This is a genomic window from Azonexus caeni (assembly GCF_048146105.1).
GTDB classification, from domain to species: domain Bacteria; phylum Pseudomonadota; class Gammaproteobacteria; order Burkholderiales; family Rhodocyclaceae; genus Azonexus; species Azonexus aromaticus_B.
The window spans coordinates 1-93,828 of record NZ_JBKJAD010000016.1 but is presented as its reverse complement, the minus strand read 5'-3'; the positions used below and the strand labels follow the sequence as shown (position 1 = coordinate 93,828).

The window sequence follows — 93,828 nt, the reverse complement described above, 5'->3', positions numbered from 1 at the left end:
CCGTATTGCGTCCGCAGTAGCAAAAACAAGGGAAAATCGTGCGCTTCCAGATAAAAATCACCAAATCTCGGCCATCCAAGCTCAATTTCAGCAGCCAGGTCGCCTCAAGTCCGACAGGCTGCTAGAGGGCGATTTCACTCGTCCCGAGGAAATTGATCGGGTGATGGAAACATGGGCACGAAGTAGATCGGCCGACGGAGTTTTCGTGTTGCGTGATGACGTTGTTCGTCAGATGGCAGAGAAAGTGCCCCTAGCTAGGAGGCTGGACCATATTCGTGCGTGGCTGGAGGTTGAATCTCTCTCGGCAACAGATATCCTGTTTTCCCTTCAAGAGATTGGCAAGGCTTGGGGTACGGGGAGCCTGGCAGTTTCCGAGCAACTATTGGAATCACAGGCCAGGTTGATCAGTCAAAGGGCAGAGGAACTGCTGCTCAGCGGTTTCAGTATTGGATTCCTCCTCGGACGTCGAGGAGAAGAGTCGGTCCCGCTACCTGACTACGATCTGGCACCCTTTATCGAGGCGGCATCCTTGCAAGCGGGAGATCTGGATGCCCGCGTGTTGTTTCAACTGACGATGGAGGTGGTCCAACGGCTTTCTTCCGAGGAGGCCCGTGAGGTACTTGCCTACGGTTTGGGGCGTATTGAGAGAATGCAGCGAGAGTCCGATGGTGACGGCTCTTGGCATCCTGGGCTAATTCCTCCTGAAAGTATGACCGAAGCGGTGGCAGGTTTGTTGTGGGCCAGACTGGCTTCGCCGTTTGCGGGGCAGCGCTGGCGGGCAGCGCACGCTGTTCGCCGATTAGGGCAAATGAATGAACAGGCCACTATTGATGCCGTGATGCGGCGAATCGAGTTGGCTGAAGGTGGCGCATTCGCCGATTCAAGTTTGCCCTTTTACAGCTTGCATGCACGACTGTATCTCCTGATTGCCTTGGCTCGCGTGGCACATGAGCACCCCATGGTTTTACAAAAGCATGCTGAGCAACTTTCACGGTTCGCTTTTGACGGCCTGCCGCATGTCCTGATGCGGGCATTTGCCGTTGATGCTGCGCTGGCGCTCAATTCGACGTTTCCGGGTACCTACACCAATGGGGCGATAGCAGCCTTGAAAAGTATCAATTGCGGTAGATTGGATTCCGGGAAAACGCCTCAACGTGTTGATTCACCTGGTCGCAGAGACCATCTCGGCTATGAACTTGACCTGAAACCCTATTGGTTTAAGCCTCTCGGTAGTGTTTTTGGCATTTCTGTAGATGAAGTAACCGATCAGGTAGTGGATTGGGTACGCAAGAATTGCATACGAGGTGCATGGTGTTCTGGGGGAGAGGCGCGTAGAGAGCAGTTCCGACGTCAAAGTTCATCGCCCTACAAGAGTGAGCAGCCAGCCGTTGATAACCATGAGTTTTATCTCGCCTATCACGCCATGTTTTGTGTCGCCGGCGAATTGCTCTCTGAGCATCCCATTGTTATTGATCGATGGGAACCGAATGCCTTCGATAGTTGGTTGCGACGGCACCAGTTGGCTAGCAATGACGGTACGTGGCTGGCAGATTGTCGCGATCCGTGGCCAATTAAGCGGCGGCCTTGGCAAAACGAAGAATGTTCTGAAAGTTGGCGCTGGGAGGTGGCACGTAAGGATTTTGAAGATGCTCTATGCATTGATGGCGGGTTGCCGGTAAGTCTCCCTGTTTGGGGGGAATGGCATTTCTCGGAAGGAGCAAAAACGGAGGAATTCTCAATTTCCAGCGCGCTGGTTTCCGAAACTGCGGCTGAATTGGTTCTTTGCCAGTTGCAAGTTGCCAGGGATCCAAACGAGGGTTACCTGCCAGACGACGACCAATATGAGACCGTTCGTTTGGGGAGGCACCGGATATGGGGATGGGTCAGGTCACCTGATTCTGCTTCCGGACTTGACCAATTTGATCCAAACGCTGGGAAGTTACCGTTTCCTGCTGCAAGTCCCGGAAAAGAGATTCGGACTGCCTTCAATTTACATATCAGCGAGGATGGTCGGCAATGGTATTCAGGTATTCAAGGAGCGGATACGGCATTTTGTGCAGAGGTTTGGGGTGATCGAACCAAGGAAAGTGACTACAGTTATCCTGAGTTTGGTCGCATGCTTTATGTTGGCTCAGATTTCCTGAAAATGCTCCTGAAGCGGTTGAAACGTTGCTTGATTGTCAAGGTGGAGATTTCTCGTCGTGAATCAAGCTACGCACGCGATAGTGAATACCTGTATGTGCCGCCGTACTTCCGAATATTCCTGATCGACAGCAAAGGTAGCATTCGATCAATCTGACGATCTGCTGATTGCAACTCCAACAAATACGCCGGGTTTCCCCGGCGTATTTGGATAATTGCCATTTTTAGGCAGTCAACCGCAGCAATTACGCCATCGCTTCGTACAGCGGCAGGGTCAGGAACTCCGGGTAGTCCGGGGTCAGCGACATGCGGTCGAAAATTTCGGCGGCCTGGTCGTAGGTTGCGGTGTCTTCGCCCTGGGCGGTGACGGTGGCTTTCACCTTGGCCAGTTCCTCGGCGATCATCGGGCGGACCATTTCAACGGTGACCTTGCGGCCGTCGTCGAGGATGCCCTTCGGCGAAACCACCCACTGCCAGACTTGCGAACGGGAGATTTCGGCGGTGGCGGCGTCTTCCATCAGGTTGTGGATGGGCACGCAGCCGTTGCCGGCCAGCCAGCTACCCAGATAGTGGATGCCGACGTTGATGTTGTTGCGCAGGCCGGCTTCGGTGATCGGGGTTTCCGGACGGAAATCCAGCCATTGGGCCGGGCCGTAGGAGCCTTCCACCTGCTTCTCGAACTGGTTCGGCTTGTCGCCCAGCACCTTGACGAACTCTTCCATGGCGATCGGCACCAGGCCCGGGTGGGCCACCCAGCCGCCGTCGAAGCCGTCGTTGGCGTCGCGGGTCTTGTCGTGGCGGATGCCGGCCAGCGCCTTTTCGTTGGCGACCGGGTCGTTCTTGATCGGGATCAGCGCCGACATGCCGCCCATCGCCGGGGCGCCGCGCTTGTGGCAGGCCTGCACCAGGGCCAGCGCGTAGGAACGCATGAAGGGCACTTCCATGGTGATCGCGCCGCGCTGGGCGAGGCAGAAGTCCTTGTTCTTCTTGAACTTCTTGATGCAGGAGAAGATGTAGTCCCAGCGCCCGGCGTTCAGACCAGCGGAGTGGTTGCGCAGCTCATAGAGGATTTCTTCCATCTCGAAGGTGGCGAGGATGGTTTCGACCAGCACGGTGGCCTTGATCGTGCCTTGCGGCAGGCCGACGTGGTCCTGGGCCATGACGAAGGCGTCGTTCCACAGGCGGGCTTCGAGGTGGCTTTCCATCTTCGGCAGGTAGTAGAACGGGCCGGCACCGCGGGCGATCTGTTCCTTGGCGTTGTGGAAGAAGACCAGGCCGAAGTCGAACAGGCCGCCGGAAACGCGCTGGCCGTCAACGAGGACGTGCTTTTCGTCGAGGTGCCAGCCGCGCGGACGGATCTGCAGGGTGGCGATCTTGTCGTTGAGCTTGTATTCCTTGCCGTTCTCGTTCTTGAACGAGAGTTCGCGGCGGATCGCCTTGTACAGGTTCACCTGGCCCTGGATCTGGTTTTCCCAGTTCGGGCTGTTGGAATCCTCGAAGTCGGTCATGTAGGAGTCGGCGCCCGAGTTGAAGGCGTTGATGATCATCTTGGCCTCGACCGGGCCGGTGATCTCGACGCGGCGGCACTGCAGCGCGGCCGGCACCGGCGCGACCTTCCAGTCGCCGTTGCGGATGTGCGCGGTTTCCGGCAGGAAGTCCGGCATTTCGCCGGCGTCGATGCGCGCCTGGCGGTCGATACGGGCCTTGAGCAGTTCCTGGCGGCGGGCCTCGAAGGCGCGGTGCAGCTTGGCGACGAATTCGAGCGCCTCGGTGCTGAGGATGAATTCCCATTCGGGCTGGATCGGGGCGGTGATTTGCACGCCGGCGGGGAGGGTGATGGCCATGATGTCTCCTGAAGGATGGGTGAAGTTGAGAAGGAAATTCAGCTATGCAGGCCGCCGACCCAGGCGAGGACGTCGCTCAGTTCGCGGCCGCTGCCGTGCGGCGTGACGTCGAGGACGTCGGCCGGCTGGTTGGTACGATTGACCCAGAAGGTGGTGAAGCCGAACCAGGTGGCGGCGCAGGCATCCCAGGCATTGGCCGAGACGAAGAGGATTTCCTCTTTCGGCAGCTGGAAGGCGTCGACCGCGAGTTGGTACACCTCGGGGGCAGTCTTGAATTTATGCACGCTGTCGGCGGAAAGGATGTGCGCGAACAGGTGGTTCATGTCGTTGTACTTGACGGCGATGTCGAGCATCGAATAGGTGCCGTTGGACAGGATGGCCAGCGGGAAACCCATCGCCTTCAGCGCTTCCAGCGTCGCCACGTTTTCCGGGAAGGGACGCAGGCAGGCGTACTGGTTCATCAGGTGCTGGCGCTGGCTGTCGTTCATCGGCAGTTCCAGCGCGCGGGCGGCGAAGATCAGCGCGTCGCGGGTGACTTCCCAGAAGGTCTTGAACTGGCCGCTCATCGTCCGGATGCGCGTGTATTCGACCTGCTTGGCGCGCCACAACAGGGTCAGCGCCTTGCCCTGGCAGGGGAAATACTCTTCGGCCAGCGCTTCCATGCAATAGACGTCGAACAAGGTCGCGTAGGCGTCGAAGGCGATGGCTTTGGGCGAGGCGGAGGTTGGCGGCGTGATCATGGACATGGAGTTTATTGCTACCAATAAGATAAGATAAGCGGCAAAAGAAGCGGTTATTCTTTTACTAAAAGTAAATAATGCAATGGATACTTTCAAGCAGATTTCGGCATTTGTAAACGTCGCGACGCGCGGCAGCCTGTCCGCCGCCGCCCGTGCCGAAGGCGTGACGCCGGCCATCATCGGGCGCCGCCTCGATGCGTTGGAAAGCCGGCTCGGCGTCAAGCTGCTGATCCGCACCACGCGCAAGCTGACGCTGACCTTCGAGGGGCAGGCTTTCCTGGAAGATTGCCAGAAGGTGCTGACCGATCTTGCCAACGCCGAGGCCGCGGTATCGCTGGGCGGCGTCCAGGCGAGCGGTTACCTGAAGGTTTCGGCGCCGGCCGGTTTCGGCCGCCAGCACGTGGCGCCGCTGGTCGGCGACTTCATGCGCGCCAACCCGGAAGTGCGCGTCAATCTCAACCTCTCCGACCGCCTGGTCGACCTGATCAACGAGAACATCGACTGCGCCATCCGCATCGGCGAACTGACCGATTCCAGCCTGGTCAGCGTCCGCCTGGGTGAGATGCGGCGCATGGTGGTGGCCAGTCCGGCCTACCTGGTCGAACACGGCGTGCCGCGTTCGCCGGACGACCTCGCCGGCCACAACTGCCTGTCGCTCGGCCAGCAGCGCGGCTGGGTGTTCCGCGATCCGCAGAGCGGCAGCATCGATACCTTGAAGGTGACCGGCGATTTCGAGTGCAACGACGGCGCCGTGCTGCACGAATGGGCGCTGGCCGGGCGCGGCCTGGCCTGGCGTTCGCTGTGGGAAGTTGGCCGTGATCTCAAGGAAGGCCGCCTGACCTCGGTGCTCGACGCCTGGCAGGCGCCGCCGATGGGCATCTACGCGGTGTTTCCGCAGCGCCGCCACCTGCCGCTGCGGGTCCGGCTGTTCATCGACCTGCTCAAGGAAAACTACAGCCGGCCGAGCTACTGGGAATTGCGCTGAACGATGAAGAAGCCGGTCTATCGTGCGCTCGGCGTGCTGTCGGTGTTGCTCGGGATGATCGGCGTCGTCCTGCCGCTGTTGCCGACGACGCCTTTCCTGATCCTTGCCGCCTTCTTCTTCGCGCGCTCGCATCCTGAATGGGAGGCGCGGCTGCTGGCCGATCCGCGGGTCGGCCCGGCGATCCTCGCCTGGCGCGAGCGAGGGGCGATCCCGTTGCTGGCCAAGCGGCTGGCGACGCTGCTCCTCGCGATCAGCGCCGTTGTCGGCTGGTTCGGCTTGGCCGGCGACTGGCGCTACCTGCCGGCCAGTTGCGGCGCGCTCATCCTGTTGTGGATGTGGACGCGTCCGTCGGCTTGAGCGGCTGACAGCTGCCGTCCGGCCAGACGACGGCATCGCGGCCCTGGCGCTTGGCCTCGTACATACGGCGGTCGGCACGCCAGACCAGGGCCTCGCAGGCGGCAATGCCTTCCTCGTCGCTGCAGGCGATGCCGAAGGAGGCCGTCATCTGCCGGCCGTCCGGGCGTTGTCCCAGACCTTGCTGGCGCAGGCGCAGCAGTAACATCGGCACCTTGTCGAGCGGCGTGTCGGGCAGGACGGCGACGAATTCCTCGCCGCCCCAGCGGATCAGCAGGTCGCTGCGGCGCAGGCCGGCGCGCAGGTTGTCGGCGAGCAGGCGCAGGCACTGGTCGCCGGCTTCGTGGCCGAACAGGTCGTTGATCTCCTTGAAGCGGTCAAGGTCGATGAAGGCGACGGTCAGCGGCTTGCCGGCCATCCGGTTGAGCCGGAACAGGAGCTTCAGCGCATCCTCACCGGAGCGCCGGGTGTAGGCGCCGGTCAGCGGGTCGTGCATGGCGCGCACGACCAGCGTCGCCATGTAGTGACACTGGCTCATGCCGGAGAACATGGCGACGCCCAGCATCATCAGCATGAACCACAGGGTGCCGCCGTATTGCGCGAGGTCGGGCGCGCTACCGCCGAGGATCAGGCCGGCCAGCCCCATGCCGATCACCGGCAGCGCGAAAAGCAGGGCTTCGAGCGCGGTGAGCGGGAAAATGGCGAGGCCGCCGAGGACGATGGTCGGCAGGTAGGTGTAGAGCTGGGCGACCAGTTTCTGGGCATTGGTCTGGCTGGCTTGGGCGAGCATGTCCGCCGACAGCAGGTGGAACAGCGACGGCACCAGCAGCAGGACCAGCAAAGCCGCCAGTGCCTGGGTGTAGGGTCGGGTCAGCGAGGCTTCGCGTGGCCAGGCCAGGGCGGCGAAGATGGCGGTGGAAGCGAGGCGTAGGGCGATCAGCTTGCCGGCGGTGGCGAGGTCGAAGACGACGAGGTCGATGATCGCGAAGAAGGGGACCAGAATGGCGAACAGCCCGGCGATCAACTGGACGCGGGCGACGATCACCGACGCCGCGTGGCGGCGCAGTTCGTTGCTGCGGCCGGCCGGGGTCAGCATGTCGAGCAACTGTTTGCTGCTCAGTTGCGAGGGGGCGAGGATGTTCTCGCTGATGCGGGTGCGCAGCGATTTCACGACGCCATGCTCCGTCGGCAAGTGCGCGGTGCCGGGGCCGGAAAAAACCGGGGTCGTCCATCGACGACCCCGGCTTGGCGATTGTTGGCTCGCATCAGCGAATCAGGCGGCGCTGGCCTTGCGCAGCAGCCCGTACAGTTCGTCCTTGAGCGCCAGTTTTTCCTTCTTCAGCGTCTCGATTTCGACCGGGCTGGCCGGTTCGATGTGGCTTTCCATGTTCTTGATCTTCTGGTCCAGTTCGTTGTGCTGGTCGAAGAGGTTGAGGAAGTGGCGGTCCGTGGTCTTCAGTTGGGTGATCAGGTCACGGTATTCGGGAAACATGATGCTCTCCTTGTTTGTGTCGTTGTGTCCGTCTCCATTGTACGACCGGGGCCCGGCACTGGTAAGGGGGGGCTCAGTAACGGTGATAGCCCATGCCGACAAAGGGGGGAATGCGGCCGACCAGGCTTTCCAGCAGGATCAGTTCGGCGTCGCTGTGATTGATCACGCGGGCCGGCACCATCATTCGCTGCCGGTCGGCGTTCAGGTAGAGCGGGTGGTCGTGGTAGGTGGTGGCGATCGTTTCGAGGATTGCCGTTTCGCCCGGGGCGCGAATCTCGGCTTCGCCATAGCACAGGCAGAAATAGACCTGCGCCGGAGCCGCTTCGATGTAGCAGGCGGTGCCGCGGATGCCGATGGTGGCAGTCGGCGTCTGCAGCGATTTTTCGCCCTTGCCGAATACCCCCATCAGCCTGCCTTGCAGGATGCGCAGGACGCGCCGGGTGGCGTTGTCCTCGATGACCTGGACGGCGGAATCCGCCCGCTGCAGGTAGGCGTCACTGCCGATGATGTAGATCGCCTGGGCATTGTTGCCGGTGACGATGCGGTCGCCGGCGCTGATCGTCATGCGCGGGCGGGCCGGCTGGCCGTTGACCGTGACTTCGCCGCTGAACTCGTGCACACCGGGCGGCGGCAGCGCCTGGCCGGCGGCCCAGGCGCGGCTGGCGAAGGAAAAGCGTTCGCACAGCGCGAGCGTGGCGAGATGGCGGATCAATTGGCGACGATTCATCGGTGGTCTTCTCCGTTGGCTTGGGTGGGCTGTGTATGCTGCGCTGCTTCGGCAAGCGTAACCAATCGGCGGCGCAAATGCTCGGCGAGAACAAAAAGAATTCGTTGCGGGCCAGGGCGCTCGGTCGGCCTTGCGCGGATCGCCGCGGCAAAGGAAGATGGTCGCTGTCAGCTTGGCAAAAGGTGCAGATTGATGACGAAACGGAATTCCGGAATTGCGCAGCGTCCCGAGGTGGCGGTCATCGGAGCCGGTGTCGGCGGATTGAGTACGGCCATCCGCCTTGCCCAACTTGGTCTGGCGGTGACCGTGTTCGAGCGTCTCGACCGGGTCGGCGGCTTGTGTGGCACCGTCGTTTTCAAGGGGCGGCGCTATGTCGTCGGCTGCAACGATTTTGGCCATGGTCTGCTGCGCGATCTGAAGGCGCTCGGCATCACCTTGCCCTTCGAGCACAAGAAGACCCGTGTCCATTTCGCCGGCGAGCGTTACAGCATGCCGCCCGGCCCGCAGACGATCCTGAATTTTGCCCGCCACCTGCCGTCGTTCGCCCGTTACGTCCTGGGCTTGCGCAAGGCGCGGCGGCGCGCTTACGACAAGGTCCGTTTTCTTGACCAACTGATCGACGAAGCGCGCGTCGGCGGGCGTTTTGCCGACATCCTGATGCTGCCGGCCTACCTGATGGGGGTGCCGCCGGACCGTTTCCGCGTCGATTCGATCCTCGACGAGTTCACTTTCCATTACGGCTACGCCAACCCGATCACGCCGGTCGGCGGTCCGCAGGCGCTGGCCGATGCCCTGCACCAGCGCTTGCTGGCGCTCGGCGGCCAGGTCATTCTCGGTTGCGAAGTGACGGGCGTCGAAACCATGGCGGGAAAGAAACGGGTTCATACCAGTCAGGGCGGCCACGACGTCGATCTGCTGGTGTCGACCCTGCTGAAGCCCGGCCATTTCCCACCAACTTGCGAATCCGGGCTGCCGCTGTCGATGCTGTGGCTGGACATCGATCCGGCCTACCGCCTGCCGCGCAGAATCCATACGCATTTGTTCTATCCACCGGGAATCCGCCAGTGGTTCGGCGACATCTACGCGGGCCGGATGCCGGCCGAATTCGGCTTCCACTTCTTCTGCAGCGATCTTGGCGTCCAGGACGGGGTCAATACGGCCAGCGTCTATTGCCATCTGCCGCGCGGGCTGACCGAGGATGCCGCGATCCAGACGGCCGCGCAGGCTTACATTCTGGAACGGATCGAAAGCCTGTTGCCGGGCATCGGCGCTCATCTGCGTGCTTGCACGATGATTTCGCCGGCACTGTTCCGGGAGATGCACGGGATGGACCCGGTACTGACGCCGGTCATTGCGCCAGCGGGTTTTCCGCAGCCGGAAAACCACGCGCCGGAGGACGACGTGTATTACGCCGGTGCCGCCGCATTCCCGCCGGGCATGCATTCGGGGGCGGCGATCCGTTCGTCGGCTTACGTCAGCGAGTTGATTGCCCGGCGCTTGACGGAAAGGCGCTGACCGGCGTCAGGGCTTGCGGAAGACGTGCCGGACTGCGACCTCAGGCGGCCGGTTGAGGAGGTGGAAGACCGGGCCGACGAAGGGGTTGAGGATGCGGCGCGCGGTGCGTAGGGCCATGCGCACCGGCGAGATGGTGGCACCCAGTTCCTGTTTCAGGTCGTAGGTGGTGAAGCCGAATTCGATGCGCGGAATGCCTAGCCGGATTGCCGTCTCGATCAGTGCGTAGCCGCCATAGATCCATAGACCGTCGTGGGCGGCCTGCTGGCGGCCGAAGAACATGAAACGCATAAGGTCGCCGTCGAGCATCAGCAGGATATGACCGACCAGCGCGTCCTGGCGGTAGAAGAGCATGACTTTCACTTTTCCCGCGAGACGTTGCGAGAGTTCCCGGTAGAACGCCGGGGTCAGCACTTCGCGCTGGTATTCGTCAGCCTGCTCATGGACGACCTGCCATTGCCGGTGCAGGGTCTCGGCAAGGTCGGCGAAATCGTCGCGAATCTCGTAACGGAACTGCTGTTCCCGGCCCTGGGCAAGGTAGCGCAGGAGCTTGCGCCGATAATGGCTGCGCATGGCGGCGATATACGCCTCCGTCGTCGGCCAGGTGACCTCGACGTAGGTGTTGGGCATGCTCTCCAGCCAGTGGTAACCGAGGGTTTCGAGGTCGGCTTGATGCGTCCAGGCTGCCCCTTCGAAGTCGCGCATGACGATGAGCAGCTGTCCGTCGCGCCGGGCGATGTCCTGCAAGACCTCGTCCAGTGCCTTGCAGACCGCGGCGCCAGGTGCGTCGGGCGCCAGCACGAAGGGATCGCTGCTTGGGGTGACCGGCGTGCCGCATTCGAGGATGCTGAACTTGAGGAAATTCGGAAACAGCCGACGCAACTGGGTCAGCAGCTTGCGCAGGGCGGGCGGCGCGAAGATCGCCAGATCGGTGGTGATCGAGTAGAAGCCGGCGATGCCGATCGGCTGGTCGGCCGCATCGGAGAACAGGATGTAGCGGTAGCGGAAGTCGTTGATTCCGGAGTGTTCCAGGATTTCCCAGAAGCGGCGCGAATAGACCAGCGAATGGCCGGCGCCGAGGGCATCCCAGGCCGCCGCCGGAACCTCGGCGATGTGGTCGAATACGGCTGTTCTCACACGGGTCATGGGTTTGCTTCAGTGCGTTGCGGTTTTAAGACGCGATGATCCGGAGCATAGTCGATGCGGCCCGGAATCCCAAGCTTGCGTCAATGCCGCTCCGCGACGCTGCCCCAGGGCATCACGGGCACAGTCGATATCGCGTTGGCCGGCGCCCCCTCGATCAGGCGCCGGCTGATCGCCAGGTAGATGAGTACCTTGCGCTTCGCGTCGTAGCTGCGATGGATGGCGGTTTCCTTGAAGAGCAGCGAGGTGTTCTCGCTGAAGACGATTTCGCTTTCGGGCAGGTCGGCGGGCAGGGCGACCGGGCCGACCTGGCGACAGGCGATGGAGAATTGCGACGGGTCTTCGGCCAGCCCCAGGCTGCCCTTGATGCCGCCCGCCTTGGCCTGGCTGACATGGCAGGTGACGCCGGGAATCTTCGGGTCGTCGAAGGCATAGACGCAGACCCTGTGGTTGGCGCCGATCAGCTTCCAGGCGGTGGTGACGCAGCCGATTTCCTCGGCCTGGGCAGTGGCGGAAAACAGCAGCAGAAAGGCCAGATGGCGAAGTTTCATTCTCATGTTTCCGTTAAGGATGGTCGGCGAACAGCATAGCAAGCGGCCATCCCGGCGGCCAACGAAAAAAAGGCCGGCCCCTTGTGGGAGCCGGCCTTTGCCGCCGCGGGATGGTGCGGCTGTGCTTCTTAGTGGAACTGTTCTTCTTCGGTCGAGCCGGTCAGCGCCTTGACCGAGGACGAGCCGCCCTGGATCACGGTGGTGACGTCGTCGAAGTAACCGGTGCCGACTTCCTGCTGGTGCGAAACGAAGGTGTAGCCCTGTTCGCGAGCGGCGAATTCCGGCTCCTGAACCATCTCCACGTAGTGCTTCATGCCTTCGCCGCGAGCGTAGGCGTGCGCGAACTTGAAGGTGTTGTACCAGTTGATGTGGATGCCGGCCAGGGTGATGAACTGGTACTTGTAGCCGAGATCGGCCAGGCCTTGCTGGAACTTGGCGATGGTCGCATCGTCCAGGTTCTTCTTCCAGTTGAAGGACGGCGAGCAGTTGTAGGCGAGCAGCTTGCCCGGGCAGGCTGCCTGCACGGCTTGGGCGAATTCGCGGGCGAAGCCGAGGTCAGGCACGCCGGTTTCGCACCAGACGAGGTCGGCGTAAGGCGCGTAGGCAACACCGCGGGAGATCGACTGCTCGAGGCCGTTCTTGACGCGGTAGAAACCTTCCTGGGTGCGTTCGCCGGTCAGGAAGGGCTTGTCGTTTTCGTCGTAATCGGAGGTCAGCAGGTTGGCGGCTTCGGCATCGGTACGGGCCAGGATCAGCGTCGACACGCCCATGACGTCGGCGGCGAAACGGGCAGAGATCAGCTTCTCGACGGCTTCGCGGGTCGGCACCAGCACCTTGCCGCCCATGTGGCCGCACTTCTTGGCGGCAGCCAGCTGGTCTTCGAAGTGCACCCCGGCGGCGCCGGAGGCAATCATGTTCTTCATCAATTCGAAGGCGTTCAGCACGCCACCAAAGCCGGCTTCGGCGTCGGCAACGATCGGCAGGAAGTAGTCGATGAAGCCTTCGTCACCCGGGTTGATGCCACGCGACCACTGGATTTCGTCAGCGCGCTTGAAGGTGTTGTTGATGCGGCGAACCATCGTCGGCACCGAGTCGTAGGCGTACAGCGACTGGTCCGGGTACATGGTTTCCGAGGTGTTGCCGTCGGCGGCAACCTGCCAGCCGGACAGATAGACCGCTTCCAGGCCGGCCTTGGCCTGTTGCATGGCCTGACCGGCGGTGATGGCGCCGAAGGCATTGACGTAGCCCTTCTTGGCGCCGCCGTTGACCTTGGCCCACAGGTTTTCGGCGCCGCGCTTGGCGAGCGTGTATTCGATCGGCAGGGAGCCGCGCAGACGGACCACGTCAGCAGCGGAGTAGCCGCGCTTGACGCCCTTCCAACGGGGGTTTTCAGCCCAGTCTTTTTCCAGGGCGGCGATTTGCTGTTCGCGAGTGCTCATGTCTGTTCCTCAGTAGTTGGGTTGGGAAATCGGGTTGTTGCGCCGGGACGGAAACTGTCGGGCGATGGAAGAAGTATAGAGAAATTCGTGCATGGCAGCAATGGTCTTATATAAGACATAAGATAAAAAATTTTGTTTTAAAAACAATGGATTGTTGAGTATTTTTTGCAATACGAAACGCCATTCGCGCCGGTGAAATGCGCTGCAGCAAATTGGGGCTGGGTCGTTCGCGTAGGCGGCTCAACATTGTGGCTTGACTGCAACGAGAAATAGGCGTTGAATTCGTCAAATTTACTAAATTTGGTTGCATATGGAATTTTTAAAACGCCTCTACGACTGGAACGAGCGCACTTTCTGGAATTCTCTGACCAAGAAGTTGATGAGTTTCCTGCTGCTCTTTTTCATCGATCTTGGCTATCTGGCGATCTATTTCGACCAGCAGCGGACGGTAGCCGAGACCTTGAAGGCGTCCGCGGCCTCGGCGGAAGCGATGCAGCGCATCGCCGACAGTCTCGACCACGGCCTGATCCTGATGATCACGCTGACGGTTGTCGCCTTGAGCTGGAATTTGCTGCAGATTCTCTACATCCGTTACCTGATCCTGCGCCCGGTCCGCATGATCGCCCAGATCTTCGACGAGATCGCCCGCGGCGAGGGGGATTTCTCGCGCAACCTGCCGACCATCACGCACGATGAATTGCGCACGCTGGCCGAGGCTTACAACCGCTTCGCCGACAAGATGCGCGAAATCATCAGCGAGGTGCGCAAGATGAGCGTCAACATTGCTCGCGAGGCGGTGGTGGTGAAACGCTCGGTGGCGTCTACCGCCGAGCGCGCCAACCAGCAGGGTGAAATCGCCAACTCGGTGTTCGGCGCGAGCAGCGAGGCGGTGCAGGCAATCCAGGAGGTGTCGAGTTCGGCCGATCTGATTTCGCATTCGACCGACAGCAACCTGGCGACCGCCCGCCATTCGCTGGCCGAAATGCAGGAAATCGTCGCCAAGGTGCAGGGGGTCAGCGATCAGCTCAACAATTTCAACAATACCGTCGGCCATCTTGCCGAGCGTTCCGACAGCATCCGGCAGATTGCCGGGCTGATCAAGGAGATTGCCGACCAGACCAACCTGCTGGCGCTCAACGCGGCGATCGAGGCGGCGCGGGCCGGCGAGATGGGGCGGGGGTTCGCGGTGGTGGCCGACGAGGTGCGCAAGCTGGCGGAGCGCGTGAACAAGGCGACCGAGGAAATTTCCAGCAACATCGGCGGCATGATCGATCTGGTTCGGGATACCCAGCGCGAGAACGAGGTGATCAACGGCGACATCCGTCAGGCGCGCGAAGTGGTCGAACGCTCGTCCGGCGATTTCCAGCAGATGGTCGGCAATTTCGAGCGTACCGGCGACCAGTTGACGCAGATTGCGGCGGCGATGGAGGAGTTGTCGGCGACCAATTCCCTGGTTCATGACTCGGTCCGCCAAGTGCATGACCTGTCGGTCGAAGTGGTCGGCAGCATGAAGGATTCGGAACAGACCTCGCAGATGCTGAGCAAGGCGACCGAGAGCGTCCAGGAGCTGGTGTCGCGCTTCAAGATCGGGCGTGGCGCCTTCGATTTCAACGTGGACAAGGCACGCCTGTTCCGCGACCGGGTCCAGGACAAGCTTGCCCAGTTGGCCGCGTCCGGCGTCAATGTCTGGGATCAGGACTACCGGCCGCAGCCGGAGACCAATCCGCAGAAGTATCTGGTGAGTTATTGCACTGTATTCGAACAACAGATGCAGCCGCTGTTCGAGGAGGCATTGGACAGCCTGCGTGGCGGAGTCTACGCGCTGATCGTCGATGCGCGCGGTTACGGGGCGATCCACAATCGCAAGTATTCGCAGCCGCTGACCGGCAACTATCAGAACGATCTGGTCGGCAACCGCACCCGTCGCATCTGGGACGACGTGACCGGCCAGCGCGGGGCAAAAAACACCTTGCCGTTGCTGGTTCAGACCTATGCCCGCGATACCGGGGAAATTCTCTCCGAAATCAACCTGCCGATTCTGGTCGGCGGCCGTCACTGGGGTGGGGTGCGGGTCGGTTGCGACAGCGCGGTGCTGCTCGAGACCTGATTCCGGTCGCGGGCCGGCCTGTGCTCAGTGCTCGAGCAGGCTGGCTCCCTGGCTGGCGCCGTGTCGGGTGCGACGGTCCATCTCACGTTCGGCGTCTTTCGCTTCCTGCAACAGCCGTTCGGCAAGATCATTGGCGGTGCGTTCCAGTTGCTGGCAGCTACGCATTGTCGGCAGCCCGAGGATGCCGTGGTCGATCCGCTGCGCGTAATCGCGGGCGATGCGGACGTGTTCCATTTCGTGGTTTTTCAGCGCTGCCAGGTAACTGTCGAAACGTTGCCGGATTGCCGGGTCGGCGGTGCTCAGGCGCGGCAGCGTGATTTCCGCCGCCAGCCGGGTCTGGTTGCCGGTGATGCGGCAGCGCCCGTCGGCTTCTTTCCACCAGCGGTAATGCCAGTTCGCGCGCCATGCCGTGTAGCCATGGAAAACCGCGCCATCCTGACGAATCGGCGTTGCCGCATTGATGGCGGCGAGCAAGGTCATGCCCGGTCGATGCGTGCTGTCGTAGTACCTGAAGACGAGGGTTTCTTCGAACTCGGCGGCGGCCGGCAGCGCGGCCAGCGCGAGCAGGCCGGCGGCGAGTCGGTGGCGGAGCTTCAGAGCAGCGGCCGGGCGGCGACCAGGACGCCGTCCTCGTCGGCGTACAGCCATTCGCCCGGATGGAAGGTGACGCCGCCGAAGGTCAGCGCCAGGTTACGGTCGCCGATACCCTTCTTGACCGTCTTTTGCGGGTGCGTGTTGAGCGCGCGAACGCCGATGTCGATGCCGTTGATGTCGCCGGAGTCGCGGATGCAACCATAGACGACGACGCCTTCCCAGCCGTTCTTGTGGGCGAGGATTGCCAGTTGGTCGCCGACCAGCGCGCAACGCAGCGAGCCGCCGCCGTCGATGACCAGCACTTTGCCCGAGCCCGGCTCGTTGAAGATCTCGCGCACCAGCGTGTTGTCCTCGAAAATCTTCAGCGTGACGATCTCGCCGCAAAAGGCTGCGCGCGCGCCGTAGCGCTGGAACATCGGGGCGACGACGCGGACGGTCTTGCCCAGCTCGGCCTCGTACTGGTCGCAAAGGTCGGGGGTCTTGAAGCTCATGTTGGGGTCTCCGAAATAGAAAAAGCCGTGCAATCTTGCACGGCTTTCACGAGGGAGCGCAATCGTCAGGCGACGGCTTCGGCTTTTTCTTCCTCGAAATCGAGCTTGATCCTGCCGTCCGTGCCGAGGTCAACATTGACCTTGCCGCCGTTGGCCAGGCGGCCAAACAGCAGCTCGTCGGCGAGCGCCGAGCGGATCGTGTCCTGAATCAGCCGGGACATCGGCCGGGCACCCATCAGCGGATCGAAGCCCTTGTCGGCGAGCATTTCCTTGACCGCGTCGCTGAAGTGGGCCTCGACCTTCTTCTCGTGCAACTGCTCTTCGAGTTGCATCAGGAACTTGTCGACAACACGCAGGATGATCGCGTGGTCGAGTGCCCGGAAGGAGATGGTTGCGTCCAGTCGGTTGCGGAACTCCGGCGTGAACAAGCGCTTGATCTCGGCCATTTCGTCTCCGGCTTCCTTGGTTGCGGTGAAGCCCATCGACGCCTTCTGCAGGTCGGCGGCGCCGGCATTGGTCGTCATGATGATGACGACGTTGCGGAAATCCGCCTTGCGGCCGTTGTTGTCGGTCAGCGTGCCATGGTCCATGACCTGCAGCAGGATGTTGAAGATGTCCGGGTGCGCCTTCTCGATTTCGTCGAGCAGCAGCACGCAGTACGGCTTCTTGGTCACCGCCTCGGTCAGCAGGCCGCCCTGGTCGAAGCCAACGTAGCCCGGCGGGGCGCCGATCAGCCGCGAGACGGCGTGACGCTCCATGTATTCCGACATGTCGAAGCGGACCAGTTCGATGCCCAGGCAGTAGGCGAGCTGGCGGGCGACTTCGGTCTTGCCGACGCCGGTCGGCCCGGAAAAGAGGAAGGAGCCGATCGGCTTGCCCGGATTGCCGAGGCCGGAACGGGTCATCTTGATCGCCTGCGCCAGCGCGTCGATTGCCTTGTCCTGACCGAAAACGACGTTCTTCAGGTCGCGGTCGAGATTCTTCAGCGCGCTGCGGTCGTCCATCGAGACGTGCTGCGACGGGATGCGGGCGATTTTGGCGACGATTTCCTCGATGTCGGTCTTGCCGATCGTCTTCTTCTGCTTCGACTTGGGGAGGATGCGCTGCGCCGCGCCGGCCTCGTCGATGACGTCGATCGCCTTGTCCGGCAGGTGGCGGTCGGTGATGTAGCGGGCCGACAGCTCGACCGCCGAAGTCAGCGCGGTGGCCGAATACTTGATGCCGTGGTGCGCCTCGAAGCGCGCCTTCAGCCCCTTGAGGATGTCGATCGTCTCGGCCACCGAGGGCTCATTGACGTCGATCTTCTGGAAGCGGCGCGACAGGGCGCTGTCCTTCTCGAAGATGCCGCGGAACTCGGTGTAGGTGGTGGCGCCGATGCACTTCAACTGGCCGGACGACAGCGCCGGCTTGAGTAGGTTGGAGGCGTCGAGCGTGCCGCCCGAGGCCGAACCAGCACCGATCAGGGTATGGATTTCGTCGATGAAGAGGATCGCGTTCGGGTTGTCCTGCAGCGACTTCAGCACCGCCTTCAGGCGCTGCTCGAAATCGCCCCGGTACTTGGTGCCGGCCAGCAGGGCGCCCATGTCCAGGGCGTAGACATTGGCGTGCGCCAGGATTTCCGGCACTTCGCCTTCGACCACCTTGCGCGCCAGACCTTCGGCGATCGCCGTCTTGCCGACGCCGGCTTCGCCGACCAGCAGCGGGTTGTTCTTGCGCCGCCGACAGAGCGTCTGGACGACGCGCTCCAGTTCCTTGTCGCGGCCGATCAGCGGGTCGATCTTGCCCTGCAGCGCCAGCGCGTTGAGGTTGATCGTGTATTGCTCGAGCGGCCCGGCATCGGCCTTTTCATTTTCGGTTTCGATTTCGCCTTCCGGGGCGGCCTTCTGCTGTGGCACCTTGCTGATGCCGTGGGAAATGTAATTGACCACGTCGAGCCGGGTGACCCCCTGCTTCTGCAGGAAATACACCGCGTGCGAGTCTTTCTCGCCGTAGATCGCCACCAGCACGTTGGCGCCATTCACTTCCTTCTTGCCGGAAGACTGCACGTGCAGGATGGCGCGCTGGATCACGCGCTGGAAACCGAGCGTCGGCTGGGTGTCGATATCGTCCTCGCCACCGACCACCGGCGTGTGTTCATTGATGAAGTTGGTCAGATCCTTGCGCAGCGCATCGGGCTTCGCTCCACACGAACGCAAGGCGTCCGCTGCCGATGGGTTGTCGATCAGGGCGAGCAGGAGGTGTTCGACGGTGATGAACTCGTGGCGCTTCTGGCGCGCCTCGACAAAGGCCATGTGCAGGCTGACTTCGAGTTCCTGGGCAATCATCAGTTTTCCTCCATGATACAGGCGAGCGGGTGTTGATGCAGGCGGGCATGCTTGCTCACCTGATCAACCTTGGTGGCCGCGATGTCCCGCGGAAATACCCCGCAGGTGCCACGACCTTCGTTGTGAACTTTGAGCATGATTCGCGTCGCTTGTTCAGTATCCAACGAAAAAAAACGCTGCAGAACTTCAATGACGAACTCCATCGGCGTGTAGTCGTCGTTCAGCAACACTACCTTGTACATCCGTGGCGGTTGCAGCTTGCTGCGCAGTGCAGCAAGCTGACCGCCTTCCTGAATTTTGGTGGCCATGCGCTCGATTCTATACAGTCCGCTCCAATCTGCAACCTCCCGGGGCGCGAGATCACGACATCTTCGAAGACGTTGCATGCAATTTTCCTGCCTGCTCGATTGTTGCGCTGCCGCATGGAAAATTGTTGACGGAAAAATTCAAACGGCGTAAAAATTCGCTGTTTGGATTCAAACCGTCTTACGGCTGCCGCGTGTGCCAGGTTGTTGAGCTCAAACAGGGAGACGGGGAGACCCGGAAATTTTCAGGCTTTTTGTAGGGATGTAGCAGACATGGCAATCGGTACTGTCAAGTGGTTCAATGATTCGAAGGGCTTCGGCTTCATTACGCCGGATGATGGCAGCGAAGACCTCTTCGCCCATTTTTCCGCCATCAACATGAATGGCTTCAAGACCCTGAAGGAAGGCGAAAAGGTTTCCTTCGAGGTCGTGCAGGGCCCGAAGGGCAAGCAGGCTTCCAATATCCAGCGCGCCTGAACGGGCTCGATCACGAAGCAGCCGCCTGATTTCAGGCGGTTTTTTTCTGTCGTTGTCGCGTCAACTGACGTCGATTTCGTCGCGCCTTTCCTTGCCCATGTTGTCGGTCCAGCGTACTGCCAGGCGATCGCCTGCCTTGAGGTTGCGGGTCTTGAATGTAAACAACGGGTTGGTGGCGATCGAAGTGTTCAGCTGACCATCGACCAAGCGTTGTCCATTCAGTTGGACGGTGAAGTGCTGGATGAAGTGCGCGGGAATCATCTTGCCCGTTTCGTCGCGAGCTTGTCCGCTTTCCATCGGGTGCTGCATGAGGATGCGGACGAGGGCGATGTCGCCCTGAAGTTGTGCGCGAATCTTGATTTCCGCACTCATTTCAACCACCACAGCCGCCGAGTGTGACTTTGATTTCCCGGATGGCGATGTGCGTTCTGCCGTCGCTGGTTCGGATCAGAGCCCTGACCTGTGTGCTTTCCGCCAGCTTGATCTGCAGCTTGGCGTAGGGCAGGGCGTTACCGGCAAAATTGATCTCGGCGCACAAGGGCATGGGATTCCGGTCTGCCAGCAGCAGCAGGCTGCGTGCGCCGGGCAGATTGCTGGTGATCTCGACGTCGACCTTGGCGCCGTTTTCGGCTATCTCGGGTGCGATGATGGTGATGTCGCGGCTTTCTGTGGCGTTGCTGACGGCAAGTTGTCGCAGGGCTTCTGCCGTGCTGCGGGCGGTGAAGGCGCGGGACTTCCATTCGCTGGCGAGGACGCGTTCCGGGTGCAGCAGTCCTGTTCCGAGCAGTGGCAGGACGAGGCCGGCGCTGACGCCATCGCGCAGAAATCTCCGGCGTAGTTCCGAGGTGCTTTTCATGGTCAGTTTCAGGGGGCTTGCCAGTGGCCGGACTTGCCGCCCATTTTTTCCAGCAGGCGGACGTTGTCGATGCGCATGCCGCGATCAACCGCCTTGCACATGTCGTAGATGGTCAGCAGGCCGACCGTTGCGGCGGTCAGAGCCTCCATTTCGACGCCGGTGCGGCCGCTGCATTCGGCGGTGACTTCGCAATGCACGACGGGTGCGTCGGCGTCGATGGTGAATTCGACGCTGACCCGGGTCAGCGCGATCGGGTGGCAGAGCGGGATCAGTTCGCCGGTGCGTTTGGCCGCCTGGATGGCGGCGATCCGGGCAACGCCCAGGACGTCGCCTTTTTTGGCCGAGCCGTCGCGGATCAGCGCCAGCGTTTCCGCCTGCATGCTGATGCTGCCGGCGGCGCGAGCAAGGCGGGAGCTTTCCGCCTTGGCGCCGACATCAACCATGTGGGCCTGGCCGGCGCTGTCAAAATGGGTCAGAGGGGAGTCGCTCACGGTAGCTTACGTTTGGTTACCAGGCGCCGGTCAGGGCGGAAAGAAGGCTGCGCTATCATAGCACCATGTTTTCGCCGCGCCGCCCTCTTGCCCTTCTCCTTGCTGCCTTGCTGGCGGTGCCGCCGGTGGCCGCGCAAAATCTGCCGGAACTGGGCGAGGTCGCCAGCGAGGAACTGCCGGTGGCGCTGGAAAAGCGCATCGGCCTGCAGATCATGCAGGAAATCCGCCAGCGCGAGATCAGCTATCTCGACGATTACGACATCGAGTCCTACCTCAACCAACTGGCCGGACGCCTCGCCGGTGTCAGCAGCGATCCGGGCTTCGGCTTCGAGATTTTTGCGCTGACCGATCCGTCGATCAACGCCTTTGCCATGCCCGGCGGCTACATCGGTGTCCATAGCGGACTGATCCTGGTCGCCCAGAGTGAATCGGAACTGGCCGGGGTGCTGGCGCACGAGTTGTCGCATGTGACGCAGCGCCACATCGCGCGGCAGATCTTCCAGTCCAAGCGCATCGGTATCGCCTCGATGCTGGCGATGGGCCTTGGCTTGCTGGCGGCGCGTTCGAATTCCCAGGTGGCGGGGGCAGCGATCGCCACTTCGCAGGCCGGCGCCATTTCCGCGCAACTGGCGTATTCCCGCGATTTCGAGCGCGAAGCCGACCGCATCGCTTTCGACATGCTGGGTCGCGCCGGTTTCGACGAACGCGGCATGGCCGGCTTTTTCGGCCGCTTGCAGCAGTCGGTGCGGCTCTACGAGAACAATGCCGTCGCCTATCTGCGCACCCATCCGCTGACCGGCGAACGTCTTGCCGACATGCAGAACCGCGAGATCGGGCTCAACTACCGGCAGGTCCCCGACAGCCTCGATTTTCACCTGGTGCGCGCCCGCCTGCGCGCTCAGCAGGGTCGGCCGAGCGATGCGGTGAAGGAGTTTTCCGAACAGCTGACGGCGCGCAAGTTCGCCAGCGAAGCGGCGGCGCGCTACGGGCTGGCCTTGGCTTATTACCGTAGCCGCGCCTGGGCCGAGGCGCAACGCGAGGTCGATGCCGCCCGGGCGCTGGGCGAGACATCGCCGATCCTCGAGCATCTGGCGGCCGACGTGCGGGTGGCTGCTGGTCACGGCGAGGAAGGGCTGCGCATCTACCGGGCGGCGATCAGTCGCTTTCCACGAAACATGGCGTTGGTCTACGGCTATGGTACCGCCTTGACCGAGCTACGGCGTTTCGGCGACGCCCTGAATCTGGCCGACGAACAGCTGCGGGTGCGGGCCGACGATCTGCGCCTGCATCGCCTGCGTGCCGCCAGTTATGCCGGGATGGGCCGGCCCGGGGCGCAGCATCGGGCGCTGGCCGAGGTTTTCGCGCTGCAGGGGCAGACGGCCGGGGCGATCGAGCAGCTTGAGCTGGCGCGCAAGGCGGGCGGCGATTTCTACGAGATGTCGGCGATCGACTCGCGGCTGCGCGAACTCAAATTGCGGCGTCTCGAGGAACTGAAGGAAAAGAACAATTGAGAGTAGAATTCCCGGCTTGATCCAACTACACGACGACCATGGAATTTGATCGCGAACTCGACGTCAAGGGGCTGAACTGCCCGCTGCCCATCCTGCGCACCAAGAAGACCCTGGCCGAAATGGAATCCGGCCAGGTGCTGCGCGTTCTCGCCACCGATCCGGGCTCCCTCAAGGACTTCCCCGCCTTTGCCCGGCAGACCGGCAACGAGCTGGTTGCCAAACGGGAAGCGGACGGCGTCTTCGAGTATCTGCTGAAGCGCAAATAAGCCCCGGATTTGCCGCGTTTTTCGAGGATCGGCGGGCGCCTGCGGGCGAACCCGCCGCTTGGCGTTTCGCCGATTGTTTCGAGTATCTCTCCGCGACCGGTATTGATGACCTGCATGCCGTTCTGGCGCGGATCGAAACGCAGCCGGCGTGGACCGTCGTCGCCCTCGACTATGAACTCGGCTATCTGCTCGAGCCGCGCTCGGCGCCGCCAGGCTGGCGGCCCGGTGCGAAGCCGCTGGCGCGCTTCTGGCGCTTTCGCGACTGCCACCGCCTGACGGCAGAGGCCGCCGGGCACTGGTTGGCGGCGCAGACGAGCGGTGCCGCGGCGGGTGTTGGCGACTTGCGTGAGGCGCTTGGTGAGGCCGACTATCACGCCGCGCTGCAGCGCATCCAGCAATGGATCGCCGCCGGCGACTGCTATCAGGTCAATTTCACCTTTCCGTTCGAATTCGACTGGTTCGGCAAGCCACTCGACCTCTATGCCCGACTGCGCCAGCGTCAGCCGGTACGCTACGGCGGCTTCGTTGGCGACGAGCGGCAGGGCATCGTCTCGCTGTCGCCGGAACTGTTCGTCGAACGTCGGGGCGACCGGCTGCTGACCCGGCCAATGAAGGGGACGGCGCCGCTCGACTCGCCGCCGGCAGCGCTGCGCGATTCGCTCAAGGATCGCGCGGAAAACCTGATGATCGTCGATCTCCTGCGCAACGACCTCGGGCGCATCGCCGCCAACGGCAGCGTGCGCGTCGAGCGCCTGTTCGATATCGAGGATTATCCGAGCGTGCGGCAGATGGTCTCGGAAATCTCGGCGACGGTGGCCGGGCGCAGCTTCGGCGACATCCTGTCGGCGCTGTTTCCCTGCGGTTCGATCACCGGCGCGCCGAAGATCCGCGCCATGCAGATCATCGGTGAGCTGGAGCCGGCGCCGCGCGGCATCTACACCGGCGCTTTCGGCTGGCTGGCGCCGGACGGCGACTGCCGCCTCAACGTCGCCATCCGCACGCTAGAACTGGATGCCAACCGGCGCGGGCGGATGGGCATCGGCAGCGGCATCGTCGCCGATTCCGAGGCCGCTGCCGAATGGGCCGAGTGCCGCCTGAAAGCATCCTTCCTGCGTGATTGCGATCCCGGCCTGCAACTGATCGAGACCTTGCGCCGCGACAACGGCGTTTATCCGATGTGGGCCGGTCATTACGAACGCCTGCGCCGTTCCGCCGCGTGGTTTGGCTTCCCGGTCGACGAACAGGCGCTGTTGCGCGCGCTTGCCGAACAGCCGACGACCGCCGGCACCTGGCGGGTCCGGCTGGCGCTGGACAAGGCGGGGAAGATCGAGGTGCAGTCTTTCCCGCTGGCGGCCACGCCACCGCAAACGCAGGGCGCCTGGCTGGCCGAAACTCCTATCGACGCCGACGACCCGCTGCGTCGCCACAAGACGACCGCGCGCGCCGTGTACGACGCGGCGCTGGCCGGCCTGTCGGCGGACGTGTTCGATGTGGTCTTTCTCAACCAGCGTGGCGAGGTCGCCGAAGGCGCGCGCAGCAATGTCTTCGTCGAGCGCGATGGCGTGCTGCTGACGCCGCCGCTGAGTAGCGGCGCCTTGCCCGGCGTGTTGCGGGCCAGCCTGCTTGCCCGCGGGCGGGCGCGCGAGGCGGTGCTGCGGCCGGCCGATCTGGCCGACGGCTTCTGGCTGGGTAACGCCCTGCGCGGCCTGATCCCGGTCCGCCTGCAGACTGCACCCTAAGCGCTGCGGCGGCGCTTATTCAGGTAGAGCAGGGCGAGCGAGACGAGGGCGCCGAGCAGCGCGTAGAGGAAGACCTTGCCGCCGATTTCCTGGTATTCGACCAGCACCGGCTGTTCGTTTTCGATCCGGTAGCGCACGGTGGTCTGGAAGTTCCACGCCGAGGCCTTGACCTGCATGCCGCCGGGCAGCGTTTTCCATTGCACGGTGATCATCTCGTAAGCTGTTTCCCCGCTTTCCTCGGCGGGAAGCAGCGAGCTCACCCGGCCGTCGGCGCGGGCGGCGGCCAGTTGGCCGACCGGGACGGCGCAGGTCTGGCCGTCGGCGCAGCGCACGGCGAGCGGATAGTCGGGCAGCCATTCGCCGCCCTTCTGCCACGGCCAGAACAGGAACAGCCCGAGCCCCCATAGCCAGACCAGGACGCAGAACACCATCAACGCGCTGAAGATCGCCGAGAAGCGTTGCGTGTGCTGCGGCGCGCTCATCTCAGTTACCCAGCTTGGCCAGTTGCGTTTGCAACTTGCCCAGCGTCGCGCCGAACTCGGCGACCCGCTGCTTTTCCTGCTCGACCACGGCGGCCGGGGCGCGGGCGACGAAGCTCTCGTTGCCGAGCTTGGCCTGGGCGGACGCGATCTGCTTTTCCAGCTTGTCGATTTCCTTCTTCAGGCGCTCCTTTTCGGCGGCGACGTCGATCTCGACCTTGAGCATCAGGCGCGTTTCGCCAACGACAGCGACCGGTGCCATCGCATCTTCCGGCAGGTCGGCGAGGATCTGCACTTCGGACAGCTTGGCCAGCGCCTGCAGGATAGGCGCGAACTCGGCGATTTCCGCACCGCCGCCAGCGACCAGCAGCGGCGTGCGCTGCGCCGGGGAAATTCCCATCTCGCCGCGCAGGTTGCGACAGGCATGGGCCAGCGCCTTCAGGCGCTCGACCTTGGCCTCGCTGGCGGCGTCGATCTTGTAGTCCTCGGCGCGCGGGTAGGCGGCGAGCATGATCGAGTCGTGCGTCTTGCGCCCGGCGATCGGCGCCACGGTCTGCCACAGTTCCTCGGTGACGAAGGGAATCAGCGGGTGGGCCAGGCGCAGGATGGCTTCCAGCGTGCGGATCAGGGTTCGGCGGGCGCCGCGCTGCTGGGCCTCGTTGCCGGTCTGGACCTCGACCTTGGCGATTTCCAGGTACCAGTCGCAGAACTCGTCCCAGACGAACTTGTAGATGGCCTGGGCGATCAGGTCGAAGCGGTAGTCGGTGAAGTGGCGCTCGACTTCCTGCTCGACGCGCTGCAACTGGCTGACGATCCAGCGGTCGGCGAAGGAGAATTCCAGCGGCGCATTGCCGCCGCAGCTGGCGCCGTTCTGCTGGTGGTCGAGCGCCAGGTCGTGGCCTTCGACGTTCATCAGCACGAAGCGGGTGGCGTTCCACAGCTTGTTGCAGAAATTGCGGTAGCCGTCGCAGCGATTCAGATCGAACTTGATGTCGCGGCCGGGCGAGGCGAGCGAGGCGAAGGTGAAGCGCAGCGCGTCGGTGCCGAAGGCCGGGATGCCTTCCGGGAATTCCTTCTTGGTCTTCTTGGCGATGCTCTCCGCCTGCTTCGGGTTCATCAGGCCGAAGGTGCGCTTTTCGACCAGCGCGTCGACGCCGATGCCGTCGATCAGGTCGATCGGGTCGAGCACGTTGCCCTTCGACTTCGACATCTTCTGGCCTTCGCCGTCGCGGATCAGGCCGTGCACATAGACGTGCTTGAACGGGATCTTGCCGGTGATCTGCTTGGTCATCATGACCATGCGTGCGACCCAGAAGAAGATGATGTCGAAGCCGGTGACCAGCACCGACGACGGCAGATATTGCTGGAGCAGCGGGTTGGCGGCGTCGACGGCTGCGTCACCGGTCCAGTCCAGGGTCGAGAACGGCCACAGGGCGGACGAGAACCAGGTGTCAAGGACGTCCTCGTCGCGGCTGAGGGCGCCGGTGTAGCCGGCCTTGGCGGCGGCGGCACGGGCTTCTTCCTCGCTGTGGGCGACAAAGGTCTCGCCGTTCTCGCCGTACCACGCCGGAATCTGGTGGCCCCACCACAGTTGGCGGGAGATGCACCAGTCCTGGATGTTGTTCAGCCACTGGTTGTAGGTGTTCACCCAGTTTTCCGGGTAGAACTTGATCTCGCCGGAATGAACGACTTCCAGCGCCTTTTCCGTGATCGACTTGCCGTCTTCACCCGGCTTCGACATGGCGACGAACCACTGGTCGGTAAGCATCGGCTCGATGACGACGCCGGTGCGGTCGCCGCGCGGCACCTTCAGCTTGTGCTTGTCGACCTTGACCAGGATGCCTTCGGCTTCGAGGTCGGCGACGACCGCCTTGCGGGCGTCGAAACGGTCGAGGCCGCGATACTTCTCCGGCGCGTTGTCGTTGATCTTGCCGTCCAGCGTCAGGATCGAGATCATCGGCAGCTCGTGGCGCTGGCCGACCGCGTAGTCGTTGAAGTCGTGCGCCGGCGTCACCTTGACGCAGCCAGTGCCGAATTCGAGATCGACGTAGGAATCGGCGATGATCGGGATTTCGCGGCCGGTCAGCGGCAGCTTCACCATCTTGCCGATCATGTGCTTGTAGCGCTCGTCTTCCGGATGGACCATCACGGCGGTGTCGCCGAGCATGGTTTCCGGACGCGTCGTGGCGACGACCAGGCTATCCGAGCCATCGGCCAGCGGATAGCGGATCTGCCACATGAAGCCGTCCTCCTCTTCCTGCACGACTTCCAGGTCGGAAACGGCGGTGTGCAGCTTCGGGTCCCAGTTCACCAGGCGCTTGCCGCGGTAGATCAGGCCTTCGTTGTAGAGGCGGACGAAGGTTTCGGTGACGACCTTGTTCAAGCCGGCGTCCATCGTGAAGCGCTCTCGCGTCCAGTCCGGGCTGGTGCCCATGCGGCGCATCTGCTTGGTGATGGTGTTGCCGGAGTATTCCTTCCATTCCCAGACCTTCTCCAGGAACTTCTCGCGGCCGAGGTCGTGGCGCGAAATGCCCTGCGCGTCGAGCTGGCGCTCGACGACGATCTGGGTGGCGATGCCGGCGTGGTCGGTACCCGGCTGCCACAGCGTGTTGTGGCCGCGCATCCTGTAGTAGCGGGTGAGCGCGTCCATGATCGTCTGATTGAAGCCGTGACCCATGTGCAGCGTGCCGGTGACGTTGGGCGGCGGTAGCTGGATGCAGAAGTTGTCCGGCTTGCTGCTATCGACGCCGGCGGCGAAGTAATTGCGCGATTCCCACTCGGGATACCAGCGGCGTTCAATGTCGGCGGGTTCGAAGGCTTTGGCGAGTTCCATGAGCTTGTTGCTAAAGGGGAAAACCCGCGATTATACCGGAGCCGGCAGCTCCCTTTGCCGCCTTCTCAGCGCCGCCGGTGGCGTTTCAGCGTTTCCGGGTCGCCGAGCAGTTCGGCGACCGTCGTCGCGACGATCTTCGGAATTTCGGCGAGCAGCCGGGCTTCGATGCGCCGGCCGAGTTCTTCGGCGAGGGCGGCGCCCCAGTCGGTGTCGAGCGGCGGCACCGGCGTTGTCGCCGGATTGCCGGTTGCGGGGGCTTTCGGGGGCGTCGGGCGCGGTGCGGGTGGGGGCGGTGCGGCAACGGTGGGGGCCACGTCGACCAGCACCGGGATGTCGTTCTCGACATCAATGGCGTCGGTGAGCAGCGGCACTTCCTCGTTTTCGCCGCTGCTGTGGCGGCGGTGCATCAGGGCGTCGGCGCGGGCCAGGATGGGGCTGGGCATGGCGTCAGCGGTCCTTGAGGTCGAAATAGCTGACCTCGCAGCCCTGTTCCTTGTAGTAGCGGACCCGCTCGCGTGCCGCCAGGCGTTCGGATTCTTCCTGGCCGACCACCTCGATCAGGCTCTGGAAGCGTTCGTAGGCGCGCGGTACTTCGTTCGACAGGTTCATCAGCCGCTCGTCCTGGGCGATCCCGTCGAGGCGGTCGGCGATCAGGATCGGCGTTTCCGCCGCCAGCGGCGAATCAGCCCGACAGTGCGGCACGAAGGACAGTTGGTCGCGGGTCCACAGCAGTCGATCGACGCCGTCGGCGACCGCGCGGTCCGGCGCATAGACCAGGATCGGCTTGCGCTTGGCCCAGGCGCCGGCGATCAGTGCGCAGGCGGCGGCGATCTTGTCGGAGGCGCCGTGGTAGAAGAAAACCTTGGTCAATCGGCCGATCCCGCGCGTTGCAGCAGATACTGGGTGAGCAGGGGAACCGGCCGTCCGGTGGCGCCCTTGTCCTTGCCCGAGGTCCAGGCGGTGCCGGCGATGTCGAGGTGCGCCCAGTCGTACTTCTTGGCGAAGCGCGACAGGAAGCAGGCGGCGCTGATCGCACCGCCCCAGCGGCCACCGATGTTGGCCATGTCGGCGAACGGGCTCTTCAGGAGCTCCTGGTAGTCGTCCCACAGCGGTAGGTGCCAGGCGCGGTCGCCGGTTTCCTCGCCGGCTTCCTGGAGGTCGCGGGCGAGGCTGTCCTTGCTGGCGAACAGGCCGCTGGCGACATGGCCGAGGGCGACGACGCAGGCGCCGGTCAGGGTGGCGACGTCGATCACCGTGTCCGGGTTGAAGCGCTCGGCGTAGGTCAGCGCATCACAGAGGAGGAGGCGGCCTTCGGCATCGGTGTTGAGGATCTCGACGGTCTGTCCGGACATCGTGCTGACGATGTCGCCCGGGCGCGTCGCATTGCCGTCGGGCATGTTTTCCGCCGCCGGGACGATCACCGTCAGGTTGAGCGGCAGGGCCATCCGGGCGACCGCCTTGATCGTGCCGAGGACGGCGGCGGCACCGCCCATGTCGTACTTCATCTCGTCCATGTCGGCGCCCGGCTTCAGCGAGATGCCGCCGGAATCGAAGGTGACGCCCTTGCCGACCAGGACGACCGGCTTGTCCGCCGCCTTGGCGCCCTTGTACTGCAGGACGATCAGCCGGGGTTCGGCAGCGGCGCCGCGCGCCACCGCGAGCAGGGCGTTCATGCCGAGCGCGGCCATCGCCGGGCGATCGAGGATTTCGCAGCCGAGACCGAGTTCTTCGGCCAGCGCCTGCGCCTGTTCGGCCAGGTAGGCGGGATTGCAGACATTCGGCGGCTGGTTGCCGAGGTCGCGCGCCCACTGGCAGCCTTCGCCGATCGCCAGGCCCTGGCGTAGTGCCTCTTCGGCGGCGGCGAGTTCGCTGCGCCGTTCGACGATCAGGGTCAGTCGACGCAGGCGACGCGGCTCGTCGTCCTTGCTGCGGTAGTGGTCGAAACGGTAGCCGGCGGCGAGCGAGCAGACGGCGGCCTGGCGGATGCGCCAGGCGGCATCGCGCTTGCGGACGGCGATTTCGGTGAGGAAAAGGGTGGCATCTTGGGCGCCGGTTTCGCCGACGGTCTTCACCGCCAGACGCAGGGCGGCGCAGTATTCTTTCTCGCGGAAGTCCTTTTCCTTACCCAGGCCGACCAGCAGGATACGTTCGCACAGGGTGCCGGGGACGTTGTGCAGCAGCAGCGTGCTGCCGGCCTTGCCGTTCATGTCGCCACGGCGGAGGATGTCGCTGATCATGCCGCCGGCGGCGTTGTCGATCAGTTCAGCCGACAGTGTCAGCCGCCGGTGCTCGAAAACACCGACGACGACGCAGTTGCTTCGCTGCTTTTCCGGGCTTCCGCTTTTTATGCTAAATTCCACGCGCTGCTCCTGTCCCAGGGAAATATCGGCATCCCGTGGATTATCCACGCAATTTTTCGGTTTCGTCAAAGCATGATATTCGAACGCGCCGCGCGGCGCGAATTCGCCCAGGCAGCGGCTGGCATCATCGTCGTATTGCTGGCCATCGTCACCTCAATCCAGTTGATCCGCCTGCTCAAGGATGCAGCCGGCGGCGAGCTTGCGCCGGAAGGCGTGCTGGCCTTGCTCGGCTTCGCGCTGGTCAAGTTTCTGCCGATGCTGCTCAGCCTGACCCTGTTTGTTGCCGTTTTGATGTCGCTGTCACGGATGTACCGCGATTCGGAAATGGTCGTCTGGTTGAACAGTGGCATGTCGTTGATGGCCTGGATCAGACCGGTGTTGCGTTTTGCGTTGCCGATCATGATTACCGTCGGCGGGCTTTCGCTGGTCCTGGCGCCGTGGGCCAATCAGGCGCAGAGCGAATTCCAGGCCGGTCTTTCCGCCCGCTCCGAACTGTCTTCGGTATCGCCCGGCACTTTCAAGGAGGTGCGCGGCGGCCGTCAGGTCTATTTCATCGAGCGTCTCGACGACGTTGCGGGGAAGATCGGCAATGTTTTCGTCGCTTCGCTGCAGGAGGGAAAGCTTGGTGTCGTCATGTCCGATTCCGGAGCCCAGGAAGTCCATGAAAATGGCAGCCGTTTTCTGGTTCTGCAGCGTGGGCGGCGCTATGAAGTCGAACCGGGAAGCGCGGCTTTCCGGATCATGGACTTCGAACGCTACCTGGTGCGCGTCGAGGAGGCCGAGATTCAGCCAAAAGGGCCCGCGCCGCGCCGCATGCCGCTGCTCGCCCTGCTTCAGGAATCGGGTCCGGACATGCGTGGCGAATTGCTGTGGCGGGTTTCGCTGCCGGTGGCGGCGCTGATCCTGGCCTTGCTGGCGATTCCCTTGTCGTATGTCAATCCGCGTGCCGGGCGCTCGGCCAACATGCTGATCGCGATCATTGTCTATGCCATCTATAGCAACCTGATCTCGATTTGCCAGGCCTGGGTGATCGGCGGCAAGCTGCCCTTTGCGATCGGCGTCGTCTTGCCGCACCTGCTGATGCTGCTGCCGCTCGGCTTGCTGTTCTATCGCCGCGTTTTCGGAACATTTTCAAGGCGGAGGCGGGCTTCCTGATGTTGCGCGGCATGACTTATCAGCGTTATCTGGTGCGCGAGACGATGCTGGCCATCCTGCTCGTGTTGTTCGCGTTCGTCGCCTTGTTCGGATTTTTCGATTTCGTCGATGAGCTGCGTTGGGTTGGGCGGGGGCGGTACGGTGTCGGCAGCGCCATGCTGATCGTTCTGGCCTCGTTGCCCGGCCTGGTATACGAACTGATTCCGGTGGCTTGCCTGATCGGCACGCTGTATGCCTTGGCCACCCTGGCCCGGCATTCCGAGATAACCGTCCTGCGGGCTTCCGGGCTGACGACCGGGCAATTGCTGCGGACGCTTTACCGGGCGGCTATCCTGCTCGCAGTCGCCACATTCGTTCTTGGCGAGACGGTGGTCCCGTTCGCCGATCGTCTGGGCCAGGAGGTCAAGGCCAGCGCCATGGACAAATCCTTTGCCCAGCAGGGTTTCATCAGCGGTATCTGGGTCAAGGATGGCAAGGATTTCATCAATGTGCGCAACGCGCTGAATGAAAATTACCTTGAGGGCGTGCGCATCTACCGCTTCGATCGGGATAATGCACTGCGCTCGGTGACCGAGGCGAACTCCGCTTCCTACGTCGAACGTAGCGGCTGGTTGATGAAGGATGTCGTCAGGACCGAGTTGGCTGGCGATCAGGCGAGTGTCGTCCACCTCGCCAGCGATCTCTGGCAGTCGTCGATCACGCCGACGTTGTTGTCGGTACTGATGGTCGCTCCGGAGCGGATGTCGTTGTACGACCTGTTTGGCTATACCCGTCACCTGTCGGCAAACCGGCAGACTACCGAACGCTACGAAATCGCCATCTGGAAGAAGATCTTCTACCCGTTGGCGTCGCTGGTCATGGTCACGCTGGCCTTGCCTTTCGGCTACTTCCATGACCGGGTCGGTGGTGTCAGCTTGAAGATTTTTGGTGGGGTCATGCTGGGCATCACCTTTTACGCGCTCAACGGTCTCTTTTCCAACCTTGGCGTGATCAATGCTTGGCCACCGTTCGCCAGTGCCGCGGCGCCGTCCGCATTATTTCTTCTGGCTGCCGCGACGATGATCTGGTGGGTCGAGCGGCGCTGAGTCGTCGCGGATGATGCGGGTGCCGGCGATCCGGTCGTGCAGGAAGAGACCCTCGCGATCGATGAGCGCCCAGAAGATGCCGATGCCGAGCAGGCAGATGCTGGGCCAAGCCGCCATGTAGCGCAGGATGGCCTGCAACGGACGCGGCGGAGCGCCGCTATGGTCGACCAGGCGCAGTTTCCAGGTTTTCATCGGCAAGGTCTGGCCGCCGTGCAACCAGCACCAACCGAAATAGACCAGCAGCACCAGGAAGACGTGCAGCCATTGCAGCTTGCCGCTGGGCTGGAAGCCGAAGCCCTGCAGCACGATCTGCGGGAAGAGGAAGAAGGCGATCAGGATGGCGAAGACGACCAGGCCTTCATAGACCATGGCGCCAAGTCGGCGACCGAGGCTGGTGGGATCGTGAATCATCGTGGGGCGGCAGGACTACTGCGCCGGCGGCGGTGTTTCCTCGCTGGCGACGGGTTCCGGTGCGGGTGGCGGGGCGAGAAGGATAGCCGATTTGTGGCGCTCGCGGACGCCCTGTTTTTCCTCTTCGGGGAGATTCTTGTAGGCCGACCATTTCTTCTTGATCTGTTCCTGATGCTTGCTGGGCAGCTTGGAGAGGTCGCGATAGTTGTCACGGGCCCGGTTGCGCTGCTCGGGCGTCATCGTCGCCCAGTCGCGCATCCGCTTCTGGACGCGTTCCTGTTCCTTGGTGCCCATCTTCGGGTAGCGGGAAGCGGTGGTCAGCCACTGTTTGCGGCGGATGTGCTCCATCTGGTTCCAGTCGCTGGCGAGCGGCATCAGGATTTTTCGCTGTTCGATCGTCAGCCCGGCCCAGTCCGGCTGCGGCGGGGTGCCGATCACTGCGCTGGTCGGCGGGTTGGCTTGCGCCGGGAGGGTGAAGGCCAGCAGCGCGGCCAGCATCATTCCTCCGAGAACGCTTCTTCCGCCGTATCGTCCGTGTTGTCTATGAGCCATGCGAGAAATTCATTGTCCTGCAGTACATCCGGTGGAAGATCGTCGGCCAGCAGGGCGCTGTCCGTCGCGGCGATTTCGGCGACATACTGTTCGCTGTGCCAGTAAAAAGATATCCACATGCCGAGCAGCAGGCCGATTATTGCCAGTCCTTGCCGGAACCCGGTAGGTAAGGAAGCTCTGCCGAAAGAGGTGGAGAACGAGTGTCCGGTCGTCGTGTTCGCCAGCAACTGGCTTTCCGCCTGCTTCTGACGCGCCAGCGCCAGATGGCGCGCGGCCTCCAGCCGCCGGGTGCTGGCCGGTGAAATGTCCTGCAGGCCATGGTCCAATGCCTGCTTGATGCGGTATGCCTGTCTTTCTTCATTCATAACTTGATCCCCTTCGCCGACAAGGCCGCGGCCAACGTATGCGTGGCCCGCGAGCAATGCGTTTTGACGCTCCCCTCAGAGCAGCCCATCGCACTTGCCGTCTCGGCAACATCCAACTCTTCCCAGTAACGCATGACAAAGGCTTCGCGTTGACGTGGCGGCAACTTTTTTAATTCCTCCTCGATCAGGGCAAGTGTCCTGGCTTGGAACAACTGGCTCTCCGGGGTTTCCGGATGATCGATTTCCTGCGTGGACTGGAGTGTTTCGAGAGGGTCCTGGTCATCGTCGTCGGACGTAAAGGCGGAGAGTGCGGTGGTCCATAGGGCTCTGACCTTGCTGCGCCGGAAATGGTCGCGGATGGCGTTCTGCAGGATGCGCTGGAAAAGCAGGGGGAGTTCCATTTCCGGGCGGTCGCCATATTTTTCGGCGAGCTTCATCATCGCATCCTGAACGATGTCGAGCGCGGCTTCCTCGTCTCGCACCGCATAAACGGCCTGCTTGAAGGCGCGCCGCTCGGTGTTCTCGAGAAAACTTGAGAGCTGGTACGGGGTGGCCAGGGTGGGACTTTCTGACTGGGGTTGGGGTCGGAGGGTCAAGGATTGAATCTTGACCGCACGGGGGGGTGTCGATTAAGGTTATGCCCTTTTAAGTTAACTGCTTTTTGGGCTCGAGTATGATGATCAGCGGTGCGGAAATTGTAATCAGGTGCCTGCAGGAAGAAAAGGTCGATTGCGTGTTCGGATACCCAGGCGGTTCCGTTCTGCACATCTACGATGCCCTTTTCAAGCAGGATGAGGTCAGGCATGTCCTGGTACGCCACGAGCAGGCTGCGGTGCATGCTGCGGATGCCTATTCGCGTTCTTCGCAGCGCGTCGGCGTCGCGCTGGTGACCTCCGGTCCAGGCGTCACCAATACGGTGACCGGCATCGCCACCGCCTACATGGATTCGATCCCGATGGTCGTGCTGTGCGGCCAGGTGCCGACTGCCTACATCGGTCAGGACGCCTTCCAGGAGTGCGATACGGTCGGCATCACCCGCCCCTGCGTGAAGCACAATTTCCTGGTCAAGGACGTCAAGGATCTGGCGATCACGATCAAGAAGGCCTTCCACATCGCCGCGACCGGCCGTCCCGGTCCGGTGGTCGTTGACATCCCGAAGGACGTCACGGCGCAGATGTGCGAGTTCGACTACCCGAAGACGATCCAGATGCGTTCGTACAACCCGGTCGTCAAGGGCCATCTCGGCCAGATCAAGAAGGCCGTGCAGATGCTGCAGGAAGCCAAGCGGCCGATCATCTACACCGGCGGCGGCGTGATCCTGTCCGACGCGGCCGACAAGCTGACTCGCTTGGCGCAGAAGCTCGATTTCCCGGTCACCAACACGCTGATGGGCCTCGGTGGTTACCCGGCGACCGACCGCCAGTTCGTCGGCATGCTCGGCATGCACGGCACCTTCGAAGCCAACAACGCGATGCACTACGCCGATGTGATCCTGGCCGTCGGCGCCCGCTTCGACGACCGCGTCATTGGTAACCCGGAACACTTCGGCAGCGAGAAGCGCCGCGTCATCCATATCGACATCGATCCGTCGTCGATTTCCAAGCGGGTCAAGGTCGATGTGCCGATCGTCGGCAATGTCGCCGACGTGCTCGACGAGATGCTCAAGCTGCTCGACGGCGGCTGCAAGACCGATCCGGAAGTTGCCGACTGGTGGAAGCAGATCGACGAATGGCGCGGCCGCAAGTCGCTGGCCTATCGCCAGTCGAACCACATCATGCCGCAGTTCGTCGTCGAGAAGCTTTACGAAGTGACCGGTGGCGATGCCTTCATCACTTCCGACGTCGGCCAGCACCAGATGTTCGCCGCGCAGTACTACAAGTTCGACAAGCCGCGGCGCTGGATCAATTCCGGCGGCCTGGGCACGATGGGAGTCGGCCTGCCGTACGGCATGGGTGTGCTGATGGCCAATCCGGATGCGCAGGTTGCCTGCGTCACCGGCGAAGGCTCGATCCAGATGTGCATCCAGGAAATGTCGACCTGCAAGCAGTACGGTCTGCCGGTCAAGATCATCAACCTGAACAACGGCATGCTCGGCATGGTCCGCCAGTGGCAGGAGATGTTCTACTCGAAGCGTTACTCGCAGTCCTACGTCACCTCGCTGCCCGACTTCGTCAAGCTCGCCGAAGCCTACGGTCATGTCGGCATGCGCATTGAGAAGCCGGAAGACGTCGAGCCGGCGTTGCGCAAGGCCTTCACCGAGCACAAGGACGATCTGGTCTTCATGGACTTCATCATCGATCCGGGTGCCAACGTCTTCCCGATGGTCGCCGCCGGCAAGGGCCTGACCGAAATGATCCTGGCCGAAGAACTGTAAGCGGGTAAGGAAAACAACATGCGACACATCATTTCCATCCTGATCGAAAACGAAGCGGGCGCCCTGTCCCGCGTCGCCGGCCTGTTCTCGGCCCGCGGCTACAACATCGAATCGCTGACCGTGGCACCGACGGAAGATCCCTCGCTGTCGCGGATGACCATCCTGACCTCGGGCTCGGACGACGTGCTCGAGCAGATCACCAAGCAGCTCAACAAGCTGGTCGACGTGGTCAAGGTGGTCGATCTCTCGGAGGCCGCGCACGTCGAGCGCGAGCTGATGCTGATCAAGGTCCGTGCTACCGGCAAGGACCGCGAAGAGATGAAGCGGATGGCCGATATCTTCCGCGGCCGCATCATCGACGTCACTGAATCGACCTACGTCATCGAACTGACCGGGGCGAGCAGCAAGCTGGATTCGTTCATCGCCGGGCTGGATGCCGGCCTGATTCTCGAAACCGTCCGTACCGGTGTCTGTGGCATCGGTCGCGGCGATCGCATTCTCAAAGTCTGATTTACCCATAAGAGGATTCCATGAAAGTTTATTACGACAAGGACGCCGACCTCTCCCTGATCAAGGGCAAGAACGTCACCATCGTCGGCTACGGCTCGCAAGGCCATGCCCACGCCCAGAACCTGCGTGATTCGGGCGTCAACGTCACCGTCGGCCTGCGCAAGAGCGGTGCCTCCTGGGCCAAGGCCGAAGGCGCCGGCCTCAAGGTTGCCGAAGTCAAGGATGCCGTCGCTGCCGCCGATCTGGTCATGATCCTGCTGCCGGACGAGAACATCCCCGAGGTCTACAAGAACGACGTCGAGCCGAACATCAAGCAGGGCGCCACCCTGGCTTTCGCCCACGGCTTCAACGTGCATTACAACCAGGTCGTGCCGCGCGCCGACCTCGACGTGATCATGGTTGCCCCGAAGGGCCCGGGCCACACCGTCCGTTCCGAATACCTGAAGGGTGGCGGCGTGCCGTCGCTGATCGCCATCTACCAGGACAAGTCCGGCAAGGCCAAGGACATCGCCCTGTCCTACGCGGCTGCCAACGGCGGCACCAAGGGTGGCGTGATCGAGACCAACTTCCGCGAAGAAACCGAAACCGACCTGTTCGGTGAGCAGGCCGTTCTGTGCGGTGGCGCCGTCGAGCTGGTCAAGATGGGCTTCGAGACCCTGGTCGAAGCCGGCTACGCGCCGGAAATGGCCTACTTCGAGTGCCTGCACGAACTGAAGCTGATCGTCGACCTGATGTACGAAGGCGGCATCGCCAACATGAACTACTCGATCTCGAACAACGCCGAGTACGGCGAGTACGTGACCGGTCCGGAAGTCATCAACGCCCAGTCGCGCGAAGCCATGCGCAATGCCCTGAAGCGCATCCAGACCGGCGAGTACGCCAAGATGTTCATCCTCGAAGGTCGTACCAACTATCCTTCGATGACGGCCCGCCGTCGCCTGAACGCCGTGCATCCGATCGAAACGGTCGGCGGCCAGCTGCGCGACATGATGCCGTGGATCAAGAAGAACAAGCTGGTCGACCAATCCAAGAACTAAGGTTTTGGTGCTGGCTCGGTAGCGCGGCGTTGCTTCCGCTTGCCGTACTGACGTACTGTCTGCGCGGGCGCGCCTAGCGCTACCTTCGCTTTGGGCGGTGTAGGAATCTGCACCGCCCGAATTGTTTGTGGGAAGGGTGTATCCTTGCACCGTTCCAGCTCTTCCTCGCTGCCCATGACCGAACTCAAACCCCGTAAAACCCTGTTCAATCCGGAAGTCAAACGGCGCGGCATCTACCTGCTGCCGAACATGTTCACCACGGCGGCCCTGTTTGCCGGTTTCTTTGCCATCGTCCAGGCCATGCAGGGTGACTTCGAGCGGGCGGCGATGGCGATTTTCATCGCCATGGTGCTCGATGGCCTCGACGGCCGCGTTGCCCGCCTGACCAACACCCAGTCGGCTTTCGGCGCCGAATACGATTCCCTGTCCGACATGGTCAGCTTCGGTGTCGCGCCAGCACTGGTGGCTTATGAATGGGCGCTACGCGACCTTGGGCGCATCGGCTGGATCGCCGCCTTCATCTATTGTGTTGGCGCCGCGCTGCGCCTGGCGCGTTTCAATACGACGCTGGAAGTGATGGACAAGCGTTTCTTCCAGGGCTTGCCTTCCCCGGCGGCGGCGGCGCTGGTCGCCGGCCTGGTCTGGGTGATGATCGTTGCCGGCGTGCCGGGTGGCGACGTGCGCTGGATTGCCTGCCTGCTGACCGTGCTGGCCGGGGTGACGATGATCTCCAACATCCGCTATTACAGCTTCAAGGACGTTAATCTGAAGAAGAGCGTGCCCTTCTTCTCGATTGCGGCGATTGCGCTGGTTTTTGCGCTGGTTGCCTACAGCCCGGAAATCGCGCTGTTCGCCTTCTTCGTCGGCTATTGCCTGTCCGGCTACATCCTGGCCGCCGTCGGCTTGCTGAAGCGCAAGCCGGTCTGAGTCTCACGGAGTACCCATGAAACAACATCTGGTCATTTTCGACACCACCCTGCGCGACGGCGAGCAGAGCCCCGGCGCGTCGATGACGCGCGAGGAGAAGATCCGCGTCGCCCGCCAACTGGAGAAGATGCGCGTCGACGTGATCGAGGCCGGCTTTGCTGCCGCCTCGCCCGGCGACTTCGAATCGATCCAGGCGATCGCCCAGGCGATCAAGGATTCGACGGTCTGCTCGCTGGCCCGCGCCAGCGAGAACGACATCGCCCGCTCCGGCGAGGCGATCCGCCCGGCCAAGTCGGGCCGCATCCACACCTTCATCGCGACCAGCCCGATCCACATGGAGAAGAAGCTGCGCATGAGTCCCGACCAGGTGGTCGAGCAGGCGGTCAAGGCGATCGGCTGGGCACGGCAATATACCGACGACGTCGAGTTCTCGGCCGAGGACGCCGGGCGTTCGGAAATCGACTTCCTGTGCCGCATCTTCGAAGCGGTGATCAAGGCCGGGGCGAAGACGATCAACGTGCCCGACACGGTCGGCTACAACATTCCCTCGCAGTACGCCGAGACCATGCGCCAGTTGATCGAGCGCGTGCCCAACTCGGACAAGGTGATCTGGTCGGTGCACTGTCACAACGATCTCGGCCTGGCCGTCTCCAACTCGCTGGCCGCCGTGCTGGCCGGCGCCCGCCAGGTCGAATGCACGATCAACGGCCTCGGCGAGCGCGCCGGCAACGCCGCGCTGGAAGAAATTGTCATGGCCGTGCGTACCCGCGCCGATGTCTTCCCGGTAGAGACGCGGATCGACACGACGCAGATCGTCGCCGCCTCCAAGCTCGTCTCGCAGATCACCGGCTACCCGGTGCAGCCGAACAAGGCCGTCGTCGGCGCCAACGCCTTCGCGCACGAGTCCGGCATCCATCAGGATGGCGTGCTCAAGCACCGCGAGACCTATGAGATCATGCGTGCCCAGGATGTCGGCTGGACGCAGAACAAGCTGGTGCTCGGCAAGCACTCCGGGCGCAATGCCTTCAAGTCACGCCTGCAGGAACTGGGGATCGAGCTGGATAGCGACGAAACGCTGAACGCCGCCTTCGCCCGCTTCAAGGAACTGGCCGACAAGAAGCACGAGATTTTCGACGAGGACCTGCACGCGCTGGTCTCCGACGAAGTCGTGACGCCGGAGCAGGAGCATTACAAGCTGGTCTATTCGCGGGTCACCTCGGAAACCGGCGAGATGCCGTTGGCGACGGTCATCCTCAACGTCGGCGGCGTCGAACACAAGGCCGAGGCCAGCGGTGGCGGGCCGGTCGATGCGACGTTCAAGGCGATTGAAAGCATCGCCGCTAGCGGCGCCGAGTTGCTGCTCTATTCGGTCAATGCGATCACCACCGGTACCGACGCCCAGGGCGAGGTGACGACGCGCCTGGCCAAGGGTGGCCGCATCGTCAACGGCAACGGCGCTGACACCGATATCGTCATCGCTTCGGCACGTTCCTACCTGAACGCGCTGAACAAGCTCGAATCGACCCTAGACAAGGTGCGTGCCCAGGGCGACGACATCTGACCGGTCTGGTTGCAGTTGATTGGAAGGCCGCGCTCATGGGCGCGGCTTTTTTCATTGTGACCCGGTGTTGCGTGTCGACCGGATGAACATCACCGCGCCGGCAAAAACGACGACGGCGAGCAGCGTTTCGCCGACGGCCAGCCGCTGCGAAAGCCCGTGGTCGCTGGTGGCCCGGGTCAGGCCCTCGAGCAGGTAGAACTGGATCAGCAGCGACAGCCACTTGTAGGTGTAGCGCTTGCCGTGCAGGATGCCGAACAGCGGTGCCAGCAGCAGCACCGCCTTCAGCGTCAGCCACGATCCGCCCGGGCGCAGCGGCGCCAGCCAGGCCTCCCAGGCCAGACAGAGGAAGGTCAAGGCGATCAGACTGACGATGGTCAGGTTCTGGTAGAAACGCGGGCTCATCGCTGCTCCAGTTGCAGGACGAGGCGCGCCAGCCGCTGTCCCTGGGCAAAAGCCAGGCGGCTTTCGCTGTCGCTCAGTTGGGGATCGCCGCCGGCGCCGGCAACATGGCTGGCGCCGTAAGGCGTGCCGCCGCCGCTGGTCGACGACAGTTCGGGCTCGGTGTACGGTAGGCCCATGAGCAGCATGCCGTGGTGCAGCAGCGGCAGCATCATGCTCAGCAGCGTCGTTTCGTTGCCGCCGTGCTGGCTGGCACTCGACGTGAAGACGCAAGCCGGCTTGCCGGCCAGGCTGCCGTTCTGCCAGGCGGCGATGGTGCCGTCCCAAAAGTACTTCATCGGTGCCGCCATGTTGCCGAAACGGACCGGGCTGCCCAGCGCCAGGCCGGCGCATTCCTCAAGGTCGCGCATCTCGACGTAGGGCGCGCCGCTGTCCGGAATCGCCGGTTCGCCAGTCGCGCACACCGTGGTGACGCGCGGTACCGTGCGCAGCCTGGCGTGGGCGCCGGCGACCGAGTCGATACCGCGGGCCAGGCGTTCGGCCAGGGCGCGCACCGAGCCGCGGTGGCTGAAATAGAGAACGAGAATGTCGTGCATGGGGCCGGATTATAGCCGCCGCACTCAGTCCTCGTCGTCGGGCAGCAGGGTGAAGATTTCGACGACGCCGGTCTGCTCGTTGAGATCGCCGGTCCGGACTTCGCGGATCTGCAGGTTGCCCTGCTCGGTCAGCAGTACCATGCGCCGACGATTTTCAGCGAGGCCGCCGGTCGGCGCGATCAGCGACTGCGTCAGCCGTAGCGGCGGAGCCTCCGGGAGCACCAGGACGCTCATCGGACCACTTTGCGGCCAGGCCGGATCAGCGATCTGCGCCGAAAATGCCCGGCTGGCAAGTAGCTGCAAACCGAGTTCGATATGCTCCGGGTTCTCCGAGATCGCCCAGCGCACGATGCAGACATGCCAGTTGTCAGCGCGTGGCGAAAATTCGTCGCGCGGCTGCAAGGCAACGATGTCGCCGACGCGCAGGCTGGCGGTGCTGCCGCTCATGTGCATCAAGGCATAGCCTTCAGGGCTTTCGTTGGTGACCATCCACTCGCTGATGTCTTCGCTGATTTCCTGGCGTTGCAGCAGGCGGTGCAGAGCTTCCAGGCCCAGGCAGACGCGGGCGCGATAGGCATGACGCCGGCGCGGAAACTTGCGTCTGGCGGGAAAGCCCCAGAGCTTTTCCAGGCGCCGCAGGACACCACGTCCGGCGGCGTTGCCCGCCATGTTTGGCAGGCCCAGGCTCTCGGGGGCGGTGCCGGCATCAAGGGCGATGGCGAGCTTGTGGACTTCAGCCGCCAACTCGCCAGCGGCAAAATAAAGCGGTCTGATACCTTCGCCAGGCTGGCGTCGCACCATTGCGTATGCGGGACTGTCGCGCTCGAGATCGATCCAGAAGACATCATCGCCAGCGCCGTCGGGCGGGGTGTCGGTGAGCTTGATCAAATGTCCGAGGCGTTCGGTCAGCGTGCTGATCAGCGCCAGTTCGGTCGAAGAAAAAGAGGCGGGTTGAGCGATCGCTTTCAACAGTATGTCGCTGTACATGCGCTCAATGCTGGCGCTTCCCGTTGTGTTGCTCAGGCGTTCGATGCCAAGTCGGCGGGCGGTACGGTATGCCGCGTTCAGTTGTTGCCAAAGTCCGTTGCCGGGTGGCGCGGCGACCAGATGGTGAATCTGGATCTGTGCGCCAATCGCCTGCACGGCACGCCGCAGCGAGGCCTGCATGCGTTCGTCGGGTAGGGCGTCCTGTGGGTTGTAGTGGGCGGCCAGCGAATTGAAGTATTCCTGAGCCAGGGTTTCCAGCAGTTTCAGCAGCGCCTTGGTTTTCTGGCGGGTTTTCCGGGTGATCGGCAGCGTTGGCTGTTGAAGGCCGGGTAATTCGGCTTGCAGGATGGATTCGGCATGGGCAAACAGCAGATCGAGGAGTTTGACGTGGGGAAGCGGTCCGATCGCCGCCTCGCGCAAGCTGAGAAGTTGCTGCAGAAGTTCCTCGGCGTCCTCTGAGTGGCCGCGCGCCAAGGCCAGCCATTCCAGGATGCCCTTGACCAGTTCCTCGCTCTCCGGGGGAGCTTCCTTGTTCGCGATTTTTGCCATGATTTGTAAAGAATAGCAAAAACTCGTTCGCTCGGCACCCAGGGGGCGGCCCTGCGGTCGGCGGTCGCTTCTTAAGTGGCTTGTTTTTCATCGACAAACCGCTATAATCTTGCGTCTTTTTCCCCGCTTACGAAAGTATTCACATGGTTGTTATCCGTCTCGCCCGTGGCGGCGCCAAGAAGCGCCCGTTCTACAGCATGGTTGTCACCGATTCCCGTAATCGTCGCGACGGTCGTTTCGTCGAGCGCATCGGCTTCTACAACCCGGTCGCTTCCGGTGCCGCCGAGCAACTGCGCATTGCTGGCGATCGTCTGGCCTACTGGCTGGAGCAAGGTGCACAGCTGTCGCCGACCGCTGCCCGCCTGGTCAAGCAGAACGCCAAGCAGGCTGCCTGAGTTTCGTAACACCTTGTCCAGCAACGATATTGTCGTTCTCGGCAGGCTTGCCGAGGCGTACGGAATCCAAGGCTGGATCAGGTTGCATCCTTTCGGGGATGATCCGCTTGGCTGGCGTCGCATTCCGGTCTGGTATCTGGGCCGGGAAGGTGGGCCGTGGCGCGAGGCCGAATTGCATGGCCTGAAAGCGCACGGCGACGGCTTGGTGGTGTCGTTTGTCGGCATTGCCGACCGGACGGCAGCGGAAGGGTTGAAGGGCCAGTTGATCGGCGTGCCGCGTGAGGCCCTGCCGGAAACCGGCGACGGTGAGTTTTACTGGGCCGACCTGCTTGGTCTGGCGGTGGTGAACGAAGAAGGCGCTCTGCTCGGCAAGGTGGCCGCCCTGATCGAGACCGGCGCCAACGATGTGCTGCAGGTAGTGAACGATGCCGGCGAGGAGAGGCTGTTGCCTTTCGTTGACGCAGTTGTTCTGGAGGTGGACAAGCCTGCCGGGGTGATCCGGGTGGCCTGGGGCTGCGATTGGTGATCCGCTTCGACGGCGTGACGCTGTTTCCGGAGATGTTCGCAGCGGTCACGGAAAGCGGGATTACCCGCCGGGCACTGGAAGAAGGTCGTTGGGAGTGGCAGGCGTGGAATCCGCGCGATTACGCGGAAAACGCCTGGCGTCGGGTTGATGACCGGCCTTTCGGTGGCGGTCCGGGCATGCTGATGCAGGCGGCGCCGCTGGAAAAGGCGATCGCGGCGGCGAAGGCGGCCCAGGCTGCGGCAGGTTTTCCGGCGAGCCGGGTGATCTACCTGTCGCCACAAGGCGCGCCGCTGACCCATGAGCGGGTGATGCGGCTGGCGCATGGCGGAGAAGGGGTGATCCTGCTCTGCGGTCGCTATGAAGGTATTGACGAGCGTCTGATCGAGCGCTGCGTCGATGAAGAAATATCGATCGGGGATTTCGTGCTCTCCGGTGGCGAGTTGCCGGCGATGGTGCTGATCGATGCCGTCGTCCGACAGTTGCCGGGGGTGCTTGGTGATGCCGCCTCGGCGGTGGAAGATTCGTTTGTCGATGGTCTGCTGGATTGCCCGCACTACACCCGTCCCGAGGTTTATGAGGGAATGCCGGTGCCGGAAGTGCTGGTCTCCGGCGATCACAAAAAAATTCGTCGCTGGCGGCTGAAACAGTCGCTGGCGCGAACCCGGAAGCGCCGACCGGAGCTGTTTGCCGAATGGCTGGCGCAACGCAGTCTGACTGCGGAAGAGACGCAACTCCTCACGGAAATTTCCGGCGCGGAGCAATGCGGTGAGTAATGTTTTACAAAAAGGATCTCACATGAACCTGATTCAACAGCTGGAACAAGAAGAAATCGCCCGCCTGGGCAAGACCATTCCCGAATTTGCCCCGGGCGACACCGTCGTCGTTCAGGTCAAGGTCAAGGAAGGTAACCGCGAGCGTCTGCAGGCTTACGAAGGCGTCGTCATCGCCAAGCGTAACCGCGGCCTGAACTCGTCCTTCATCGTTCGCAAGATTTCTTCGGGCGAAGGCGTCGAGCGTACCTTCCAGACCTATTCGCCGCTGGTCGCCTCGATCGAACTGAAGCGTCGTGGCGATGTCCGTCGCGCCAAGCTGTACTACCTGCGCGAGCGTTCCGGCAAGTCGGCCCGCATCAAGGAAAAGCTGCCGGCGAAGAAGGCTTCCGCCTGATCGACGGTTCGCAGCAATATCTGAAAAGGGGCTTCGGCCCCTTTTTTTGTTTACGCTGATATATAAAAAGGCGCCGTAGCGCCTCTGGGGGGGCGTTACCGGATGGTTCAGCCAGTTCGCTTGTCGCGCTCGATCAGGGCGTAGGCCGAGTGATTGTGGATCGACTCGAAGTTCTCGGACTCGACCACGTAGCTGTCGATGCGCGGCTCGGCGTTGAGGCGGGCGGCGACGTCGCGGACCATGTCCTCGACGAATTTCGGGTTGTCGTAGGCGCGCTCGGTGACGTACTTCTCGTCCGGGCGCTTCAACAGGCCGTAGAGTTCGCAGGAGGCTTCCGACTCGACCAGCTGGACCAGTTCCTCGACCCACATGAAGTCGTTGGTACGGGCGGTGACGGTGACGTGCGAGCGCTGGTTGTGAGCGCCGCGTTCGGAAATCTTCTTCGAGCACGGGCAGAGGCTGGTCACCGGGACGACGACCTTGACCGAGGTGACGATCTCGCCGCCGCAGATGTCGCCGATGAAGGTGACGTCGTAGTCGAGCAGGCTCTGGACGCCGGAAACCGGTGCCGTCTTGTTGATGAAATACGGGAAATTCATCTCGATGTGGCCGCTTTCCGCTTCCAGGCGGACGACCATGTCGCGCAGCATGGTCGGGAAGTTCTCGACCGAAATCTCGCGTTCGTGCGAGTTCAGGATCTCGACGAAGCGGGACATGTGCGTGCCCTTGAAGTTGTGCGGCAGGCTGACATACATGTTGAAGACGGCGATCGTGTGCTGGATGCCTTCGGCCTTGTCCTGCACCTTGATCGGGTGGCGGATGGCCTTGATGCCGACCTTGTTGATCGCGATCTGGCGCGTGTCGGCGGAGCTTTGGACGTCGGGGATGGGAGTCGGGGTCATGGGGCTGTTCAGTCCGTTAGAGCGGGTTGTCGAGGCGTTCGCGCACGCGGCGCACAATGCCTTCCTTGTCGAGGCCAAGCTCGGCGAGGAGCTGGCCCTGTTCGCCGTGATCCACGAACTGGTCGGGAAGACCGAGGCGCAGCACGGCAGCGTTGCTGCCACGTTCGCCGAGCAGGCGTTCGATTTCCGAGCCGGCGCCGCCGATCACGGCATTCTCTTCGATGCTGACCAGGAGCGAATGGTTCCCGGCGAGTTCGCCGATCAGCGCGTTGTCGAGCGGCTTGATGAAGCGCATGTTCACCACCGTCGCGTCGAGCGCTTCGCCGGCGGCCAGTGCCGCCGGCACCAGGCTGCCGAAGGCGAGCAAGGCGACCCGATTGCCGCGGCGCAGGACCTCGCCCTTGCCCAGTGGCAGCGTGTCCAGCTCGGGAGACGGTAGCTTGCCGGTGCCGCCGCCGCGCGGGTAGCGGACCAGCGTCGGACCGTCGTGGGCGAAGGCGGTCGACAGCATGCGCCGGCATTCGGCTTCGTCGGCCGGGGCCATGATCGTCAAGTTGGGAATGCAGGCGGCGAAGGAAAGGTCGAAGCTGCCGTGGTGGGTCGGCCCGTCGGCGCCGACCAGGCCGCCGCGGTCGATGGCGAAGACGACCGGTAGCTTCTGCAGCGCGACGTCGTGGATCAACTGGTCGTAGGCACGCTGCAGGAAGGTCGAGTAGATGGCGACCACCGGCTTCAGGCCTTCGCAGGCCAGCCCGGCGGCGAAGGTGACGGCGTGCTGTTCGGCGATGCCGACATCGTAGTAGCGGCCGGGGAATTCCTGAGCGAAGCGGACCAGGCCGGAGCCCTCGCGCATCGCCGGGGTGATCGCCACCAGGCGCTGGTCGGCGCGCGCCTGATCGCACAGCCAGTCGCCGAAGACCTGGGTATAGGTCAGCTTGCCGCCGCCCTTGCCGGACTGGATGCCTTCGCCCGGCGCGAACTTGCCGACGCCGTGGTAAAGGATGGGGTCGCTCTCGGCGAGCTTGTAGCCCTGGCCCTTCTTGGTGATCACGTGAAGGAACTTCGGACCCTTGATGCCCTTGAGGTTTTCCAAGGTCGGGATCAGCGCGTCGAGGTCGTGGCCGTCGATCGGTCCGTAGTAGTGAAAGCCGAATTCCTCGAACAGCGTGCCCGGGGCGATCATGCCCTTGACGTGCTCTTCGGCGCGGCGCGCCAGCTCAAGCAGCGGCGGCGCGAAGCCGAGCATGTGGCGGCCGGCCGAGCGGGCGGCGTTGAAGGTCTTGCTCGAGGTCAGGCGGGTCAGGATGTTGTTCAGCGCGCCGACCGGCGGCGAGATCGACATCTCGTTGTCGTTGAGGATGACCAGCATGTCGGCGTCGGCGACGCCGGCATTGTTCAATGCCTCGAAAGCCATGCCAGCGGACATCGCGCCGTCGCCGATGACGGCGATCACCTGGCGCGCTTCGCCCTTTTGCTTGGCGGCCAGCGCCATGCCCAGCGCCGCCGAGATCGAAGTCGACGAATGGCCGACGCCGAAAGTGTCGTATTCGCTCTCGCAACGCTTGGGGAAGCCGGCGATGCCGTGGCGCATGCGCAGCTTGTTCATGCCGGTGCGGCGCCCGGTCAATACCTTGTGCGGGTAGCACTGGTGGCCGACGTCCCAGACCAGGCGGTCGTCCGGCGTGTTGAACACGTAGTGCAGGGCGATCGTCAGCTCGACGGTGCCGAGGTTGGACGACAGGTGACCGCCGGTTCCTGACACCGATTCGATCAGGAAATCGCGCAGTTCGCCGGCCACCTGGTCGAGTTGCTTGCGCTCCAGGGCGCGCAGGTCGGCGGGGCGGTCAATGGTTTGCAGCAGCGGGTAAGTCATGTTCAGAATTGCCTGTGGCAGATGAAGTCGGCGAGCTGGATCAGCCGGTCGGCGCGCTGGCCGAAACAGTTCAGCGCTGCCAGCGCCTCGCTGCGCAGTTCGTCGGCGTAGGCGCGGGCGCGTTCGAGGCCGAGCAGGGCGACGTAGGTCGGTTTGTCGGCCGCTTCGTCCTTGCCGGCGGTCTTGCCGAGGGTGGCGGTGCTCGCCGTGCAGTCGAGGATGTCGTCGACGACCTGAAAGAGCAGGCCGGCACGTTTGGCGAAGCGGTCGAGCTGCTGCCGTTCGGTCTCGCTCAGGGGCTCGCCAGCGAGGGCGCCGAGCAGCACGGCGGCGCGGATCAGGGCGCCGGTCTTCAGCGCGTGCATCAGTTCCAGTTCGACCTGTTCGAGCGGCTTGCCGACCGATGCGAGATCGATCGCCTGGCCGCCGGCCATGCCGCGCGAGCCGCTGGCATGGGCGAGCAGGGCGATCATTTCGAGCTGACGTTCGCCGAGCGGCTGGCTGGCCAGCAGTTCGAAGGCCAGCGTCTGCAGGCTGTCGCCGACGAGCAGCGCGGTCGGCTCGTCGTATTCGACGTGGCAGGTCGGCCGGCCGCGGCGCAGCACGTCGTCGTCCATGCACGGCAGGTCGTCGTGCACCAGCGAATAGGCGTGGATCAGCTCGACCGCGCAGGCGGCGACATCGAGGCGGGCGGCGTCGGCGCCGGCCAGTTCGCCGGCGGCGAAGACCAGCAGCGGGCGAACGCGCTTGCCGCCGCCCAGCGTGGCGTAGCGCATGGCGTCGTGCAGGCGTTGCGGAATCGTTTCGGCGGCGGGCAGGCAGCGGGCCAGCGCGGTTTCGGTACGGGCCTGGGTAGCGGCCATCCAGTCGGCAAAGGAAAGGCTCACTGGGCCTCCAGGGTGTTGCGATCGACGTCGCGGGCGACACCGTTCTCGATGATCCGTACTTCTTCTTCGGCTTTTGCCAGCAGGTTCTGGCAATGCTGGATCAGCGCCATGCCGCGCCTATGCGCGGCAATCGATTCCGCCAGTTCGAACTGGCCGTTTTCCATGCTGGCGACGGTGGCTTCCAGTTCGGCCAGGGCGACCTCGAATTTCATCTCGGCTATCGGGGTGGGATCCATGACTTGGTCGTTCAGGAAACGTATGAAAATACTCCATGCGGGGTATTTCGGTCAAATTCAGGATAAAATCGACATCCCTTTTTTAACCCGCTGGAGGCTAGGAATGTCCGACATGGCGACTTCGTCCCGGTTGGCCCCTGCAGTTTCCCAACTGCCGGTGGACTGGTATTTCGATGAACGGATTCACGCGCTGGAGAAGAAGCTCATCTTCGATGCCGGTCCGGGCTATGCCGGCCACCAGTTGATGGTGCCGGAAGCGGGTGACTACCGTACCCAGGAATGGAAGGACCACGGTCAGATGCTGCTCAACGGCGGCGCGGTCGGGCCGAATGCCGGCATCTGGCAGATGTCCAACGTCTGCCGCCACCGTCAGGCGATCATGCTGCAAGGCGCCGGCAGGCTCGAAGGGCCGGTGGTCTGCCCGATCCACCGCTGGACCTACGAGCAGTCCGGCGAACTGATCGGGGCGCCGCACTTCCCGCAGAATCCCTGCCTGAACCTCGATAAGGTCAAGCTGGAGAACTGGAACGGTCTGCTCTTCAAGGGGCCGCGTTCGGCCAACGTCGACCTGGCCGGCATGCTGACCGCGCGCGATTTCGACTTCTCCGGCTACAAGCTCGACCATGTCGAGATGCACGAGTGCAACTACAACTGGAAGACCTTCATCGAGGTCTATCTGGAGGACTACCACGTCGTGCCCTACCATCCGGGCCTGGGCAACTTCGTCACCTGCGACGACCTGAGCTGGCAGTTCGGCGACTGGTACTCGGTACAGAAGGTCGGCATCACTTCGCTGCTCAAGGAATCCACTTCCGGTGTCTACAACCGCTGGCAGAAGGTGGTCCGCGAGTACTACGGCGACCGCGGGCAGACCCCGCCGCAGGGCGCGGTGTGGCTGACCTACTATCCGAACATCATGGTCGAGTGGTACCCGCACGTGCTGGTCGTGTCGACGCTGATCCCGCAGGGCGTGGACAAGACGATGAACGTCGTCGAGTTCTACTACCCCGAGGAAATCGTCGATTTCGAGCGCGAGTTCATCGAAGCCGAGCGCGCCGCCTACATGGAGACGGCGATCGAGGACGACGACATCGGCGAGCGCATGGACCGCGGCCGCAAGGCGCTGCTGGCTGAAGGCAAGAACGAGGTCGGCCCCTACCAGAGCCCGATGGAGGATGGCATGCAGCACTTCCACGAGTTCTACCGGCGCATCATGCAGAAGGAAATCGAAGGCCGCTGAGCGGATTTTTCAGTCGCTTCCGCGGTCGACCGGGGCGTCGGGGTAGAATCCGGCGCCCTTTTCTTTGTTCTTGCCGGTCCGTGGCTCGAAGCCCGGCCGTACCGCCCGAGTCGAATCACGCATGCAATCCCTGTGGATGATCGCCGCCAGTTTCCTGTTCGCCTGCATGGGTGTTTGCGTCAAACTGGCGGCGCAGACCCATTCGGCGGTCGAAATCACCTTCTACCGCAGCTTCATCTCCCTGCTGCTGATGTTCGGGCTGGTTCGCCTGCGCGGCGTCCGGCTGGCGACGCCGCACTGGCGCTGGCAGATCAGCCGCGGCCTGGTCGGCTTTGCGGCGCTGTTCGCCTATTTCTACGCGATCACGCTGCTGCCGCTGGCGACCGCGGTAACGCTCAACTACACCTCGGCGATCTTCCTCGCGCTCTACCTGGCGCTGGCCGGCTGGCAGGTGCGGCGCGGCATGCTCGGCGCGCTGGCGCTCGGCCTGGCCGGCGTCATCCTCTTGCTCAAGCCGACCTTCCAGGCCGAGCAACTGGTCGGCGGTCTGGTCGGACTCGCCTCCGGCGTGATGGCCGGAATGGCCTACTTCAGCGTGCGCGAACTGGGCGCCCGCGGCGAATCGGAAATCCGCACCGTCTTTTATTTTTCGCTCGTCGCCAGCGTCTGTGCCGCCGTCTGGCTCGTCTTTGGCGAGATCCACCCGGTCGACGCCGACAGCGGACTGCTGCTGTTCGGCGTCGCCGGCTTCGCGACGCTCGCCCAACTGGCGATGACGCGCGCCTACTCACGCGGCAAGACTCTGCTGTCAGCGGCACTGGCCTACAGCACGGTGATCTTTTCCAGCCTCGCCGGCATGCTGTTCTGGGGCGAAGTGCTGCCGGCGTCGGCGTGGGCAGCGATCGGCCTGATCGTCCTGTCGGGCATCGCGGCGACGCATTTTTCGCGTGCCAGCCCGGTGGAGCAGGATTAAACCTGTCAGTCAGGTATTCTCATGTCAATTCAGGTATAAAAGTGCATCGGTATATCGCTTCGGCGGCACTATTACGAAGAAAGGACAGTGACGAAATGAAGGTTTTTTTGGGCGGTACGTGCAACGAGTCAACGTGGCGTCGTCGGATCATTCCGCTACTCGAAGCTGAATTCTTCAATCCTGTAGTGGATGACTGGACGCCTGATCGCATGGCCGAAGAACTGCGACAGCGGGAAGAGTGCGATGTGTGTTTGTACGTCATCACGCCGAAGATGACCGGTGTTTATTCGATTGCGGAAGTGATCGACGACAGCAACAAGCGACCGGAGAAAACTGTGTTCGTCAGGCTGCGTGATGACGACGACGAGAAGTTTACGGATGGGCAATGGAAGTCGCTGGGGGCGGTTGCGCAAATGGTTGAGCGCAACGGAGGCCGCGCGTTTGACTCCTTGAAAAGTGCGGCGACACACCTCTCGCATTGCTGCCGACCTGAATGCAGCAAGGAGCAGCAATGACTGTTTTGGGGCGACTGACACGTGTCGATTTGCGCGAGGTTTGGCCGCACGAGGCCTATAACTTCACGCCGTGGATGGCTCAATCCTCTAATTTGGCGGTTTTATCCGAAGAGTTGGGGCTCGATCTGGAACTGGTCGGTCAGGAGGTTGCCGTCGGACCCTATGCCGCGGATATTGTTTGCAAGGATATTTTCAGCGGTGCCCATGTCCTGATCGAAAATCAGCTGGAAAAAACGGATCACAGCCATCTGGGACAGATACTGACTTACGCCGCGGCGCTGGAGGCGAGAAGTATTGTTTGGATCGCTTCGCGTTTCACTGATGAACACCGTGCGGCGATCGACTGGCTCAACGAGATCACGCACGACGAATGGCAGTTCTTCGGGCTTGAGATTGAATTGTGGCGTATCGGTGATTCGGAGCCGGCGCCAAAATTCAACATGATTTGTCGGCCAAACGACTGGAGTCGGGCGGTGCGCGATGAGGCTGCCAAAGCCGGGAGCGCATCGCCGACGCAAGCCTTGCAGTTGAAATTCTGGTCGGCATTTCGCGATTACATGATGCTCAAGGGGCTCCGCGCGCCGAAGCCGTCGGCACAGTCTTGGCAATCGTTTCGCGTTGGGCGGACGGGGTTCTCCATTGAGGGGGTGATTAAGCGTAACGAACGCCAGATGCTGGTTCGTCTTTACATCAATTGCGACGATCTGCCGCCAAAGGCGGTTTTCAGGTACTTGCGGGATCGTCGAGACAGCGTTGAAGCGAGTATGGCATCGGTGATGGAATGGAACGAATTGCCAGATAAAAAGGGTTGCGTGATCGCAGTCGTTCGTTCGAATAGTGACCTCGACGACGAAACGGCCTGGCCTCAGTTACATGCCTGGCTGGAAAGCAATGTTGCCCGGATGGAAAAAGTCTTTCGTCCGCTGATCGTCTCTCTTTCCGCTGCTGATCTGGCTTAAACTGGATACAGCCACAACAACAACGGAGCAAACCATGATCGTCATCGACCACAAGGCCCACCGGGTCAATGTTTCGGTGTTCGGCGAATTCACGCTGGCCGACTATCGTGAATTCGAGGAAGTCGTCAATTACAAGATCAAGTTCGAAGGCCCGGTCGACCTGTTCTTCGACCTGACCAAGATGGGCACGCTGACGCTCGACGTCGCCTGGGAGGAAGTCAAGTTCTCGCGCGCCCACGCGAACGATTTCAATCGCGTCGCGGTAATTACCGACAGCGAGTGGGTGACCTGGAGCGCCTGGCTGTCGCAGACCTTCGTCAATGCCGACGTGCAGGTCTTCGACGATCCCGCTGCGGCCGATGAATGGCTGGAAGGCGAGGCTTGAACTTCGGGCCGCTGATCCGGCCGGCGCAGTTGCTGGCGCAGCTCGGCGAGCCCGACTGCTGCATCGTCGATGTCCGCCATCAATTGGCCGATGTCGGTTACGGCGAGCGGGCCTACGGCGAGGCGCACCTGCCCGGTGCTTTCTTCCTGCATTGCGACCGCGACCTGTCGGGTCCGCTGAACGGCCGCAACGGGCGCCATCCCTTGCCCGATCCCAAAGTGCTGGCCGGCAGGCTGGCGGCGCTCGGCATCGACCGGCAGACCCGGGTGGTCGCCTACGACGACGGTAACGGCATGATCGCCAGCCGTCTCTGGTGGCTGTTGCGCTGGCTCGGCCACGATGCCGTCGCCGTGCTCGACGGCGGCTGGGCGGCCTGGTGCCGGGCCGGCGGGGCCTTGAGCCGGGAGCGGCCGAGCGCCGTGCCGGGCGACTTCCAGCCGCACTTGCGCTCGTGGACCGTCGATGTTGACGACGTCCTGGCCGGGCTGGGGTCGGCGGACCGGCGTCTGATCGATGCCAGGGCCGCCGACCGCTTCCGCGGCGAAAACGAAACCATCGATCCGGTGGCCGGCCACATTCCCGGGGCGCGCAACCGTTTCTTCGGCGACAACCTCGCTGCCGACGGTTGCTTCAAGCCGGCGCCCGAACTGGCCGCCGAATGGCGCGCGCAACTCGCTGGCGGGGCGCCGGCCGCGGTCGTCCATTACTGCGGTTCGGGCGTTTCCGCCTGCCAGAACATCCTTGCCATGGAAGTCGCCGGCCTGCCCGGTTCGCGGCTCTACGGCGGCTCGTGGAGCGAGTGGTGCGCCGATCCGGCGCGGCCGGTCGAACGCTGAGCTTTCGCGTTCGGGCTCAGGCCTGCGCGAAGAAATGGTGGCGGACCTTGTCGTCGAGCAGGCGGCGGCAGTCGGCTTCGTCGCAACATTGCAGCCGGGTGTGCAGCGTTTCGGCGATGTTCAGGAAGATGGCGGCGAGCGCCGGGTCGAAATGGCTGCCGCTGTCCTGGCGGATGATCTCGATGGCGGCGGCGAATGGCATCGCCTCCTTGTACGGACGGCGTGAGACCAGAGCATCGAAAACGTCGGCAATGGCGAAGATGCGGGCCGCCAGGGGAATGTTTTCGCCACTCAGAGCGCGCGGGTAACCTTTGCCGTCCCATTTTTCATGGTGGCCGGCAACCACGGCAGCCGCCTCGTCCAGCCAGCCGATACCGGCGACGATGGCTTCGCCCTGCGCGACGTGGGTGCGCATGGTCGCCATTTCCTCGGCGTCCAGCCGCCCGGGTTTGAGCAGGATGGCATCGGGGATGCCGATCTTGCCGACATCGTGCAGGAAGCTGCCGACGATCAATGCCTGCATCGCTGGCCGTTCCAGTCCGAGCGCTTCGCCGATGCAGGCGGCGATCCAGGCCACCCGGTAGTTGTGGGCGCCGGTGTCGGAATCGCGGCGGGCGACGGCGCGGCCCATCGCTTCCATCATCGACAGATGCGATTCGAGCAGCGCTTCCGCCCGCCGCGAGTTTTCCGCCGACAGATGGACGACGAAGGGATAGATGGTCAGGCCGCAGAGCAGTGAAGCGGCGGCGACGATCAACGCCATGGTCAGCGCGCCGCGCATCAGTTCTTCCTTCTGCCATTCCGGGACGATGCGTACGCCCTCGAAAAAGCCGGCCGGACGCTCGGCGTCGCGTCCTTCCAGGGGAACGAAAATGCGCAGTATCCAGCCCTGTTCAGGCAGCTTCAGGCTTTGATAACTGGGGGTCCGGTAATTCGGCCGGCCATGCTTGGGCAGTAGCGATTCGACGGCCTCGCCGGCCGGCGTGCTGGCCTCGGCCAGCTTGCGGCCGTCGGCGTCGTAGATTTCGGCAATGTCGAACAGGCCGCCGGTGATCGCCAGCGCCGCCTCGTCGGCGCGCAGCGGCAATTGTTTCTCGGCGGGAAGGGCGAAGCTGTCGCGGTCGCCCAGGATGTGACGGGATTCCTCCATCGCCAGCGAGACCATGTTCTCCTCGGCGATCTCGCGCGAAATCAGCCAGGCGAGCGGGCCGCTGATCAATGCCAGAAGCATGCTGATGGCGGCGATGCGGCGTGCGGCGCGTTGTTTGAAAGTCTTCATCGGCAGTCGGCGGCTGGCGGTGGTCCGGATCGGTATTCGCCCATTAGAGCAGAACAGGCTGAAAGGAAGATGAACGCGCCCACGTCAGCTAGCGCTGCCAAGGCGTCCGAGGGCCCAGGCGACGTGCTCGCGGACCAGTGCCGACGCATCGTCAGCCCGGGCTCGCAGGGCGCCGATTGCCGCGTTGGTGGCCGGGCCGTTGCCGAGCCCGACGGCGATGTTGCGCAGCCAGCGTTCATGGCCGATGCGGCGGATCGGGTTGCCGGCCAGACGGTCGTTGAACTGCTGTTCGCTCCAAGCGAACAATTCGATCAGCGTCGCCGAATCCAGACCATGGCGTGGCGCGAATTCCGGATCGCCGAGCCGGGCGAAGCGGTTCCACGGGCAGCAGGTCTGGCAGTCGTCGCAGCCGTAGATGCGGTTGCCAAGCAGCGGCCGGAATGCCTCGGGGATGGCGCCGGCGAGTTCGATGGTCAGGTAGGAAATGCAGCGCCGCGCGTCGACCACATAGGGGGCGACGATGGCGCCGGTCGGGCAGGCGTCGAGGCAGGCGCGGCAGGAACCGCAGTGCTCGTCGACCGGCGCGTCGGGCGGCAGCGGCAGGTCGCAGTAGATTTCGCCGAGAAAGCGCCACGAGCCGTGTTTCGACAGCAGCAGCGTGTGCTTGCCGCGCCAGCCGAGGCCCGCCTGGCGGGCGTATTCGACTTCCATCACCGGCGCCGAATCGGAAAAGACGCGGTAGCCGTAGAGGCCGGCCAGTTCGCCGATGGCGCTGGCCAGCTTCTGCAGTCGGTTGCGCACCACCTTGTGGTAGTCGCGGCCCTGAGCGTAGCGGGAGATCGCCGCCTGACCGGGAGCGTCGGCGGCTTTATCATGAGGCAGGTAGTCGAGGGCCGCGGAAATCACCGTCAGCGTGCCGGCTTCCAGTTGCTGCGGCCGGGCGCGCAGTTCAAGGTGGCGCGCCATATAATCCATCTCCCCGTGCATGCCGGCGGCCAGCCATGCACGCAGCCGATCGACGGCGGCGCCCGGTTCGGCGCGGGCCACGCCGATCTCGGCAAAACCCAGTTCCCGGCCGAGTTCGCGGATGCGCGCCTTGATGGCGACGTGGTCCAGATTGGAGTCCTGATCATGCATAGCCCGGATGTTACCGCCGTTTTCGATCTCCCCGACGAGGCGGCGACCCAGTGCCTCGGTGCCGAACTGGCGCAGGCGTTGCAGCCGGGGCTGGTGATCTACCTCGAAGGCGACCTCGGCGCCGGCAAGACGACGCTGGCACGGGCGATGATCCGGGCGCTTGGATACAGTGGTCCGGTGAAAAGTCCGACCTATGCTTTGGTTGAAGTTTACGTAGTTTCGAGTTTATACTTGTATCACTTTGATTTTTATCGTTTCGAGTCACCCGAGGAATTCCTCGATGCGGGATTTGGTGAATACTTCAACGACGCCTCCGTCTGCCTGGTCGAATGGCCCGACAAGGCGGCCGGCTGCGTGCCAGCGCCCGATCTCCGCATTCTCCTGCGGCACGCCGGTGGCGCGCGTGTTGCCGAACTTGCAGCCATCTCGGAAAGGGGGGCGTCATGCGTAAGGACCACCGCCTCGATCCGCGCCGTCGGCAGCTCCTGCGCTACGCCGGCAGCGCGCTAGTTCTCTCGGTCACGCCGCTCACCGGTCGCGCCGCCAGCCGGCCGGCGATCGTCGCGGTACGCATCTGGCCGGCCGCCGATTACACCCGGGTCACGCTCGAACACGACGCGCCGCTGAAATTCACCCATTTCACCGTCGAAAATCCGGAGCGTCTGGTCGTCGACATCGAAGGTGTCGAGTTCAACAGCGTGCTCGACAGCCTGGCCGGCAAGGTCGGCGATGACGATCCCTACATCAAGCTGCTGCGGGCCGGCCGCTTCAAACCGGGCGTCGTCCGTCTGGTGATGGAACTGAAGACGCGCGTCGTGCCGCAGGTGTTCTCCTTGGTGCCAGTTGGCGAATACGGTCACCGCCTGGTCCTCGACATCTATCCGGAAACCCCGGCCGATCCCCTGATGGCGCTGCTCGAAGGGCGGCGCGACGCGGTCGAGCCGCTCAAGCCGGGGCAGGACCTCGGCGGCGAGGAAGCGAAGCCGGCCAAGGCGCCAGAGCCGCAGGTGGCGAAGCGCTCGGGCAAAGCCGTGGTCGACCGGCTGGTGACGATCATGCTCGATCCCGGGCATGGCGGCGAAGATCCCGGTGCCGTCGGCAAGCGCGGTACCCACGAAAAGGCGGTCACGCTGGCCATCGCTCGTCGCCTGAAAGCGCGCATCGACGCCGAACCGAACATGCGCGCCGTGCTCACCCGCGACGGCGATTTCTTCGTTCCGCTGCAGGTGCGCGTGCAGAAGGCGCGACGCATCCAGTCCGACCTCTTCCTGTCGATCCATGCCGACGCCTGGATCAAGCCCGATGCGCGTGGTTCCTCGGTCTTCGTCCTGTCCGAGAAGGGGGCGTCGAGCACCCAGGCTCGCCTGCTGGCGCAGAAGGAAAACAGCGCCGACCTGATCGGCGGCGTCAATCTGGCCAAGACCAAGGACGTTTTCCTGGCCCGCACCCTGCTCGATCTGTCGCAGACGGCGACCATCAACGACAGCCTCAAACTCGGCAAGTACCTGCTCGGCGAACTCGGCTCGATCAACCACCTGCACAAGACCAGCGTCGAGCAGGCGGGATTCGCCGTCCTCAAGGCGCCGGACATTCCATCGGCACTGATCGAGACCGCCTTCATCTCCAATCCGGAAGAAGAGCTGCGCTTGAAGGACGACGCCTATCAGGAGCAGATGGCCGACGCCATCATGCGCGGCATCCGCCAGTACTTCATCAAGCATCCGCCGGGGCCGAAGGCGAAGATCGCCCAGATCGGCTGATGCAGGCCGCGCCGCTCACTGAACTGCGCCGTCTTTACACGGCTGCCGATATCGCTGGCGATGCCGCGCAACTGCCGCTGCTTGACGCCGCTGGCACGGCCCGCGCCTTGCTCATCGAATTCCCGCAGGCCAGCGACTGGCCGAGCGTTGGTGCAACCCTGAGTTATCTCGCCGACGAGCTGGCCTTGCCGCAGCCAGCGCTGTCGGTGTCCGTCGGCGGCGCGTTCACGCTCTGGCTGGCTTTCGCAACACCGCGGCCACTGCCGCAACTGGCCGCGTTTTACGATGGCCTGCGGGCAGCTTGCCTGAGCGATCTGCCGGCCGAGCGGGTGCGCTGTCATCCGTTGAGCGGGGTTGAAGCAGTGCCGTTGGTGCCAGCGTTCGACGCCGGTGTCGAGCGCTGGTCGGCCTTCATCGATCCCGGCATGGGCAGCATGTTCGTCAGCGAGCCGGGGCTGGAGTTTCCGCCCAATCCGGAGCGGCAGGTGGAAATGCTGGCCGGCTTGAGGGCGATCGACGACCGGCAGTTGGCCAAGGCAATGGCCCAACTGCCGACACCGGTTCAGGCGCCGGCTGCAGGTGCTTTGCCCTTGGCCGGACATTTTGCCGATCCGGCGGCTTTCCTGCTGGCGGTGATGAACGACGCTTCCGTGCCGCTCGGCGAGCGGATCAGCGCGGCCAGCGCCTTGCTCGCCGCTGGCCGCCGCTGAGGCCTCAGAAGAGTTCGACTTCGCCCTTGGCGATTTCGCGGGCGGCCAGCCGCCCGTCTTCGATCAACTGCTCGTAGCAGGCAAGCTGGTTGCGGCCGTTGCGCTTGGCATAGTAAAGCGCCTCGTCGGCGCGTTCGATGACGTCGCTCGGGGTGTCACTGAGCAGCAGGCGGCTGAAGCCGATGCTGACGGTGACGTGGCCGACGCGGCTGAAAACCGTCTGCTCGACGTCGTGGCGGAAGCGCTCCAGGGTTGCCGCGGCCGACTGGCGGTTGGTCGGCTGCAGCAGGGCGATGAATTCCTCGCCGCCGAAGCGGAACAACTGGTCGTCGAAACGAAAACTCTGCCGCATCACCTGCGACACCATGATCAACACCTCGTCACCGATCAGGTGGCCGTAGCTGTCATTGACCCGCTTGAAATGGTCGATGTCGCAGACTGCCAGCCAGTGGTTGCTGTCCGCTTGTTCGTTGCGCCGGGCAGGTTGCGGCGCGTTGCCGAGCATGTGGTCGGAAGCGGCCAGACCGAGCAGTTCGAACAGGTGCTTGTCGAAAGTCTTGCGGCTGGCCAGGCCGGTCAGCGTGTCGGCCTCGCCGTAGTCGAGGAGGCCGATGTGGTTGCCGAAATACTCAACCAGTCCCATCAGGGTGACGCGCAGGTCGGCGGAAAAATCCTCTTCCATCACCAGATCAATGAAGTAGATCGGTTCATCAAGGCGCAATATCGGGAAGATCACCCGATGCGAACCGTCGCCCATGGGTTCGAGGACGGCGGAGAGTTCGCGCCGGCATTGTCGGAGCAGCGGGTCGCGTTCGATCGGCTGGCAGAAGCGTGCTTCGGGCAGGTAGGCGTTGCGCAGGAACTGCCCTTGCGGGCCATAGCCGGCGCAGGCGAAGACAATGGTCTTGCGTTTGCTGGAATAGCAGCGATAAATGGTCAGCCGGCGTGGGGAAAACAGCTCCTTCAGTGCGTCGACCATTGCCGAGTTGATTTCGGTACGGTCGCGGCGCGCCGAAATGCGAAGAACATGGTTGATCAGGCTGAGCATCATGGGATGGCTTGTCGATTTTGCCAGATTATAGCGGCGGCCTCTGCGGCAAGGGGCTGTTTTTTCGTGGATTTGGCCGGAACTTCAGGGCGCCCCGGTATAATCGCGCTTTTTTGCAGCAGCATCCGATGCGCGTTTTTCGCGGTTATTCTCGTCCTGTTCCGGCACCGGTCGCACTGGCCATCGGCAATTTCGATGGCGTGCATCGTGGCCACGCCGCGCTGATCGGCCGTCTGGCCGAGGTGGCTGGAGAGCGCTCGCTGGTGCCGACGGTATTGAGCTTCGAGCCGCATCCGCGCGAGTTCTTCGCGCCCGATTCGGCACCGGCCCGCCTCAGCACCTTCCGCGAAAAGCTCGAACTGCTCGCCGCCAGCGGCGTGGCGCAAGCGATGATCTGCCCCTTCAACCGCGCTTTCGCGGCGCTGGGGGCGCAAGCCTTCATCGACGATGTTCTGGTGCATGCCCTGCGCGTCCGGCATCTCGTGATCGGCGACGATTTCCGTTTCGGCAGGGGGCGTGTCGGCGATTTCGCCTTGCTGCAGGCTGCTGGCGAACGTCATGGCTTTGCCGTCGAAGCGATGGCCAGCGTTGTTGTCGATGCTGAAAGAGTCTCCAGTTCCGGCGTGCGCCGGGCGCTGGCTGCTGGCGACATGGCGCACGCGGCGAAGTTGCTCGGCCGCCCGTACATGATGGACGGCCAGGTGGTTCACGGCCAGAAGCTCGGCCGCCAGCTCGGTTTTGCCACGGCCAACCTGCGCATCAAGCACAACCCGCTGCCGATGACCGGTGTTTTTGCCGTCGAGGTCGCGGGCTTGGACGAGGCACCATTGCCCGGTGTCGCCAACCTCGGCATCCGCCCGACGCTCGGCGGTACGCGGCCGCTGCTGGAAGTGCATCTGTTCGATTTCGACCGCGACATTTATGGCGCGCATATTTCGGTGCGTTTCGTGCACAAGCTGCGCGACGAGCAACGTTTTCCCAATTTCGACGCCCTCAAGGCGCAGATCGCGGCCGATGCCGCGGTGGCGCGGGCTTTCTTCAAGCGGTGAGCAAGCAAAATGGCTGATTACAAAGAGACGCTGAATCTTCCCGATACCCCGTTCCCGATGCGCGGCGACCTGCCCAAGCGCGAGCCGAAGTGGGTGGCACGCTGGCAAGAGAAGCAGCTTTACCGGAGGATTCGCGAGATTTCTGCCGGGCGGCCGAAGTTCATCCTGCACGACGGCCCGCCCTATGCCAACGGCAGCCTGCATCTGGGCCACGCGCTGAACAAGATTCTCAAGGACATCATCGTACGTTCGAAGACGCTGGCCGGCTTCGATGCGCCTTACGTGCCCGGCTGGGATTGCCACGGTCTGCCGATCGAGCACAAGGTCGAGGTGACGCACGGCAAGAACCTGCCCGCCGACAAGGTGCGCGAACTGTGCCGCGCCTACGCGGCCGAACAGATCGAAATCCAGAAGGCCGGCTTCATTCGTCTCGGCGTGCTGGGGGAATGGGACAATCCCTACCTGACGATGAACTTTGCCAACGAAGCCGGCGAAATCCGGGCGCTGGCCGAAATCGTCAGGAAAGGCTACGTATTCAAGGGCCTGAAGCCGGTGAACTGGTGTTTTGACTGCGGTTCGGCGCTGGCCGAGGCGGAAGTCGAGTATGCCGACAAGAAATCGCCGACCATCGACGTGGCCTTTCCGGTCGACGCCGCCGACGGGCAAAAACTGGCGGCTGCCTTCGGCCAGCCGGCGCTGACGAAACCGGCGTTCGCGGTGATCTGGACGACGACGCCGTGGACCATTCCGGCCAACCAGGCGCTGAACATCCATCCCGAACATGACTATGCGCTGGTCGATACCGGCGAGCGGCTGCTGGTGCTGGCCGCCGAGCTGCTTGAGGCCTCGCTACAACGCTACGACCTGCAAGGCAGCGTGTTGGCCACCGTGCAGGGCAAGGCGCTGGCAGGGCTGCGCTTCCGCCACCCGCTGTACGATCGCGAGTCGCCGGTCTACCTCGCCGACTACGTCGGGCTGGATGCCGGTACCGGCGTCGTGCATAGCGCGCCGGCGCACGGCGTCGATGACTTCAATACCTGGCTCGCTTACGGGCGCGGCAACGACGAGATCCTTTCCATCGTCAAGGGCGATGGCGTCTATGTGGACGACCTGCCTTTCTTTGGCGGCATGTCGATCTGGAAGGCCAATCAGGCGGTCTGCGACAAGCTGACCGAAGTCGGCTGCCTGCTCTCGCACGGCAATATCAGCCATAGCTACATGCACTGCTGGCGGCACAAGACGCCGGTGATCTACCGCGCCACGGCGCAGTGGTTCGTCGGCATGGACAAGGTGGCCAGCCAACCGGCGCAAACCGGGCACGGCGGAGAAGGGGAGACCTTGCGCGAGATCGCGTTGCGCGGTGTCGAGGCGACCGAGTTCTATCCCGGCTGGGGCAAGCCGCGCCTGCACAACATGATCGCCAACCGGCCGGACTGGTGCATCTCGCGCCAGCGCAACTGGGGCGTGCCGATTCCCTTCTTCATGCACCGGGAAACCGGCGAACTGCATCCGCGTACCGTCGAACTGATGGAAGAAGTGGCCAAGCGCGTGGAAAAGGAAGGCATCGAGGCCTGGTTCAAGCTCGACGCCGCCGAACCGCTGGGGGCGGAAGCCGAGCAGTACGAGAAGATCAGCGATACGCTCGACGTCTGGTTCGATTCCGGCACGACGCACTGGCATGTGCTGCGCGGTTCGCACAACGACGGCCATGCCAGCGGTCCGCGCGCCGACCTCTACCTGGAAGGCTCCGACCAGCATCGCGGCTGGTTCCATTCGTCGCTGCTTACCGGCGCGGCGATCGACGGTCATCCGCCGTACAAGGCGCTGCTGACGCACGGTTTCACCGTCGACCAGCAGGGGCGCAAGATGAGCAAGTCGCTCGGCAACACCATTCTGCCGGAGGAAGTCACCGACAAGATGGGCGCCGACATCCTGCGCCTGTGGGTTGCGTCGACCGATTATTCGGGCGAACTGGCGATGTCCAAGGAAATCCTGGCACGCGTCGTCGAAGGCTACCGCCGCATCCGCAACACGCTGCGCTTCCTGCTCGCCAATATTTCCGATTTCGACGCGTCGACCGCAATGCTGCCAGTCGATAACTGGCTGGAGATCGACCGCTATGCGCTGGCACTGACTCGCGCTCTGCAGGATGGCGCGCGCGCCGATTATGATCGCTACGAGTTCCACCGCGTGGTCCAGGCGCTGCAGACCTTCTGCTCGGAAGACCTCGGCGGCTTCTACCTCGACATCCTCAAGGATCGCCTATACACGACGGCGCCGCAGTCGCTCGCCCGGCGTTCGGCGCAATCGGCGCTGTGGCACATCACCCAGGCCTTCGTCCGCCTGCTGGCGCCGATCACCTCGTTTACCGCAGAGGAAGTCTGGGCCGTGCTGAGCGGTGACGAGGACGATTCGGTGATGTTCCAGCAGTGGCATGAGCTGCCGGAACAGCCTGGCGAGGCCGAGCTGCTGGCCAAGTGGGCGATCGTTCGCGAAGTGCGCAACGACGTCACCAAGGCGCTGGAGGCCCGTCGCGAGGCCGGCGAGATTGGTGCCGCGCTGCAGGCGGGAGTCGAAATCCGCTGTGCCGGCGACAAGTTCGCGGCGCTGTCGGCGCTGGGCGACGACCTGAAGTTCGTCTTCATCTGCTCGGCGACCACGCTGATCGAATCCGCCGAGGAATCGGTGACTGCCACGCCGCTGGCCCACGCCAAGTGCGAACGCTGCTGGCACGTGCGCGAAGACGTCGGCGCCGATCCGGCGCATCCCGGTCTGTGCGGGCGCTGCGTCAGCAACCTGCACGGCGACGGCGAGGTGCGCACGCATGCCTAAGGCGCAGCACTGGTATGCGCTGGCGGCGCTGATCGTCGTTCTCGATCAGCTCGCCAAGTGGGTCGTGCTCAATACGCTGAGCTTTGGCGAAACGATCTACGTCGCGCCGTTCTGGAACTGGGTGCTGACTTTCAACCCGGGGGCGGCGTTCAGCTTTCTCGCCGACCAGCCGGGTTGGCAGCGCTGGTTCTTCACCGTACTGGCGCTCGGCGTTTCCGGCTGGATCGCCTTTGAGCTGAAGAAACACCCGGAACAGAAACTGATGGCGCTGGCGCTGACCCTGGTGATGGGTGGGGCGCTCGGTAACGTCATCGACCGCGTGCGCTTTGGCGCCGTCGTCGATTTCATCCAGTGGCACGCCGCTGGCTACTATTGGCCTGCGTTCAACGTCGCCGATTCGGCAATCAGCGTCGGCGCGCTGCTGTTGATCGTCGCTACGCTGACCCAGAAAGAACAGAAAGATAACGCATGAGTACCACCGTCCGCTCCGACAGCTACCTGACCCTGCATTACCGCGTGACCGCGCTCGACGGCGAGGAATTCCTGTCCACCTTCGACATGAGCCCGGCGACCTTGCAGATGGGCAGCGGCCAGCTCGCCGAGAACCTCGAAAACGTGCTGCTCGGTCTGAACGCCGGCGAGCATTACGTGTTCGAACTGGAACCGGAACAGGCCTTCGGCGTACACAACGAGCGCCTGGTCGAGCGCATCGCCCGTAACGGACTGCCCGCCGGCATGGAACTCAAGGAGAATTCGGTCGTCGAATTCACCGCGCCCAACGGCGCGACCTTCGCTGGTTTCCTGCGCGAGCTCGACGAAACCAGCGCCTTGTTCGACTTCAATCACCCGATGGCGGGCAAACCGATCCGCTTCGAGGTAAAGATTATCGGAATCATGTAATGCAGGTCATCCTTGCCAATCCTCGCGGCTTCTGTGCCGGCGTCGAGCGCGCCATCGCCATCGTCGAGCGCGCGCTGGAGCGCTTCGGCGCGCCGATCTACGTCCGCCACGAGGTCGTGCATAACAAGTTCGTCTGCGACGATCTGCGCGCCAAGGGCGCCGTCTTCATCGAGGAACTCGCCGAGGCGCCGGCTGGCAGCACGGTGATCTTCAGCGCCCACGGTGTTTCGCGGGCGGTTCGTGACGAGGCCGAGCAGCGCGGCTTGAAGATTTTCGACGCCACCTGCCCGCTGGTGACCAAGGTGCACCTGGAGGTCGGGCGCATGCGCAAGGGCGAGCGCGAGATCGTCATGATCGGCCACAAGGGCCACCCCGAGGTCGAAGGGACGATGGGGCAGAGCGACGGCGGCATGTATCTGGTCGAAACCGTCGATGATGTCGCCCAACTCCAGGTCCGCCTGCCCGAACAACTTTCCTACGTGACCCAGACGACGCTATCGATGGACGACGCCCGTCGCGTCATCGACGCCCTGCGCCAGCGTTTTCCGGCAATCCAGGGGCCGAAGAAGGACGACATCTGCTACGCCACGCAGAACCGCCAGGACGCGGTCAAGGCTTTGGCCGAACAATGCGATCTGGTCGTCGTCGTCGGCAGCCCGAACAGTTCGAACTCCCGACGCCTGAAGGAAGTCGCCGCCGGCCGCGGGATTGACGCCTACCTGATCGACAGCGCCGCAGAAATCCACGAGGCCTGGCTGGTCGGCAAGCAACGCATCGGCGTCACCGCCGGTGCCTCGGCGCCGGAAGTCCTGGTCCAGCAGGTGGTTGACCGCCTGGGCCAGCTAACTGGCGCGGCGGTGGGGCAGTTGCAGGGCGTGGAAGAAGGCGTTTCGTTCGCCCTGCCGAAAGAACTTGCCTGAAGGCCCTGAGGGATCAGGAGTATGGACAGACAGTCGTTCAGCGTGCCAGTTTGCCCATGGGACGAGCGCTGACCAGTTGCTCGATCTTGTCGTAAACAGCACCGCATTTCGGGCACTCATAGGCCGGAATGTGGCTTTCCGAAGCGAGCCGGATGTGCTCGCATTTGAGACACTTGCGACCGACGTTCGAGGGATCATGCCGAGAAGCCTGCTTCGGTTGCATGTCCTCGAGCGTCAGTTCGTTGATGTTGAATTTCTTGGTTTGCATGTTGCTTTCCGGTCAGAAAAAAATCCCGGAACATTGTAGCTTCCCCGCTTACCAGCAACCAGTCTTGGCGGCTGTTTTGTTGGCCTGGTTGTTCAGGGTCATCGTGCCACAGGTGTCCTTGGCCTGATCACCCGAGGGCGTCGCAGTCAGGGTATAGCTTCTGGCCTGGATGTTGGCCGTGATCGTGTAGCGCGTGTTCAATCCCCCTTCTGTGGTGCATCCCGTTACAGGCATCGCGCCCGCATAGCTGAGCGCGGTGGAATAGCGTCTTTCCAGTGCCTGGGCAATCTGTGAAACGCATCCCTGAGCCTGGGTACGGACGCTCTGCCGAACATAGGCCTGATAGCTCGGCACCGCAATACTGGCAAGGATGCCGATGACAGCGACGACGATCATGAGTTCAACCAGAGAGAATCCCCCGTCGCCGCGTAGGTGATGGGCCTTGGCTAGCCTGTTCTGTAAGTGAATGGTTTGGTTCATGTTTATTGTCCGATGATTTCACGCCAGGATTGACGTCCCAATACGCCGACCGGAAGTTTGCCACCGATCGATTCGCCGGGGAGATGGACGGAGAACTTTCCATCCTTGCCCACCGTGATGGGAGGCTGTCCGCTGGTGATCGGCGAGAGTCCATCGAGCGCCGACGGGAAAACGCCGTTAACCTTGTCCGTGCCATCGACGACCCCGTCACCATTGACGTCGAAGATACCCTGATTGAGTCGCGCGCCGCTGAACGGGTTGATCGCCCACAATGAACTCTTGCCATCAGGGGCGCAAGTGTCGCTATTGTCCGGTGTGTAGGTCGTGCCGAAGAGCGCACCTCCCAGCAGGCTGTTCGGGGTGATCATGCGTTCGCCGTTGGCGGGGAAGTCAATGTACCAGCCAAGTTGTCCGGCGCTGATGATTTCCGCCTCGGTGCCGGATTCCAGCACTCTGGCGGAACGTGCTCCGATGGTGCCGGAACTGCCGATTGCGCGAGCCCGCAACTTGTTGCTGGCGACCTCGCTGCCGTCGTCCATCATGCCGTACCAACTCTGGACATCCAGATTTTCCTGGTCGACCTTGTTGAGATTTTGGCCGGTACCGAAGAAAACCCAGGTCTTGTTGGTTTTTTGATTGCGCACAACCAGTGGCATGGCGGTGATCGGGCGGGCGTTGCGGGTGGTGAACAACTTTGCAACCGTGGCGGTTCCGCCGAGTCCCTTGAAGCGCCACAGGTTCCCCTTCAGGTCGCCGGCATAGGCTGTCTCGAAGAAACCATCCTTGTCCGCATCCCACAGATTGACGCCGGCCAGACCGTTGTTTTCGCCGGCGCCGGTATCTACCGTCGATATGCTGCCGTCGGAAAGCTTGATCATGATCAATTGCGCCTTGTCGCCGGTGCTGTTGGGACCGTTGCCGAGAATGACGCGCCAGTCGCCGCTCGCCACCTGGGCAATGATGGGCTTGCCCAGATTGTTGCCCAAGGCAGCGCTGTCGCTGCTGGTTTTTTCCCAGAGGAACTTGATGTCTGTCGGGTCGGTCACGTCGAGGGCGAATACGCCTGTACCGCCGCGTCCTTGAGTGCCAACCAGAATGGTCTTCCAGGCACCTGAGAGATAGACATCGGCCACGGTCAGTTCGCCATCCAGAATATAGCGATGTTTGTAGGTTTCCCAGTCGGCATCGGCGGAATCGTTCAGGCCGTATTTCGGGTCGGTGTAGAGCTTCAGCGTCTTCTGGGTGGCTGAGGCGCTCGGGTGCATGATCGAGAAATTGGGCAGGAAGGCATAGACTTCCGCACCGGTGTTGCCGTTGAATGCGTGCAGCATGCCATTGTTGCCAGCGACGTAGATGATCGGGGTCCGGCTCTGTTTGCTGGTGGCGTAAGCCGCATACTGGCTGGCGCCGGTGAAGCTGGCATTGCCGAAGTAAGCCGTCTGGCTGGGCGGGCCGACATAGACCAGTTGCGAGTTGACGAAGGCGGGCAGGACGCCGGCGCGGGCGCGCATGGTCCCGGTGGGTTGTTCCTGGCTGCGGTCGCCGCGCAGGTAGTCGACGACTTGCTGCGACCCCAGTGCGGTTTGCTGCGCGGCGTTCAGGTTGCTGTAGCGGAACGGTACCGAAGCACCGTCCTTGCTGACATAGATGTTGCGTGACCCCCAGGCGGGAAGCATGCTTTCCGCCGTCCAGGCGGGCGCCGTGGTGTCCTGCAGGCCGGTCGTTTCATTGATGTTGTAGGCGAGAAGGTTGCCGTTCCAGGAGCCGGAAGTGTATTGGCTGAAAATGGCCTTGGCGCCAGCTTCGATCCGGGTGGAACTGGAGCCGCCGCTGGCCGCGCTCTTGGTTTCGTTCTTGATCGCGTTCAGCGTATCGCCCAGCGCTTTGGTGAATTCATCCGGGTTGGAGGCGACGATGAATTCGCCGCGTGAATTGACTGCGGCATGCCAGAGGTCGTCAATGTTGGCTTGCCTGTCGATGCAGGTTCTGCCCGATGTATCGCAACCGGGCGCGGGCCAGGTCTTTGTGCCAGCGGTCAAGGCCGGAAGATCGGTTTTGGGATCAAGCGTCCCTTTCTCGCCAATGGAAATCCCGAAGGTGCGCATGTGCTGCCAGAATGCCGGGTTCTTGGCCGATGTCGGGACATTGTTGGTCAAGTTCGCTACCAAATCCGTCTTCCAGTAGTACATCGCCACATCGGCCAGCGTATTGGAGCGCCCGTCTTTGTAGGGCAATCCCGCCACGTACTGGTAGGACTTGCCATTCAAGCCGCTGATGGCGCTTCCATTGGTGCTGTCATTGTCTGCTCTGGCTTCGGATTTGTCTGCCGCGTCGCTGTTCCAGTAACCGTCGGTTGTCATGATCGCGAAGTTCTGGCGGCAGGAAACTTGCTGGCTGCCCGTTTCCGGTCCGTATGGGCCGGTACTCGCCGTGTCGGTGAAATATTCTCCAGCGCGACCGAGCGCCTGTCGCAAAGGCGTGCCATCGGTGCTATTGGTATTGAACAGCGAGTCAAACCAATCCTTCTTGTTGTCGCCGCGAAACAGGCCGTTATCCGTTCCAACCGGAATCTTCAGGTCTTGGCGGTTCCAGATCGTGTTGTAGCCAATGCGGTAGCCCGTACCCAGTTTGGCAAAAACCCGGCTGGCCGATGCCTTGGCCATCGTGGCGCGCAGACGGTAATAGGAATACCAGTTGGCGTAGTTTTGAATTTCCTGCTGGACAGTGCGTACCGGACCGCCGTGCGCCGTCCAGTCGAACTGGGTGATATCTGTGCGGACGCTGTCGTCTCCCGCTCCAGTCAGAGTGATTTTGCGGGCCTTCCAAGAAGCAGTTCCGTAGACGACACAGACGTCCCAGCAGCCATACCAACTGCATTGTCGCTGGGTTTGCGTGCAGGGGCGCTCAAACCGGAACTCGTAGCGCACGTAATTTTGATCGTCGGTGGCGCTGGCGTTGGGGTTGAGGAGGTAAAAACCGCTATAGCGCCAACTACTGGTGTAGTCGCCAGTCTCGCTTTTACTGACCGTTGGCCAGTCAGCACGTTCGCTTTGAAAATCGAAAGTGCCGGAGGCGGATTTTCCCGAAGGGTCGTTGGGCGCAGCGGAAAGCGAAACGTCGCCATAGGAGCTGCCGTCGTATTTGAGCCAGGGGGAATAGGTGATCAGCGGGTTGTACCATTGCGTGTTGACATTGCTGGCGCGCAGGCGAATGTCGTTGGTTAGCGTGCCATTGTAGGGCAAGCCGCTGGGAGGAGCAGCGCTCCATGTTGCCGTCGTTCCGGGCATGTGCTGCCAAGCCATCGAACCCGAATCGTCCATGATGAACATGATGTTCGGCGGTACGGGGTCGGCAACGGACAGCGGTTGCTGCGCGATATCGACGCCGGCTTGAGAGGATAGCGGGGCCAGCGCGATCGTCGCGGAGAGCAGCAAGGACAAAAAGCGATGGCGGACAGGTGTCGGGCGGTGGCTGTGCGGTGTCATGGTTTCACCTGGTCTGGCTGGAATTCGATGAGATAAGCATGGCTCAATTACCCTTGATCAAACTGCTGACCAGGGCAATGGAGCGGTCGTTATTCGCCGTGGGCTGGCTGCTGCGGGCGATGACTCGATAGGTGGCGTTCTGCGGCGAGTCGCTGCCGCTGCCGCCGCCCGTGGCGCCGTATTGCAGGGGGATTGCCGACTGGCTGGTGTCGGTGACGGCATTACTGTTTTTCAGGCCGAGGTACTGGATGAAATACTGCGGGAAAGTATCGGCTTTTAAGCTGGAATTGGTGGTCGTGGTGAGGGTCGTCCATTGGGGGGTGGTGCCAGTGTTAAATGCATTTGCCGGGATGGGCGGGCAGTTTGTGGCAGCCACGGTGCAGTCGACAATGGTGGTGTCCTTCAGCAGGTCTTCCCGGTTTGTCGAGACAATCCGGAGTTCCGCTGCCTTCAGGGCGGCTTCTGCCGCTTGCAGGGCGATCGCCCGGTCATAGAGGTTGCCGGACAGCTTTTCCTGAAGTGAACTGCCGCGAATGCCGGCGATGCCTGCCAGGGTCGCGACGATCAGCATGATGATGGCCATGATCAGGGCGATGCCGCCCTGTTGTGCCGGCATGCGGCGGGTACGGGAAGGTAGATTCATATTGCGCATGTCAGAGGGTGTTTCTGATGGCGATGACGTGGGTCACGGTACGCCGGAGGCGGCCGTCGCTGCCGACCAGTTCTGCATCGGCATTGGCCGCTTCGGTGGCAACGCTGCTTTGGGTGGTTTCGGTAACCAGTTCAAGCTCGATGGCGTTGATCAGATCGCTGTCGGCTTCGCTGGTCGGTGGCGTCGCAGCGAAGTTGGCTTGTCCGACGCGGTGGTAACTGATGTTCATGTCGACCACGCCGGGAAGGATTTCCTCGGTCAAGGTGGTTCCAGCGGGCGTTCTACGGACCCGATACAGCGAGCGCCCTCCTTCGGCGGCGCGGCCGTTGTTGCCGATGTACCAGGTGGTCGCCACGTATTGGGCGGCCTGGAACTGGGGGTTGTCCGGGTCGGAGATGACGATGTTCGGCGAGAAGGTGACGTCGGCCCCGGAAACTGCCGTGACGTTGTGCAGGCTGGCGTTGTCCATGTCGCAGATGACGACCGTTCCAGCCCTCAATGAATGGCTGCTGGTCTTCAGCGTGACTTTGTTCAGTCCCGTGAAACTGCCGATCACAACCGCCTCGCCCGTGCCTTGCAGCTGCAAGGCTTCGGTGCCGGAGACCCGTTGTCCGGTGGCGCTGCCGGTGGTGACGCCAGGGGCGCCGGTGGTGCCGTCAAAGCCGCGGATCGGATACCAGTTTCCCCACCACGTGGTGTCGAGGTCGGTGACCCTGCTGGCGGTAACCGGCCCACAACCGGTATCCCTGGCCTGGCGGACATCGCGGGCGATCAGCTCGAACGCCATGCGGGCATTTTCCTGGGATTCCGAAAGGCCTTCCGTGATGCGCAAATTCTGCTGGTTGACGCCGACGACTCCGACCACGCCGAGGGTGATGACCAGCCCGATCGCCACCGTGACCATAATTTCGACCAGCGACAGCCCGCGCATCCGGCGGGGCTGGGCGAGCTTGCGTGCCTGCTTCACAGTTGCACCTCCGTCGTCATCGTCCGCGTCGTTCCGCCTTGGACGTCGGTCCAGCTAATCGTGACGGTGCAGATGTTGCTGATGAAGGGGTCGCCGAGGATCGCGTCTTTCGACGTTGCTTTGCACTGGATGGAGCCGGTGGCGTCATCGCCGAGATTGCTCTTCAGGTCGCTCAGCCAGTCGGCTTTGCGGCCTGCAGGAAAAGCGTTCGCCATGTTCAGCGCGCCCTGACTCGACATGTCTGCGCGCATGATGTCGGTAATGCTGTAGATACTCATGATCGCCCGGCTGTTGTCGAACGAACTCTGGTTGTTGCGCAACGTCGCCATCTGCAGGCTGGCCAAGCCGAGCAGGCCGAAGGAAAGGACCAGCATGGCGATCATGACTTCCAGCAGGCTGACGCCTTGCTGCCGGAGGGGCAATGCGGTTTGCCGGGGGTAGATTGAGCGTTTCATTTAGCTGCAGGATCCCGTGGTTTTCGTGACGGAGGTTCTGCCGGCAATGCCGACGGTGATCACTCGGGTGGTGTTGCCACTGCCGGTGGGGGAGCAGGCGGTCAGCGTATCGCTGCCCGTGGTGATCGTACTGGTGCCGTCAGGGAGGAAAGTGATCCGTCCCTGGTTGAAGGTGCTGGACAGTCTCAATTCAGGATTGATGCTGCCTCGACGAAGTACCGTGGCGGTGGTGTTGATTCGGGCGATCCAGAATTCCCAGCTACCGGCGCCAGCGCAATCGGTGCTGGTGGCGCTGGATGTCCTGCAGAAATCAACCCGCAGGTTGCGCTTGATGGCTTCGCCCCGGGCTGCCTGAATGGCGCTGACAAGGTCATTGGCCTGGGCGCTTAGGCGGCTCTGCACGATCATGTCCTGAAAGGCGGGGACCGCGATCACGGCAAGTATGGCGATGATGGCCACGGCAACCATCAATTCCACCAATGAGAAGCCAGCTATAGAAAGGCGGGGGCTGGGCGGGGTTTGCGGATTCCTGATCATTGCGCTGTTCATGGCCTTTACCAATTTTCTGAGTCTAATCTATACGAGATGGATGCGGATTTCTTCTATTGCTGGCTCAGTGGTCGTTCTGCGGCGATGGATGGTTGCAGGAACGGGTGAGGGGGATGGGCTTGCTTGTCTTCGAGTGCTTTTTGTTGGGACAGCGCGCTGAATTTTCTTGTGTGCATTGTCTGATTGTGAAATAATGACGGACTTCGGTTTTTTTACAGAGATCAATTCATGGCCAACAGCGCACAAGCCCGCAAGCGCGCCCGTCAAGCTGACAAGCAGCGCGCCCACAATGCAAGTCTGCGTTCGACCCTGCGTACCGCGATCAAGAGCGTGCGCAAGGCGATCGTTGCCGGCGACAAAGCCGCCGCACAAAGCATTTTCCAACAATCCGTTTCGGTCATCGATCGTATCGCTGACAAGCAGATTGTGCACAAGAATATGGTGTCTCGCACCAAGAGCCGTCTGTCTGCACAGATCAAGGCGATGGGCGCTGCCGCTGCCTGATCGAGGCGACTCCCGGAATCATAAAAATGGCGCCTGCGGGCGCCTTTTTTATTGCTTCTAGATTGCTCTATTTTTTGCCGTCCAGCGGGCAGACGCCGTCGATGATCTGCAGATCGTTGTCCTGGGCGAAGTTGAGCATGAAGCGGTAAGCCATCGGCTCGATTTCGCCGAGGCGGCCATCGACGAAAACGGCCTTGTCCCCGTTGTAATCGCCGGGGCCGACGTAGGGCGAGTAGCGCATCTTGCGTTCGGTGCCGAACGCCGACATGACGCCGCACAGGCGTTCGGCCCAGTCGCTGGGCCGGAATTTCCTGCCATCCTTGGTCACGCCGACGATGACGAAGGTGGTCGATTCTTGAGTTGTCATTGTGTACTCTGCTTATAGGGGATGCGACCTTGCGTATCCGCGCATTCTAGCAGAAGCGAGTGGTCTTACCATAACTGCAAGCCCTTGCCGGCAGGCTGCAAAGGCGCCTTGGGCGGCCGTTCGCGCGGGCATTCCAGATGCAAGAAGGCCCATCGAGCTTATGGTCGATGGGCCTTCGGGGGATTACCCGGTGCGAATCTCAGGTCAGCCGCAGGTGCCGACCGCACCGCAGGCGGTACAGAAGTCGCAGCCGTCCTTGCGGATCATCGTGTGGTTGCCGCATTCGCCGCACAGCTTGCCCTGGGTCGGTAGCACCTTGTTGCTGGTGGTGTCTTCCGGCGCCTCGAGGATGCCCATTTGTTGCAGCGGGAAGCCTTCCTCGTCGAGCACGCCGAGCATGGCGTAGCGGTGGATGATCAGCTGGGCGATATAGGCGACGGTAGACGGCCAGGTCTGCTGCTTGCGCGAACCCGGGACGAAGGCCATGAAATCGCCGAGCGGCTCGGAGTAGTCGAGCAGCTTCCGGAGCTTCATGCCGATCCAGGCCGGGTCGATCACCCGCATGTCGAGCGAGAGGAGCTTGCACAGGCCGTCGAGGGCGCGCGGGTAGTTGCCCGAGAGCCACATCGAGTAGGGGCGGGTGACGCCGTCGGGCAGGGTGATTTCCTTGAGGCCGAGGACGAAATCCTCGCCGGTGGACGGGTTGTTGACGTCAACCGTCCAGGACAGCGTGCCGTCGGTGCCGGTCTTCGGTTCCTTGGTCGAGAACAGGGCATCCTTGACCGGCGTCGGGCCGTCGTGGCCGAGGGCGCCGAGCTGGTTGACGCGCCAGTGAATGACCTGCGCCATCGCCGAGACGACCGACGGCATGCGCTTCTTCTCACCGTGCGGCGGCATGTGCATTTCGAAGGCGTCGCCCGGCGTCTTGGCCAGGGCTTCGAGCTTCATTTCCAGCCAGCCGTGGTCGTTGGCGCGCATGTCCATGGACAGGGTCTTGGCGACGGCGCCCAGACCGCGCGGTTCGGCCGGGCCGTTGGCCCAGACTTCGAACGGCCAGGCGTGGCCTTCCTGTTCGACGTGACCGACGAAGAGGGCGAACTTGCCGATTGGCGAATCGACCATGTAGGTCCAGCACAGGTTGCCTTCCGGCAGGTTCGGGCGCCCCGGCCAGCGCAGGCTGGAGAGGACCGGCGCCGGCAGGTTCTTGATCGACAGGCGGCGGTTGGCGTCGCTGACGAAGTCCTGCGGCGACTTGTCGTCGTCAGCTTCGGTCTTGGCCGGTTCGACCGACAGGACGGAACCGAGCACGCTGTTCGGACGGTAGGTGGCGAGGCCCTTGAGACCGGCCTTCCAGGCCTGCATGTAGAGATCCTGGAAGTCTTCGTACGGATAGTCGCCCGGCACGTTGACCGTCTTCGAGATCGAGGTGTCGATGAACGGGGCGACGGCGGCGACCATGTCGGCGTGCGCCTTGGCGGAGATTTCCAGCGCCGTGACGAAGTAGTCCGGCAGCTTGCTGACGTCGCCGCCCTGGTGCTTGTACAGGCGCCAGGCGTAGTCCTCGACCGAGTATTCCTTGATCGTGCCGTCCTGCATCCGCTTCTTGCGGTTGTAGGTCCAGGAGAACGGCGGTTCGATGCCGTTCGACGCGTTGTCGGCGAAGGCCAGCGAGATGGTGCCGGTCGGTGCGATCGACAGGAGGTGCGAGTTGCGCAGGCCGTGCTTGCGGATTTCGGCCTTGACGTCGGCCGGCAGGCGCGACGCGAAGTTGCCGCCGGAAAGATACAGTTCGGCGTTGAATAGCGGGAAGGCGCCACGTTCCTTGGCCAGCTCGACCGAGGTCAGGTAGGTCGTGTCGCGCATGAACTCGCTGATGCGGGCGGCCATGGCGCGGGCTTCCGCCTTGTCGTAGCGCAGGCGCAGCATGGCCAGCGTATCGCCCAGGCCGGTGAAGCCGAGGCCGACGCGGCGCTTGTTGGCGGCTTCCTGCTGCTGGCGTTCGAGCGGCCAGTGGGTGGCGTCGAGGACGTTGTCGAGCATGCGGGTGGACACGCGGCAGACTTCGGCGAAGGCGTCGAAGTCGAACTCGGCCTTGCTCGAGAAGGCGTCGCGCACGAACAGGGTCAGGTTGATCGAACCCAGGCAGCAGCAGCCGTAGGGCGGCAGCGGCTGTTCGGCGCAGGGGTTGGTGGCCTCGATCACTTCGCAGTAATTGAGGTTGTTGTCCTTGTTCATCCGGTCGAGGAAGAGGATGCCCGGCTCGGCGTGATCGTAGGTGGATTTCATCACCTGGTCCCACAATTCGCGGGCGCGCAGCTTGCGGTAGACCCAGGTGCCGTCATCGCGCTGGTAGGCGCCGGCCGCCTTCATGTCGGCGTTCGGTTCGGCGCGGTGCGCCAGCTCGACGTCGCCGTCGACGTCAACGGCGTGCATGAAGGCGTCGGTGACGCCGATCGAGATGTTGAAGTTGGTCAGGTCGCCTTTGTCCTTGGCGTGGATGAATTCCTCGATGTCCGGATGGTCGCAGCGCAGCACGCCCATCTGGGCGCCGCGGCGGGCGCCGGCGGATTCGACGGTCTCGCAGGAGCGGTCGAAGACGCGCATGTAGGAGACCGGGCCGGAAGCGCGCGACTGGGTGCCCTTGACGCGGGCGCCCTGCGGGCGGATCGACGAGAAGTCGTAGCCGACGCCGCCACCGCGGCGCATCGTTTCGGCGGCCTGGGCGAGCGCGGTATAGATGCCGGGGCGGCCTTCGACGTTTTCAACGATGGAGTCACCGACCGGTTGCACGAAGCAGTTGATCAGCGTCGCCTGCAGGTCGGTGCCGGCGGCGGAGTTGATCCGCCCGGCCGGGATGAAGCCGTTTTCCTGGGCCCACAGGAAGCGCCCTTCCCAGTGCGCGCGGTCGGCTTCCTGCTCGACCTGGGCGAGGGCCCAGGCAACGCGTTTGCGCACGTCGTGGACGTTGGTTTCCTTGCCCTTGGCGTACTTTTCGATGAGCACCTCGCCGGAGATTTCCTGCTCGGGCAGCGGCGCGAATTGCGGCGGTGCAGGAATGTCGGTCAACGACAACTGCTCGGCGATTTTGCTCATTGAAAGCTCCTCTCGGTAGGTGTTATCTGGTTTGGAATGCCCGGTAATCTACTAGATATAGTGTATGCGGGCAATACGTTGACTAGATGCGGTGTTTTCTGCATCGCCTCGGGGTGCTGCCGTCATCGCCGGAAAAAGCCCGAAAAAACAAGGCGCCGACCGCTTTCACGGTCGGCGCCCAAGGCTGGAAAAATAATTTTCAGAGGGCGAGCAGCGTCTGCGCGTGGTGCGCCATCATCCATTCCTCGTTGGTCGGCACGACCAGCACATCGACGCTGCTGTTGCCGGCGCTGATCACGATGTCGTGACGGGCGTTGGCTTCCGGGTTGACGCGGATGCCCAGCCATTCCGACTGCAGGCAGACGCGGCGGCGGACTTCGGCGGCGTGCTCGCCGATGCCGCCGGTGAATACCAGCGCGTCGAGGCCGCCGGCGGCGGCGGCGAGCGAACCGAGTTCGCGGGCGATGCGGTAGCAGAACAGTTCCACCGCTTCGTGCGCTTCCGGCTTGCTGCTGGCGAGCAGGGTGCGCATGTCCTGGCTGATGCCGGAGACGCCGAGCAGGCCGGATTCCTTGTACAGGATGCGGGTCATGTCCTTGACCGTGAAGCCCTTGGTCTCCATCAGGTGGAGGATCAGGCCGGGGTCGAGGTTGCCGCAGCGGGTACCCATCATCAGGCCGTCGATGGTCGAGAAGCCGAGCGTCGTCGCGACGCATTTGCGATTGACCATCGCCGCCATGCTGGCGCCGTTGCCGAGGTGGGCGACGACGACGCGGCCGTTGGCGCGGTGCGAATGCTGCGGCAGGGCGCGGGCGATGTATTCGTAGGAGAGGCCGTGGAAGCCGTAGCGCTTGATGCCCTCGGCGGTCAGCGCGCGCGGCAGGCCGAAGAGCTGGGCGACATCTGGCTGGCTGCGGTGGAACGCGGTGTCGAAACAGGCGATCTGCGGCACTTCCGGCAACAGCGCCTGCAGCGCCTTGATCCCGGCGACGTTGTGCGGTTCGTGCAGCGGCGCCAGCGGGATGAAGCTTTCCAGGTGGCCGAGCACCGTGGTGTCGACGATGATCGGCTTCGAGTAGCGCTCGCCGCCGTGGACGACGCGGTGGCCGACGGCGACGATCTGCCAGCCGGTGTAGGTGGCGAGGAACCACTGCAGCATGGCGTCGAGCGCCGCGCTGTGGCTGACCGCGTCGCCGGCGATGGCCTGGTTGGCGATGCGTTCGCCGGCGCGGTCGTGGGCGACCAGCTTGGTGGCATTGGTGCCGATGCCATCGATCTGGCCGGAGACTTCGGCCTGCGGCGAGATCGGATGGTCGAGCGGGAACAGCGCGAACTTGATCGACGACGATCCGGCGTTGATGGTCAGGATGCCTTGCTTCTTTTGGCTCATGCGTTTTCCTTGGCGCGTTTGGCGTGGGCGACCAGAGCGGCGATGACGCAGGACGCGGTGCGCGTCTCCGCCGTATCGGCGCGGCTGGTCAGGACGATGGGAACCTTGGTGCCGAGCACGATGCCGGCAGTCAGCGCGTTGGCCAGGTATTCGAGCTGCTTGGCCACCATGTTGCCGGATTCGAGATCGGGAACGACGAGGATTTCGGCATGGCCGGCGACCGCCGACTTGATGCCCTTGGTCTTGGCGGCGACGATCGACACCGCGTTGTCGAAGGCGAGCGGGCCGTCCAGCAGGCCGCCCTTGATCTGTCCTCGGTCGGCCATCTTGCACAGGGCGGCGGCGTCGAGCGTGGACTGGATCTTCGGGTTGACCGTCTCGACCGCCGAGAGGATCGCCACCTTGGGTTCCGGGATGTCGAGGATGTGGGCGAGGTCGATCGCGTTCTGGATGATGTCGACCTTTTCCTCCAGCGTCGGCGCAATGTTGATCGCCGCGTCGGTGATCAGCAGCGGCCGGTGGTAGGTCGGCACGTCCATGACGAAGACGTGGCTGATGCGGCGGTTGGTGCGCAGGCCGTTGGCGCGGGCGACCACCTCGCTCATCAGTTCGTCGGTGTGCAGGCTGCCCTTCATCAGCGCCTCGGCGTCGCCGGTCTTGATCAGCGACACGGCGAGCGCCGCCGAATCGTGGCTGTGCGCGGCATTGACGATGCGGATGCCGGACAGGTCGATGGCGAATTCCTCGGCAACGGCGCGGATCTTGGCTTCCGGACCGACCAGGATGGGTTCGATGATGCCGGCCTGGAAGGCGATCACCGGCCCGCGCAGCGACTCCTGGTCGCAGGGGTGGGCGACCGCAGTCGGGATCGGTTCCAGCCCCTTCACCCGCGACAGGAGCTGGGTGTAGCGGGCGTGCTTGTCGTCGATATAGATTTCCGGCGCTTGTGTTTCCTGCAGGCGCGACATCTTCTCGCTCGGCGCCAGCACCTCCGCCGTGCCCTTGACCACCGGCAGGCCTTCCTGGTTGGTGCACAGGCAGTCGAAGAGGATGTGCCGGTTATGGTCGAACTTGTGCTTGACGGTGACGGTGATGACGATGCGGTCGCCGATCGTCACCGGCCGCGCAAAATGCAGCGCCTGGTCGACCAGGATCGTGCCCGGGCCGGGGAACTGGGTGGCCAGCACGGTCGAAATCAGCGAACCGCTCCACATGCCGTGGGCGATCGCCTCGCGGAACATGCCGCTTTCCGAGTAATTGGGATCGATCGTCGCCGGGTTGAAGTCGCCGGTCAGGATGGCGAACAGCTTGACGTCTTCCGGCATCAGCGTGCGGGTCAGGCTGGCGCTGTCGCCAACGGCGATTTCATCGTAGGTCTTGTTGCTCAGGTAATGGGTTTCGGACATCTGGCGGCTCCGGCAGAAAGGTTCAGGCGCGTGCGCTGGCCCGCCGCTCGCGGGCGGCCAGCGGCGACGGAATGTCGATTTCCATCCCCGGGTGCAAGGCCTGCAGGCTGTCGACCACCCAGAGATTGGCTTCGTAGGTGAATTCGCGGGCTTCCAGCGGGGCGCCGGTGGCAGCCTCGACGAACAGCGCGACGGCGGCCGAGCGGCTGACGCCGTATTCGCAATGGACCATCATCGACATCTCGAAGGGCGCGCCGTGGATTTCGCGCACGAACTCGTCGACGCGGCGCGCCATGGTCCGGTCGAAGAGGCCGGGCAGCGGCGGCATGAATTCGTCGGCCGGCACCGCGTCGAAGAAGGAGAGGCGCAGCACGTGGCGGAACAGCGGGTCGAGCCGGGCTTGCGGCGTCGTCGGGTCGGTGATCGAGATCACCGCCATGTAGGGGTTGCCGGACAGCGATTCGGCGAGCTTGCGCGAGGTGTAGAAAACGCGGTTGATGGTCATCGTGGGCCCGTTCCGGGAAATAAGCGAAAGGTCATTCCATGAAGACGGGGTCGGAGAAGACCAGCGTGCCGTCCTTGCGCATCATCAGGTTGTCGGCCTTGATCAGGTCGGGCAGGGCGCCGTATTCGCCGGAAAAGGTCTCCAGCGCCTGCAGCGACTCGCGTACCGTATCGGCCCAGCCCATCGGCGTCGCCGTCAGGTGGTGCAGGGCGATGCGGCCCATGTCCTGGGCCAGGTTGCGCCACATCATGCAGGCGTCGAAATAGGCGGTCGAGATCTTGGTCGCCACCTCGGCCGTCTCGCCGCTGCCGGGCAGCGGATAGAGCCTTTCGACCTCGACGACGTGGAAGGGGAAGCCGCGGCTCGACTTGCCGGCGGTGCCATGATCGGCGTAGACGATCGGGAAATGGCGGCCGGTCGGCCGGTCGGGCGCCGTGTAATAGGCGTAGTCGGTCGGCGAGGAAAGAATCTTGAAGACCCGTTCCTGGCCGTCGACGGTATCGCCTTCGACGACGATGGTGCTTTCGCCGCGACCGATTTCCTTCCTCCCCTTGAGCAGGGGGTGGTCGGGAACGGGGTCGGGAATGATCGGGGTTGTCGGTTCGCTCATGTCGTATCCGCCGCTTGGGGCAGGCGTCAGCATAGCGCAGGACGACACCGGTCGTCCCGCGCCGCTGCGGGGGTCAGGCGACGATGTGGGCGCCGGCGTCCACGTAGATGGTCTGCCCGGTCATGCCCGACGAACCCGGCGTGCACAGGAAGGCGGTCAGGGCGCCAACTTCCTCGATGGTCACGGTGCGGCCGAGCGGCGCCTTCTGGGCGTCGGATTCGAGCAGGTTGTTGAAGTTGGCGATGCCGGAAGCGGCGCGCGTCATGATCGGGCCGGGCGACACGGCGAAGACGCGGATGCCCTTGGGACCGAGGTCGTAAGCCATGTAGCGGACGGCCGATTCGAGCGCTGCCTTGATGATGCCCATGACGCCGTAGTTGCGCACGACGCGTTCGGCACCGAGGTAGGACATGGTGATCAGCGAACCGCCGTGCGCCATCAGCGGCTCCAGCGCCTTGGCCATGCGCAGGAAGCTGTGGCAGGAAACGTTCATCGCCGAATCGAAGCCGGCTTCGGACGCATCGATGACGCGGCCGTGCAGGTCGTCGGCGTTGCAGAAGGCCATCGAGTGGATGGCGAAGTCGATTTCGCCGAAGGCTTCGCCGCACTGGGCGATGACGCCTTCGAGGCAGCCCGGCTCGGCGACGTCGAGCTTGAGGAAGAGCTTGGCGCCGAGGGCTTCGGCCAGCGGCTGGGTGTATTTGGCGGTCTTCTCGTTCTGGTAGGTGACGGCGATTTCGCCGCCGAGTTCGACGATGGCGCGGGCGACCGCGTAGGCGATCGACTTGTCGTTGGCGATGCCGGTGACGATGCCCTTCTTGCCGGCCAGCGGCAGGGCGGTGGTGGAATTGCTGGAACTCATGGGTTTTCTCGCGGAGGGTTGTCGTGAAAGCGGCAGCGCGCATGCTGCGCTGCACCATGCGGCGCAGATTAGCACGTTTTGCCGCGGGCAATTGTGACGTCCATCCGCTACTTTGTTGCATCAAATGGGTGGCGGTTTCGTCATGTGGCACGGCATCGCCCGGCAAATCTCCTGCAGCGTCGAAAAACGCTGGCTAACTTCTGCCGACGCGGCTTGTTGCGCTGCGATAAAAAATCCTTTTGTCATTTTCTGTATTGGCTAAAAAACACTTTCCTTATCAGTGTTTTACGAATATCCGGCAGCTACTTTTCGCTGTTGACCTCGGGTTTATTTGATCCAGCGCAAATTCGCGCCGGGACAAAGCTCTAGAGTGTTGTGGTCTGTTTTCCAGGGGATGCCTACCGTGTCTGTCTCAGCCGAGATTTCCAGTCTGATCGAGCCGATCCTGCAGCGCCACGCCTGGCGAGCGGACCGTCTTGTGCAGATCCTGCGCGAGGTCCAGGAAGCCGTGGACTTCATTTCCGATGAAACCGCGGCCCATCTGGCCGAGGCCTTGAAGATTCCGTATGCCCAGGTGCACAGCACGCGGGACTTCTACGCCTTCTTCTACCGCGAGAACCGGGGCCGCTACCGGGTCCTCTTCTCGGACAACATCACCGACCGCATGGCCGGCAACCAGGCCTTGTTCGAGCACATGTCGAAGCGCCTCAAACTCGAACCGGGCAAGGTGTCGGACGACGGGCTGGTGAGCATCGACTATTGCTCCTGTACCGGCATGTGCGACCAGGGGCCGGCGATCCTGGTCAATAACCGGGCGATCACCCGGATGACGCTGCGCCGGGTCGACGAAATCTGCGATCTGATCCGCGGCCAGGTGCCGCTCGACAAGTGGCCGGCCGAATTCTTCCGCGTCGACGACAACATCCGCCGTGCCGACATGTTGCTCGGCACGCCGCACGAGCCGGGCAAGGCAGTGCGCGCGGCGATCGCCCGCGGCCGCGACGGCATGCTCGCCGAAATGAAGCTGTCCAACCTGCGCGGCCGCGGCGGCGCCGGCTTCACCACCGCCGTCAAGTGGGAAGCCTGCCGCAACGCCCCGGCCACGCCGCGCTACATCGTCTGCAACGCCGACGAGGGCGAGCCGGGCACCTTCAAGGACCGCGTCCTGCTCCAGTCCTACGCCGGCCGGGTGTTCGAGGGCATGGTCATCGCCGCCTACACGGTTGGTGCCAGTCACGGCTTCCTCTACCTGCGCGGCGAATACCTCTACCTGCTGCAGCCGCTCGAAGCCTACCTCGCCGGCATGCGCGCCGCCGGTCTGCTCGGCCGCGACATCGGTGGCGTCGCCGGTTTCGATTTCGACATCGAAATCCATCTCGGTGCCGGGGCTTACGTCTGCGGCGAGGAAACTGCGTTGATCGAATCGCTCGAAGGCAAGGCCGGCCGCCCGCGTGTCCGCCCGCCTTTCCCGGTGACCTCCGGCTACATGGGCAAGCCGACCGTGGTCAACAACGTCGAGACCCTGTGCAAGGTCACCGAGATCGCCCTGCATGGTGGCACCTGGTACGAAGCGATCGGCACCAAGCAGTCGACCGGTACCAAAATCCTGTCGGTTGCCGGCGATTGCGCGCGGCCCGGGCTTTACGAATACGCCTTCGGCGTACGCATCGCCCAGGTACTGGAAGACTGCGGTGCCCAGGACGCGATTGCCGTGCAGGTCAGCGGCGCCTCTGGCGTTTGTTTGTCGGAACGCGAGTTCGGCCGCCGGATCGCCTTCGAGGATGTGCCGACCGCCGGCTCGTTCATGATCTTCGGCAAGCAGCGCGACCTGTTCGAGGTGGCGCGCAACTTCGCCCACTTCTTCGCTCACGAATCCTGCGGCTTCTGCACGCCGTGCCGGGTCGGCACGGTGCTGATGAAGGAGATCATGGACAAGATCGCCGACGGCCGCGGCACGCAGTACGAAATGAACGAGCTGCTGCGCCTGCAGCAGGTCCTGAAACCGGGCAGCCACTGCGGCCTCGGCCAGACCGCCGGCAACGCGGTCGCCGACACCGTGCAGAAATTCCGTCCCGCCTACGAGCGCCGGCTGGCCGAAACCGACTTCGTCCCGGCCTTCGACCTCGACGCCGCCCTGTCCCGCGCCCGCGAACTCGCCGGCCGCGACGATGCCGCCGCCCACCTGGGAGAAGAAGCATGAGCGACACCAGCAACGCCAACAGCTTTTCCATCGACGGCCAGCGCATTCCCTTCACGCCCGGCCAGACCATCCTGCAGGCGGCCCTCGCCGCCGGCGTCTATATCCCGCACCTCTGTCATCACCCGGACCTCAAGCCGCACGGCAGTTGCAAGCTGTGCACGGTGATCGTCAACGGGCGCAACGGCTCGGCCTGTACGCAGAAAGCGATGCCCGGCATCGAGGTCGAGAACAACACGCCGACCTTGAACGACAGGCGCCGGGTGCTGCTGCAGATGCTCTTCGTCGAGGGCAACCACTTCTGCCCGGGCTGCGAGAAGAGCGGCAACTGCCAGTTGCAGGCGCTCGCCTACGATCTGGAAATGGTTTCGCCGCACTTCCGCCACGCTTACCCGGTGCGGCCGATCGATACCACCCATCCCGACGTCTGGCTCGATCTCAACCGCTGCATCATGTGCGAACTGTGCGTGCGCGCCAGCCGCGACATCGACGGCAAGAACGTGTTCATGCTCGCCGGGCGCGGTGCCGAATCGCACATCGTCGTCAATTCGCCGAGCGGCCGGCTCGGCGACAGCGCGCTGAGCATCGACGATGCCGCCGCCCACGTCTGCCCGGTCGGCGCCATCCTGGTCAAGCGCGTCGGCTACGCGGTACCGATCGGCGAACGCCAGTTCGACGAGCAGCCGATCAGCCGTCAGGTCGATTACCTGGCCCGCCGGCACATCGCCATCGTGCCGGCGGCCGAAACCGAGGAGCGCTGAAATGAACGCACCGATGAATCCGCGCAAGCTGCGCGTCACCACCACCTCGCTGTCCGGTTGCTTCGGTTGTCACATGTCCTTCCTCGACATCGACGAACGCCTGCTCGAACTCGCCGCGCTGGTCGAGTTCGACCGCTCGCCGATCACCGACATCAAGCACTGCAGCCAGCATTGCGACCTGGCGCTGGTCGAAGGCGGCGTTTGCAACGCCGAGAACGTCCATGTGTTGCGCGAGCTGCGCGCCAATTCCAAGATCCTGGTCGCCTTCGGCGCCTGCGCGGTCAATGGCGGACTGCCGGCGCAGCGCAATCACCTCGACGTCGGCAAGTGCCTGAGCCAGGTGTACCGCACGCCGGACGGCAGCGCGACGGCGATTCCCGACGATCCGGAACTGCCGCTGCTGCTCGACAAGGTCTATCCGGTCAACGAAGTGGTTCGCGTCGACTACTTCCTGCCCGGTTGCCCGCCGTCCGCCGACACCATCTGGAAATTCCTCACCGACCTGCTGACCGGCCGCACGCCGCGCATCGAGCACCCGCTGCTCAAATTCGATTGATCGGAGCACCTCATGTTTGAACTGGAAACCGCCGCCCATCCCGAAACCCTGCGCCGGGTCGCGATCGACCCGGTGACTCGGGTCGAAGGCCATGGCAAGGTCACCCTGCTGCTCGACCAGGACAACAAGATTCACCAGGTCCGCCTGCACATCGTCGAGTTCCGCGGCTTCGAAGTCTTCATCGAAGGCCGTCCCTACTGGGAAGTGCCGGTCACCGTGCAGCGCCTGTGCGGCATCTGCCCGGTCAGCCACCAGCTCGCCGCGGTCAAGGCGATGGACCAGATCGCCGGCTACGGCCCGCTCACGCCGACCGCCGAGAAGCTGCGCCGGCTGCTGCATTACGGCCAGATCGTGCAGTCGCACGCGGTGCATTTCTTCCACCTCGCGTCGCCCGACCTGCTGCTCGGTTTCGACAGCGATTTCACCCGTCGCAACATCGTCGGCGTCGCCCTCGATTTCCCGGAGATCGCCAAGCAGGGCGTGCTGCTGCGCAAGTACGGCCAGGAAGTGATCCGCCACGTTGCCGGCAAGCGCGTGCATGGCACCGGCGCCATTCCGGGCGGCGTGAACAAGGCGCTCAGCGTCGCCGAGCGCGACGAGATGGCGCGTGACATCGAGCAGATGATCGTCTGGACGCAGGGCGCGATCGACATGGTGCGCCGCCTGCACGAGACCAATCCCGGCTTCTACAACGTCTTCGGCGAATCGCCGGGCAACATGATGGGGCTGATGCGCGCCGACGGTGCGCTGGACTACTATCACGGTACCTTGCGTGCGGTCGACGCGGCCGGCCAGACGATTTTCGACGGCGTCGATTACGCCGATTACCAGCAGGTGCTGCAGGAAGAAATCAAGCCGTGGAGCTACATGAAGTTCCCGCATATCCGCAGCCTGGGTGCCGACGACGGCTGGTACAAGGTCGGCCCGCTGGCCCGCGTCCAGGCCGCCACTTTCCTGTCCACACCGCTGGCCGAGATCGAGCGGCAGAAGATGATGGCGCTGGGCAACGGCAAGCCGGTGCATGGCACGCTGTTCTACCACTGGGCGCGGCTGGTCGAAGTGCTGAACGCCGCCGAGATGATCCGCGACCTGCTGCACGACCCGGACATTCTCGGCAGCGAGCTGATGGCCGACCGGGGCGAGCGCCGTTACGAGGCGGTCGGGGTCATCGAGGCGCCGCGCGGCACGCTCTTCCACCACTACCGCGTCAACGAGGACGACCAGGTCACCTATTGCAACCTGATCGTGTCGACGACCAACAACAACCAGGCGATGAACGAGGCGATCCGCACCGTCGCCCGCCAGTATCTTGATGGCCGCGAACTGACCGAGGGACTGCTCAACCACATCGAGTGCGCGATCCGCGCTTACGATCCCTGTCTGTCCTGCGCCACCCATGCGTTGGGCAAGATGCCGCTGCTGGTCGAACTGGTCGATGCCGGCGGGGCGGTGGTCGATCGTCTGAGTCACGGCCTGTGACGGCACCCGTCGTCGTCTTCGCCATCGGCAACCCGAGCCGGGGCGACGACGCCATCGGGCCGCTGCTCTGCGCCCGGCTCGACAGCTGGCTGCTGGCCCGCGGGCTGGCAGGCGGGGTCGAGCTGATCGAGGATTTTCAGCTCAACATCGAACACGCGATCGACCTGCAGGGACGCGCGCTCGCCTTGTTCATCGACGCCGCAGTCAATCAGGAGGCAGCGGTGGTTTTCCGGCAGATCGGGCCGTCGGCGACGATCAGTCATTCGTCGCACGCCTTGCCGCCGCAAGCGGTGCTCCAGGTCTATCTGCAGACTGAAGGCGTTGCGCCGCCGCCGTCCTTCGTCCTCGCCGTGCGCGGCGTCGCCTTCGCCCTCGGTGAGGCGCCGGGGGCGGCAGCCCGGGCGGCGATGGACGAAGCGATGCAGAAACTCGAGAAACTGTTCGCCAAGCCGGAGCTGGCCGCCTGGCAGGCACTGGCCGGCTGAGTTTCAGGCCGTCGGCCGGGCCTCGGCGACGCGCGGCAGCGTAAACCAGAAGGTCGAGCCCTCACCTTCGACGCTGTCGACGCCGATTTCGCCCCCCATCATCTCGACCAGTTGGCGCGAGATCGACAGGCCCAGGCCGGTGCCGCCATAGCGGCGGACCGCCGAACCATCGAGCTGGGAGAAGGGCTTGAACAGGCGGCCCATCTGCTGCGACGGGATGCCGATGCCGCTGTCGCGAACGACGAAGCGCAGGCGGTCGCCTTCTTGCGGCCGGATTTCGAGTTCGACGCGGCCACTGGCGGTGAACTTGATCGCGTTGCCGATCAGGTTGTTCAGCACCTGACGCAGCCGTCCCGGATCGCCGCGCAGCGTCTGCGGCAAATCCGGCGCCAACTGCCAGGTGAAGGCCAGCGATTTCTCCTGGGCGAGCACCGCCAGCAGCTTGCAGGTCTGGTCTACGAGATCGGCGAGGGAAAATTCGACACATTCGATCGGCAATTTGCCGGCTTCGATGCGGGCAAAGTCGAGGACGTCGTTGATTACCGCCAGCAGCACGTCGGCGCTTTGGCCGATGATACCCGCGTACTCCTTCTGCTCGGCATCGAGCGGCGTGTCGAGGAGTAGCTGGGTCATGCCGATGATGCCGTTCATCGGCGTGCGCAGTTCGTGGCTCATGTTGGCGAGGAACTCGCTCTTCGCCCGGCTCGCCTCGCCGGCCAGTGCTGCCGCATGGTGTTCGGCGGCGAGTACGCGTTCGTTGGCGATGGCCAGCGCGAACAGGTTGCCGATGTGCTGCAAGGTTTCCTCGCGGGCCGGTGAGCGTTTCGTCTCGGCGGTGCCGTGCAGGCAGAGGATGCCGAGGCAGGTGTCGCCGAGCAGCAGCGGGACGACGCAGCGGCCGTCGCTGGCTTCAAGGTCACCGACGCAGCGTCTGGCGATCATGACCCGGTTGCTGCTGGCCGCCTGCTTGCACAGTCGGCCGTCCTGGTTGCGTCCGCCGTCGCAGGGCGGAATGCTGCCGTCCGGGGCGGGGAGCTGGATGCGTGGCGGTGGTTCGGCGGCCAGGCCGGGCAGCCCCTGCAGCAGCTTCAACGCATCGTTCAGGCGTTCGTCGAGCGGGCGCGGTTGGTGCAGGCTGCGGGCAATGGCGAACTTGACCTCGGCCTCACGCCGGGCTTCGCGTTCGGCCTGCTCGCGCTCGCAGCGCAGGCTGATTTCCGATGAGGCGCCGCGGTAGCCGCGGAAACTGCCGTCACTGGCGAAAACCGGAACGCCGCTGCTGGCGATCCAGACCTGCCGTCCATCCGGTAGCGTCAGGCGATGCTCGAGACGATGGAAGGCGTGGCGTGCCTGCAGATCGGAGGCCAGCGCCTGCGTCCGCGGGTGTCCGGGGTCGTCGTCAAGAACAATGAAGTCGTCGAGCCGGGTGCCGATCAGCGCCGTCTGCGGCAAACCGAGCAGGGACGCAACATTGTCGGTGAGGAAGCTGAAATGCAGGCTGGCATCGGTTTCCCAGAACCACCAGTCGGAACTGGTCGAGAAGATGTCGGCAAAGCGCTGTTCGTTTTCGGCGAGCGAGACCCTGGCGGCTTGCTGGTCGCGTTCGATGGCGCCGGTCAGACGATGCAGGGCGAAGCCGAGCAGGGCGGCCAGTGCGCTGGCGGCGGCCAGGGCGAAGAGCAGCTTGCTGGTGCTGGCGGCGCGTTCGGCGGTGGTGTCGCGCAGCACGGCCAGCGAGGCGACCGCCCGGTGCTGGTAATCGGGCAGTGGCAGCAGCGTCGCCGACCAGCGCCGGTCGCCTTCGCTGACCGAAAATACCTGATCGGGCCAGCCGCCCGGGTGGGCGTTCCATTGCCTGGCCAGGTCAGCGGGCAGGGCGGCGAAATGGGGGTGGAAGAGGGCGATCTGCGGCTGGTCGTCCCAGTTGCCGGCGTAACCCAGCGCCGCCTTGCCGGCGTCGAAGGCGGCGCGTTCGGTGTGGTGTTTGTCGACGCCGCTGATCAGGGTCAGGCCGAGCGTTTTCTCGATCTCGCTGATGAAGCCATCGACTTCCTGTCCCATTTCGACATAGCCGAGCAACTCGCCGGCCTCATACCAGGGATGGACATGGCGCAGGGTGTAGCTGCCGAGCGGCCCCAGTTCGATGCCGCGCGCTACCTTGTCGTAGGTCGCGGCGTCAGCCAGGGTCTGGCGGTCGATGCGATCACCGCTACGTTGCGGGGCATGGACGCGGAGCAGGACGCGGCGCTCGGGGGTGATGAAATACCAGTGGCTGATGCCGAATTCGTGGGCGATTTCGGCAAAGCGCGGCTCGCTGGCGGCCAGTAGGGCGGCCGCGTCGCGGCGCCGCATCGCCGTGCGCAGTTCCGGCCTGGCCATGGCTTCGGCGGCGAACCAATCGAGATGCTGGCCGCTTTCCGCCAGCCGCAATTGCCAGGACCGGGCGGCTTGCGCGGCGGCCTGACGAGTCAACTCGTTCTCCTGGGCACGCAGGTGCAGGGCGAAGGCGGCGACGAAGATCGCCACCAGACCGAGCAGAGCGAGACTGACCGGGACGAGGATGCGGCGACGGAAAGGAATGCTGGGCTGGAGGGAAGGCATCAACGACCCGCCCGCGGGCGGGGCAACGACGGGTTGCCGGAAGGCCTGCCGGTGTCGGCAGGCCGGGGAAGGTCAGCGATAGACCAGGACCGGAATCTTGGAATGGGTCAGTACCTTGTTGGTTTCGCTGCCCAGAAGCAGGCCACTGATCCCGCGGCGGCCGTGCGAAGCCATGAAGATCAGGTCGCAGCCGGCCTTCTCGGCGGCCTCGATGATCGCTTCGTAGGGAATGTCGCTGGTCGCCGAGGCGGTGGTGCATTCGACCTTCGCTTCCTGGCACCAGGCAGCGACTTCGTTCAGGTATTCGGCGGCTTGCTGTTCGGCCATCTGGGTGAATTTTTCCGGCGTCGTCGGGTCGATCAAGGCGCCTTCGCCGAAATAGGCGATCGGATATTCAGGCTTGGCGTAGAACGCGGTAACGCGGGCGCCGGCTTCGCTGGCAAAGGCCACCGCGCGCTTGGCGGTGGCACGGGAAAGTTCCGAACCGTCGGTGGGAACCAGAATGTTCTTGAACATGCTATACCTCCTGAAATGGTCTGCTGGCGTTGCTTTCCGCCGTTTATGGGTTCATGCTACGCCAAGTCGGGAGGTTTTCAAACATGCGACTTGGCTTTTTCGGTGCCGCTGGCGAAGTGACCGGTTCCTGCACCCTGGTCGATACCGGGGAAGCGCGTTTTCTGGTCGATTGCGGCATGTTTCAGGGCGGCGCCGAGGCACGCGCCAAGAACGAACGGGCACTGTCCTTCGGTTTCGACGTGCGGCGCCTCGACTTCGTGCTCCTCACCCATGCCCACATTGATCATTCCGGCCTCTTGCCGCGCTTGGCGATGCTCGGCTTCCGCGGCCCGGTGTATACCACGCCGGCGACCATCTCGCTGCTCGAAGTGCTGCTGCCGGACGCGGCGCACATCCAGGAAAAGGAAGCCGAGTGGCAACTGCGCAACCGCCATCGCCGGGGGCGCAGCGAGCGCGGCATCCTGCCGCCGCTATACACGGTGATGCAGGCCCAGGCGGCGCTCAAGCTGCTGCGCCCGGTGCCCTACGATGAAAGCTTCGCGCCGCTGGCCGGGATCGGCGTGCGCTTCCGCGATGCCGGCCACATCCTCGGCTCGGCCTCGCTCGAAGTGACCGTCGCCAGCGGCGGCCACAGCCGCCGGCTGGTCTTCTCAGGCGACCTCGGCATGCCCGGCCGGCCGGTGCTCAACGACCCGGCGCCAGCGCCGGCAAGCGCCGACGCGCTGCTCATCGAATCGACCTACGGCAACCGCCTGCATCGCTCGCTCGCCGAAACCGAGGAAGAGATCGTCAACGCCTTCGCGCGCACCCGCGCCGCCGGCGGCAACATCGTCATTCCGGCCTTCGCCGTCGGGCGTACCCAGGAGATTCTCTTCATCCTCACCGACCTGGTGCGGCGCGGCCGCTTGCCGGCGATGAAGGTCTTCGTCGATTCGCCGATGGCCAATTCGGCCACCCGCATCACGCTCGAACACAGCCACCTGCTCGATGCCCCGACCCGCGAACTGATCGCCTGGCAGCAGGCGCATCCGCGCAAGATGGACATCGAGTTCGTCGCCGACGTCGAACGTTCGCGCCAGTTGAACGACATCCGCCACGGCGCGGTGATCATCTCGGCGAGCGGCATGTGCGACGCCGGACGGATCAAGTACCACCTGCGCGAGAACCTGGGCCGTCACGAATCGACGGTGTTGATCGCCGGTTTCCAGGCGGCCGGTACGCTCGGTCGACGCCTGGTCGACGGCGCGAAGCTGGTCCGCATCTTCGGCGAAACGGTGTCGGTCAAGGCGAAGATCTGCACGGTCGGCGGCCTTTCCGCGCATGCCGACCAGGCGGCGCTGCTCGACTGGCTGGCCGGTTTTCACAAGGCGCCCGGCAAGCTGTTCGTGGTGCATGGCGAAAGTTCGGCGTCGCAGGCCTTCGCTGACGCCATCCGCGCCCGTTTCGGCTGGCGGGAGGTGCATCTGCCGCAGGCGAACAGCTTCGTCACGCTGTAAGATCGAATCTGAAGATATCAGGGAGAATCCCATGTCAGGCAATCCGGCAACACAAGAACGCAGTATCGACCTCGACGGGTTGAGCCCGGTCGAGACGGTCGGCAAGGCAGTGAGCAAGGCGATCGATCCCTTCGGGGCGACCACCTCGCTGCTCAACGCGCAGATGGCGTGGCTGATGCATCCGCAGGAACTGACGCGCGCGGTCAACGCGCTCTCCGCCGACCTGTTCGCGTTGCAGGCGCACGTTGCCCGGCGGGCGCTCGGCATTGCGTCCGCCGACGTGATCCAGCCGCATGCTGACGACGCCCGCTTCACGGCGCCGGTATGGAGCGATTCGGCGTCCTGGGACATCGTCAAGGAGTGGTATCTCGCCTTCACCCACCGTCTGCAGGACATGCTCTTCGAAACCCCCGGCATGTCAGACAAGGAACGGCGGCGGGCGGCGTTCTGGTCGCGCAAGTGGCTGAACATGGTGGCGCCGACCAATTTCTTCTGGACCAACCCGGTCGCCATCGAGCGCGCCGTCGCCACTCAGGGCGACAGCCTGCGCCGTGGCTGGGCCAACTTTCAGCGCGACGTCAAGGCGAAGAACATCCAGATGGTCGAGCCCGACGCCTTCACCGTCGGCAAGGACCTGGCGACGACGCCGGGCAAGGTGGTTTTCCGCAACCGTCTGGTCGAGCTGATTCACTACACGCCGACCACCGAGAAGGTGCGGGCGATGCCCATCGTCATCGTCACGCCGTGGATCAACAAGTTCTACATCCTCGACCTGAACGCCAGGAAGAGCCTGGTCAAGTACCTGACCGACCAGGGTTTTTCGGTTTTCATCACCAGCTGGAAGAACCCGGACGCCGAGATGCACGACGTCCGTTTCGACGATTACCTGCTCGAAGGCGTCAATGAAGTGGTGCGCGTCGCCAGCGAATTCTGCAAGGTGCCGCAGGTCCATCTGGTCGGCTACTGCATCGGCGGCACCCTGGTCAGCACCTACATGGCCTGGGCCAACAAGCGTTTCGCCGCCGAGCAGATGCCGGTCGCCCACTGGACGCTGTTCACCACGCTGACCGATTTCGCGCACCCCGGCGACATCGACGTCTTCATCGACGAAGCCTGCGTCGGCGCACTGGAAGAGAAGATGGCCAAGCGCGGCTATCTCGACGGCGCCGAAATGGCCACCTCGTTCCGCCTGCTGCGTTCGAACAGCCTGGTCTGGCAGTACTGGGTCAACAGCTACCTGCTCGGCGAACCGCTGCCGCCTTTCGACGTGCTGTTCTGGAACTGCGATACGACGCGCATGCCGGCGGCGATGCATTCCTACTACCTGCGCGAGATGTACCTCAACAACAACCTGATCAAGCGCGGCAAGCTGAGCATCGCCGGCGAGCCGATCGACCTCGATCGCATCGTCCAGCCGCTCTACGCGGTGACCGCCGAGGACGACCACATCGCGCCGTGGAAGCAGTGCTACCGCATCCGCAAGTACATCAACGTCCAGGCGCCGATGCGCTTCGCGCTGTCCACCTCCGGACACATCCTCGGCATCGTCAATCCGCCGGTCAATCCGCCCAAGCGCGCCTACTGGATCGCCGAACCGGAACGCAACGAGCACTGGGAACACTGGCTTGACCGCGCCGACAAGAAGCCCGGCACCTGGTGGCAGGACTGGACCGCCTGGCTCGGCGAGCGTACCGGCGAACTGGTCGACGCCTACCCGGTGGCCAACCGCAAATTCCCGGCGCTGGCCGACGCGCCCGGCACCTACGTGCTCGAGAAATGACGGCGCTGGTGCGGACGGCCGGTGCCGCAGCCGGCGAAGACCTGCGGCGCATCGTCCGCATCAACGAGGAGGTCAAGGCCGTCGTCGCCGTTGCCTTTCGCATCAACCTGATGGCGCTCAACGCCATCTTCCTGGCCAAGCGGGCCGGCATCAACGCGCGCGGCTTCGGCGTCCTCTCCAACGAATTACGCGTCTTTTCGCAGGACCTGCGGACGCAGATGCAGGCGCTGAACGCGCACATCCACGGCTGCGTGCGAGACGTTTCGGTCGTCCTCCAGGACATCCGCAATACCCGGCTGCTGCGCGCTGCCGTCGCTGCTGTTCCGGCGCGCCAGCTGGATCAACTGGTGGGCCGGCGCGAACGGGCCAACGCCGAACACCAGCAGCATCTGGCGAGCCTGCGCCGACAGTTGCAGCGGGCGCTCGAAGACGCTTTCCAGTTGGTAGAACTGGGCGGTGTGCTGGCCAAGTCGGCGAAGATCGAGGCGGCTTACGGACAAGGCTTTGCCGGGGCGCTGACCCAGGTCTCCGGCGAATTCGACGGCGTCGTCGAGGAAATACGCAGTTCGCTGCAGGCGCTGCAGCGTTCGGATTTTTTCAAGAACAACAACTGAGGCGGGGGCGGGGTGAAGAAGACCAGTACCATTTTCCAGGATGGTGACCACAAGTGGGTGGCCATCGTGCGCGATCCGGAGCGGCCGGGGCATCTGATCGACACCAACGAATATCTGGTCAGCCACGGCGGCCAGGGCATGCTGCTCGATCCCGGTGGCGCAGAAATCTTTCCCGCCGTCTTCTCGGCGCTCGCTGGCGAATTCGATCCTTCCGCGCTGACCGCCATCTTCGCTTCGCACCAGGACCCCGACATTTGTTCGTCGCTGGCGCTCTGGCTGGAATTCAACCCCGGCATGCGCTGCTACGTCAGTTGGCTGTGGGCTGGCTTTATCCCGCACTTCGGCGGCGCGCCGGAGACCTTCGTGCCGATTCCCGACGCCGGCATGGAAATATCCCTCGGCGGCCTGCCGCTGCAGGCGGTGCCCGCCCATTACCTGCATGCCTCCGGCAACTTCCATCTCTACGACCGCAAGGCGAAGATCCTGTTCTCCGGCGACGTCGGTGCGGCGCTCCTGCCGGCCGGCCAGGACGGGCTCTTCGTCGAGGATTTCGATGCCCATATCCGCTACGCCGAAGCCTTTCACCAGCGCTGGATGGGGTCCAACGAGGCCAAGCGCCGCTGGTGCGAACGCGTCGCCGGGCTCGATATCGACTTCCTCTGCCCGCAGCACGGCGCCATCTACCGCGGCGCCGACGTGCAGCGCTTCATCCACTGGTTCGACGCCTTGCCGGTCGGCGTGATCGGCGGCTGAGTCCTGGCTCACCGCTGGCACCGCCCGCAGAAATTGCTGCGGGCATTCTTCATTCGATGCGTAAATCCGTCTAGGGGCTGTTCACATTTGCGGAATTGTGTTTACATCCTGTCTTTTGGATACAAGACATGGATCGCCGAATGCTCACCGATGACCAGTGGTCACGCATAGCGGATTTTCTGCCTGGGAAGTCCACAG

General features: G+C 63.4%; 94 protein-coding genes. 44 read left to right on the top strand and 50 right to left on the bottom strand.

What is annotated here, in order from left to right:
* The coding region (locus ACLIIZ_RS14880; protein WP_416693405.1) for a hypothetical protein at nt 1-2,299 on the top strand (2,299 nt) is incomplete at its 5' end.
* A gap of 88 nt (nt 2,300-2,387) precedes the next feature.
* On the opposite strand, the gene aceB is transcribed toward ACLIIZ_RS14880, so the two are convergent.
* The gene (gene aceB / locus ACLIIZ_RS14875) at nt 2,388-3,986 is read right to left on the bottom strand and encodes a malate synthase A (protein ID WP_416693404.1); all 1,599 of its coding nucleotides are present in this window, start codon (nt 3,984-3,986) and stop codon (nt 2,388-2,390) included.
* Between the two features lie 38 nt (nt 3,987-4,024).
* The gene (locus tag ACLIIZ_RS14870) at nt 4,025-4,732 is read right to left on the bottom strand and encodes a haloacid dehalogenase type II (protein ID WP_416693403.1); all 708 of its coding nucleotides are present in this window, start codon (nt 4,730-4,732) and stop codon (nt 4,025-4,027) included.
* 76 nt (nt 4,733-4,808) lie between these two features.
* On the opposite strand from ACLIIZ_RS14870, the gene ACLIIZ_RS14865 reads away from it, so the two are divergent.
* Both ACLIIZ_RS14865 and ACLIIZ_RS14860 read left to right on the top strand, forming a co-directional pair.
* Entirely contained in the window at nt 4,809-5,711 is a 903-nt protein-coding gene (locus ACLIIZ_RS14865) for a LysR family transcriptional regulator (RefSeq protein WP_416693400.1), read from the top strand.
* 3 nt (nt 5,712-5,714) lie between these two features.
* A complete protein-coding gene (locus ACLIIZ_RS14860; RefSeq protein ID WP_416693399.1) occupies nt 5,715-6,068 on the top strand; it encodes a YbaN family protein in 354 nt (117 codons plus the stop codon).
* Here the strand turns inward: ACLIIZ_RS14860 and ACLIIZ_RS14855 are convergent.
* The 3 genes from ACLIIZ_RS14855 to ACLIIZ_RS14845 form a co-directional block, all read right to left on the bottom strand.
* Nucleotides 6,031-7,236 carry a GGDEF domain-containing protein gene (locus ACLIIZ_RS14855; protein ID WP_416693396.1) on the bottom strand — a complete coding sequence of 402 codons (1,206 nt, stop codon included), beginning with the start codon at nt 7,234-7,236 and terminating at the stop codon, nt 6,031-6,033. The genes ACLIIZ_RS14860 and ACLIIZ_RS14855 overlap by 38 nt on opposite strands.
* Before the next feature lie 102 nt (nt 7,237-7,338).
* Nucleotides 7,339-7,557: a YdcH family protein gene (locus ACLIIZ_RS14850; protein WP_416693393.1), complete on the bottom strand. Its 219-nt coding sequence runs from the start codon at nt 7,555-7,557 to the stop codon at nt 7,339-7,341.
* 73 nt (nt 7,558-7,630) lie between these two features.
* A complete protein-coding gene (locus ACLIIZ_RS14845) occupies nt 7,631-8,284 on the bottom strand; it encodes a FecR family protein (protein WP_416693392.1) in 654 nt (217 codons plus the stop codon).
* A gap of 192 nt (nt 8,285-8,476) precedes the next feature.
* Between ACLIIZ_RS14845 and ACLIIZ_RS14840 the strand changes: the two genes are divergently transcribed.
* A complete protein-coding gene (locus ACLIIZ_RS14840; protein ID WP_416693391.1) occupies nt 8,477-9,799 on the top strand; it encodes a phytoene desaturase family protein in 1,323 nt (440 codons plus the stop codon).
* Nucleotides 9,800-9,805: 6 nt separating this feature from the next.
* Here the strand turns inward: ACLIIZ_RS14840 and ACLIIZ_RS14835 are convergent, their stop codons facing one another.
* The 3 genes from ACLIIZ_RS14835 to aceA all read right to left on the bottom strand — a co-directional run bounded on the left by ACLIIZ_RS14835 (nt 9,806) and on the right by aceA (nt 12,929).
* The gene (locus tag ACLIIZ_RS14835; protein WP_416693389.1) at nt 9,806-10,942 is read right to left on the bottom strand and encodes a GNAT family N-acetyltransferase; all 1,137 of its coding nucleotides are present in this window, start codon (nt 10,940-10,942) and stop codon (nt 9,806-9,808) included.
* 80 nt (nt 10,943-11,022) lie between these two features.
* Nucleotides 11,023-11,490, bottom strand: a complete 468-nt coding sequence (locus ACLIIZ_RS14830; protein ID WP_465221448.1) for a CreA family protein — start codon at nt 11,488-11,490, stop codon at nt 11,023-11,025.
* A 128-nt stretch (nt 11,491-11,618) separates the two neighbouring features.
* Nucleotides 11,619-12,929 carry an isocitrate lyase gene (gene aceA / locus ACLIIZ_RS14825; RefSeq protein WP_416693385.1) on the bottom strand — a complete coding sequence of 437 codons (1,311 nt, stop codon included), beginning with the start codon at nt 12,927-12,929 and terminating at the stop codon, nt 11,619-11,621.
* Between the two features lie 310 nt (nt 12,930-13,239).
* Between aceA and ACLIIZ_RS14820 the strand changes: the two genes are divergently transcribed.
* Nucleotides 13,240-15,036: a methyl-accepting chemotaxis protein gene (locus ACLIIZ_RS14820; protein ID WP_416693383.1), complete on the top strand. Its 1,797-nt coding sequence runs from the start codon at nt 13,240-13,242 to the stop codon at nt 15,034-15,036.
* Nucleotides 15,037-15,060: 24 nt separating this feature from the next.
* Here the strand turns inward: ACLIIZ_RS14820 and ACLIIZ_RS14815 are convergent, their stop codons facing one another.
* From ACLIIZ_RS14815 to clpS, 4 genes are all read right to left on the bottom strand, one after another.
* A complete protein-coding gene (locus ACLIIZ_RS14815) occupies nt 15,061-15,684 on the bottom strand; it encodes a DUF922 domain-containing protein (RefSeq protein WP_416693382.1) in 624 nt (207 codons plus the stop codon).
* Entirely contained in the window at nt 15,630-16,121 is a 492-nt protein-coding gene (gene rraA, locus ACLIIZ_RS14810) for a ribonuclease E activity regulator RraA (protein ID WP_416693380.1), read from the bottom strand. The genes ACLIIZ_RS14815 and rraA overlap by 55 nt, the downstream gene beginning before the upstream one ends.
* 65 nt (nt 16,122-16,186) lie before the next feature.
* Nucleotides 16,187-18,445: an ATP-dependent Clp protease ATP-binding subunit ClpA gene (gene clpA / locus ACLIIZ_RS14805; RefSeq protein ID WP_416693378.1), complete on the bottom strand. Its 2,259-nt coding sequence runs from the start codon at nt 18,443-18,445 to the stop codon at nt 16,187-16,189.
* A complete protein-coding gene (gene clpS, locus ACLIIZ_RS14800; RefSeq protein WP_416693376.1) occupies nt 18,445-18,753 on the bottom strand; it encodes an ATP-dependent Clp protease adapter ClpS in 309 nt (102 codons plus the stop codon). Before clpS ends, clpA begins: the two co-directional genes overlap by 1 nt.
* Before the next feature lie 270 nt (nt 18,754-19,023).
* Between clpS and ACLIIZ_RS14795 the strand changes: the two genes are divergently transcribed.
* Nucleotides 19,024-19,227 (top strand): cold-shock protein, encoded by a 204-nt coding sequence (locus ACLIIZ_RS14795; protein WP_028994647.1) that lies wholly within the window; start codon nt 19,024-19,026, stop codon nt 19,225-19,227.
* Nucleotides 19,228-19,287: 60 nt separating this feature from the next.
* On the opposite strand, the gene soxZ is transcribed toward ACLIIZ_RS14795, so the two are convergent.
* Genes soxZ through moaC form a run of 3 tightly spaced genes read right to left on the bottom strand, consistent with a single transcriptional unit; the run spans nt 19,288 to nt 20,574 of the window.
* Complete coding sequence (soxZ, locus tag ACLIIZ_RS14790; protein WP_416693374.1) at nt 19,288-19,599, bottom strand: thiosulfate oxidation carrier complex protein SoxZ; 312 nt, start codon at nt 19,597-19,599, stop codon at nt 19,288-19,290.
* Nucleotide 19,600: 1 nt separating this feature from the next.
* Nucleotides 19,601-20,083 (bottom strand): thiosulfate oxidation carrier protein SoxY, encoded by a 483-nt coding sequence (gene soxY, locus ACLIIZ_RS14785; RefSeq protein ID WP_416693373.1) that lies wholly within the window; start codon nt 20,081-20,083, stop codon nt 19,601-19,603.
* Between the two features lie 8 nt (nt 20,084-20,091).
* Nucleotides 20,092-20,574 (bottom strand): cyclic pyranopterin monophosphate synthase MoaC, encoded by a 483-nt coding sequence (gene moaC, locus ACLIIZ_RS14780; protein ID WP_416693371.1) that lies wholly within the window; start codon nt 20,572-20,574, stop codon nt 20,092-20,094.
* Between the two features lie 65 nt (nt 20,575-20,639).
* Here moaC and ACLIIZ_RS14775 point away from each other — a divergent pair, with 65 nt between their 5' ends.
* From ACLIIZ_RS14775 to pabB, 3 genes are read left to right on the top strand one after another with little or no spacing between them, the layout of a single operon-like run.
* On the top strand, nt 20,640-22,085 hold the full coding sequence (locus ACLIIZ_RS14775) for a M48 family metalloprotease (protein ID WP_416693370.1): 1,446 nt from the start codon (nt 20,640-20,642) through the stop codon (nt 22,083-22,085).
* Between the two features lie 38 nt (nt 22,086-22,123).
* Entirely contained in the window at nt 22,124-22,351 is a 228-nt protein-coding gene (locus ACLIIZ_RS14770; protein ID WP_374326613.1) for a sulfurtransferase TusA family protein, read from the top strand.
* On the top strand, nt 22,348-24,090 hold the full coding sequence (pabB, locus tag ACLIIZ_RS14765) for an aminodeoxychorismate synthase component I (protein WP_416693410.1): 1,743 nt from the start codon (nt 22,348-22,350) through the stop codon (nt 24,088-24,090). Before ACLIIZ_RS14770 ends, pabB begins: the two co-directional genes overlap by 4 nt.
* Here the strand turns inward: pabB and ACLIIZ_RS14760 are convergent.
* The 5 genes from ACLIIZ_RS14760 to ACLIIZ_RS14740 all read right to left on the bottom strand — a co-directional run bounded on the left by ACLIIZ_RS14760 (nt 24,087) and on the right by ACLIIZ_RS14740 (nt 29,762).
* On the bottom strand, nt 24,087-24,572 hold the full coding sequence (locus ACLIIZ_RS14760) for a hypothetical protein (protein WP_416693368.1): 486 nt from the start codon (nt 24,570-24,572) through the stop codon (nt 24,087-24,089). The genes pabB and ACLIIZ_RS14760 overlap by 4 nt on opposite strands.
* Nucleotide 24,573: 1 nt before the next feature.
* Nucleotides 24,574-27,402: a valine--tRNA ligase gene (locus ACLIIZ_RS14755; RefSeq protein WP_416693367.1), complete on the bottom strand. Its 2,829-nt coding sequence runs from the start codon at nt 27,400-27,402 to the stop codon at nt 24,574-24,576.
* Between the two features lie 65 nt (nt 27,403-27,467).
* Nucleotides 27,468-27,845, bottom strand: a complete 378-nt coding sequence (locus tag ACLIIZ_RS14750; protein WP_416693366.1) for a hypothetical protein — start codon at nt 27,843-27,845, stop codon at nt 27,468-27,470.
* A 4-nt stretch (nt 27,846-27,849) separates the two neighbouring features.
* Complete coding sequence (locus tag ACLIIZ_RS14745; RefSeq protein WP_416693364.1) at nt 27,850-28,272, bottom strand: DNA polymerase III subunit chi; 423 nt, start codon at nt 28,270-28,272, stop codon at nt 27,850-27,852.
* Entirely contained in the window at nt 28,269-29,762 is a 1,494-nt protein-coding gene (locus ACLIIZ_RS14740) for a leucyl aminopeptidase (RefSeq protein WP_416693362.1), read from the bottom strand. Before ACLIIZ_RS14740 ends, ACLIIZ_RS14745 begins: the two co-directional genes overlap by 4 nt.
* Before the next feature lie 72 nt (nt 29,763-29,834).
* Here ACLIIZ_RS14740 and lptF point away from each other — a divergent pair, with 72 nt between their 5' ends.
* Together lptF and lptG are read left to right on the top strand one after the other, a co-directional pair.
* Entirely contained in the window at nt 29,835-30,917 is a 1,083-nt protein-coding gene (lptF, locus tag ACLIIZ_RS14735; protein ID WP_416693360.1) for an LPS export ABC transporter permease LptF, read from the top strand.
* Between the two features lie 11 nt (nt 30,918-30,928).
* Nucleotides 30,929-32,002 (top strand): LPS export ABC transporter permease LptG, encoded by a 1,074-nt coding sequence (gene lptG, locus ACLIIZ_RS14730; protein ID WP_416693359.1) that lies wholly within the window; start codon nt 30,929-30,931, stop codon nt 32,000-32,002.
* Here lptG and ACLIIZ_RS14725 read toward each other — a convergent pair.
* Genes ACLIIZ_RS14725 through ACLIIZ_RS14710 form a run of 4 tightly spaced genes read right to left on the bottom strand, consistent with a single transcriptional unit; the run spans nt 31,952 to nt 33,926 of the window.
* On the bottom strand, nt 31,952-32,413 hold the full coding sequence (locus ACLIIZ_RS14725; protein WP_416693358.1) for an RDD family protein: 462 nt from the start codon (nt 32,411-32,413) through the stop codon (nt 31,952-31,954). The genes lptG and ACLIIZ_RS14725 overlap by 51 nt on opposite strands.
* Nucleotides 32,414-32,428: 15 nt before the next feature.
* Nucleotides 32,429-32,911, bottom strand: a complete 483-nt coding sequence (locus tag ACLIIZ_RS14720) for a DUF3106 domain-containing protein (RefSeq protein ID WP_416693357.1) — start codon at nt 32,909-32,911, stop codon at nt 32,429-32,431.
* Nucleotides 32,911-33,330: a DUF3619 family protein gene (locus tag ACLIIZ_RS14715; RefSeq protein WP_416693355.1), complete on the bottom strand. Its 420-nt coding sequence runs from the start codon at nt 33,328-33,330 to the stop codon at nt 32,911-32,913. Before ACLIIZ_RS14715 ends, ACLIIZ_RS14720 begins: the two co-directional genes overlap by 1 nt.
* Nucleotides 33,327-33,926 (bottom strand): RNA polymerase sigma factor, encoded by a 600-nt coding sequence (locus tag ACLIIZ_RS14710; protein WP_416693353.1) that lies wholly within the window; start codon nt 33,924-33,926, stop codon nt 33,327-33,329. The genes ACLIIZ_RS14715 and ACLIIZ_RS14710 overlap by 4 nt, the downstream gene beginning before the upstream one ends.
* A gap of 77 nt (nt 33,927-34,003) precedes the next feature.
* Between ACLIIZ_RS14710 and ilvB the strand changes: the two genes are divergently transcribed.
* From ilvB to ACLIIZ_RS14685, 5 genes are all read left to right on the top strand, one after another.
* Nucleotides 34,004-35,704: a biosynthetic-type acetolactate synthase large subunit gene (ilvB, locus tag ACLIIZ_RS14705; protein WP_416693351.1), complete on the top strand. Its 1,701-nt coding sequence runs from the start codon at nt 34,004-34,006 to the stop codon at nt 35,702-35,704.
* 18 nt (nt 35,705-35,722) lie between these two features.
* Nucleotides 35,723-36,214, top strand: coding sequence for an acetolactate synthase small subunit (gene ilvN, locus ACLIIZ_RS14700; RefSeq protein WP_374326627.1), 492 nt, complete (start codon nt 35,723-35,725; stop codon nt 36,212-36,214).
* A 20-nt stretch (nt 36,215-36,234) separates the two neighbouring features.
* Nucleotides 36,235-37,251, top strand: a complete 1,017-nt coding sequence (ilvC, locus tag ACLIIZ_RS14695) for a ketol-acid reductoisomerase (RefSeq protein WP_416693348.1) — start codon at nt 36,235-36,237, stop codon at nt 37,249-37,251.
* Between the two features lie 174 nt (nt 37,252-37,425).
* A complete protein-coding gene (pssA, locus tag ACLIIZ_RS14690; RefSeq protein WP_416693409.1) occupies nt 37,426-38,178 on the top strand; it encodes a CDP-diacylglycerol--serine O-phosphatidyltransferase in 753 nt (250 codons plus the stop codon).
* Between the two features lie 16 nt (nt 38,179-38,194).
* Complete coding sequence (locus ACLIIZ_RS14685; RefSeq protein WP_416693346.1) at nt 38,195-39,739, top strand: 2-isopropylmalate synthase; 1,545 nt, start codon at nt 38,195-38,197, stop codon at nt 39,737-39,739.
* Between the two features lie 51 nt (nt 39,740-39,790).
* On the opposite strand, the gene ACLIIZ_RS14680 is transcribed toward ACLIIZ_RS14685, so the two are convergent.
* The 3 genes from ACLIIZ_RS14680 to ACLIIZ_RS14670 are packed head-to-tail and all read right to left on the bottom strand — an operon-like array spanning nt 39,791 to nt 42,270.
* The gene (locus ACLIIZ_RS14680; RefSeq protein WP_416693344.1) at nt 39,791-40,141 is read right to left on the bottom strand and encodes a DUF2069 domain-containing protein; all 351 of its coding nucleotides are present in this window, start codon (nt 40,139-40,141) and stop codon (nt 39,791-39,793) included.
* On the bottom strand, nt 40,138-40,734 hold the full coding sequence (wrbA, locus tag ACLIIZ_RS14675; RefSeq protein ID WP_416693342.1) for an NAD(P)H:quinone oxidoreductase: 597 nt from the start codon (nt 40,732-40,734) through the stop codon (nt 40,138-40,140). The genes ACLIIZ_RS14680 and wrbA overlap by 4 nt, the downstream gene beginning before the upstream one ends.
* Nucleotides 40,735-40,758: 24 nt before the next feature.
* Nucleotides 40,759-42,270 carry a hypothetical protein gene (locus ACLIIZ_RS14670; protein ID WP_416693340.1) on the bottom strand — a complete coding sequence of 504 codons (1,512 nt, stop codon included), beginning with the start codon at nt 42,268-42,270 and terminating at the stop codon, nt 40,759-40,761.
* Between the two features lie 143 nt (nt 42,271-42,413).
* Between ACLIIZ_RS14670 and rpsP the strand changes: the two genes are divergently transcribed.
* From rpsP to rplS, 4 genes are read left to right on the top strand one after another with little or no spacing between them, the layout of a single operon-like run.
* Entirely contained in the window at nt 42,414-42,665 is a 252-nt protein-coding gene (rpsP, locus tag ACLIIZ_RS14665; RefSeq protein ID WP_416693338.1) for a 30S ribosomal protein S16, read from the top strand.
* A 13-nt stretch (nt 42,666-42,678) separates the two neighbouring features.
* Nucleotides 42,679-43,191: a ribosome maturation factor RimM gene (gene rimM, locus ACLIIZ_RS14660; RefSeq protein WP_416693336.1), complete on the top strand. Its 513-nt coding sequence runs from the start codon at nt 42,679-42,681 to the stop codon at nt 43,189-43,191.
* Complete coding sequence (gene trmD / locus ACLIIZ_RS14655) at nt 43,188-43,964, top strand: tRNA (guanosine(37)-N1)-methyltransferase TrmD (RefSeq protein ID WP_416693407.1); 777 nt, start codon at nt 43,188-43,190, stop codon at nt 43,962-43,964. Before rimM ends, trmD begins: the two co-directional genes overlap by 4 nt.
* 22 nt (nt 43,965-43,986) lie before the next feature.
* A complete protein-coding gene (rplS, locus tag ACLIIZ_RS14650) occupies nt 43,987-44,358 on the top strand; it encodes a 50S ribosomal protein L19 (protein ID WP_374326638.1) in 372 nt (123 codons plus the stop codon).
* Nucleotides 44,359-44,465: 107 nt separating this feature from the next.
* Here the strand turns inward: rplS and folE2 are convergent, their stop codons facing one another.
* The 4 genes from folE2 to xseB are packed head-to-tail and all read right to left on the bottom strand — an operon-like array spanning nt 44,466 to nt 48,232.
* On the bottom strand, nt 44,466-45,260 hold the full coding sequence (gene folE2, locus ACLIIZ_RS14645) for a GTP cyclohydrolase FolE2 (RefSeq protein ID WP_416693334.1): 795 nt from the start codon (nt 45,258-45,260) through the stop codon (nt 44,466-44,468).
* Between the two features lie 16 nt (nt 45,261-45,276).
* Nucleotides 45,277-47,133 (bottom strand): 1-deoxy-D-xylulose-5-phosphate synthase, encoded by a 1,857-nt coding sequence (dxs, locus tag ACLIIZ_RS14640; RefSeq protein WP_416693331.1) that lies wholly within the window; start codon nt 47,131-47,133, stop codon nt 45,277-45,279.
* Nucleotides 47,134-47,135: 2 nt separating this feature from the next.
* Nucleotides 47,136-47,996 carry a polyprenyl synthetase family protein gene (locus ACLIIZ_RS14635; protein WP_416693406.1) on the bottom strand — a complete coding sequence of 287 codons (861 nt, stop codon included), beginning with the start codon at nt 47,994-47,996 and terminating at the stop codon, nt 47,136-47,138.
* 20 nt (nt 47,997-48,016) lie between these two features.
* Nucleotides 48,017-48,232, bottom strand: coding sequence for an exodeoxyribonuclease VII small subunit (gene xseB, locus ACLIIZ_RS14630; protein ID WP_374326641.1), 216 nt, complete (start codon nt 48,230-48,232; stop codon nt 48,017-48,019).
* Between the two features lie 127 nt (nt 48,233-48,359).
* Here xseB and ACLIIZ_RS14625 point away from each other — a divergent pair, with 127 nt between their 5' ends.
* The 6 genes from ACLIIZ_RS14625 (at nt 48,360) to ACLIIZ_RS14600 (ending at nt 53,164) form a co-directional block, all read left to right on the top strand.
* Complete coding sequence (locus ACLIIZ_RS14625) at nt 48,360-49,496, top strand: aromatic ring-hydroxylating oxygenase subunit alpha (RefSeq protein WP_416693329.1); 1,137 nt, start codon at nt 48,360-48,362, stop codon at nt 49,494-49,496.
* 121 nt (nt 49,497-49,617) lie between these two features.
* Entirely contained in the window at nt 49,618-50,469 is an 852-nt protein-coding gene (locus tag ACLIIZ_RS14620; protein ID WP_416693327.1) for a DMT family transporter, read from the top strand.
* A gap of 95 nt (nt 50,470-50,564) precedes the next feature.
* Entirely contained in the window at nt 50,565-50,984 is a 420-nt protein-coding gene (locus ACLIIZ_RS14615) for a nucleoside 2-deoxyribosyltransferase domain-containing protein (protein WP_416693326.1), read from the top strand.
* A complete protein-coding gene (locus ACLIIZ_RS14610) occupies nt 50,981-51,943 on the top strand; it encodes a DUF4268 domain-containing protein (RefSeq protein ID WP_416693323.1) in 963 nt (320 codons plus the stop codon). The genes ACLIIZ_RS14615 and ACLIIZ_RS14610 overlap by 4 nt, the downstream gene beginning before the upstream one ends.
* Before the next feature lie 34 nt (nt 51,944-51,977).
* Nucleotides 51,978-52,328, top strand: coding sequence for a SpoIIAA family protein (locus ACLIIZ_RS14605; protein ID WP_416693321.1), 351 nt, complete (start codon nt 51,978-51,980; stop codon nt 52,326-52,328).
* Nucleotides 52,307-53,164 carry a sulfurtransferase gene (locus ACLIIZ_RS14600; protein ID WP_416693318.1) on the top strand — a complete coding sequence of 286 codons (858 nt, stop codon included), beginning with the start codon at nt 52,307-52,309 and terminating at the stop codon, nt 53,162-53,164. Before ACLIIZ_RS14605 ends, ACLIIZ_RS14600 begins: the two co-directional genes overlap by 22 nt.
* Nucleotides 53,165-53,180: 16 nt before the next feature.
* Here the strand turns inward: ACLIIZ_RS14600 and ACLIIZ_RS14595 are convergent, their stop codons facing one another.
* Together ACLIIZ_RS14595 and queG are read right to left on the bottom strand one after the other, a co-directional pair.
* Complete coding sequence (locus tag ACLIIZ_RS14595) at nt 53,181-54,443, bottom strand: HD-GYP domain-containing protein (RefSeq protein ID WP_416693315.1); 1,263 nt, start codon at nt 54,441-54,443, stop codon at nt 53,181-53,183.
* Between the two features lie 84 nt (nt 54,444-54,527).
* Nucleotides 54,528-55,580, bottom strand: a complete 1,053-nt coding sequence (queG, locus tag ACLIIZ_RS14590) for a tRNA epoxyqueuosine(34) reductase QueG (RefSeq protein ID WP_416693313.1) — start codon at nt 55,578-55,580, stop codon at nt 54,528-54,530.
* Here queG and tsaE point away from each other — a divergent pair.
* The 3 genes from tsaE to ACLIIZ_RS14575 are packed head-to-tail and all read left to right on the top strand — an operon-like array spanning nt 55,575 to nt 58,050.
* Nucleotides 55,575-56,090, top strand: a complete 516-nt coding sequence (tsaE, locus tag ACLIIZ_RS14585; protein ID WP_416693310.1) for a tRNA (adenosine(37)-N6)-threonylcarbamoyltransferase complex ATPase subunit type 1 TsaE — start codon at nt 55,575-55,577, stop codon at nt 56,088-56,090. The two genes, queG and tsaE, sit on opposite strands and share 6 nt — an antisense overlap.
* On the top strand, nt 56,024-57,340 hold the full coding sequence (locus tag ACLIIZ_RS14580) for an N-acetylmuramoyl-L-alanine amidase (protein WP_416693307.1): 1,317 nt from the start codon (nt 56,024-56,026) through the stop codon (nt 57,338-57,340). Before tsaE ends, ACLIIZ_RS14580 begins: the two co-directional genes overlap by 67 nt.
* Nucleotides 57,340-58,050 carry a hypothetical protein gene (locus ACLIIZ_RS14575; protein WP_416693305.1) on the top strand — a complete coding sequence of 237 codons (711 nt, stop codon included), beginning with the start codon at nt 57,340-57,342 and terminating at the stop codon, nt 58,048-58,050. The genes ACLIIZ_RS14580 and ACLIIZ_RS14575 overlap by 1 nt, the downstream gene beginning before the upstream one ends.
* 4 nt (nt 58,051-58,054) lie before the next feature.
* On the opposite strand, the gene ACLIIZ_RS14570 is transcribed toward ACLIIZ_RS14575, so the two are convergent.
* Nucleotides 58,055-59,101, bottom strand: coding sequence for a GGDEF domain-containing protein (locus ACLIIZ_RS14570; protein ID WP_416693303.1), 1,047 nt, complete (start codon nt 59,099-59,101; stop codon nt 58,055-58,057).
* 125 nt (nt 59,102-59,226) lie between these two features.
* Between ACLIIZ_RS14570 and ACLIIZ_RS14565 the strand changes: the two genes are divergently transcribed.
* Genes ACLIIZ_RS14565 through ispH form a run of 5 tightly spaced genes read left to right on the top strand, consistent with a single transcriptional unit; the run spans nt 59,227 to nt 64,799 of the window.
* Nucleotides 59,227-60,147, top strand: coding sequence for a bifunctional riboflavin kinase/FAD synthetase (locus tag ACLIIZ_RS14565; RefSeq protein ID WP_416693301.1), 921 nt, complete (start codon nt 59,227-59,229; stop codon nt 60,145-60,147).
* A 9-nt stretch (nt 60,148-60,156) separates the two neighbouring features.
* Nucleotides 60,157-62,979, top strand: coding sequence for an isoleucine--tRNA ligase (gene ileS, locus ACLIIZ_RS14560; RefSeq protein WP_416693298.1), 2,823 nt, complete (start codon nt 60,157-60,159; stop codon nt 62,977-62,979).
* Nucleotides 62,972-63,451: a signal peptidase II gene (gene lspA, locus ACLIIZ_RS14555; protein ID WP_416693297.1), complete on the top strand. Its 480-nt coding sequence runs from the start codon at nt 62,972-62,974 to the stop codon at nt 63,449-63,451. The genes ileS and lspA overlap by 8 nt, the downstream gene beginning before the upstream one ends.
* Nucleotides 63,448-63,879 (top strand): FKBP-type peptidyl-prolyl cis-trans isomerase, encoded by a 432-nt coding sequence (locus ACLIIZ_RS14550; RefSeq protein ID WP_416693295.1) that lies wholly within the window; start codon nt 63,448-63,450, stop codon nt 63,877-63,879. Before lspA ends, ACLIIZ_RS14550 begins: the two co-directional genes overlap by 4 nt.
* Nucleotides 63,879-64,799, top strand: coding sequence for a 4-hydroxy-3-methylbut-2-enyl diphosphate reductase (ispH, locus tag ACLIIZ_RS14545; protein ID WP_416693293.1), 921 nt, complete (start codon nt 63,879-63,881; stop codon nt 64,797-64,799). The genes ACLIIZ_RS14550 and ispH overlap by 1 nt, the downstream gene beginning before the upstream one ends.
* Nucleotides 64,800-64,836: 37 nt before the next feature.
* On the opposite strand, the gene ACLIIZ_RS14540 is transcribed toward ispH, so the two are convergent.
* Genes ACLIIZ_RS14540 through ACLIIZ_RS14510 form a run of 7 tightly spaced genes read right to left on the bottom strand, consistent with a single transcriptional unit; the run spans nt 64,837 to nt 71,655 of the window.
* Nucleotides 64,837-65,067 (bottom strand): hypothetical protein, encoded by a 231-nt coding sequence (locus ACLIIZ_RS14540; protein ID WP_416693291.1) that lies wholly within the window; start codon nt 65,065-65,067, stop codon nt 64,837-64,839.
* 48 nt (nt 65,068-65,115) lie between these two features.
* Entirely contained in the window at nt 65,116-65,547 is a 432-nt protein-coding gene (locus ACLIIZ_RS14535) for a type IV pilin protein (protein WP_416693290.1), read from the bottom strand.
* A 2-nt stretch (nt 65,548-65,549) separates the two neighbouring features.
* Nucleotides 65,550-69,032 (bottom strand): pilus assembly protein, encoded by a 3,483-nt coding sequence (locus ACLIIZ_RS14530; RefSeq protein ID WP_416693288.1) that lies wholly within the window; start codon nt 69,030-69,032, stop codon nt 65,550-65,552.
* A gap of 43 nt (nt 69,033-69,075) precedes the next feature.
* The gene (locus tag ACLIIZ_RS14525; protein WP_416693286.1) at nt 69,076-69,684 is read right to left on the bottom strand and encodes a pilus assembly PilX family protein; all 609 of its coding nucleotides are present in this window, start codon (nt 69,682-69,684) and stop codon (nt 69,076-69,078) included.
* Nucleotide 69,685: 1 nt separating this feature from the next.
* On the bottom strand, nt 69,686-70,651 hold the full coding sequence (locus ACLIIZ_RS14520) for a prepilin-type N-terminal cleavage/methylation domain-containing protein (protein WP_416693284.1): 966 nt from the start codon (nt 70,649-70,651) through the stop codon (nt 69,686-69,688).
* On the bottom strand, nt 70,648-71,073 hold the full coding sequence (gene pilV, locus ACLIIZ_RS14515) for a type IV pilus modification protein PilV (RefSeq protein ID WP_416693282.1): 426 nt from the start codon (nt 71,071-71,073) through the stop codon (nt 70,648-70,650). Before pilV ends, ACLIIZ_RS14520 begins: the two co-directional genes overlap by 4 nt.
* Before the next feature lie 33 nt (nt 71,074-71,106).
* Nucleotides 71,107-71,655, bottom strand: coding sequence for a GspH/FimT family pseudopilin (locus tag ACLIIZ_RS14510; RefSeq protein WP_416693280.1), 549 nt, complete (start codon nt 71,653-71,655; stop codon nt 71,107-71,109).
* Nucleotides 71,656-71,883: 228 nt separating this feature from the next.
* Here ACLIIZ_RS14510 and rpsT point away from each other — a divergent pair, with 228 nt between their 5' ends.
* Nucleotides 71,884-72,159, top strand: a complete 276-nt coding sequence (rpsT, locus tag ACLIIZ_RS14505) for a 30S ribosomal protein S20 (protein WP_416693278.1) — start codon at nt 71,884-71,886, stop codon at nt 72,157-72,159.
* Nucleotides 72,160-72,226: 67 nt separating this feature from the next.
* Here rpsT and ACLIIZ_RS14500 read toward each other — a convergent pair whose 3' ends face one another.
* The 7 genes from ACLIIZ_RS14500 to fabI all read right to left on the bottom strand — a co-directional run bounded on the left by ACLIIZ_RS14500 (nt 72,227) and on the right by fabI (nt 80,392).
* The gene (locus ACLIIZ_RS14500; protein ID WP_416693276.1) at nt 72,227-72,526 is read right to left on the bottom strand and encodes a DUF3579 domain-containing protein; all 300 of its coding nucleotides are present in this window, start codon (nt 72,524-72,526) and stop codon (nt 72,227-72,229) included.
* A gap of 204 nt (nt 72,527-72,730) precedes the next feature.
* Nucleotides 72,731-75,619: an adenosylcobalamin-dependent ribonucleoside-diphosphate reductase gene (locus ACLIIZ_RS14495; protein ID WP_416693273.1), complete on the bottom strand. Its 2,889-nt coding sequence runs from the start codon at nt 75,617-75,619 to the stop codon at nt 72,731-72,733.
* Between the two features lie 199 nt (nt 75,620-75,818).
* Nucleotides 75,819-77,009 carry an acetate/propionate family kinase gene (locus tag ACLIIZ_RS14490; protein WP_416693271.1) on the bottom strand — a complete coding sequence of 397 codons (1,191 nt, stop codon included), beginning with the start codon at nt 77,007-77,009 and terminating at the stop codon, nt 75,819-75,821.
* Nucleotides 77,006-78,415, bottom strand: coding sequence for a bifunctional enoyl-CoA hydratase/phosphate acetyltransferase (locus ACLIIZ_RS14485; protein WP_416693270.1), 1,410 nt, complete (start codon nt 78,413-78,415; stop codon nt 77,006-77,008). Before ACLIIZ_RS14485 ends, ACLIIZ_RS14490 begins: the two co-directional genes overlap by 4 nt.
* Nucleotides 78,416-78,437: 22 nt before the next feature.
* The gene (locus ACLIIZ_RS14480) at nt 78,438-78,920 is read right to left on the bottom strand and encodes a hypothetical protein (RefSeq protein WP_416693268.1); all 483 of its coding nucleotides are present in this window, start codon (nt 78,918-78,920) and stop codon (nt 78,438-78,440) included.
* A gap of 31 nt (nt 78,921-78,951) precedes the next feature.
* Nucleotides 78,952-79,530, bottom strand: coding sequence for an acyl-CoA synthetase family protein (locus tag ACLIIZ_RS14475; RefSeq protein ID WP_416693266.1), 579 nt, complete (start codon nt 79,528-79,530; stop codon nt 78,952-78,954).
* Nucleotides 79,531-79,603: 73 nt separating this feature from the next.
* Nucleotides 79,604-80,392 carry an enoyl-ACP reductase FabI gene (fabI, locus tag ACLIIZ_RS14470; RefSeq protein ID WP_416693264.1) on the bottom strand — a complete coding sequence of 263 codons (789 nt, stop codon included), beginning with the start codon at nt 80,390-80,392 and terminating at the stop codon, nt 79,604-79,606.
* A 394-nt stretch (nt 80,393-80,786) separates the two neighbouring features.
* On the opposite strand from fabI, the gene ACLIIZ_RS14465 reads away from it, so the two are divergent.
* From ACLIIZ_RS14465 to ACLIIZ_RS14445, 5 genes are read left to right on the top strand one after another with little or no spacing between them, the layout of a single operon-like run.
* Nucleotides 80,787-82,592, top strand: a complete 1,806-nt coding sequence (locus ACLIIZ_RS14465) for an NAD(P)H-dependent oxidoreductase subunit E (protein ID WP_416693262.1) — start codon at nt 80,787-80,789, stop codon at nt 82,590-82,592.
* Entirely contained in the window at nt 82,589-83,350 is a 762-nt protein-coding gene (locus ACLIIZ_RS14460) for a 2Fe-2S iron-sulfur cluster-binding protein (protein ID WP_416693260.1), read from the top strand. The genes ACLIIZ_RS14465 and ACLIIZ_RS14460 overlap by 4 nt, the downstream gene beginning before the upstream one ends.
* A 1-nt stretch (nt 83,351) precedes the next feature.
* Nucleotides 83,352-83,906: an NADH-quinone oxidoreductase subunit B family protein gene (locus ACLIIZ_RS14455; protein ID WP_416693259.1), complete on the top strand. Its 555-nt coding sequence runs from the start codon at nt 83,352-83,354 to the stop codon at nt 83,904-83,906.
* Nucleotides 83,907-83,918: 12 nt separating this feature from the next.
* Nucleotides 83,919-85,385 carry a Ni/Fe hydrogenase subunit alpha gene (locus ACLIIZ_RS14450; RefSeq protein ID WP_416693256.1) on the top strand — a complete coding sequence of 489 codons (1,467 nt, stop codon included), beginning with the start codon at nt 83,919-83,921 and terminating at the stop codon, nt 85,383-85,385.
* Nucleotides 85,382-85,870 (top strand): hydrogenase maturation protease, encoded by a 489-nt coding sequence (locus ACLIIZ_RS14445; RefSeq protein ID WP_416693254.1) that lies wholly within the window; start codon nt 85,382-85,384, stop codon nt 85,868-85,870. The genes ACLIIZ_RS14450 and ACLIIZ_RS14445 overlap by 4 nt, the downstream gene beginning before the upstream one ends.
* Nucleotides 85,871-85,873: 3 nt before the next feature.
* Here the strand turns inward: ACLIIZ_RS14445 and ACLIIZ_RS14440 are convergent, their stop codons facing one another.
* Both ACLIIZ_RS14440 and ACLIIZ_RS14435 read right to left on the bottom strand, forming a co-directional pair.
* Entirely contained in the window at nt 85,874-88,471 is a 2,598-nt protein-coding gene (locus tag ACLIIZ_RS14440) for an ATP-binding protein (protein ID WP_416693253.1), read from the bottom strand.
* 72 nt (nt 88,472-88,543) lie between these two features.
* A complete protein-coding gene (locus tag ACLIIZ_RS14435; RefSeq protein WP_416693252.1) occupies nt 88,544-88,987 on the bottom strand; it encodes a universal stress protein in 444 nt (147 codons plus the stop codon).
* Between the two features lie 83 nt (nt 88,988-89,070).
* Here ACLIIZ_RS14435 and ACLIIZ_RS14430 point away from each other — a divergent pair, with 83 nt between their 5' ends.
* From ACLIIZ_RS14430 to ACLIIZ_RS14415, 4 genes are read left to right on the top strand one after another with little or no spacing between them, the layout of a single operon-like run.
* Nucleotides 89,071-90,483: an MBL fold metallo-hydrolase RNA specificity domain-containing protein gene (locus ACLIIZ_RS14430; RefSeq protein WP_416693251.1), complete on the top strand. Its 1,413-nt coding sequence runs from the start codon at nt 89,071-89,073 to the stop codon at nt 90,481-90,483.
* A gap of 31 nt (nt 90,484-90,514) precedes the next feature.
* Entirely contained in the window at nt 90,515-92,263 is a 1,749-nt protein-coding gene (locus ACLIIZ_RS14425; RefSeq protein ID WP_416693250.1) for a PHA/PHB synthase family protein, read from the top strand.
* Nucleotides 92,260-92,877 carry a chemotaxis protein gene (locus tag ACLIIZ_RS14420; RefSeq protein ID WP_416693249.1) on the top strand — a complete coding sequence of 206 codons (618 nt, stop codon included), beginning with the start codon at nt 92,260-92,262 and terminating at the stop codon, nt 92,875-92,877. Before ACLIIZ_RS14425 ends, ACLIIZ_RS14420 begins: the two co-directional genes overlap by 4 nt.
* Nucleotides 92,878-92,889: 12 nt before the next feature.
* On the top strand, nt 92,890-93,630 hold the full coding sequence (locus ACLIIZ_RS14415) for an oxygen-binding di-iron domain-containing protein (protein WP_416693248.1): 741 nt from the start codon (nt 92,890-92,892) through the stop codon (nt 93,628-93,630).
* Nucleotides 93,631-93,828: the final 198 nt, after the last annotated feature.

Coding starts and splice junctions, on each gene's coding strand:
- aceB (WP_416693404.1), bottom strand. CDS start 3,986: ATGGCCATCACCCTCCCCGCCGGCGTGCAAATCACCGCCCCGATCCAG.
- ACLIIZ_RS14870 (WP_416693403.1), bottom strand. CDS start 4,732: ATGTCCATGATCACGCCGCCAACCTCCGCCTCGCCCAAAGCCATCGCC.
- ACLIIZ_RS14865 (WP_416693400.1), top strand. CDS start 4,809: ATGGATACTTTCAAGCAGATTTCGGCATTTGTAAACGTCGCGACGCGC.
- ACLIIZ_RS14860 (WP_416693399.1), top strand. CDS start 5,715: ATGAAGAAGCCGGTCTATCGTGCGCTCGGCGTGCTGTCGGTGTTGCTC.
- ACLIIZ_RS14850 (WP_416693393.1), bottom strand. CDS start 7,557: ATGTTTCCCGAATACCGTGACCTGATCACCCAACTGAAGACCACGGAC.
- ACLIIZ_RS14845 (WP_416693392.1), bottom strand. CDS start 8,284: ATGAATCGTCGCCAATTGATCCGCCATCTCGCCACGCTCGCGCTGTGC.
- ACLIIZ_RS14840 (WP_416693391.1), top strand. CDS start 8,477: ATGACGAAACGGAATTCCGGAATTGCGCAGCGTCCCGAGGTGGCGGTC.
- ACLIIZ_RS14835 (WP_416693389.1), bottom strand. CDS start 10,942: ATGACCCGTGTGAGAACAGCCGTATTCGACCACATCGCCGAGGTTCCG.
- ACLIIZ_RS14830 (WP_465221448.1), bottom strand. CDS start 11,490: ATGAAACTTCGCCATCTGGCCTTTCTGCTGCTGTTTTCCGCCACTGCC.
- aceA (WP_416693385.1), bottom strand. CDS start 12,929: ATGAGCACTCGCGAACAGCAAATCGCCGCCCTGGAAAAAGACTGGGCT.
- ACLIIZ_RS14820 (WP_416693383.1), top strand. CDS start 13,240: ATGGAATTTTTAAAACGCCTCTACGACTGGAACGAGCGCACTTTCTGG.
- ACLIIZ_RS14815 (WP_416693382.1), bottom strand. CDS start 15,684: ATGGCTGTACGCCGACGAGGACGGCGTCCTGGTCGCCGCCCGGCCGCT.
- rraA (WP_416693380.1), bottom strand. CDS start 16,121: ATGAGCTTCAAGACCCCCGACCTTTGCGACCAGTACGAGGCCGAGCTG.
- clpA (WP_416693378.1), bottom strand. CDS start 18,445: ATGATTGCCCAGGAACTCGAAGTCAGCCTGCACATGGCCTTTGTCGAG.
- clpS (WP_416693376.1), bottom strand. CDS start 18,753: ATGGCCACCAAAATTCAGGAAGGCGGTCAGCTTGCTGCACTGCGCAGC.
- ACLIIZ_RS14795 (WP_028994647.1), top strand. CDS start 19,024: ATGGCAATCGGTACTGTCAAGTGGTTCAATGATTCGAAGGGCTTCGGC.
- soxZ (WP_416693374.1), bottom strand. CDS start 19,599: ATGAGTGCGGAAATCAAGATTCGCGCACAACTTCAGGGCGACATCGCC.
- soxY (WP_416693373.1), bottom strand. CDS start 20,083: ATGAAAAGCACCTCGGAACTACGCCGGAGATTTCTGCGCGATGGCGTC.
- ACLIIZ_RS14775 (WP_416693370.1), top strand. CDS start 20,640: ATGTTTTCGCCGCGCCGCCCTCTTGCCCTTCTCCTTGCTGCCTTGCTG.
- ACLIIZ_RS14770 (WP_374326613.1), top strand. CDS start 22,124: ATGGAATTTGATCGCGAACTCGACGTCAAGGGGCTGAACTGCCCGCTG.
- ACLIIZ_RS14760 (WP_416693368.1), bottom strand. CDS start 24,572: ATGAGCGCGCCGCAGCACACGCAACGCTTCTCGGCGATCTTCAGCGCG.
- ACLIIZ_RS14755 (WP_416693367.1), bottom strand. CDS start 27,402: ATGGAACTCGCCAAAGCCTTCGAACCCGCCGACATTGAACGCCGCTGG.
- ACLIIZ_RS14750 (WP_416693366.1), bottom strand. CDS start 27,845: ATGCCCAGCCCCATCCTGGCCCGCGCCGACGCCCTGATGCACCGCCGC.
- lptF (WP_416693360.1), top strand. CDS start 29,835: ATGATATTCGAACGCGCCGCGCGGCGCGAATTCGCCCAGGCAGCGGCT.
- lptG (WP_416693359.1), top strand. CDS start 30,929: ATGACTTATCAGCGTTATCTGGTGCGCGAGACGATGCTGGCCATCCTG.
- ACLIIZ_RS14725 (WP_416693358.1), bottom strand. CDS start 32,413: ATGATTCACGATCCCACCAGCCTCGGTCGCCGACTTGGCGCCATGGTC.
- ACLIIZ_RS14720 (WP_416693357.1), bottom strand. CDS start 32,911: ATGCTGGCCGCGCTGCTGGCCTTCACCCTCCCGGCGCAAGCCAACCCG.
- ACLIIZ_RS14715 (WP_416693355.1), bottom strand. CDS start 33,330: ATGAATGAAGAAAGACAGGCATACCGCATCAAGCAGGCATTGGACCAT.
- ilvB (WP_416693351.1), top strand. CDS start 34,004: ATGATGATCAGCGGTGCGGAAATTGTAATCAGGTGCCTGCAGGAAGAA.
- ilvN (WP_374326627.1), top strand. CDS start 35,723: ATGCGACACATCATTTCCATCCTGATCGAAAACGAAGCGGGCGCCCTG.
- ilvC (WP_416693348.1), top strand. CDS start 36,235: ATGAAAGTTTATTACGACAAGGACGCCGACCTCTCCCTGATCAAGGGC.
- pssA (WP_416693409.1), top strand. CDS start 37,426: ATGACCGAACTCAAACCCCGTAAAACCCTGTTCAATCCGGAAGTCAAA.
- ACLIIZ_RS14685 (WP_416693346.1), top strand. CDS start 38,195: ATGAAACAACATCTGGTCATTTTCGACACCACCCTGCGCGACGGCGAG.
- ACLIIZ_RS14680 (WP_416693344.1), bottom strand. CDS start 40,141: ATGAGCCCGCGTTTCTACCAGAACCTGACCATCGTCAGTCTGATCGCC.
- wrbA (WP_416693342.1), bottom strand. CDS start 40,734: ATGCACGACATTCTCGTTCTCTATTTCAGCCACCGCGGCTCGGTGCGC.
- ACLIIZ_RS14670 (WP_416693340.1), bottom strand. CDS start 42,270: ATGGCAAAAATCGCGAACAAGGAAGCTCCCCCGGAGAGCGAGGAACTG.
- rpsP (WP_416693338.1), top strand. CDS start 42,414: ATGGTTGTTATCCGTCTCGCCCGTGGCGGCGCCAAGAAGCGCCCGTTC.
- rplS (WP_374326638.1), top strand. CDS start 43,987: ATGAACCTGATTCAACAGCTGGAACAAGAAGAAATCGCCCGCCTGGGC.
- folE2 (WP_416693334.1), bottom strand. CDS start 45,260: ATGACCCCGACTCCCATCCCCGACGTCCAAAGCTCCGCCGACACGCGC.
- dxs (WP_416693331.1), bottom strand. CDS start 47,133: ATGACTTACCCGCTGCTGCAAACCATTGACCGCCCCGCCGACCTGCGC.
- ACLIIZ_RS14635 (WP_416693406.1), bottom strand. CDS start 47,996: ATGGCCGCTACCCAGGCCCGTACCGAAACCGCGCTGGCCCGCTGCCTG.
- xseB (WP_374326641.1), bottom strand. CDS start 48,232: ATGAAATTCGAGGTCGCCCTGGCCGAACTGGAAGCCACCGTCGCCAGC.
- ACLIIZ_RS14625 (WP_416693329.1), top strand. CDS start 48,360: ATGTCCGACATGGCGACTTCGTCCCGGTTGGCCCCTGCAGTTTCCCAA.
- ACLIIZ_RS14620 (WP_416693327.1), top strand. CDS start 49,618: ATGCAATCCCTGTGGATGATCGCCGCCAGTTTCCTGTTCGCCTGCATG.
- ACLIIZ_RS14615 (WP_416693326.1), top strand. CDS start 50,565: ATGAAGGTTTTTTTGGGCGGTACGTGCAACGAGTCAACGTGGCGTCGT.
- ACLIIZ_RS14610 (WP_416693323.1), top strand. CDS start 50,981: ATGACTGTTTTGGGGCGACTGACACGTGTCGATTTGCGCGAGGTTTGG.
- ACLIIZ_RS14605 (WP_416693321.1), top strand. CDS start 51,978: ATGATCGTCATCGACCACAAGGCCCACCGGGTCAATGTTTCGGTGTTC.
- ACLIIZ_RS14600 (WP_416693318.1), top strand. CDS start 52,307: ATGGCTGGAAGGCGAGGCTTGAACTTCGGGCCGCTGATCCGGCCGGCG.
- ACLIIZ_RS14595 (WP_416693315.1), bottom strand. CDS start 54,443: ATGAAGACTTTCAAACAACGCGCCGCACGCCGCATCGCCGCCATCAGC.
- tsaE (WP_416693310.1), top strand. CDS start 55,575: ATGCATAGCCCGGATGTTACCGCCGTTTTCGATCTCCCCGACGAGGCG.
- queG (WP_416693313.1), bottom strand. CDS start 55,580: ATGCATGATCAGGACTCCAATCTGGACCACGTCGCCATCAAGGCGCGC.
- ACLIIZ_RS14580 (WP_416693307.1), top strand. CDS start 56,024: ATGCGTAAGGACCACCGCCTCGATCCGCGCCGTCGGCAGCTCCTGCGC.
- ACLIIZ_RS14575 (WP_416693305.1), top strand. CDS start 57,340: ATGCAGGCCGCGCCGCTCACTGAACTGCGCCGTCTTTACACGGCTGCC.
- ACLIIZ_RS14570 (WP_416693303.1), bottom strand. CDS start 59,101: ATGATGCTCAGCCTGATCAACCATGTTCTTCGCATTTCGGCGCGCCGC.
- ACLIIZ_RS14565 (WP_416693301.1), top strand. CDS start 59,227: ATGCGCGTTTTTCGCGGTTATTCTCGTCCTGTTCCGGCACCGGTCGCA.
- ileS (WP_416693298.1), top strand. CDS start 60,157: ATGGCTGATTACAAAGAGACGCTGAATCTTCCCGATACCCCGTTCCCG.
- lspA (WP_416693297.1), top strand. CDS start 62,972: ATGCCTAAGGCGCAGCACTGGTATGCGCTGGCGGCGCTGATCGTCGTT.
- ACLIIZ_RS14550 (WP_416693295.1), top strand. CDS start 63,448: ATGAGTACCACCGTCCGCTCCGACAGCTACCTGACCCTGCATTACCGC.
- ispH (WP_416693293.1), top strand. CDS start 63,879: ATGCAGGTCATCCTTGCCAATCCTCGCGGCTTCTGTGCCGGCGTCGAG.
- ACLIIZ_RS14540 (WP_416693291.1), bottom strand. CDS start 65,067: ATGCAAACCAAGAAATTCAACATCAACGAACTGACGCTCGAGGACATG.
- ACLIIZ_RS14535 (WP_416693290.1), bottom strand. CDS start 65,547: ATGAACCAAACCATTCACTTACAGAACAGGCTAGCCAAGGCCCATCAC.
- ACLIIZ_RS14530 (WP_416693288.1), bottom strand. CDS start 69,032: ATGACACCGCACAGCCACCGCCCGACACCTGTCCGCCATCGCTTTTTG.
- ACLIIZ_RS14525 (WP_416693286.1), bottom strand. CDS start 69,684: ATGCGCAATATGAATCTACCTTCCCGTACCCGCCGCATGCCGGCACAA.
- ACLIIZ_RS14510 (WP_416693280.1), bottom strand. CDS start 71,655: ATGAACAGCGCAATGATCAGGAATCCGCAAACCCCGCCCAGCCCCCGC.
- rpsT (WP_416693278.1), top strand. CDS start 71,884: ATGGCCAACAGCGCACAAGCCCGCAAGCGCGCCCGTCAAGCTGACAAG.
- ACLIIZ_RS14500 (WP_416693276.1), bottom strand. CDS start 72,526: ATGACAACTCAAGAATCGACCACCTTCGTCATCGTCGGCGTGACCAAG.
- ACLIIZ_RS14495 (WP_416693273.1), bottom strand. CDS start 75,619: ATGAGCAAAATCGCCGAGCAGTTGTCGTTGACCGACATTCCTGCACCG.
- ACLIIZ_RS14490 (WP_416693271.1), bottom strand. CDS start 77,009: ATGAGCCAAAAGAAGCAAGGCATCCTGACCATCAACGCCGGATCGTCG.
- ACLIIZ_RS14485 (WP_416693270.1), bottom strand. CDS start 78,415: ATGTCCGAAACCCATTACCTGAGCAACAAGACCTACGATGAAATCGCC.
- ACLIIZ_RS14480 (WP_416693268.1), bottom strand. CDS start 78,920: ATGACCATCAACCGCGTTTTCTACACCTCGCGCAAGCTCGCCGAATCG.
- ACLIIZ_RS14475 (WP_416693266.1), bottom strand. CDS start 79,530: ATGAGCGAACCGACAACCCCGATCATTCCCGACCCCGTTCCCGACCAC.
- fabI (WP_416693264.1), bottom strand. CDS start 80,392: ATGAGTTCCAGCAATTCCACCACCGCCCTGCCGCTGGCCGGCAAGAAG.
- ACLIIZ_RS14465 (WP_416693262.1), top strand. CDS start 80,787: ATGCCTACCGTGTCTGTCTCAGCCGAGATTTCCAGTCTGATCGAGCCG.
- ACLIIZ_RS14460 (WP_416693260.1), top strand. CDS start 82,589: ATGAGCGACACCAGCAACGCCAACAGCTTTTCCATCGACGGCCAGCGC.
- ACLIIZ_RS14455 (WP_416693259.1), top strand. CDS start 83,352: ATGAACGCACCGATGAATCCGCGCAAGCTGCGCGTCACCACCACCTCG.
- ACLIIZ_RS14450 (WP_416693256.1), top strand. CDS start 83,919: ATGTTTGAACTGGAAACCGCCGCCCATCCCGAAACCCTGCGCCGGGTC.
- ACLIIZ_RS14440 (WP_416693253.1), bottom strand. CDS start 88,471: ATGCCTTCCCTCCAGCCCAGCATTCCTTTCCGTCGCCGCATCCTCGTC.
- ACLIIZ_RS14435 (WP_416693252.1), bottom strand. CDS start 88,987: ATGTTCAAGAACATTCTGGTTCCCACCGACGGTTCGGAACTTTCCCGT.
- ACLIIZ_RS14430 (WP_416693251.1), top strand. CDS start 89,071: ATGCGACTTGGCTTTTTCGGTGCCGCTGGCGAAGTGACCGGTTCCTGC.
- ACLIIZ_RS14425 (WP_416693250.1), top strand. CDS start 90,515: ATGTCAGGCAATCCGGCAACACAAGAACGCAGTATCGACCTCGACGGG.
- ACLIIZ_RS14420 (WP_416693249.1), top strand. CDS start 92,260: ATGACGGCGCTGGTGCGGACGGCCGGTGCCGCAGCCGGCGAAGACCTG.